The organism is Vibrio sp. 1159 (assembly GCF_033340395.1).
Classification (GTDB): domain Bacteria; phylum Pseudomonadota; class Gammaproteobacteria; order Enterobacterales; family Vibrionaceae; genus Vibrio; species Vibrio alginolyticus.
In genome coordinates this window covers 115,343-230,685 of record NZ_JAWOWL010000004.1, presented here as the reverse complement: position 1 = coordinate 230,685, position 115,343 = coordinate 115,343, and the positions used below count along the sequence as shown (strand labels likewise).

Genomic DNA, 115,343 nt, shown 5'->3' with positions numbered 1-115,343 from the left:
CGCCTAGCGGTATTCCATCTGCGTAAAAAAGCGTATGGCCAATACGAGCCACCAACGCTTTATGATCACGTGTCTCGCCTCGTCGATATGGGTAAGTACGATCAACATATTCTAGAAGACTACACAAAAGCAGAACTCGACGAACTTGATGCGTACCTCGACCATAAACGCGACCTAAACTTCTCATACGCGGCAGTTAAGCAGCTAGAGGGTAAGTACTTCGTACAGAACCGTGTTACGGGCCAAATTTACGAAAGTGCTCAGTTCTTATACATCCTTGTAGCAGCGTGCTTATTTGCGAAATATCCAAAAGCGACACGTCTTGATTACATCAAACGTTTCTACGATGCGACATCGACATTTAAGATTTCTCTACCTACGCCAATTATGTCTGGCGTGCGTACCCCTACTCGCCAGTTCAGCTCATGTGTTCTGATCGAGTGTGGAGACAGTCTTGATTCTATTAACGCAACAGCAAGCTCAATTGTTCGTTATGTATCTCAGCGCGCTGGTATTGGTATCAACGCAGGTCGTATCCGTGCATTAGGCTCAGAGATTCGCGGTGGTGAAGCATTCCACACTGGTTGTATTCCGTTCTACAAGTACTTCCAAACAGCAGTAAAATGTTGTTCACAAGGTGGTGTACGTGGTGGCGCAGCTACTGTTTTCTACCCAATGTGGCACGGTGAAGCACGCTCACTAATGGTACTTAAGAACAACCGTGGTGTTGAAGAAAACCGTGTTCGTCACATGGACTACGGTGTTCAGTTAAACAAACTGATGTACCAACGTTTAGTTGAAGGCGGCAATATTACGCTATTCTCACCATCTGATGTACCTGGTCTGTACGACGCATTCTTCGAAAACCAAGAAGAGTTTGAGCGTCTATACGTGAAGTACGAGAACGATCCTTCAATCAAGAAAGAAACGGTTAAAGCGATTGAAATGTTCACTCTGCTAATGCAAGAGCGTGCATCAACGGGTCGTATCTACATCCAGAACGTGGACCACTGTAATACTCACAGCCCATTTGATTCTGAAGTTGCTCCAGTTCGTCAGTCGAACCTATGTTTAGAAATCGCACTACCAACGAAACCATTAACTAACGTTGAAGATGACTCAGGCGAGATCGCACTGTGTACGCTTTCTGCATTCAACTTAGGTGCTATCAAGTCTCTAGATGATTTCGAAGAGCTATCCGATCTTGTTGTTCGTGCGTTAGATGCACTGCTTGATTACCAAGATTACCCTCTACCAGCGGCATACAAATCGACTATGAACCGTCGTACGCTAGGTGTTGGTGTGATTAACTTTGCTTACTACTTAGCGAAGAATGGCGTGAAATACTCTGACGGTAGCGCGAACGGCCTAACTCACCGTACGTTCGAAGCAATGCAGTACTACCTATTGAAAGCATCTGTAGCACTGGCGAAAGAGCAAGGTAAGTGTCCTTCATTCGACGAGACGAACTACGCGAAAGGCTTACTGCCGATTGATACGTATAAGAAAGATATCGATCTAATTTGTGACGAAGCGCTGCACTACGACTGGGACAGCCTACGTAAAGAAATTATGGAGCACGGCCTACGTAACTCAACACTGACTGCACTAATGCCTTCTGAGACTTCTTCTCAGATTTCAAACGCAACTAACGGTATTGAGCCACCACGTGGTTACGTTTCAGTAAAAGCTTCGAAAGACGGTATCCTGAAGCAAGTTGTACCAGAGTTCACAGAACTTAAAGACAGCTATGAACTGCTTTGGAATATCGGTTCGAACGACGGTTATCTACACCTTGTGGGTATTATGCAGAAGTTTGTTGACCAAGCTATCTCTGCTAATACTAACTACGACCCGTCACGTTACGAGACTGGCAAGGTTCCAATGAAGAAACTACTTCAAGACCTGCTAACAGCGTATAAGTTTGGTGTGAAAACGCTTTACTACCACAACACTCGTGATGGCGCGAAAGATGAACAGAAAGACGCTGTTCAACCACAAGATGACGATTGTGCTGGCGGCGGTTGTAAGATTTAATCTTCCCGTACCTAGCGAACCCGTAAAGACAGACTATCGATAACCTCCCCCTTACGGGGAGGTTTAAAAGGAATTGAGGCATTATGGCTTACAGTACTTTTAACCAAAAAAAGAATGACCAATTGAAGGAACCAATGTTCCTAGGTCAATCAGTAAACGTTGCACGTTACGACCAACAAAAGTTTGAGATTTTCGAAAAACTTATCGAGAAACAACTTTCTTTCTTCTGGCGTCCAGAAGAAGTAGACGTATCTAGCGACCGTATCGATTACAACAAACTGCCAGATCACGAGAAGCACATCTTCATCTCTAACTTGAAGTACCAAACGCTTCTTGACTCTATCCAAGGCCGCAGCCCTAACGTGGCACTGCTGCCGCTTGTGTCTCTGCCAGAACTAGAGACTTGGATTGAGACTTGGTCTTTCTCTGAAACGATTCACTCTCGTTCTTACACACACATTATTCGTAACATCGTGAACGACCCTGCTGTAGTGTTTGATGATATCGTTGAGAACGAGCACATTCTGAAGCGTGCAAAAGACATCGCGCACTACTACGACGATTTGATTCAAGCGACGAATGATTACCATCGCTACGGTGAAGGTGAGCATGTCCTTAACGGTGAAACGGTTAAGGTTAGTCTGTACGATCTTAAGAAGAAGCTGTACATCTGTCTGATGTCTGTTAACGCATTAGAAGCTATTCGTTTTTACGTAAGTTTCGCATGCTCTTTCGCTTTCGCAGAACGCGAACTAATGGAAGGTAACGCGAAAATCATCAAGCTGATCGCTCGTGACGAAGCACTTCACTTAAACGGCACGCAGCACATGATCAACCTGCTACGTAACGGTCAAGATGACTTCACTTTCATGCAAATCGCAGAAGAGGCAAAACAGGACTGTTTTGACCTATTCAAAGAAGCGGCTGAGCAAGAAAAAGAGTGGGCAGAGTATCTATTCAAAGATGGCTCTATGATCGGTCTAAACAAAGACATCCTAAGCCAATACGTTGAATACATCACAAATATTCGTATGCAAGCGGTAGGTCTACCAGCAGCGTATCCAGAAGCAACAACTAACCCAATTCCATGGATTAACGCTTGGTTGTCTTCAGATAACGTTCAAGTTGCGCCTCAAGAAGCAGAAATCTCTTCTTACCTTGTGGGTCAAATTGACAATGAAGTTCGCGCAGATGACTTCGAAGGATTCGAGCTGTAATGGCAACACTCAAAATCAACAAACTGATCAGCATTGAATCCAACCCTTCCAATACGATTTTGGAAACAATGGAGCAAGCTGGCCTATTACCAGAATACAACTGCCGTGATGGGCACTGCGGCGCCTGTCGCTGCAAATTGGAGTCTGGTGAAGTGGAGTATGTTGGTTTTGCCATGGCTTACACACAAAGTGATGAAATATTACCTTGTATCTGTAAAGCAAAATCAGATTTGTCACTTAGCGGCGTTAACTACGCGATGAAAGAAAAGCAGCGCGCATAACGTTGACTCGACGGTATAAAATGCAAAAGCCAAGGTAATCACCTTGGCTTTTTTGTCTCTGTGTTTTGTCTCTCAGACTACTGTATAGAGCTTTGGTTATAAAGCACTGCTCGGGAGGTGCATCTCTTTAACTTTCTCTAAAAATGCATAATGCGCAAACATCGGTTTACGTTCTAGGTGGCGACGCAACAAGTCTAGTGCTGCCGTGCTGATCACTTTAACTTGATCATTGCGCTGATACTTTTTCGAGAGTTTATATAACGCTCCCCACTCGCCTGACGGTGTCGATAAAGCGACGGAAAAAACGCCCTCTTCAATATGGCCAGTAACGAGTGATAAATCCGTCCCACACTTCTCTCGCGTAGCGCCAGCCAGAGCAAACGTCTCTGCTAATGGATCTCCGCTGTTGGCCATCGCTTGAGTCAGGCTCGGTAGTATCCAACCATGCCCTAGTTGCTTTTCAGCGTTTTCATCGCCGTTTAGCCAGTACGTTAAGTATCCTCCGCTACTTTTTTCGGAGGTCGACACCGTTAGTCCTTTATCGACCAACAACTGGCCGACATTTTCAACCATAGGTAAGTCAATACTAACGGTATTACTCTCAAGGTGTTTATTAATTATCTGTACTAGTTTCAAACGCTGTTCAATCTGATCTGAAGGACCAAAAAGTTTCACTTCAATAAAAGGCAAGTAAGAGCGATACCCTAGCTCATAGCCTTGAGGAAGTTTTAGCTGATCTAGCTTATCTGAAATACCGGATTCAGATAGACCAAACGTGTAGATTCGACTACAACATGAGCCTTGAACATCTGGAAACACTCTTCTCAGATCGGGAAGAATTTGCGTCTCTGCCATGAGCTTAAATTCACTTGGTACCCCCGGTGTGAAATAAAAAATGGCATCATTAATCAGCACTTTGAAACCGCAAGCAGTGCCTATCGGGTTGTCCAATATCTCTGCTGTTTCTGGCAGCATCGCTTGCTTTAAATTACTGTCCGGCATAGGGATGCCACGTCGAGCATACAAACTTTCTAGATGCTGCAACCACTCTTTGAATAGCACCAGTTTACAATCGGCGGCTCTCGCGGCGGCGGCAGCACTCATGTCATCCGTTGTAGGGCCTAAACCACCATTAACAATAACCACATCGTTGTTAAAACTGAGCATTAAAAACTCTTCAACCAAACTCGATAGGCTATCGCCAACCGTTGAGCGCTTTGTTAAGCCAAATCCATGTTGATAAAACAGGCTAGACAACCATGCCGCATTAGTATCAACAATATCACCGTGGAGGACTTCCTCACCAGTACTAAGCATTGCTATTTTCACAACTGACTCCTGAACGTAAGCACAATCCTATTTTCGTTATAGCGCTTATTTTTCTTTTTATTTGGACAAATCTCGCCGAGGTTTGTTGGGACTAAATAAGGGTCAAGTGTTTAAATGATTGATGTTTTGAGGGATAATTACGAGCCCGAACATACACCATTAACTCGGAGACCTTTGTGTCAAAATCATCCATGTTCAAGACGACTCTAACAGGCCTTTGCTTGGCTTCGTCAGCGCTTGCGCACGCAAGTCACTATGACCTAAGCCGTCATACAGAGTTTTCTTACACACCTGATTGCTTGTCAGGTTACTGCGAAACGACGACTCTGTACACCTTCGAGGCTCAAAATCGCGGTGTTATGTATGAACAGAATAATGATGATTCACTAAACCTTGACGCAGGGCTTCAGCCTAAACATCTCATCATCCCTCAAGATAAAGACTGGGATTACCTGATGGGTCAAACCTACACCATTCTAGGTCTCAGTATCGCGACCGTAGGCATGATGACTTTTCTTCCAGAAAGTATCACCAAATGGGACGAAGAAGACCGAGACATGAGTAAGTTGGGGCAAAAGTGGAAAGATAATGTCTCTGACGGCCCCGTTTGGGATCGCGATGAACATGTCCTCAACTACATCATGCACCCATATTTTGGCGGCGTTTACTACACGGCAGCACGTCACGCTGGCTATAATGAATTTCAGTCGTTTTTGTACTCCGCAACTATGTCGACGTTCTTTTGGGAGTATGGCGTGGAGGCGTTCGCAGAAGTACCATCTTGGCAGGATATTTTTATCACACCATTCTTTGGTGCTGTTGTTGGTGAAATGATGTTAACGGCTGAGCAAGACATTATTGCAAACGGCGGCGAAGTTATGGGCTCTGAAACCGCAGGTGATGTTTCGCTCTTCTTCTTAAACCCTGTTGGACATGTTCATTATTGGGTAACTGATGCATGGGGCGGTAGTGCAGAACTACAATTCAATTCATCACCTTGGTTTGGAAACCAAGATGTTGCAAAATTCGCCATGGACGCAGGCGCAAACTATGACAGTCAATTTTATGGTGTCGAGTTAAAAGTAACCTTCTAATCCTAAGTTGATACTCGGTAAAAAGCAGCCTTACGATGGCTGCTTTTTTTGTGCTCTGAACATTGTTTTAATTATTTGCATCACGAATTAGTGTTAAAAATTGACTTTCATCAAACCTTACCCGCCCTTAGCACCTACACTAAATAAAAGGATTTATTCCAATAACTTAAGTAGCACGTTTATTCGTACTGCGTCCAAACCTTGATTCCAGGAGGGGACATTATGAACACCGTATTTATTGTTAATTTTGTCGGACAAGCGTCACCCGCCACGATTAAAGAGCTCGCTGCAATCACACACGAAAACGGCGGGAAATGGCTGATCAGCAAAGTAAACTTTATCGAAGACCAAGTTGCAGGTGTCATCAAAGTAGAGCTTCCAAGAGAAAATGTCGACATCGTTAAACAAGCGTTCTCTTCTTGTCAGACTCTTGTTGTTAGGTTCGTCGACTCTGAGCCTCACTCATATCGTGAAGACACTATCTTCCAACTTCGTTTAGATGCCAACGATAGAGCGGGTATTGTGAATGAAATTACTCACGTTCTCGATAATCAAGGTATCTCAATTTTAGATATGGATTGTCAGCGTGTATTCATTGCTGGAGGCGGAGGGGTAAGCTCTAGCTTATTCAGCGCTAAAATGGCGATAAAACTACCTAGCGAGCTAGAAATTGAAGACATAGCCAATGAGTTAGAATCTCTGAGTGAAGACACTCGTGTAATTGTAGAAAGCTAACTGCATACCTTTAACGCTTCCCCAATAAAAAGAGCAGCAATTCAGCTGCTCTTTGTCGTTCTAATACTCAATACGTTTTATTTCACTGACCACTGAGACAGTGAACGTTTGAAATCAGAGTAGTCAAATTCATTCAGTTTTTGAATGTCACCATTCGAGCGTTCACAGTAGACCGACGGCATACGTAGACCGTTAAACCAGTTCAGTTTCACCATGGTGTAACCGGCACTATCTAGAATATGCAGACGCTGTCCTATCTCTAGAGGCTGTTCGAAGTTCGCCACGCAGAACTGGTCACCAGCCAAACAAGAGCACGAGCCGATCACATACTCATGTTCACCATTTTCAGATGCTTCAAGAATTGACGCTGGCTCATTGTAGATCAACGTATCTAAGCGGTGAGCTTCTGTGGCTGAATCGACAATCGCCGTCTTCTTTACGTTCTCTACAATATCAACCACTGTTACAACGAGATCAGTTGTCTTAGTAATTATCGCTTCACCCGGCTCTAAATACATTTGTACGCCGTGTTTCTCTGAGAACGCTTTAAGTGCTAACCCTAACTTCTCGATATCGTACCCCGGCCATGTGAAGAACACGCCGCCGCCCATGCTTACCCAGTCCAGCTTATCTAGGTACTCGCCAAACTGATCTGAAATAGCATCGAGTAAGCCGATAAACGCATCCACGTCTTTGTTCTCACAGTTCATGTGGAACATTACGCCATCAATACCATCAAAAATTTCCGGTTTGATGTGATCAGCCTGAACACCAAGACGAGAGAATTGACGCGCTGGGTTTGCTAAGTCTTGCCCTGCATAGCTCACACCTGGGTTTAGGCGCAAGCCAATCGATGCTTTGCCTTCGACAATATGACGATAAGCCGCTAGCTGTGACTGAGAGTTAAAGATCATCTTGTCACAGATGTCCGCCACATCGCGAACGTCATCTTCGCTGTAACCCACACTGTATGCGTGTGTCTCACCACCGAACGTTTCGTAGCCAAGCTTCACTTCAAACGGTCCAGAACTTGTTGTTCCGTCTAGGTAAGGCTTGATGATGTCGAATACACCCCATGTTGAGAAGCACTTCAGTGCTAATACAAGCTTCACACCAGAGATGTCTTTTAGCTGTTTTGCTTTCTCTAGGTTCTCAATCAGCTTGTCTTCATTGATCATGAAGTATGGCGTTTTTAGTTCGTTTTGTTGCATTTTGATACCTTACGTCCCTTCGCCTTAGCAAAGGCACTATAAAATCGAACAAAGCCGACGCAAGTGCATCGGCTTAAACGTACAAATAAGAGTCGCTAAATTCTTACTTCAATTTATGGATAACAGGTTGTCCTGGCTCCAGTTCTTGAACATGCCAATCTAGACCAATAGATGGCATGGTTTCTAGGAATGGGTCTGGATCTAGTTGTTCCATGTTGAACACGCCTTTGTCTGCCCACTTGCCACGGAAGAACTGCAAAGCCGCAGTGATCGCTGGTACGCCAGTGGTGTATGAGATAGCTTGGTGTTCAACATCTTCGTATGCGACTTCGTGATCAGCGTTGTTGTAAATAAATACACTGCGCTCTTTACCATCTTTCTTACCTTGAACCCAAGTACCGATACACGTTAGGCCAGTGTAGCCTGGTGCGAGTGATGTTGGATCTGGTAGTAGTGCTTTTAGCACGTGCAAAGGTTGAACAACCGTACCGTCGTGAAGCGTTAGTGGATCTGGGCTGAGTAGACCGATGTCGCGCATCACATTGAAGTAGTTTAGGTAACGGTCACCAAAGCCCATCCAGAATTCGATGCGTTTCGCCGGGATGAACTCTTGCATAGATCGAACTTCGTCGTGCGCCATTGAGTACACTTTGTGTGAACCACAATTCGGGAATTCAAACTCAAGCATACGTGAGTGACAAGGTACTTGTTTCCACTCGCCGTTTTCCCAGTAGAACGAATCGCCTTGAATCTCAAGCATGTTCGTTTCTGGATCAAAGTTAGTTGCGAACTTCTTACCGTGGTCGCCTGCGTTTACATCCATTACGTCGATAGTATCGATTTCATCGAACAGATGCTTCACTGCGTATGCGGCAAACACCGATACTACGCCCGGATCGAAACCAGCACCAAGAATACCTGTAATGCCGGCTTCTTCAAACTTCTCACGGTAACCCCACTGCCAATCGTAAGCTTGAGGTACTTGTTGGCCTTCAGAGCACAAATCAACCGCAACAGATGTATCAAGGTATGACACTTTAGCTTGGTAACATGCTTCCATAATAGACATGTTCACCCAAGGAGGACCTGCGTTGATCACTAAGTCAGGTTGTACTTCTTTAATTAAAGCAACTAAAGAATCTACGTCGTCCGCGTTTACCGCTCGCGCTTCTAATTTCTTAGTTGAATCTTTCAGATTGTTTTTCTTCTGAATCGATTCGATGATTTTCTCACACTTACCTACGGTACGTGATGCGATTGTGATATCACCCAGAACGTCGTTGTTTTGTGCTGCTTTATGTGCAACTACCCAACCAACGCCGCCTGCACCAATCTGTAGAATTGCCATAGTTTTCCGTTACCTTTGTTAAACTAGCTCTGCCGCTAGCGTATTGATTTTTGAGAGCAAAGATTCAAAGTCCGCCGTCGTCAGACACGGGTTCAAAATCGTAAATTTCAATGCAGTTTTATCGTCGACAATGGTTTCACCCAATACCGCGATACCGCGTGTTAACGCTTCTAAGCGCAACGTTTTGTTCAGTTCATCCAGATCCGCTGATTCATGTGTCGCGCGGAACAGAACCGTAGATAGTGATGGTTCAGCCAACAACTCAAAGTGTTTGTTATCTCGAATCATGTCCGCCACTTCAAGCGTCTGTTCAAGCAAATGATCATACATATCGCCTAGGGCTTTTGGCCCTACGCTTTGCATCGTCATAAACACTTTGAGCGCATCAAAGCGCTTAGTTGTCGCAATAGACTTATCCACCAAGTTCGGTAGTTCGTCGTGTTCGCGGTTCAAATAGTCTGCATGGTGAAGCAGGAATTTAAAGTTAGACTTGTCATTTACCAATAGCGCACCACAACTGATGGTTTGGTAAAACAGCTTATGGAAGTCTACGCTGATGGAATGTGCACGCTCACAACCTTTCAGACGCGCTTTTTGGCTACTTAGAATCAGAGCTCCACCGTATGCACCGTCGACATGCATCCACATGTCATGTTTCGCTGCCATATCGGCGATAAAGTCTAAGTCATCAATAGCACCGTGGTCCGTTGTGCCCGCTGTGCCAACAATGGCAAATGGGATCAAACCTTCTGCTTTGGCCTGATTGAGAACTTCGTCTAATTTAGTGACATCCATCGTTCCATCGGCATTAGCATCGACAGTCATGACCGCTTTTTCACCCAACCCCATCCAAGACGCTGATTTTTGAACCGTGAAGTGGGATTTTTTCGAACATACAATACGTAGCTTGTCTGCGTATTCAGGAAGGCCAAGCTTTTGAATTGAGTGTGCACTGAGTTTGTCAGCAATCCAGTCACGCGCTAACATCAAGCCCATTTGGTTACTTTGCGTGCCGCCGCTCGTGAAGATACCGTCCGCTTTTTCACCTAACTCATATTTATCACATAGCCAGTTCACAACTTTCTGTTCAACATAAGTCGCTGATGAAGCTTGATCCCATGAGTCCATAGACTGGTTCAAAGCCGCAATCATTGCCTCTGCCGCAATCGCTGGCATCAAAGGTGGAGTATGCAGGTGAGCAATACAATCTGGATGTTGAGTAAAAATTGCGTTTTTCGCGACCAGCTCAGCAGCATCGTCGATAACGGTTTTAAGAGGCGCATTTCCATTATCAAGATCAACGTCGTGAATCGCTGCTTCCAATGCTTTTGAATCCATACCTGAATACGGTGCAGTCACTTTTTCAAACACTGACTTCATTGCCGTAGTAGTGTGATTCATCACCGAAGCAAATTCATTGCTGCCCATCTCTCCAGTGTGGATGAAATGCTTCTTCCATTCATCTTGTGGCTGAGTTTCGATGTGACTACCGCCAGCGGCTAAAATCGCGTCTTCAAATACACGTAAAGCAAAGTCGATTTGCTCAAACGAGATGATAAGAGGAGGAAGGAAACGAATTACTGCGCCTTCGCGTCCACCTTTCTCAACGATCAAGCCACGCTCGAGTGCTGCGCGTTGAATAGAAAGTGTGAGTTCACTATCCGCTTGAGGTTCACCAAATTTATTGAGCTCACCGTTTGGAGTTTTAATCTCCACGCCTAGCATCAAACCTTTGCCACGAACCTCTGCGATACAGTTCACACGCTTTTGAATACTTTCAAGGCCGTAGCGCAAGTACTGACCCGCAATATTGGCATGCTCAACAAGATTATCACGCTGGATAATTTCTAATGCTTTCGCACCAGAGACCATGGCTAGCTGGTTACCACGAAATGTACCTGTGTGCTCACCCGGCTTCCATGTATCATGTTGCTTGTTGATAACCAATAGCGACATTGGTAAACCACCACCAATTGCTTTTGATAAACACAGAATATCTGGAACAATGCCCGACTCTTCGAACGCGAAATTGTAGCCAGTTTTACCAACACCACACTGGATCTCATCGAAGATCAGTAAGATACCGTGTTCATCACAAATACGACGTAACTCTCGTAGCCAGAATGCTGGCGCAGGAACAACACCACCCTCACCTTGCACTGGCTCCACGATAATCGCGGCAGGCTTCATAATGCCTGACTCATCATCGTTTAAAAGACGATCGATATAACGAATACTTGCTTTCGCACCTTCATCACCGCCAAGCCCAAAAGGACAACGCAGGTTGTATGGGAAAGGCATAAAGTGCACATCCGACATCAAACCAGTTCGACGAGCTTTCGTGCCTAAGTTACCCATCATCCCCATCGTACCATTAGTCATACCATGGTATGCGCCACGGAAGGCAAACATAGTGTTGCGACCGGTAGTCTGTTTCGCGAGCTTGATAGCAGCTTCAACCGCATCAGCTCCAGACGGGCCACAAAATTGGATAACGCTGTTCTCGCTTAACTCTTGAGGAAGAAAAGACTTAACAGATTGAATAAACGTCGTTTTTACTGATGTTGCAATATCTAGCGTCTGATATGGCAGTCCTGAATCTAATTGCTCTTTCAGAGCTTGGTTTATTTCAGGATGGTTATACCCCAAAGCTAGAGTGCCTGCCCCAGCAAGGCAGTCTAGAAAGATCTGTCCACGCGTATCTTCAACCAAGCACCCAAAGGCTTGTTTAATTGCGATCGGCAAACGACGTGGATAAGAACGTACTTCAGATTCATGCTCAGCCTGATCAATCAATACTTGATCTGGCGTTAAGTCATACGTTCCCTCAACGATAGGAACCTGAGACGAAAAAATGTTTGCGATATTGCTATCGACTTCAAAGGCAGTGCTCATACTACATAATCCCTTGAATTATAATAATTCTGTATCCTGTATTAATAATCATTAGAATGAAATTACAGGAGGTGTGAATACCCCTCCGCATTTGTCAGTGCATAAATGACAAATACAGATCATCCGCCACGATACTCGCGACTTCATATGTAAAAGGGATTAATCAAGGTTCTGTAATGCACCCGTTTTGTAAAACAGGACATTTCGGCAGTATGAAGCTGATTAGTGTGTGTTTATTCAAAGGTTTCAATGTTGGGTTTCCCATTAATATGCCGCGTTTACAGCATTAGTATCCCGTCTATCGACAAAAGGCTTTGCCGATACCTACCCTACGCAGTGTCACAATCAGCTTGAATGGTCACTACGCGTATCCCCCAGAGATCAAACGTTGTTAATTACGCTCCGAGATTGCGCGCGAATTTATCACAAAATAAAATCTTCTGGCAACGATTTTTCATATTAGTAACAGTGATGTAAATCACAACAAAACATACCCCATCGTAACTCGCATGTTCATATTCATGAGCTATGCTTTTCTCCTTCTCTCAAACAGCTGTTATTTAAACAAATATTCTTGAGATATCATCACCTCATCCAACAGAGGTTTAAGGTTGTGCTACTTAATCGTAAAACATTCCTTTCTATATCCGGAACATTTAAAAAGATAGCATTCTCGTCACAGCTTTGCCTGGAGCAAGAGTGGTTATTCTCCACAAGTGATGGTTTAAACATAGACTAGTAGGAATGGCTAAGATGCTTTGCAATGGCAGAATGAACAATCACTTGAGTCAATGAGACAAAGGGTTCGTTACTTAACGAAGTCTGTGACAGAAAAGAAGTTTGAGATTTTCAAAAAATACGAAAAAGGCCTAACATTTTCATGTTAGGCCTTAAATCTGGAGCGACACACGAGGTTCGAACTCGTGACCTCAACCTTGGCAAGGTTGCGCTCTACCAACTGAGCTAGTGTCGCATTTAATATGAGATGGTGCCCCGGGCCGGACTTGAACCGGCACAACGCGAACGTCGAGGGATTTTAAATCCCTTGTGTCTACCAATTCCACCACCAGGGCACACAAATATTCTTTGTGATGCCTTTACAGAAAAGTAAAACACCATCTGATACCGCTAATGCCATATCAATAAAACTTGGAGCGACACACGAGGTTCGAACTCGTGACCTCAACCTTGGCAAGGTTGCGCTCTACCAACTGAGCTAGTGTCGCATTTATTCTCGAAAGCCATTCGCTCTCAAAAGAATAATGGAGGCGCCTCCCGGAGTCGAACCGAGGTCCACGGATTTGCAATCCGCTGCATAGCCACTCTGCCAAGGCGCCTCATTTGTGAATAAAGCTAAGCTTTCTCACAACCCTTTTGAGCCGTGCTCTCTTGGGTACGGGATGCATTCTACGGATTCGAGCGATCGAGTCAACACTATTTTTATTTTTTTAAATCGTTTGACTAGAATTTGTGCGAAAGACGATGAATTGCTTAGTTTTAATACTAAAAATCGCTTAAATACACTTGTTTATCATAAAACTTTGGCTACGCCTTACACTGCTGGCCGTGCGTTGCGTGCATTGAAGTATTAATAATCAGAAGACTCGCCTCTCTAAGACTCTCCAAGGACAAAAACAAGACTTAGATCACAAATAGAACTCTATCGAAGCAAAAGCCCCAGATACAAATTGCAAACATGGCCGTTAGCAAGCATTGAAAAGCGAGAGAAGCCAAAAAATGCTGTAGATTGTCTTAGATACAAAAAAGCAGGCTATTAAGCCTGCTTTCTAACATCAGAATTTAATGGTGCTCTTCATTCAACAGATCGTCTTTCGCAGCAGCCAAATATTGAATCATTGACCAATATGTCAAGAAAGTTGCCACATACAAGGCCGCAAAGCCTAGCCAAACCATCCATTCATCGTAACGCCATATCAACACCCATAAGGCGAACATTTGCGAAACAGTTTTTACTTTGCCAACCCAAGATACCGCAACACTCGCTCGCTTACCGATTTCAGCCATCCATTCTCGCAATGCTGAGATAATGATTTCTCGCGCAATCATCGTTACCGCAGGAATGGTCACCCAAATTGAATGATAATGTTCCGTGATTAGAATCAATGCCGTTGCCACTAGCACTTTATCAGCGACAGGATCAATAAACGCGCCAAAACGAGAAGTTTGGCCAAGTTTACGGGCCAACATGCCGTCAAGCCAGTCAGTAAAACCCGCTACCCAAAACACCATTGCTGCTGCAAACGGTGCCCATGAATAAGGTAGATAAAAGACAACCACAAAAACAGGGATTAGGAACAGTCTAAGAAGAGACAGAATGTTCGGGATATTCAAACGCATTTTATTATTCTCTTACACATTGCGGCTTAATGTTGCGCGATTTTCCTTATTGTTTCAATGCTTGGAAAATAATTTCTGCTAAAGAGTGACTTATTCCCGGTACTTTGGCGATTTCTTCGACACTTGCACGTTTAAGTTCTTGTAACCCACCCATGTACTTGAGTAACGCCTGACGTCGTTTAGGGCCGATTCCCTCAATCCCTTCGAGTGCACTCGTACGTCTGGTTTTACCTCGCTTAGCACGGTGCCCCGCTATAGCATGGTTATGGCTTTCATCACGAATATGTTGAATAAGATGCAGCGCAGGAGCATCGCTTGGTAAATGAAACTCGTCCCCATCGACTGTAATCAGCGTTTCTAAACCTGGTTTGCGAGTAACGCCTTTTGCAATACCAATCATGATGGGACGCTTTGGCCAATCCCCCCAATATTGCGAAATGATGTCATGCGCACGATTTAACTGACCTTTACCGCCATCGATAAAGATGATGTCGGGAATTTTCTCTACGTCCAATTGCTTCGAATAACGGCGCTCCAACGCTTGTCCCATTGCTGCGTAATCATCACCACCGGTAATCCCAGTAATGTTGTAGCGACGATACTCTTGCTTTACGGGGCCTTCGTTGTTGAACACCACACATGACGCAATCGTGCTTTCCCCCATCGTATGGGAGATATCAAAACATTCCATTCGAGCTATAGACTCCAACTTCAATGTTTCGCGAAGCGCATGAAAACGCTGATTAATCGTCATCTTGTGATTGATTTTGGTGGTAATCGCCGTTAGTGCATTAGTGTTCGAAAGCTTGAGATACCTTGCTCGAGAGCCAGTTGGCGACGTATGAAAATGAACCTTACGGCCTGCCACTTCACTTAACGCTTTCTGTATTGGCGCAATATCTTCTGCCAACTCTTGATTCAAAATAATACGAGAAGGAATTGTACGTGCTTCGTTATGGCTCAAATAGTATTGAGTCAGAAAACTATCGAACACTTCCTGCTGGCTTGTATTTTGTGGGATTTTCGGAAAATGGCTACGGCTACCAAGCACTTTGCCTTGGCGTATCATCAGGATATGGATACACGCGATACCATTCTCCTGAGCAAACCCGAGTACATCCATATCATCCATGCTGTCTTCTGAGACGTACTGCTGCTCTTGAACACGCCTAATCGCTTGGATTTGATCGCGAAATTTAGCGGCATCTTCAAAGCGCAATTGCTGACTGGCAACTTCCATTTTCTCAATCAACTGTTTGAGTACTTGCTGATCTTTGCCTTGCAAAAACATGCGCACAAAGCCAACCAACTCTGCATATTCTTCATCAGAAATGATGGTATTAACGCATGGTCCTGCACAACGACCAATTTGGTACATCAAACATGGGCGCGTTCGGTTGGAATAGACAGTGTCTTCACACTGGCGCACAGGAAATATCTTTTGCAGCAAATGCAATGTTTCTCTTACTGCACCAGAATCTGGGTAGGGGCCAAAATATTCACCTTTGCGCTTCTTGGCGCCACGGTGGATAGAAAGCCGTGGGTGCTTATGACCGCTAATAAAGATATAAGGGTAAGACTTATCATCTCGCAGCAACACATTGTATTTCGGTAAATACTGCTTGATGTAGTTATGCTCTAGGATCAGCGCTTCTGTCTCAGTGTGAGTCACCGTGACGTCTATTTTGGCGATATTACTGACAAGCGCGCGAGTTTTCTCACTGTCTACTTTTTTCCGAAAGTAGCTTGAAAGGCGCTTTTTAAGGTCTTTGGCTTTACCTACGTAGATTACAACAGCTTCGGCGTTGTACATTCTGTAAACGCCGGGCTGATGAGTTACTGTCTTGAGAAAGGAAGCCGAATCGAAAGGAGGATTCACGCTAAAGGGTCTCGGTGTCCAGCATTCCGTGGCGAATCGCTAAGTGAGTTAACTCAACGTCACCATTAATGTCCAATTTACTAAAGAGTCGGTAGCGATAGCTATTGACTGTCTTTGGACTTAAATTAAGTTGCTCAGAAATATCCGTTACCTTTTGGCCTTTGGTGATCATAAGCATGATCTGCAATTCACGTTCGGATAAGTCTTTAAAAGGGTTCTCAGAGGCTGGAGAAAATTGACTCAATGCCATCTGCTGCGCAATCTCTGGCGAGATGTAACGCTGTCCACTATTAACTACACGAATCGCATTCACCATTTCGTCAGGGCCAGCACCTTTGGTTAAATAACCAGACGCACCTGCCTGCATCACCTTGGTTGGAAACGGGTTTTCTGTATGAACGGTAAGTACGATGATTTTCACATCAGGATTCACGCGAAGAATTTTTTTAGTGGCTTCCAAGCCACCAATTCCTGGCATGTTCATGTCCATTAAAACGACGTCAGCATGATTACTGCGACACCATTTTACTGCATCTTCACCGCTGTCAGCTTCTCCTGCTACGTTCATTCCACGGACGTCTTCAATAATACGTCGTATCCCTGTGCGAACCAGCTCGTGATCATCTACAAGGAAAACATTTATCAAACTTGTATCTCCACACTTTGTATTGGTTCTGCACCCACATAACCATTATTTGTTAAATGTGGATATCAGTATGACTGCCTATATACTAACGTAATCGACAAAAAATTGCTTTCTATGAATATGTGCTGAAACGCAAACTTTAGCAAGAACTTATTCATAAACCACTCTATTATTTTAGAGCGTGATGAGCAGAACCGAAATCTAAGAAAAGACAATTAACAACATTAAGTACAATAAATCAAGTAACTAGGTTTCATATTGCCCAGAGAAACACGCAATAACTTAAAATGACACTGTCCCTCTTGCACCAAAGACTAACTTGTAATCACTAATTCCAGCAAAAATTTGAGACGCTTTCTTTACTGGTTATTTTCACAGTTCTTAGTGTTAAACTAACGTTCTTCAAGTTTTCTAAGGTTTCTCACATTTGAATATTCAACAAGGCTTCCTGCTAACTCGACAGGCACGAGACATCAAAGGTCAAACTAAAATCGAGCTGTGGCTTTCGACAGAAGCAGGTCCTACTCAGTTACTTATTAATGGTGAGAAGCCAGTATTTTTCATCGCTCAGAAACACTCAGAGCAAGCAAAGACACTCGCACGAGAAAAAAACATATTCGTCGACATCCGCCTTTTGGATCTCAAAACGTTTGAACATACGCCTCTTGCTGCCTGCTATACCAATGTAACCAGAGACGCTCTCGCACTCAAAGACACATTCGCTCAAAAAGATATCACTACGTATGAAAGTGATATTCGCCTCGCCGATCGCTACCTAATGGAGCGTTTTATCAAAGGCAGTATCGAGTTTACAGGCAATGTGACTCGCACCAATGGCTACCAACGCGTCCAGAGCGCAAAATGCCGTGCGGGGCAATATGAGCCGAAGTTAAACGTTGTCTCGTTAGATCTAGAATGCTCTGAGAAAGGCATTCTTTACTCAATCGGATTAGACAGCGTCATGGATTCCCGCGTTATCATGATCGGAGAACCAGAACCTTCGGAGACACCGATACAATGGGTTAAGGATGAAAAAGCGCTTCTAGAAGCACTCATCGATTGGTTTAAACAATTCGACCCCGATGTCATTGTCGGTTGGAACGTCATTGATTTTGACTTTCGTCTGCTACACAAACGAGCAGAATGGCACAACATGAAGCTAATGCTTGGTAGAGCAGACCAAGCCAGCTTTTTCAGAAGTTCATCTCAAAGCCAACAAGGGTTTATTTCCATTCCAGGGCGAGTTGTAATGGACGGTATCGATACGTTAAAAACGGCGACTTATCACTTTCGGTCTTGGTCATTAGAGTCTGTATCTCAAGAACTCTTAGGGGAAGGGAAAGAAATCCACAACGTTCATGACCGCATGGATGAGATCAATCGTATGTACCGCTCCGACAAACCATCGCTGGCTAAATATAACTTACAAGACTGCGTGTTGGTGAATAAGATTTTCAATCACACTCACCTGCTTGACTTTGCAATAGAGCGCTCTCGTCTCACTGGTGTCGAACTAGATCGTGTCGGCGGTTCGGTTGCAGCATTCACAAACCTATACATGCCTCAGATACACCGAGCAGGCTACGTTGCCCCAAACCTACACCCTGAAAATTGGATTGCGAGCCCCGGCGGTTACGTGATGGACTCCATCCCTAACCTATATGATTCTGTTTTAGTATTGGATTTTAAGAGTCTATATCCATCGATTATTCGCTCGTTCTTGATTGATCCTATGGGGTTAGTTGAGGGGTTATTGCTCGATATTGGAAAAGAAGAAAATCAGGCTGTACCTGGCTTTCGCGGTGGGCAGTTCCATCGTACGAAACACTTTTTACCAGAAATGATTGAAAAGCTTTGGGCAGCACGTGATGTTGCAAAGAAGAACAATGAAAAAGCTTTTTCTCAGGCAATCAAAATCATCATGAACTCCTTTTATGGCGTACTGGGCTCATCGGGATGTCGTTTCTTTGATACTCGGTTAGCTTCTAGTATTACCATGCGCGGACATGAAATCATGAAGCAAACTAAGGTGCTGATTGAGGAGCAAGGATATCAAGTGATTTACGGCGATACGGATTCCACATTCGTGTCGTTGAATCGACCATACAGTCAAGTAGAAGCTGACGCTGTTGGAAATCAAATAGTTGATTACATCAACTCTTGGTGGCAAGAACACCTGCGTTCTGAGTACAACCTAACATCTATGTTGGAAATCGAGTATGAAACCCATTATCGCAGATTCCTTATGCCAACGATTCGTGGCGCAGAAACTGGCTCGAAAAAGCGCTATGCGGGTTTAATCGGTGAAGGAGAGCAAGAACGGATTGTATTTAAAGGGTTAGAAAGTGCCCGTACTGACTGGACCTCGTTAGCACAGAAATTTCAAAATACACTCTATAGCATGATTTTCCATGGTGAAGATCCAAGCGACTATGTCCGAGAGATGGTTGAGAAAACTAACAACGGTGAATTTGATGAACAGTTGGTGTATCAAAAGCGACTGCGCAGAAAACTGCATGAGTATCAGAAAAACGTCCCGCCACAAGTGCGTGCAGCTCGTTTAGCGGATGAGATAAATGCCAAGCTTGGCCGCCCATTACAGTATCAAAACAAAGGACGAATTGAATACATTATTACCGTGAACGGCCCTGAACCTTATGAGTACCTCAATAGCCCGATTGATTATCAACATTACATTGATAAACAACTCAAACCCGTTGCAGATGCGATTCTCCCTTTCATTGGGACGGACTTTGACAGGCTTTCAGCGCCACAAATGGGGTTGTTTTAGCCGATACGAAACTCTGTTTTCTGGTACTGTTTGACTAACCAATCACCAAACGCATCAATTAGCCCGATAACAGAACGCTTGGGAATCCCCCGGCCAGAAAGTAAAATTTCTAGCCGCTCGATCTCAAGCTGCTTTTCAGGATGATAAGTTAAGAATACCTTGCCACACTCTACGGGGTCATCAAACCAACGTTTATCTCGATACATCACCAAAGAGTATGACGCTCTTAGTAACTTTTTAGCAATCACGCGCTGGGCGGCCACCTGCTCTTCTATCGTCTTCGCTTGTACGATTTTTTTGCGATACACCGTAATCCAATCTTCCACATCCATATTCCAGTGCTTAGCAATTTCCCAACTTGGGACGTAATCACCGAAGCAGTCTGCTAGATCATCACCATAAACACAGACACAGCAATGCTTAAGCATAAAGCCCCAAGTAAAAATACTATCTAAATTAGCCACTTCGCTCACTAAGGCTGTACGGACCGATACACCATTAACTTGAGAGTAACTCTGCTGCGCACGCCACTTAATTGTGTTGAGCAAAGTCGCGCGATTGTGCTCAAAGGATGATTGAGTAACGACAACCAGGTCTAAGTTCGACTTCCCAACGATCGCTGTTTTACGAGCAACACTACCGTATACATAAACGCTGTGTAAGTTTTGCCCCAATCCACCTTTGAGACAAGCGGTGACTTCCCTAATTAAAGGCGCAAACTCTGGTTGAAATGGTTGTTTAGGATCGATAACAGGCAGAGACATGACTTAAAACGTGTTCTCAGATGGTTCAAGAAGTTGGGCTATATGTTCTCTTAGCCGACTCACCGAATCAAGTCCATTCAGGTGTTTAGTCATGGGAGTAACAACAAATTTCTGCAATGAATTTTAATGCTAGGCGGCTAACTTAGCGCTATAATCACCGAGTTTTGCTTAATAAGTATGAATAGGAATATACAATGCCAAAGGCAAGTGAAATCAAAAAAGGCTTCGCAATCGAGTCTAATGGTAAAACTCTTCTAGTTAAAGACATCGAAGTAACGACTCCTGGCGGTCGTGGCGGCGCTAAAATCTACAAAATGCGTTGTACAGATCTAAACACGGGCGCACGTGTAGATGAGCGTTACAAGTCTGATGACGTTGTTGAAACGGTAGAAATGAACAAACGTGCAGTTGTGTACTCATACGCTGACGGCGATGAGCACATCTTCATGGATAACGAAGACTACTCACAATACACATTCAAGCACAATGAAGTTGAAGACGACATGCTGTTCATCAACGAAGATACACAAGGTATCCACATTATCCTTGTTAACGGTGCTGCAGTGGGTATTGAACTACCATCTTCTGTTGAGCTAGTGATTGAAGAAACTGACCCTTCAATCAAAGGTGCTTCTGCATCTGCTCGTACTAAACCAGCACGCTTCGCTTCAGGTCTTGTCATCCAGGTTCCTGAGTACATTGCAACTGGTGACCGAGTTATCATTAACACAGCTGAACGTAAATACATGAGCCGAGCATAAGCATGTCTGATTTGATTTCTTACGACGACGTCATCGACGCAGCGTACGACATTTTCCTTGAGATGGCTCCAGATAACCTAGAGCCTGCTGACGTGATTCTGTTTACTGCGCAATTTGAAGATCGTGGTGCCGCAGAACTTGTTGAAACCGGTGATGACTGGGTTGAACATGTTGGCTTCGAGATCGACAAAGAAGTATATGCAGAGGTTCGTATCGGCCTAGTAAATGAGGAAAATGACGTTCTTGATGACGTATTTGCTCGTATGCTAATCAGCCGAGACCCTGAACATAAGTTCTGCCATATGCTTTGGAAACGCGATTAACGTTTCTTCATCATGAACAAAGATACCAGCCTAGTGCTGGTATTTTTTTATCTGTTGTTTTCGTCTAGCTGAGATATTTGTTTATACAAAGCACCCTGCTCTATATCGGCTTTAGATCCTTTTGTTATGTAACAGATAAGAAAAAGGCTTGCCGAATTGGCAAGCCTTTCTGATGTTTTGCTATCGATTAACGATGCTTGTTGCGTGCGCCTTGGTCACCAGCAGTCTTCTTCGGCTTACGACGAGAAGGGTTGTTGCTGCGACCTTTTGGCGTGTTAACACGCTCTTCATGGCGCTTAACTGCGCGACGAATTTTTTGGCTGCGTGCACGCTCACGTTTGCGTGACGTGTTGTCTTTGTTCAGATCAAGCATGGTTTCTTTCTCTGGACGAAGCTCTACAAGCTCCCGCAAGTAGTTTACTTCTTTCAGGTCAAGCTCCATCCAACCGCCACGAGGCAGTTTCTTGTCTAAGAAGATGTCGCCGTAACGAACACGTTTCAGACGGCTAACGGTACACTCTTGCGATTCCCATAGTCGACGAACTTCGCGGTTACGACCTTCGTTGATAACAACGTAAAACGTGTGGTTCATGCCTTCACCACCCGCGTAAACAACATCTTCAAAGCGAGCTAAACCGTCTTCCAGTTCAACACCTTTTACTAGATTACGAACTTTCTGTTCAGTTACTTCACCGAACACACGTACTAGGTATTCACGTTCAACTTGGCGGCTTGGGTGCATTAAGCGGTTCGCCAGTTCACCATCCGTTGTGAAAAGTAGAAGACCAGAAGTGTTCGCATCCAGACGACCAACTGAAATCCAACGAGAGCCACGAATTTTTGGCAGACGATCAAAAACAGTACGACGACCTTCTGGATCGTGACGAGTACACAGTTCACCCTCAGGTTTGTAGTACGCAAGTACACGACAAATCACTTCTTCTTGAATCTTTGCAGAGACAATGTGACCATCGATACGAACTACGCTGCTCTCGTCTTCAAGTCTTTCACCAAGCTTAGCGACTACACCGTTCACGCTAACGCGACCAGATTTAATTAACGATTCAATCTCACGACGAGAACCGTGACCAGCACGTGCTAATACTTTTTGTAACTTTTCGCTCATTTATCTACCTATGTGTCGTCTTCACAGACGTCTAGACCAGGATTGGTCTGCATTTTGCTATTTACCCATTTCAGTGGGATTTTTCGGTCGGACATTATACGTAACTTTCTTAGTTAATGTAAGCTAAATCGGCGCCATTCTCCACACCAAAATTCACTTCAAAAATGACCGAAATATTTGTCCTATTCTGCAACTTTTTTACTACTTAATGCAGGCATTGATCAACGAGAATCCCACTAATATCGGTCTTCCTGAACCACTTTAACCACGCTGTACCTGATAAAATTGTCAGGGTTACAACAATAACCACTTGGGGTGTGTTTACTGTTCGTATTGCTAGAAAGCAACGAAGAATAAGCCGTCCCGGTTTGCTGCTAAGTAATACCAATCACCGCAGACAATGAGCGCTCATAGCAAAACAAGGTCGTGGGTAACAAGACAAAAATTGTCTTTAAGTCATTAGTTCACATCAAAAATAACACTAATGCTATCGTGTACTCTGACTCTCTAGGTTCGCTCTGCACTCTCGGCGATTGGCATAAATCAGACAAAAAGGAATAGAACAATGTCTATGCTAAATCTCGACCTAAATTGGATTTTTGGGACATCTCAAGATGACGATATGACAGGCACAAAAGGCTCTGAAACAACCGATATTTTCTTCGGCTTCTGTGGTGATGATAAGTTTGTAGGATACGGAGGTAATGATATTGTCTTCGGTGGCTGGGGAGATGATACCTTGCTTGGTGGCCGAGGTAACGACTTTGTTTCTGGCGGCTTTGGAAACGATTTCCTATCCGGAGGATTAGGAAACGACAAACTCTTTGGTGGCTGTGGCGACGACACAATTTTTGATTATTCAGGCAACAACTACTTGAGTGGTGGCTGGGGTAACGACACCCTCGTTGTTGGTGATGGTGAATCAGTACTGAGCGGTGGCTGTGGAGACGACACCTTCGTGCTTACAAACCGCCTGGCTATTGGTGTACCTGATCAGCCAGTATCTTCCAACGATATTGATGTCAAAGCCGACATTGTCGATTTTAATATTTTCCATGACAAACTTGTCTTTGATATGGGCCGAGACACTGATAACGATGGCATTCGAGATACGTTCTTGGATTCAGCGGATGATCTGACTTTATCTTACAATGAGTGTGGCTGGGCAGTATTCTCAAGTGATGAATACAATGTTGAAGTGACACTAAACGGTGTGAGCTCTGCATACATCAACTATGCAGAACAAAATGGTATCGACATTTTCGATTTTGCTTAACCTCAATCAGTTAAGTTCAATGAGATATTCGATATGACAACTAAAATAGGAGGCGCGATGCCTCCTATTTTGTTTGGCGGTGGTGCGTCTACTATTCGAATGGTGCAGGATCACCTGATCCCAAACGAACTACAACAGGTTCACCTTCGCTAAAGTCAATTACAGTCGTAGGTTGCTCACCTAGGTAACCGCCATTAAGAATCACATCAACCGCATGTTCTAGTTTATCTCGAATATCCTCTGGATCAGATTCTGTTACGTCACTGCCAGGTAGAATCAACGACGTAGACATCATCGGCTCACCTAATGCTTCCAACAAGTCCAAGGCAATTTGATTGTCTGGAACACGGATACCGATGGTCTTACGTTTTGCATTCATCAAACGACGCGGCACCTCTTTTGTGCCTTTGAAGATGAAGGTGTAAGGACCTGGTGTGTTATTTTTCAGCAGTCGGAATGCAGAGTTATCCACTCGCGCATAGAGAGAAAGCTCCGACAAATCACGACACAGCAAAGTAAAGTTATGCTTATCATCCAGACGACGAATCTGACAGATTCGTTCCAGTGCCTGTTTGTTCTCCAACTGACAGCCAAGTGCATACCCTGAATCAGTAGGGTAAACCACAACGCCGCCGTTACGAATGATTGCTACTGCTTGATTAATCAAGCGAGCCTGTGGGTTTTCTGGGTGAACGTAAAAAAACTGGCTCATTGTAATTCCTCATTATCGAGCCTCTCGGCTCTATATTTTTATGGGTTCTCGACTTCGTATTACTGAGTATTATTCAACGAAGGATCTATTCCCCAATCTTTCCAAACTGGTTCGACGCCAGCAGGCAACCATAGGTTCCTTCCTAGCTCCATCCACGGTGATGGGTAGTGAAAATCACTGCCTTGAGAGGCTAATAGTTTGTATTGTATAGCATAATCAGCCAAGTTGCGCCTTTCTTGTTGCGCTTGCTGTGGCTGTGCAACTTCCATCGCATCACCACCTGCTTCGACAAACGCTGCTAGAAGACGCTTAATCCACTTCGCTGTCAACTTATATCTGCCAGGATGCGCTAATACCGCCATTCCACCAGCCGCATGGATAGCATCAACCGCATCCTTCATCGAACACCAATTCGGTGGTACATAACCTGGGTTATTACGCGTCAGGTATTTTTTAAACACCATTTGCATGGTTTTTGCGTAACCATTATCTACCAACCATTTCGCGAAATGCGCTCTTGTCACTGGGGCATCACCGGCGATTTGCCTTACCTCTTCAAGCACACCTACTCGAGTTGCTTTTTGTAGTCGCTCTGCAATTAACTCAGATCGTGTTATGCGATGCTGCTTCTGCTGCTCTATGAGGGCAGATAATTGTTCATTTTCCGGATCAATATTCAGGCCGACAATATGAATGTCTTTGTTTTGCCAGACGGTCGATATCTCAATGCCATTGATGATTTTTATCGGCAAATTATTATCTTGAACGTATTGCTTAGCTAACGCCAAACCGTCAACCGTATCGTGATCAGTGATCGCCAAAACCTCGATATCAAAACTCAGCGCCCTTTCCACTAAATCTTTAGGTTCTAACCGACCGTCCGATGCAGTGGTGTGACTATGTAAATCAATTCTCATATTTTTATCGTTTTAATGCCGTTTTGGGGTTGACTTTTTACTCTCGCACTAGTTAACTAGTACACAAATACAAAGTACGTAATTTAAGGTTCACCATGTTACAAGAATTTAACCAAAACCAAAAAGCGAAAGTTGCGGTTTGTCTTAATAAGGCAAACTCATCAGATCTTGCTTGGTGGCGCACTTGGACTAGTTCTTGGTGGGCAAACGTATACTTCTAGTTTATAGAACCAAACGTTGTAAAGCCCGCTACTTAAGCGGGCTTTTTTGTTTTGTTGCTCATTTCACATTCAACTGCCTAAACATTAATCGAATATAGCCAACTCTAGATTGGGAGAACGTTTGCTTTATGCGACTATGTACGGCAGGAAGATTTAAACAGCTACAAGGAGGTCTTGTGAACAAGGCCATTGAAATTAAGAAACTTGGACAGCTTGAAGTGCTAACGGCTTCCGTCCCTTATACTCAAGACCCGACTCGCTTGTTCCACACACTATGTGAGAACAAAACTGACAGCCTATTGCTGGAATCTGCTGAGATCGATTCAAAGCAAAATTTAAAATCCCTGCTGATCGTAGATTCAGCGGTTCGCATTGTTTGCTTCGGCCATACCGTTAGCATGCACGCCTTGACCAATAACGGTAAAAACCTACTGTCTCACCTAAACCAGAACATCCGTGGTGACGTTGAGAGCAAGTTCGATGGCGAAACGCTAACTTTGCAGTTTAACCAGCCATGCGACACGTTAGATGAAGACTCTCGCCTACGTGAAGCCTCTTCTTTCGATGCGCTGCGTTTGGTTCAGCATAGTTTTGATATTTCACAGCAAGACAAACACGCAATTTTCCTTGGTGGTCTGTTTGCCTACGACTTAGTCGCAAACTTTGAGCCGCTTGGTAATGCCGAAGCAACAAATCAGTGTCCAGATTACGTTTTCTACGTCGCGGAAACACTACTTGTTGTCGACCATCAAACGGAATCTTGCCAGCTTCAAGCGACGTTGTTTGTTGATGGTTCAGAGAAAACAGCGTTAGAGACTCGTATTGCAGAAATTAGCGCCCAATGTGCAGCGCCAAAACTGTTGCCGAGTGCAGAGCAAATAACAGATGTAACGGTAGAACCTAGCGTGTCTGATGCAGACTTCTGCCAAACCGTTCGCGACTTAAAAGAGTTCGTAGTGAAAGGCGATGTATTCCAAGTTGTACCGTCTCGTAGATTCACTCTACCTTGTCCTTCTCCACTGGCTGCTTATAAAGAACTGAAACAAAGTAACCCAAGCCCTTACATGTTCTACATGCAAGATGAGCTGTTCACTCTGTTTGGCGCATCACCAGAAAGCGCGCTTAAGTATGAAACCGATACCAACCAAATTGAAATCTACCCAATCGCAGGCACTCGTCGCCGCGGTAAGCGCCCTAACGGCGAGATTGATTTCGACCTAGACAGCCGCATCGAACTTGAACTGCGCACCGACATGAAAGAAAACGCAGAACACATGATGTTGGTTGACTTGGCACGTAACGACGTCGCTCGTATTGCTCAAGCTGGTACTCGCCACGTAGCAGACCTTCTAAAAGTCGACCGCTACAGCCACGTAATGCACTTGGTGTCTCGTGTGGTTGGTCAACTGCGTGAAGACCTAGACGCGCTGCACGCATATCAAGCATGTATGAACATGGGTACGCTCACCGGCGCACCTAAGATTCGTGCCATGCAGTTGATTCGCGATGTAGAAGGCGCACGACGCGGTAGCTACGGCGGCGCTGTTGGCTACCTCACTGGTGAAGGCACACTCGACACCTGTATCGTGATCCGCTCAGCGTACGTTGAGAACGGCATTGCTCAAGTTCAAGCTGGTGCGGGCGTGGTGTTCGACTCTGATCCACAAGCGGAAGCAGACGAAACGCGCGGCAAAGCACAAGCGGTAATCTCTGCTATCCAAGCAGCTCATAAGTCACAATAAGGAATAGGGTTCAGAGATGGCTAATATCATTTTTATCGACAACTTTGACTCGTTCACCTACAACCTTGTGGATCAATTCCGCTCGCTAGGTCACTCGGTCAAGATTTACCGAAACAACATCCCAGCAGAAACCATCGAACAAGCGGTAAACGAGCTTGAAAACCCAGTGGTTCTGCTATCGCCAGGCCCTGGTGCTCCTTCAGAAGCAGGCTCAATGCCTGAGCTTATCCAACGCATGAAAGGCAAAGTGCCGATGATCGGCATTTGTCTTGGTCACCAAGCGATTGTTGAAGCGTACGGTGGCACCGTTGCTGGCGCGGGCGAAATCATTCACGGTAAGGTCTCTATGATGGAGCACCAAAACCATGCGATTTACCAAAATCTACCATCACCACTTGCAATTGCACGTTACCACTCGCTAGTTGCGACCAAGGTTCCTGAGAGCCTAACCATCACAGCAGAAGTGGATGACTTGGTAATGTCTGTTGTACATGAAGAAGATAAAGTTTGCGGGTTCCAGTTCCACCCGGAATCTATTATGACGACCTACGGAGCAACACTGTTGGCCAATGCCATTGAGTGGGCACTTGAAGAACAAGCTTCAGCGACCCCACTCACTGCTTAAAAAGCACTTGGCACATAAGAAATTTAGGAGAGGAAATATGGAAGCAATCATCAACCCTATTATTACCAAACTGTACGAGCAAGAATCGCTTACTCAGGAAGAGAGCCAACAGCTATTCGACATCATTATCCGTGGTGAACTAGACCCAAATTTGATGGCATCAGCACTGACTGCACTAAAACTCAAAGGCGAAACGCCAGACGAAATTGCAGGCGCGGCGAAAGCACTGCTGGCAAACGCAAATCCATTCCCTCGCCCAGATTACGATTTCGCAGATATCGTAGGTACTGGTGGTGACGGTCACAACACCATCAACATTTCAACCACTGCGGCGTTTGTTGCTGCAGCATGTGGTCTAAAAGTAGCGAAACACGGTAACCGCAGCGTTTCAAGCAAATCTGGTTCTTCTGATCTTCTTGATTCATTTGGTATCAACCTAGCTATGAGCGCAGAAGATACGCGCAAAGCGGTAGACGATATTGGTGTCGCTTTCCTATTTGCACCTCAATACCACGGTGGTGTGCGCCATGCGATGCCAGTGCGTCAAACTATGAAAACACGCACCATCTTTAACATTCTTGGCCCACTGATTAACCCTGCTCGTCCTAACATCGAATTGATGGGCGTTTACAGTGAAGAACTGGTTCGTCCTATCGCAGAAACCATGCTACAAATGGGTATGAAGCGCGCCGCTGTAGTACACGGCAGTGGCTTGGACGAAGTAGCAATTCACGGTGAAACAACCGTTGCCGAAATCAAAGACGGTAAGATCACAGAATACAAATTAACGCCTGCAGACTTCGGTCTAGAAGCGCACCCACTAGAAGCAATCAAAGGTGGCGATCCTGAAGAAAACAAAGCGATCATTACCAATATCCTGACGGGTAAAGGTACAGACGCACAGTTGGGTGCAGTGGCAGTAAACGTTGCTCTGCTAATGCGTCTATTCGGCCACGAAGATTTAAAAGCCAACACGCAACAAGCGATTGAGGCAATGAATTCAGGCAAGGCGTACCAATTGGTACAACAACTTGCCGCACACGCTTAAGGAATTGAAGAAGATGACTGACTTCAACACTCAGCAAGCTGACAACCTGTCTGAACACGTTTCTAAGAAAGAAGCAGAAATGGCAGAAGTACTGGCGAAAATTGTCCGCGACAAATATCAGTGGGTAGCAGACCGTAAGGTGTCTCAACCGCTAAGCACATTTAAGTCTGATTTGCTGCCATCGGACCGCAGCTTCTACGATGCTCTGAGTGGCGAAAAGACGGCCTTCATCACCGAATGTAAGAAGGCATCTCCTTCTAAAGGTTTGATTCGTGATCACTTCGACTTGGATTACATTGCATCGGTTTACAACAACCATGCTGATGCGATTTCAGTCCTAACAGACGAGAAGTACTTCCAAGGTAACTTTGACTTTCTTCCTCAAGTGCGTGGTCAAGTCAAACAACCGGTTCTGTGCAAAGACTTCATGGTAGATACCTACCAAGTTTACCTAGCGCGTCATTACAGTGCTGATGCCGTGCTACTTATGCTTTCTGTCCTTAATGACGAAGAGTACAAAGCGCTAGAGGAAGCAGCGCACAGCCTGAACATGGGTATCTTGACCGAAGTCAGCAACGAAGAAGAGCTTCATCGTGCAGTTAAGCTAGGCGCACGCGTTATCGGCATTAATAACCGTAACCTTCGCGATCTAAGTACCGATTTGAATCGTACTAAAGAACTGGCACCGACCATTCGTGAACTGGCTCCTAACGCAACAGTAATCTCAGAATCTGGCATTTATACACATCAACAAGTTCGTGATTTAGCGGAATACGCAGACGGCTTCTTGATTGGTAGTTCACTGATGGCGGAAGACAACCTTGAACTTGCAGTACGTAAAGTGACGTTAGGCGAAAACAAAGTCTGTGGCTTAACGCACCCAGATGACGCAGCGAAAGCGTACCAAGCTGGTGCGGTATTTGGTGGTCTGATTTTTGTCGAGAATTCGAAGCGTGCGGTCGACCTTGAAGGTGCGCGCTTAACCATGAGCGGTGCTCCACTTAACTACGTAGGCGTGTTCCAAAATCACGATATCGATTTTGTTGCTTCTGTCGTGACCTCTTTGGGTTTAAAAGCGGTGCAACTGCACGGTCAAGAAGACCAAGCTTACGTTAATCAGCTAAAAGCAGAGCTACCAGCATGTGTTGAAATCTGGAAAGCTTACGGTGTGACAGATGCGAAGCCAGAACTGCTTTCGGACAACATTGACCGTCACCTATTAGATGCACAAGTTGGCACTCAAACAGGTGGAACCGGACAAGTGTTCGACTGGTCACTGATCGGCGACCCAAGTCAAATTATGCTAGCGGGCGGACTGTCGCCAGAAAATGCTCAACAAGCAGCGACACTAGGTTGCTTGGGATTAGATTTAAACTCTGGTGTAGAAAGCGCACCAGGCAAAAAAGATTCACAGAAGTTGCTTGCGGCCTTCACCGCCATTCGCAACTACTAAAGCTGGACATCAGCTAAAAAATTTAAAGCTATTCGTAGCGAAAAATACGAGAAGGAATATAACGATGGCAAAACTGAATGCCTACTTTGGCGAATACGGCGGTCAGTACGTTCCGCAAATTCTAGTTCCAGCGCTGGAGCAACTAGAGCAAGCGTTTATCGACGCGCAAGAAGATCCAGAATTCCGCAGCGAATTCATGACGCTTCTTCAAGAGTATGCGGGTCGTCCAACGGCTTTGACTCTAACTCGTAACCTAACCAAAGGTACGAAAACCAAACTGTACCTAAAACGTGAAGACCTACTTCACGGTGGCGCGCACAAGACCAACCAAGTGTTAGGTCAAGCTCTGCTTGCAAAACGCATGGGTAAAAACGAAATCATCGCAGAAACGGGGGCAGGCCAACACGGTGTAGCAACTGCACTAGCGTGTGCACTACTTGGCCTTAAGTGTCGCGTTTACATGGGTGCAAAAGACGTTGAGCGTCAAAGCCCGAACGTATTCCGTATGAAGCTAATGGGCGCAGAAGTTATTCCTGTCCACTCGGGTTCAGCAACGCTTAAAGACGCATGTAACGAAGCGCTACGCGACTGGTCTGCAACTTATGAAGATGCGCATTACCTACTAGGTACAGCGGCAGGTCCTCACCCATTCCCAACGATCGTTCGTGATTTCCAGAGAATGATTGGTGAAGAAACGAAGAATCAGATTTTGGCACGTGAAGGTCGTCTTCCTGACGCGGTTATCGCATGTGTGGGCGGTGGTTCAAACGCTATCGGCATGTTTGCTGACTTCATCGAAGAAGAAAGCGTTCGCCTAATTGGTGTTGAGCCAGCAGGTAAAGGTATCGATACTGACCAGCACGGTGCACCACTTAAGCATGGTAAAACAGGCATCTTCTTCGGTATGAAAGCGCCATTGATGCAAGATCCAAACGGCCAAGTTGAAGAGTCTTACTCAGTATCTGCTGGTCTTGATTTCCCTTCAGTTGGTCCACAACACGCCCACCTAAACGCAATCGGCCGTGCTGAATACGACAACGTAACAGATGATGAGGCGCTAGAAGCATTCCAAGAGATTGCGCGTCACGAAGGTATCATCCCTGCTCTAGAATCTTCTCACGCACTGGCTCATGCACTGCGTATGGCTCGTGAGAACCCAGAAAAAGAGCAATTGTTGGTTGTTAACCTATCTGGTCGTGGTGATAAAGATATCTTCACTGTGCATGCCATCCTAGAAGAAAAAGGAGCAATCTAATGAGCCGTTATGAAAAGATGTTTGAGCGCCTAAACGAAAAGAACCAAGGCGCGTTTGTACCGTTCGTAACGGTTTGCGATCCAAACGCAGAGCAGTCTTACAAAATCATGGAAACACTGGTTGAGTCTGGCGCAGATGCCCTTGAACTTGGTATTCCATTTTCAGATCCGCTAGCCGATGGCCCAACCATCCAAGGCGCTAACATTCGCGCGTTAGATTCAGGTGCAACACCAGATATCTGCTTCGAGCAAATCGGTAAGATCCGAGCTAAGTACCCAGAGTTGCCTATTGGCCTTCTGATGTACGCGAACCTTGTTTACTCTCGTGGTATCGAGAACTTCTATGAGCGTTGTGCAAAAGCAGGCATCGATTCTGTTTTGATTGCAGACGTACCAACTAATGAAAGTGCTGAATTTGTTGCTGCTGCAGAAAAGTTTGGTATTCACCCAATCTTCATCGCACCACCAACGGCAAGTGATGAAACACTGAAGCAAGTATCAGAGTTGGGTGGCGGATACACTTACCTACTCTCTCGTGCAGGTGTTACTGGCGCAGAAACCAAAGCAAACATGCCTGTAGGTCATATGCTCGATAGACTGAACCAATTTGATGCACCACCAGCGCTACTTGGTTTTGGCATCTCTGAGCCTGCACAGGTGAAACAAGCACTAGAATCTGGTGCGGCTGGTGCAATTTCTGGTTCAGCCGTGGTAAAAATCATTGAAGCGAACGTTGAGCAGCCACAAATTATGCTCGACAAGCTAGGTGAATTCGTTTCTGTAATGAAAGCTGCCACTCAAAAATAATTTCAGTTTGATATGACACAACAACGCCCGCTTAACATTATGTTTAGTGGGCGTTTTCTTACTATCGCGTTTATACCACGTCATTTTTTGTTCAACGCCCGCACTTTCCAAATCTATCTCAAGCAGAGCACTCAAAGAGTGTTAAGCTTGGGTAACTTAACTAACTCAATAAAGCAATGTGCAGTAAGGTTGCTACATGGAAGAAGTCAAAACACTGCTAGCCAAATGTCCTGTACTATCAGGGCTGCCAGATAAAGGGCTTAGTGAAGCAGCGCAAATGACTAAGGTTCGCTGCTTCGACGAAAAAGCACTGATTTGCAATAAAGGTGCGCTTCAATCTTCTCTTATGGTCATAGCTCAAGGTGCAGTGAGAGTGAACTCAATTAGTTCAAAAGGCAAAGAAGTCACACTGATGATTTTCGAAGCTGGTGGCTGGTTTGGAGACAATGTTTTTTCTCCCGGCATGCCTCGTATTTTTGGTGCGACCGCGCATTCGGACGTGACTGTAATGGAGCTTCCTGGAGATAAATTTCGCCAATTACTCGCCAAATACCCTCAAAGTTACCCCACTATACTCGACTTACTTAGCCGCCGCTTGTGGTCTGCTATTTCTGTTATCGAAGATGACGCGATTAGAGGAATTGAAGAACGAGTCGCCAAAAGGTTGCTGCTACTTGCTGAATACCAACTTAATCAAGCGATCGCTACTCGACCATGCGTTGTCAGGGTAACAAGAGAACATATCGCTAACATGATGGGGCTAACTCGTCAGAGCGTACACAAGATACTAAAACGATTAGAAAGTATTGGGATGCTAGAGCTAAACTATGGCTCAGTAACCATTACCAATCCGAAACGCTTAGAAGAATACTTTAAAGAACTCGAGCAATAGATCCATTCAACAAACGGTAAGTATTGTCTAACGATAGCTAAAAACCTTATGCATCTAATTGGTCAAGAGCACAACACCATTTGCACTTAGGCAAGTGGCGCTGTGACACAAAAACCATTGAATTGACTAAGCTATATTCAATTCAGATTTCAACTCACGTTTCAAAATCTTTCCTGTCGCACTCATCGGGAGGTGTTCACGAATTTCGACATAACGAGGATATTTAAACGAGGCTAATTGCTCTTTACCCCACTTTTGTAATGAATCGGCGTCAATGTATTCTTTTGGTTTAAGTACAACGTAGGCTTTTATCTCTTCGCCATACTCTTCATTTGGAATCCCTATCACCGCGACCATTGAAACGGCAGGATGAGTCATGAAAACTTCTTCAATTTCTCTGGGATAAACATTAAATCCACCTCGAATGATCAGATCTTTCATTCTATCGACAATAAATAAATTACCTGAACTGTCAAAGCGGCCCACATCACCAGTATGGAACCAACCATTTTGTAGCGCAGATTCAGTAACTTCTGGGCGGTCAAGATATCCCTTCATAACATTATGACCACGCACAACAATCTCACCTTCTTCGCCTATCGGTAGTGCATTGCCTTCAATGTCGATAACTCTTACTTCGACGCCTTGAACCGGTTGACCTACCGAGCCTGGTATTCGCTCCTGATCTAAATGATTAAAACATGCAATAGGACTTGTCTCCGACAACCCGTATCCTTCTAAGATCGGCACATTAAATGTTTCTTCAAAGGTTCGAAAGATTTCGGTTGGCAATGACGCACCACCGCTTACTGCAACACGCAATGACGAGGTATCAAATTGATGCTGCACATGAAGCAGACCGATGTACATCGTTGGCACACCAGCAAATATCGTCACCCTATGTTTTTCCACCAGCTCAAGAACATGTTTAGGCTCAAACCTAGGCACTAACACCAATGTTGCCCCGCCCAAAACACTAGCATTTAAGTGGACGGTTTGACCAAATGTATGAAATAAAGGCAAAGTTACTAAGTGAATATCATCGGCCTAGCTGCCCATAATGTTTTGTGCCACCAGAGCGTTCATTATGATGTTCTGCTGAGTCAGTTCAGCGCCTTTTGGTAAGCCTGTCGTCCCTGATGTATACAAAATCACACATGTATCATCCGCATTACGCGGTATATAATCCGGCAACGGTTGGACATCGGCTATAAACGCATTGAGAGTTATTACACCATTCCAATAGCTTTCATCTTGAGATTGAGTCAATACGACTATGCCTTCGCATGTATCGACTTGTTCAAAGGCTTTGACACCCTCTTTTGCCATTGGCAGTTCTTTCGTCCCTTCAAAGCAGAAATAAAACTTCGCTTTTGAATCTTCTAAGTGATACTTAATTTCTCGCGCTTTCAAAAGCACATTTAATGGGACTGCAACCGCGCCAGCTTTTTGTATTGCATAATAAACAAACGCGAAAAAAGGAATGTTTGGGCATGAAATCGCAACGCGGTCACCTGGCTTTACGCCTTTATTGATTAAAGACGCTGCGATCTTGCCAGCGATCGCATCAAATTGCGCATAATTTATCTTTTCAGCGCCACATATCAACGCCGTTTTATCTGGTTTACTCGCAGCATTTCTTTGTAACGCAGCAGCAAGATTCATCATAGTCTCTTCACCTCTTACTTGTCTTTCTCGTCTAATCAGCTCAGGAGCATTAACTAAGCAAGTTATCCCTAACACTGGATCGTCAGCATTTGATTCTCACCAGTCATTATCATTTAACATTATGTTTACAACGCAATTAGAGCCAAGAATGTAAAGCAATTAACATTTCAGAACGCAAATTAATAAAAGTGTGAGCTTGAAAGAGATGAATTGTTATAAATATCACCCCAAGTCACTAAAAACTCTGACTGCAATAGCAAATACAAAAGCGGTTAAAATTAACAAAAAGAAAACAAATAAAGAAAAATAAACTTGAACAATCCTAAGCGCGACCCTTATAAGAAAAATCAATAGCAAACGTTTGCTATTGAACAAAACTTTATCGTTCGTCAATAAAATATCGATTAATCCATCAATAATACCTTGCTGCATATTGCCAATTGTAAATGATAAGTGTAAAAAGCAAGGCGAGATAATTATCCGTAAATCCATTTATGGTTAGTGGGTAATTTTAGGATTTTACATTTTATTAGCACAGAGGTTATGGAAGTGTTAAAAGAAAAGAGTTTGCTAAACAACATTGGCGTACAAGTCGTAATCGCCATGATCGTGGGCACAGCCGTTGGTGCCATGATGGGTCATGATGCGACAGTGTTCGCTCCTTTAGGTGCTATCTTTATCAACTTAATCAAAATGTTGGTTATTCCTTTGGTCGCTGTAGCCTTGATTTCTGGTGCCGCTGGTCTTGGGAACAGCCAGTCAGCAGGTAAAGTTGGCATCGTCACTCTAGGTTATTTTGGTTTAACATCCGCCCTAGCCGTTGCGCTTGCACTATTTATGGGTGAAGTATTCCAACCAGGCATGGGTATCGACGTCTCTGGCGTTGAAGGCATGTTCTCAGCAGAATACGCTTCAAAAGGTGAACTACCTACTTTCTGGGCAACCATCACGGGTATGATCCCAACCAACGTCTTCCAATCACTAAATGAAGCAAACATCCTACAGATCCTCGTTTTCTGTATGTTCTTTGGTATTGCGATTTCTAAGCAAACAAAAGAACGTCGTGAACCAATCATCAATGGTGTTAACTGCATCGTTGACGCAATGGTTTGGATGATCAACAAAGTAATGATCATTGCACCTATCGGTGTATTTGGTCTGATGGCAGAAGCCGTCGGTACGTTCGGTTTTGGTGCGCTAATGGTGGTGTTTAAACTGTTCGTTGTTTACGTTGCCGCCATCCTAATCTTCGGTTTCGTTGTTTACCCAGCAATGGTGCATGTTTTCACGAAGACATCTGCGAAGAAATTCCTGTCTTCAATGAAGAAACCGCAAGCAGTTGCGCTTTCAACAGCGTCTTCTATGGCAACACTGCCTGTTACAATGGACACCTGTGAAAAAGAGCTGGGCGTAAAAAATTCAACTGCATCATTTGTTCTGCCTCTAGGCGCAACGATCAACATGTCAGGTAATGCGATTTACTATGGCTTGGTTGCTATCTTCTTTGCTCAACTGTTCAATATCGATCTAGGCATGGGCGCTTACATTGCAATTATCGTAACGTCTACATTGGGTGCGGTTGGTCAAGCGGGTGTTCCTGGCCCTTCTTTCCTAGTGGTTGCCGTGCTTCTTGCCGCTGGCATTCCAATTGAAGGTCTACCGCTGCTATTCGCTCTTGACCGTATTTTCGATATGATTCGTACAGCACTGAACATCACAGGTGATGCTGCATGTGCAGTTATCGTTGATGCGCTAATTGAAGAAGAAACGGCAGAAGCTGAGCTAAAAAAGCAAGAAGCCTAACCCTTTCTTGAATAGACCAAAAACCGCTCATAATGAGCGGTTTTTTTGTCTTTTCTTGCATTACGTAACTATACAAATAGAAACCGATGGCATAAATTTTTCAAAATGATATAAACCATTACAAAATATAACAAAACGTTAGAGCTAGGTTATATCATGAGTCTTGAGCAATCTTTGGACTATCTCACCAAAACAAATTTGCCGATCGAATCAAAGCAGCAGGCCTTGGTTGACTCAGTTATTCTTACCCTAACGAAACAAAAACGAGATGCTCTTTTTCAACAGGTTGCTCTGTATCGAATAAAACTGCTTAAATCTCTCTTTCCTAAACACGCATCAAAAAGTCTTTCTGCACTATTTGAGTTAATGGATTATCGAGATTTAGTGCAACAGTATCCGACAGGTTTCTCCAAAGAGATTCGTTTACTTGAACAACTTGCCGCAGATTGTTACCCGCATTGGATGGTTTTCTGGTGTCAATGCGAGATCGAAGCAATCAAGCAAAAATATCCTTCAAACGAAGCTGCGATTCCTACTCCGCTTCCGTTTGACGACCACAGCTATACTAGCGTGTTAATTGAAGATATCGCAGATTGCGATCTTGAGGTAATGCTGCCAAATCATGCTGCGTTAATGCCGATTTCCGAAGCGATCACACTGAGTAATCTTGAGCTTTTCGTCCAAGCTGAACAGTGGTTTGAAATCTTGCCTCTTTTATCACTCTCGCAAAAAGGGCAGCACTTTGCGCTCTTGCTCAAATCGTCATCTTCACCAATCATGGTCTCCTCCGCTATAGTGCAAGGCTGGCATCAACGAAATAACTGGCTCAGTTACTCACCACAGTTTAGTAACGAACAATGGCAGTTTTGCTTTCCTAATCATGGGTACAGTGTTCTCTATCAACTGGGTATTTTGGAGTGTCGTGCTCTAACTCCTGAGCACACTCTTGTTGGGTTTGATGCTCAGTTTCAATCTCATGTAAAGAACACTGAAGCGGTTTGCGAAGTACTGCGTCTTACGGTGGGAGGCAACATTCAACAAAAGCTGTATTTTTTGTATCTGGCGCAAAAAACTATGATGAGCGAGCTCTATAAAGCAGGCTATAAGCTCGGCTTTACCATTATTGAGCAAGTATTTATGTTAAATTTCTATCAATCTATTGATTTAAGTGCCTACTTTCACTCAGGATACCGCGACATTAACGGTGACGGTACCAAGACATACCGCGGTTTCTGGAATTTAGGTATGATGGTTGAAGCATTTCAAGACATACAATTTCGCGACTACAAACATTGCGTACGAACAAAAAGAATGGATAAAAAGGTGAATGAGCATGCTTGATGTTCATTTGCACGGTCTCTTTTACCCAAAAGCAATGGCATTGTACGCGACTGTACTAATAGTATTCGCTTGGCTACTGTATTACTGCTATCGCCTAAAACAGAAGAGTGAATCAATCTTAGGCTCGCATCACGCGCCTTACATCGCTTATTCCAGCTGTATCATTGTTTGGATAAGCAGCAACGCCTATTTCCATACCGATTTATTGCCAGAATTAGGCTCTGTTGGTGGCATTTTTATGGCTAAGTTAGCGAACTTAGCGTCTTTTTTCGCCTTTGCGTTTGCATTCTATTTTTCTTGCCAGTTAACCGCAGATGTTAAAAAAACAGCGGTCAAAGTCTGGCAAAAAGTCGTCTTTGTCGCACTAGCAACGTATTCACTGTACATCAACTTAGTGCCGAATCTTACTGTCGAAAATGTCACCATTAGTGGTCCAAGCCAGTTCGTCATTGAATTTGGCCCACATACCTCATATTTTTTCATTAGTTTGCTAGCTTTCGTGGTACTAACGCTGCTTAACTTGATTGCCATGCGCGCGAACAGCAGCAAGCTCACGCTAGCAAAAAGCAACTATATGATCGCTGGCATTTTGGTATTCATGTTATCTACGGCAGTGATACACCTTGGAATGACGTATTTCCTTGGCGACTTCTCCCTAACTTGGTTACCACCAGCACTTTCAATCAGCGAAATGTTGTTTGTGGGCTATGCCCTACTTACCTCTCGCTTCTACAGCGCTAAATATCTCACGTACTTAACGGTAAGCGCGCTCTTAGTCTGCGCCATTTTTGTTCTGCCGCTAGGGGCGATATTTATTCCGATCTCTGAAGATAACCAATGGCTTGTTGCGGTACCTTTATGTGCGCTTATCGGTATCACTTGGCACTTGCTTTTTAAGCGAGTCAGTCGTTACGCTTCGTATTTTATTTATGGGAAACGACACACTCCCGTTCAGCAAATCCTTGGGTTAGAGGAAGAGTTTAAACGCTCAATAGATGATGCTATGCGTCAGTTGGCATCGTTACTTAACATACCAAACAACAAGCTACAGCTAGTCACTAGCAATTACACAGAAACGTTTTACGAAGAGTACCTGCCGTCAAGCAAGTCAGTTCTCGTGCTTGATGAGCTGTCTGAAGAAATTGATTATGCCTCCTCTTCTAAAGGGTCGATGAGAAAGCTCTACGAGCGCATGCGCTCAAGCAATACTGCGCTCGTTATGCCTCTCTTCGGTCGTGGAAAATCTGTTACTCACTTGCTGATTTCTTCACATAAAATAGATAATAAGCTGTTTTCTAATGAAGAAATCTCAGCTCTGCAAACGTTATTAGTTCGCATCCAGAGCACCATTGAAGCCGATAGAAAGGTACGCCAAAGCCGTGCGCTGGCTAACTCCATTGCACATGAAATGCGTAACCCTCTCGCTCAAGTACAATTACAATTTGAAGCTTTAAAACAGCATATAGAGTCAAACGCTTCACTGGATACGCTAAAAAGAGAAATTGATAAAGGTGAAGCCGCTATACAACGCGGTCGACAACTTATCGATATTATTTTACGAGAAGTTAGCGACAGCTCACCAGAGCATGAGCCTTTAGCTCTCACTTCCATACATAAAGCCATCGACCAAGCAGTAAGCCGTTATGGTTTTGAAAACGATCAAATAATAGAGAGAATTAACCTGCCACAGGCACACGATTTTGTCGCGAAGTTAAATGAGACCCTGTTTAACTTTGTCATTTTCAATTTGATTCGTAACGCTATCTACTATTTTGATTCTTATCCCGACAGTCAAATTGAGATTCGTACCCAGACGGGGGCTTACGAAAACATTCTGATCTTCCGAGATAGTGGGCCAGGTATAGATAGCAGTATCTTACACAAGATATTTGATGACTTTTTCTCGTATCAAAAAAGCGGAGGCAGTGGCTTAGGTTTGGGCTATTGCCAACGTGTTATACGCTCCTTCGGAGGACGAATAGAGTGCCAGTCTGAATTGAGCGAGTTCACAGAATTCTACTTGTATTTCCCAGTCGTACCAAACGCACCAAAACCAGAGACATTGAGAGCACCGGACTTTGATAGCTGGAAAGCAACTCCATCACATTCTGAAAATCATTCAGCTCAACACGTACAAGTATGTAAAGATGCACCAACAGTGCTCATTGTTGATGACAAAGAGGTGCAACGCACCTTGGTACAGATGTATTTAAAAAGATTGGGAGTCAACAGCTTACAAGCAAATAATGGAGCCTCTGCGGTAGAGCTATTCCACTCTCACAAGATTGATCTCGTTCTTATGGATGTCCAAATGCCGGTAATGAATGGATTTGACGCAAGCCAACGGATTAAGCAAATCACATCTTCCGTTCCAATCATTGCCTTATCTGGTGAGTCTGGAGCTAGAGAGTTGGAGCTAATTTCGAAACTCATGGATGACAGACTCGAAAAGCCCACCACGTTAAATGCTCTTCAAGTCGTCATCCAAAGATGGTTACAGAACGAGAATTTTGCACCTTCCAACACTTTTTAATCTGCAAATATAGAATTGGCACTAGATGTGCATTATTGGAGTAAATCGAATTATCCAGAAGGTCAAGCAGGCTACAAAAGAGTAGCGTATGAGCTTGATAAGGAGATCGCCATGTTACTTCATCGACATACATACTACGGCTTGATTCATCATGGAATCAAAACACTGTTACTTGATCGCTTAGGCCACTATACAGAAGAAGAGTATCATCAATATCTGAGCCTGATGACTGGTAAATCCACTTGCTTCACGATGTCTCTCGAAGAGCTAGAAGCAACGGTCGATAACTTACTGCGGGAAGGCTATTTGGAAGATGTAAAAACGCTTATTTCCCAATATCAACGTGTGGCTTAAGGTTTAAAATTCTCAACTTTATTGCCGCTTCACGCGGCAATTTTTGTTCCTTCCATTTGCTGTTTAGACATGGAAGACGCTTGCGGGCTGTACGATATACTAAGCGTTACTATTCTTACCCTAACTTCCTCAGTATTCACATCTTGTCAGATTCAGTTAGACTGTCTTCAATTCAATAATTAGGTAGATTTTGCCATCATGAAGCAGATCCTAGACTTTATACCACTCATCATTTTCTTCGCTTTATACAAGCTGTACGACATCTACGTGGCGACAGGTGCACTGATCGTAGCAACAGCCATTCAACTTGTCGTCACCTACGCGCTGTATAAGAAAGTCGAAAAGATGCAGCTAATAACATTTGTTATCGTCACTATCTTCGGCGGCATGACCCTTTTCTTCCACGACGACAATTTTATAAAGTGGAAAGTCACCATCATTTACGCGATTCTGGCGATTGGCTTAGCAGTGAGCCACGCATTGGGAAAATCAGCCATCAAAGGTATGCTAGGCAAGGAAATTACGTTACCTGACGCTGTTTGGGCAAAGATTAACTGGGCTTGGGTTGGCTTCTTCTCATTCTTCGCTGGCCTAAACATTTATATTGCTTACGAATTGCCGTTGGATGTTTGGGTTAACTTCAAAGTATTTGGAATGTTGATCGCGACATTTGCCTACATGATTGCGACTGGCTTTTACATTTATAAACACATGCCAAAAGAACAAAAAAATAACTCATCCGATGTGTCCACTGATGATTAAAAACTCAGTTTTGCTATAATCCGCGACTTCACAGCGACCTTAGGGTCGCTGTTTTGCTCCATGTATCAGTAAACCGCTCAAACAACGTACCGTTTTCAGACCATTCTTGCTGCTGTAAACCAACTTTCTCTGGTCCGGTATCTGCGGTTTTTTAAGGACCTTTGGTTCTAGGTATTTACTATGTTGGCGCTTAGTTTGAGCGCCTTTAAGATTTAGGATGTCACAATGAGTCAAGAAATTAGCTCTCCGAAAGGTCAAATGCTGCTTCGTACCCTTGCAATGCCTGCAGATACAAACGCCAATGGCGATATTTTTGGCGGTTGGATAATGTCTCAGCTCGACTTAGCGGGCGCGATTCTGGCAAAAGAGATCTCTTGTGGTCGCGTTGTCACCGTTTCGGTATCAAGCATTACGTTCAAAAAACCTGTTGGTGTGGGCGATGTCGTATGCTGCTACGGCGAATGCACTAAGATCGGCCGCACATCCATGAGTGTCGATTTGGAAGTATGGGTCAAACCCGTCAAAGCTCACGGTGTTGGCGAACGCTTCATGGTTTGTGATGCGACCTTCAACTACGTAGCCATTGACAGTGAAGGTAAACCACGTCCGGTTCAGAATTAGTCAACCTACAACGCTAACAGTTAGAAAGGATCTCACATTTTCTGTTGTTCACTTGTGAGAGACACAAAAAAGGCGTTAAATTAACACTTTACCCTACCAATTAAGGAACTATGCTATGTGGTATGTCATCTTTTCACAGGACGTTGAGAACTCGTTGGAAAAACGCATGAGCGTTCGCCCACAACACTTGGATCGCTTACAAAAGCTACAAGACGAAGGTCGCCTTCTTACAGCTGGTCCGATGCCTGCGATAGATTCTGACAATCCTGGAGAAGCTGGATTTACGGGCTCAACTGTCATCGCTGAATTCGCCTCTCTAGAGGATGCTAAAGCGTGGGCAGAAGCCGATCCTTATGTAGCGGCTGGTGTTTACGATCATGTAATCGTGAAACCGTTCAAAAAAGTGTTTTAATTTATGAAAAAATTACTGTGTCTTTTCTTGGTATTTGGTGCTCTGGCTGGCTGTTCATCAACCGATGATAATCAGCGCCAACTTGAGCTTATGGCATCAAACCGAGCAGGAGTCTTGTCTGCGGGCCTCCCTTTAGAGTACGGTCCACTGCAAATAATGCGTGTCTCATCCAACAAAAATGTTGTAGAGATGATGATGATTTATAACGATGGCGCACTCGGTGCAAAGCCGTTAAATCAAGTACTGAATACCAGTATCTATACCTACTGCAGCAACCCAGAAGTTCGCAAGCAAATTGATATGGGCTTGATGTATCGTATTAAGGTACGTAATTCTCGCGGTCAGTTGATGGCAGATGAGTTGGTTTCCGCACAGACTTGTACTCAGGTGAAGTAGCTACAGTAATTTTTGTTGCTTTCGGCATGAGACGATGATTCGCTATTATTGGATAATCTGAAAACGAAAGTTAACAATTAAGAATAGAAAAACGGAGACCACAGTCTCCGTTTTTATTTGCTGTAACGATGTGTTACGCCAGCTCAGCACGGAGCTTCTTCGCCGCTGAAACCAGATTTGCCAATGCGGCTTCTGTCTCCTTCCAGTTTCGTGTTTTCAGACCACAATCTGGGTTTACCCACAAACGTTGAGCCGGAATTTTTTCTGCCGCTTTCTTGATTAAACCTTCAATCCATTCTTCCGTAGGAATGTTTGGTGAGTGAATGTCATAAACACCAGGGCCAATTTCGTTCGGGTAATTGAACTCTTCAAATGCTTTCAGCAGCTCCATATTTGAGCGAGATGTTTCAATGGTAATGACGTCCGCATCGAGTGCCGCAACCGAATCAATGATTTCATTGAACTCGCTGTAACACATATGAGTGTGAATCTGAGTTTCTGGTTTTGCACTTGCCGCAGAGACCTTAAAGGCATTTACGGCCCATTCTAAGTACGCTTTGTGATCGCGTTTTTTGAGTGGTAAACCTTCTCGAATGGCTGGCTCATCAATTTGAATGATATTGATGCCTGCATCTTGCAGGTCAGACACCTCATCACGCAGTGCCAAAGCAAGTTGCTGCGCAATTTCTTGACGTGTGATGTCTTCACGTGGGAACGTCCAACACAAAATCGTAACTGGTCCAGTCAACATGCCTTTCATCTGTTTGCTGGTTAGCGATTGTGCGTACGTCGACCATTCAACTGTGATCGGTTTTTCACGTTCAATGTCAGCAACTACAATGGCAGGTTTCACACAGCGAGAACCATAACTCTGTACCCAACCAAATTTGGTCGTTTGAAAACCCGCCAAGTTCTCAGCGAAGTATTCCACCATGTCGTTACGCTCTGCTTCACCATGAACAAGCACATCTAGGTCGAGCGCCTCTTGACGTTTTACTGCGTCAGCAATATGTCCTTTAAGTGCTTGGATATATTCAGACTCAGATAATTGACCTGTACGATAAGCGCTGCGCTGCACCCGGATTTCACCCGTTTGAGGAAAAGAGCCGATTGTCGTTGTTGGCAACAAAGGCAAGCCCAATACTTCAGCTTGATGCGCAGCACGCTCTGCATAAGGTGCGCTGCGCTCGGCAAGTGACGCGGTAATGTTGTTTAAACGCGCTTGTACTTGAGGTTTATTCACATGTGTTGCTGTCTTGCGCGCTTTGATTGGCTGGCTATAGGTATCACAAGCGAGAATCGCATTTTGGTCACCATCGAGCGCTCGGCCAAGCAAGGCGACTTCTGCCACTTTTTGTTTTGCAAAGGCAAACCAACTTTTTACTTCTTCGCTCAGTTCTGTTTCCAGTTCTAAATCAACAGGGCTATGTAGCAGAGAACATGAACTGGCAACCCAAAGTTTGTCGCCCAGTTTCTCTTTGACTGGCTGTAGACGCTCGAGTTGGGCACTTAAATCCGAACGCCACACGTTACGACCGTTGACCACGCCAGCAGACAGCACCCACCCCTCCGGTAGTTTGGCAACCACGTCGTCAAGCTGCTGAGGCGCGGCAGATAAATCGATATGTAAACCATCCACTGGTAGCTTTACAATTTTGTCTAGCGTATCGCTTATAGAGTCAAAGTACGTCGTTAGCAGCACTTTTACATCGCTTCGAATCACTTGGTACGCTAGCTTGAACGCATCAGCCCATTTGCTTTCTAGCTCCAGTGACAAAATTGGCTCATCAATCTGAACCCACTCAACACCTTGACTTGCGAGCTTTGCCAAAATAGCTTGGTAAGCCGTAAGCAATCGTGGCAGTAGCGTCAGGCGATCGAACCCTTCTTCTACCTCTTTACCTAAGTAAAGATAACTGACTGGACCAAGCAAAACTGGCTTCACTTTATGCCCAGCTTGGGTTGCTTCGTTGACTTCTTCAAACAGTTGAGGCCAACTCACTTCAAATGTATCGTCCTTGCTAAATTCAGGTACGATGTAGTGGTAGTTTGTGTTGAACCATTTAGTCATATCCGATGCTGCAGCGCCCGCACAGCCGCAACCCGCTTGAGATTGACCGCGACCCACTTTGAATAGCGTATCCAAATCAGGGAAACCATCAGCGTGACGCTTTGGCACATGACCCAATAGCAACGTGGTCGTCAGTACATGATCATACCAAGCGAAGTCGCCAGCAGTGGCAAAACTCAAACCTGAATCCGTTTGTGTTTGCCAGTTTTTGGCGCGTAGATCTGCCCCAACCTTTTTAAGCTCAGCTTGATCAATTTCTCCTCGCCAGTATTTCTCCTGAGCGAATTTTAATTCTCTTTTTTCACCAATGCGTGGATAACCTAGTATGTGAGTCGTTGTCGCCATGTCCCTATTCCTTTCTCAATTTTGTTCAATTTGTTTGGATCAGAGCATCTTTCGGTAAAGAATAAGATGTCTGGATGGCTAAACTATCGCTCTCATCTGATATTAGAACAACGTCCATTTATTCAACTTGTTTATTAAAAAAATTCATCATGAAGCGACATGATTCGCAAATAAAAACAAAAAATAGACGTCTAGACGTTTACATATCCATTTTTTGTCGTTAAGTTATTTACACGATTGCTATTCTGTTCATAGCGAACAACAAAGGATGAAAGGAATTCATGATAGAGCTAAAACATTTGCGGACACTCACTTCGCTTCGAGACACTGGCTCTCTAACGGCGACAGCGACCGCTTTGCATCTCACTCAGTCGGCACTGTCTCATCAGATCAAAGATTTGGAGGCGCGAATTGGAGGGCAACTGTTCCTGAGAAAGACTCGTCCGGTGAAGTTCACTTCTGAGGGAGAAATCCTATTGCGTCTTGCAGAAGATATCCTTCCGAAACTCGCAAGAGCAGAAAATGATTTAGCGAGCTTGAAAGAGGACGTCAATGGCCGATTACATATGGCCATTGAATGTCACTCTTGCTTCCAATGGCTAATGCCTGCACTTAGGGAGTACCAACTTGCTTGGCCTAGCGTAACATTGGACTTTTCCTCTGGTTTTGGCTTTGAACCACTCCCAGCTCTATTGGCAGGCGAACTCGATCTCGTTATTACTTCCGATATCCAACCTCGATCCGAAGTCCACTACGAGCCTCTATTCGACTTTGAAATGCGTTTAATTACCGCAACCAACCACCCATTGGCGGAAAAAGAAATTATTGATCCGCAAGATCTCGCAGATCAAACCATGCTCTCTTATCCTGTTCAAAAACAACGGCTAGACGTCGTAAAACACTTTCTTCAGCCAGCAGGAATAGAACCTGCGAAATGGAAGCAAGCCGACAACACTCTCATGTTAGTTCAGATGGTCTCTGCTGGATTGGGGGTGGCCGCACTACCCAATTGGGCGATTTCTGAATTTTCTCGCCAAGGTCTTATTACCAGTAAACCTTTCGGCCAAGGCTTATGGCGTCGCTTGTTTGCTGCAACGCGTCACTCAGAGAAAGAAAAGCGTTACTTACAAGCTTTTTTCGCAACCGCGAGGCTACAATGTAAAAGCCACCTTGACGGAATCAAGGTGGCTTAAAAGATTTGGGTTATGAAAGGCTTAGCGTTGATATGCTTTAAATTGGTTAGTCAATGGATCGTACTGATAACCGAGCATATCAAGCTTGCCGACTACAGACTCTACATCCATCTCATACACTGATACTAACTCGTCAAAACTGTCGCACTCTAAACGTAGCTTTTCGTTGACGATACCTAGCAAAATAGTGCTGTCCAGATTACCTACATTGCTTAAATCCATCGCGACTCTCCTCTTCGACAAGGTATATAAACAAGCGTAGTAGTAATCACGCGAATTTAAAGTGAGTGAGATCTAAAACGTGATCACCTTATACCCAAGCATCAAGAAAGCACTTGGATATAAGCCGTCTAGCTTTGTCTTTAGAGTAGAGGTTAAGCCGCGAGAGAGAATAAACCTTGGAGGCTCGTCATCGACGCGAGTGCTAGCAACAAGGCAACGCTCAGTTGCACCTTTTCTGGTTTCTTATGCGTAAAAATATGCCAACACCACACAATAATTGAAGAAATTAACATAGCTAAAGACAGCAAGATTGGCTGTGTTGCAGCGTTCAGTGCAGCTTCATTTAACTGGTAAGAAGCAAACAACGTTGCGATGACTAATAGCATTCCAGACACAATGCCCGTAACTGGTAAAATACGGTGAAATGCCTGTAATCTGCTGCGAGCTATCGTAAGCAGCAATTGAGAAAATGACGCCCCAAGGAAAAATATCATTAGCGCTATCGCTATCGATGCTGGCCAGCTTGATTGCTCAAATACTTGAATACTCACATACGCAAAGGCCAAACCATTCGCTAAATACATCGCCCATAGTGGCCCTTTTTCACGCGTTTTCTTGGTTTGAACCTGAGAATAGAAGTAGAAAATAGCAAACACGATCATAAATGCTTCAATGCGAAGTGACGCAACAGCGAGCCACAATACAGCTACTGCAGGCAACATTTTATGAAGACGTCCTCGCTGACCAGGACAAATATCGCCCTTGATTAGAAGCAAAGTCAGTAGCGCTTGTGCGCCAAATAGCATCGGAGGGAAAGTAACCAGCAATTGTTGAATCATGTTGAATGCACGCTCAAAAGTCATTTTGGGGGGCGATAATATCAAATCAACTATCGCCAAACCACCGAAAGTCGGCCCCCAAATGAGCTAAAACGGTAAGACAATTTTATTCACAGAGAAGCAAGATACTTCAACGCGTCTTCCTGCGTTAAAACTCCACGGTACTCTTCTTTGGTATTACACAGTACCCAAGGGAAACGAATCCCGGTTTTAACCAACTCTCGAATAACAGAGACAGGTAAATCCTCATCAACCAACACAAATTCGGTGCTCATTATCTGATTAACAGGACGTTTCCAAATTCGGCTTTCTCGTTCAGTTTCTCGCTCTGTTCCCATCGAAGGCGTTAGGTGTAAATTCACCGTCTCTTTCGTAATTAACCCAACACAACGATTTTCATTGAGAACAACTAAAGGCGAGCTTGGATTCAAATTCATGTACTCCACTGCCAAGGAGAGCGGTTCTCCAGGGTCCATAGACCTGACTTGTTCATGGCTCAAAGATTGCAACACATCACTTTGCTTAGACTCAATCGCGATGTCAGAGAACAGATGCTCATAACTGTCCGCTTTATCCATCAAATCGACAGGCACGGCAGCAGAAAATAGAAAGCCCTGCATGTAATCGACACCGATTTCTGCCAATACTTGAAGTTCTTGCTTAGATTCCACGCCTTCAGCAACCACTTTTACATTCATTTGCTGTGCAAGCTCGGTGACCATTTTCACAATGTTATAGCTGGTGCTCCCTTTATGAATGTTCTTGATGAATTTTCGGTCTATTTTCAGTAAATCAAACTGCCCTTTTTCTAGATAAGAAAAAGAAGAATACCCAGTACCGAAGTCATCAATCGCGATCTCAACGCCCTCTTTCCGCACTTCCTCTAGAGCTCGAGTATGCTCCTCATCTTGTTCAAAATACGCGGTTTCTGTTAGCTCGATAGTTACTCGCTTAGGGTCTACACCACTGGCTTTAATCAAATCATGCGACCGCTGAAGGATCTGAAGAGAATCCAATTTCGTGTTGAGGGAGCGATTGATGGTCACGCCCACTTCCTCGCCATAAATTTCTTGTAAGCGCGGAAAGTGCTTCAACGCAGCTTGGCAGACCACGTCATCAAGTGCCGCTATGAGTTCTAGATCTTCAATAATAGCGATCATCTTTTGCGTACAATACGCATCATTTTCATCATAAAAGCGTGCGAGAGCCTCGAACTTAACCACGCTTCCGGTTTGAACGTCGATAATCGGTTGAAAGTAAACGTCCACTAGCCCACTCTCTATTTGCGCCTCCAAAAACGCCTCGAGATGTTGGCGCTTCACTAATTCAGAGTGAAGTTCACTGTCGTAAAAGTTGAAATAGCTGCTTTCACCGGAAATAGAGGACAACATCGCTTGCGCTGCATGTGCTAGCGCTTGTCTTGGTCGGTTCGTATCATAGCCAAGGATTGACACACCAGTTTGGCCTTTAACGATAGTGGCATGCATTTTTGTGCCCATTTCATTTCTAAGCTCATTAAAGAACCCTTTCATGGCAATTTGGATCAAACGAACCGGGCTCAACCATTGACAATGAGGGGTCTGCAAGCATACGACAAACACATCCCGAGATAACTGCCCCGCAATACTGGTGTAGCGACTTCGCATAATAAAATCTGCAAAACCTAATTGCTGTTCAAGCAAGTATCTCTCCGAAAACTTGGGTCTGAGTGTCATAACAATGTTGAGTTCTTTATTTCTGCTTTCATTCGCTAAGTTAGCTAATTGGAGTTCAAATTCTTTCCTCGTTGGTAAAAAGGCAGCCCAATCATGCTGTTGTTCACAACGATTTTTCATCCACAACAACGAAGCAGAAATATCCGTAGAAAATCCGAGATAAAGAATTCGTCCAGAGTGAAACGTAAGTCGGTAAATACAAAGATGATGAGCTTGGTTGCTACCATTTGCTGTTTTGCTCAGCAAGTTACCACACCAACATCCTTCATCATTAATTTGCTGCCACAGCTGCTCATAAAACGCTTGGCTATGGTGAGAGGTACTGAATATATGAGTTTTAAGCCCAACCAGATCTCGGTTTTGATAGCCCATTTGTAACTCAAAGGCACGGTTACAACCTAAGATGCGCGTATCTTCATCGGCAACTAAAACGCCTACATTTGGCAAATCAAAAATCGTTTCGAGGATTTTCGCTAACTCCTCGCAACCAGTGATTGTTAATTGTGGAATGATAGTGCCTTGGATAATGCGCTTATTGAGCCTTTCAAAACTAATAGTAACGTGCACTAAGTTAACGTTTTTTAGCATCATGCAACAAGAAAACCGCCCCCGTCCGCCAAAGAGTTCCACTTCTAGAATTCGTTGTTTTAGCGTTTCTTGTTGCCCCATCAGCATATGATCAAACAAGTTATTTAGGCTGGTTACTGGCGTACTTATCCCAAATGCCTTTGCCATTCCTTGCTGATCACATTCGAACTCGCGAGTATCAATATCGTAAGACCACTCTATAACAGGAGTTAGACTGGAAGTCGTTTGCATTTTTGGATGCACTGTTGTCGTAGATTCACTCATACCCTAGCCCCTTTTTTTGTAATTAGCCCAAGGCTCAAAATTCACAGTCAATTCGCGACATTCCAGTTGGGACCTGCCGATCCTCTTTATAGATGGATTGTGTCAACGATAAGCCTATCGACTTAGAACTATTTCCAGAGCAGCTCAGCCTTTTGCATTTAATATGCACTAATTTGATTATAGGCTTTACCCCACATAAGCACACCATTGCTTATTCTTTGTATTAAGATTGCGACATTTTTCATGAACCGATCTATAACCATGAGGCTTTCAAGGTGAAATTAGACAGAAAATCGCCGATAGAGCATTGATATTTTTACAAACCAAATAAAACTCGATGAACTAAGCTTGAATAGATGAGTTTGTTATAGATACCTGATAATCAAATCGCTATAATTCGCGCTCCCTGGAACAGAGAGCAAAATATGACCAATAACATCACTCCTATTCATGAGTACAAAAAATACTGGGCAGAGTGTTTTGGTACGGCACCTTTCTTGCCGACCAGTCGCAAAGAAATGGATGCCCTAGGATGGGATAGCTGTGACATTATCATTGTAACCGGTGACGCTTATGTGGATCACCCAAGCTTTGGTATGGCTATCATTGGCCGCCTGCTAGAAGCACAAGGTTTCCGTGTCGGTATCATTGCTCAACCAGAATGGCAAAATAAAGATGCGTTCATGCAACTTGGTAAGCCAAATCTGTTCTTCGGGATCACTGCGGGTAACATGGACTCCATGATCAACCGTTACACCGCGGATAAAAAGCTTCGTCACGATGACGCGTACACACCGAATAACGAAGGTGGTAAACGCCCAGACCGAGCAACGTTGGTTTACTCTCAACGTTGTCGTGAGGCATACAAAGAAGTACCTATTGTTTTAGGTGGTATCGAAGCTAGCCTACGCCGTGTTGCGCACTACGATTACTGGTCAGATAAAGTTCGCCGTTCTGTACTGTTTGATGCAAAAGCAGACATCCTACTTTTTGGTAACGCAGAGCGCGCACTTGTCGAAGTAGCACATCGCATCGCAAACGGCGAAGGCATCAGCACCATGACCAATATTCGTGGTACTGCCGTGAACTTGCCAGCGGCGCCAGAAGGCTACACGGTTATTGATTCTTCTCGCATTGAAAAACCTCGTAAAGAAGCGTTCGTACCAAAGAACCCATACGAAGTAGAAACTCAGTGTGAAACTAAAAAAGATGAGCCTGTTGCACAACCAATCACGATTCGCCCATCACGCCACGATGCTGCGACGACTGCGGTCCGTTTACCTTCGTTTGAAAAGCTAAGAAACGATCGTATTCTTTATGCGCATGCAAGCCGTGTATTGCATCTAGAAACGAACCCGTACTCTGGTCGAGCGTTACTTCAAAGCCATGGTGATCGTGAACTTTGGGTAAACCAAGCTCCAATTCCATTGACGACCGAAGAGATGGACTTTGTGTTTGGCCTGCCTTACGCGCGTGTCCCTCACCCTATGTACGGGAAAGCAAAAATTCCTGCGTACGACATGATCAAGACGTCTGTAAACATCATGCGTGGTTGCTTTGGTGGCTGTTCTTTCTGTTCGATTACCGAGCATGAAGGTCGAATCATTCAAAACCGTTCGAAAGAGTCTATCATCAACGAGATTGAAGAAATTCGCGACAAAGTTCCAGGCTTTACCGGCACAATTTCCGATCTTGGTGGCCCGACTGCAAACATGTACCGCCTGGGCTGTAAAGATCCAAAAGCGGAAGCGAACTGTCGTCGTCCTTCTTGTGTATTCCCGGGCATCTGTAACAAGCTAAACACAGACCACAAACACACGATCGATTTATACCGCGAAGCGCGTAAAGTTGAAGGCGTGAAGAAAGTGATGGTTGCATCTGGCGTACGTTACGACCTTGCGATTGAATCACCAGAATACGTGAAAGAGCTCGTGACTCACCACGTAGGCGGTTACTTGAAGATTGCACCGGAACATACAGAGAAAGGTCCTCTTGATCTAATGATGAAGCCAGGCATGGGTACGTACGATCGCTTTAAAGAGATGTTCGAGAAATACAGTGCAGAAGCAGGCAAGAAGCAGTACTTAATCCCTTATTTTATCTCTGCGCACCCAGGCACAGAAGACGAAGACATGCTGAACCTTGCTCTGTGGCTGAAAAAGAACAACTTCGAATGTGACCAAGTACAAAACTTCTACCCTTCGCCAATGTGTAACGCAACGTCGATGTACTACTCAGAGACAAACCCTCTGAAACGCGTGAAGTACAAAAAACGTGAAGATGTACCTGTAGCAAAAGGTGAACGTCAACGTCGCCTACATAAAGCGCTGTTGCGTTATCACGATCCAGCAAACTGGCCAATGATCCGTGAAGCCCTAGTCAGTATGGGTAAAAAACATTTGATTGGTGACAAACAAGGCTGTCTCGTTCCTGCAGAAGACATTGAAGCACAAACACCTGCGCAACGTCGTAAATCTGGTCGTCACGGGGCAAACCGCTTTGCAACCAAACATACCAAAAACCAACCAGGCTTCGGTGGTCATTTGAACAAACGCTCTGAAGGCGGTTCAAAAGATGGTAAACCATCTGGCAACCGTAACGGTTCGGGTAAAGCTACAGGTGGTCAACACCCTGCAAGCAACGGCCAACGTCCTAGCGGCAACGGTGCAAACCGCCCGGCAGGTAGCAAGCCGCAAGGCCAAGGTCGCCCACAAGGACAAGGCAAACCAGCTGGTCAACGTAAACCAAAGCGTCGCTAATTATTTAGAGCTTAAATACTAGAAAGGGCTCCAGAGTTAACTCTGGAGCCCTTTTGTTTTGTCGGCTCATTGAGGCATCACTAATAACTCAAACTTTGATTCAATCAATACAAAAAATGGTAAACACCAACCAACTTATTGGAAAAACAAACAATTATTTGATTGAAGCAAAACCATAAAAACATAACTCATTGATTTTTAATTGCTTTATTTTGGTGCGATATTTGCGTAACAGAGTAAAACTCTTAAACATGGGCTAACGATGAATAATCCACTTCCTCCAAAAACTTCTATGTTCTGGTATGACAACAGCTATACCTATGAGGAGGCCGTTCAGGCATTTGAAAGCGATGGTACACTGAAATCGCTGAATATCGTTCCAACCACGGAATCCGATGATCTTGCTGGCTCCCCCCCAGAGCGCAGTATGTTTTGGGAGGGAGAAACAAAAAAAATCGATCCGCCACCGCCGTCTGAACCAGAGCCTCTCAATTTAAAAACTGAGAAAGAAGCAACGGAAGCATCACCTGCGCACTTTATCCCAGTCCGCTATGCCATCGATCAGCTAGAAACAGAAGAGACACAACCTTTTGGTTTGCCTGAAGAATGGAAAGGCCAAGGCCCAGCCAAACTCAATACCGTTGGTTACACCCTGCGTCAACTGCGCGACGGTTGGCTGTATGTCTATGATGCAATCAACAAAAGCTTAGACGAATACGAAATCAAAGGAACGCAATTCACGCTCTATAAGTTGGGAGAATCAGAAAGCCCAAAATCAGAGCAGCGTGGGACACCACAAGATGCAAAGCCCTTTCTTACTTACGTCAACGGAAGCGTACTATCGATTTGCTTCTCTGAGCACCGCTGGACATGGCACACGTTCATGCGCGTACTTAACAATCCGAGTAATCATATCGATCGCATGCAAACCATTGTTCTGTCCTCAAACGAGAACCAGCACAACATTGCATCAATAGATAAGTTAACCCAAGTCGCTGATATTGAATCTTCTGCCGTCGATGATGGTCGCTTTGCGGATTCTGGCATCACAACCAAAGCCGATGAATATGGTTCCATCTTTAAACCTGTCGCAGTCAAAAGCGATTTAACCTCTGCGATTCCAGAAGAAGAGTCAGGCTACTTCGTCGCGATAAAAGATTACGCCGCAGACATTCAAGATATGTCACTGCATTTTGTTGGTGCCGCAAGCCCTTACCGCCTTTTCACTGACCAGTTTTCAAACCAGTGGAACTTGATGCAGACCGCCATGCAGCTGTGCATGTTCGGGGCAAGCGACAATATAGACATGCCTACAGGAGTAAAGCGCAAAAACCAAGAGCTTGAATTCTATATGGACATGGCGGATTACTATGACAACTCAACAATGGTTGACATTACCAGTGAATCTCAAGCAGCTATCATCAAAGGAATGCCGTCTTCATTTTCCCAGCAAGCTATCGATGATTACCAAAAGTCCACTTCAGAAATAGCAGAGGCCATACAGAAAAAATATGGCATTTCAGCAAACCGATTTGGTAAATACGAACAATGGATAGCGACTGAACGCTGGCGTCAGCAGCTCAACTGGAAGCAAATGCTGAGCGAGATGAAAGAGCTGTCAGAACAAAAAGAAAACATGCTAACCCAAGTGGTTTCGGTCAAACGCGACTTTATCGCAGTAATGGAGTCCTTAACGCCGCATCATCTCGAAAGAACCTTCGACCTATACAGCGAAGACACGCAGTACAGCTTGTATCAACTGCACAAGCAAGCGGTTGAGTCATTTACTCTGGTGATACAAGAAGAAGACCGCCAATGGGCTGAAAGCCAATGGGAGAAACCAACCAGTTTACTTGCTCTCTATGCCTCTGGGTTTAGTCGTAGTTTATTTAAAGTGATGGAGAAGAATATTACAGAGGCGCTTGATGAACAGTCGATCGTCTCAGAAAACCCTGATCCTGATAATCAGTTGATGGACCAGATATCTGATACCGGCAACCGCGTGAATATGTACTCTAAGATCATGGACTTTGTTTCCAACCCAAACACTGCGGAAACAGCCTTTCTCAAAGATATCGCCAAAGGTTTCCAAGAGCTGGATATTATTTTTAAATCTGCAATAGGTGCGCTTGCAAAAGGCGTTGTAGAGTTTGGTGTTAGCATGACCTCACAAGTATCAATTTCGCTGATGCCTGTTTTCGCTAAACCTCTGAACCGTCATAGCTATTATTTATTTGCCGTTATTGCAGAACATATGGCACACAATATGCCTGTTACTGTAAATGAAAGCTACGCTCGCGATTTTAAAAAATGGAAAACACGCGTAAATGATTACCCAAGTGAGCTCAAGAAAAACGATGCGGTCATTGCTGACTTCCAGAAAAACAACCGCAAAGCCGACTCTAAATACACAACAGCTTTAAAAAATAAAAAGAGAATTAAGAAGGCACTCGCTGTAGCTACATTGGAGTACCCACAGTACATTGAGTTACCTGATGATCTACCTCAAAGAACCATCGAGCTTAGAACGCGGATCGCTATGAATAAGCTCAATGATTTGAATAAACTGTTCGAGAATGCCGGTGGTCTAGGCTTTATGGCATTAGTATTTAACTGCATCGCGCTTGGTGATGCCATGAGTAGTATCCAAGACACTGGGTTAATGTCCTCAGATGAATTTTTAGATATCCAGCAAAAGCTTTTATATACAGCCAACGCTTGGACGGGGATTCGCACGGGTAAATTATGGGATAGTGTGAAGGGTGATCCTCGGTTAAGGTCACATTCATATAAAGCATTAAAAGAGTTAGTAAATAATAATGCCCGTGGTTTTGATAACTTGATCCTTGATGACTTAAAGGTATTCAATAAATGGCTAGCTGTGACCGGAGTTATTGGAGCTCTTGCTTCGGGTATAGAGGCCTATCGTTCATGGAAGAACATAGACGGTTTACATGGGAGCGCAAGAGTTGTCGAATACTTCAACTTTGCATCTTTAGTTGGATTGACACTTGTAGGTGGGTTTCAAGCTATCGGTGGATTAACTGGGATTTGGTCTGCAAATATTCTGTTTGGAGGTCCGATCATGTTTGTCATTATGGGCCTTACTGCAGTTTACCTTCTTAGTAATCATATAATGAGTAAACTTAAACAAGATGATTATCAAAAGTGGTTAGATAAACTTCCTTGGGGCTATCACCCAGATAAAGCCCTGTGGAGTCAATCCTCAAGCTTGGTAGAGAGAGAAAAGCATAATTCCTCTTTAGTGCAAGAGGCTCTTTTTGAGTTAAAAACCATAATGGATAAACCTTTGATCTGCCAAATACCATTGATGCGTACCGTTCCGAATTCAACAACACAGTATCCGGCAGCAAAACAAGAATTGTTTGGTATTGAGCTACATATCCAAGTTCCCACCAATACAGCAAGAGATGGAATAAAACTTCGGACAAATACTTCTGTAACAGAGGGAGGACTGGGGTCGGGAGCTTGGCACACTGGAGTAGATCTAGAAACGTTGGATAGTTCAACAGATTCCTCAGATTCTCAAAGTGTCTATAAATTGACTTTACCAATGAAAGACTCGGCTAAATATTTAGCATTTGAGATAGAATACATTCTTGATGAGAAGAGCGAATTTAACCGTAAGTACTGGTTCCAAAATAATGCAAAACAGCGTGCAACTTATACAGCAATTTCAGACAATACCAAACAAGCAACGATCAGAAGTTCATTATCTTCGATTAATAGTGAACTTAGCTTACAGGAGTAACCTTTGGCTTATTTACCTTTCTATATTACCCCAGAAGAATTTTCAGCATACCAAGAAGAGCAGGAGCAAAAAATTCTTAACGGGATGAATCTGACAGTCTGGCATAAGCACGATATTGAAGAGCCTTTTCGATACTTATACCTATCAATTGCTATAGCTGCTGTCAGTCCATTATTTTTCCTTACCTATTTCCTACATGATAGTAGTGAAATGATCTTAACTTACATTTTATCGGGGCTGACGATAATCATGTCTGGTGTGTCTTATCTGACATTTGGTTTGGACAATCGGTATGATTACACCTTCTCCGATCGCGGGTTAGTCATAAAAAAACGACGTAATTTACCGAATTGGGTAAACTCCGCGGCTCAAGTCATGGGCTGGATTGGAGCAATAGTTTGTGTCGTGATGGTTGGAGTTGCTGGACCGATGGTTCTTGTCGGAGCCGGTGGCTTTATATTGGTTTCATTTGGTATGCTTAAACGTCAGCCTGATGAACCAACAGAAGTGAGGGTCGGAGAACGTGAAGACTGGCTCTTTGCTGATTACAATAAGAAAAGAAAAGTAATTAAGTTCTTTTTTAAGCATGACACATGCGAATATATTAATATAGAACATACTAAGATTTCACGCTTACACAACCGATTCCACTATTACGTATTTTTCAAAACCGTGTCTGACTTAGAGTCTATGGTCAATCAGCTAGCCACGGAATATAAGCTTGACTGTACAGAAGTCGCCGACCACAAAAAGCTATTTGAAGCTAAGCCAGAGGCTAGACTGTTTGGTACGCCAGTTTGTTATAAAGAATATCAAACCGATGAGGTATTTGATTTAAGGGCGTCAAATGCCCCGCTCCCAGAGCGAGAGTACCTATATAACGGCAAGTGGCAAACCGAGTCTGAAATCGAACAATCAAAATCTGAACTAACGGCAGCCAAGGTATAAACCTTGGCTTGTTTACCTTTTTACATCCCCCCATGAAAAGCTTTAGATTTACTCTGATGTACAAAAAGAAAAATTGGTTCAAATAACGAATTTTTAACTCGAGGATAGGATAGTAAGCCCGAACCTTTCTATCCTCAACTAAACACCCATTTTGCACTGAGTAAATAGTTACTCACCATGCCTACCAATATGCCTAAGCTCAAAGCCAAATAGACCATCATTCCTTGCGTTCCTAGCGCGAGCGTTACGCCTTTAAACACAATAAAATTCGGCAAAGCACTGATACAGGCACTCATCATAGACTTTTTCCATTGAGCGAAAGGGTTGGTTTTTTCTGCTTGAGAGAAAGTCAGCCAGCGATTGCCAAGCCAAGTCGTGGTTGCTGCAAACAAAAATGCTATCCCACGAGCCAGCATCAACTCCAGACCAAACCAATGGAACAACACAGAAAAGATAAGGGTGTCGACCATAAAGCCGACACCACCTACTAGAGCAAACCTTGTTAACGAAGCAAACCTTTCCAGCGAAGCAAATTTTGGTAATTTGCGCATTCCGTTATCCAACCACACAGGTGTAGAGTGAGCGTTTCGATTTTGCTGTGAACTCGTTGGTACAACTCAACGCATTTTCATGAATCATGCTATCCACTTGCTGCGATTTACCAATCAGATGGAATTTCTTCAGATTGTTTAAGTCATTCTTATCTTCAAGCTCTTTCGCCTGACCATGACTATAGAACTGACCTGAGAACGGGCGCTTACCAATGTAAAAGACCGGAGCGTTGTCATTAATTTGTGCGAAGATTATACGGTCGCTGCGGCTATCTGCTTTGCCCATATTCAAAACCAACATCGCAATCATAAGCAGGGCTGGCAACACCGCTGCCGTTCCGGTCAACCATTTGAAATCGTGTTTATCCACCAGCATTGCAATCAAGATACCCAATGCAGGCACACCCGGTAATACGTAAGCAGGCAGAATATTCCCAGCCATGGTGAACAAGATCATTGGAGAAATCAGCCAACACATCAGGAAGCTAAATAGACCTTGATGATCAGTTTCAATGGCTTTGAGTACTTTACGACGTTTCCACGCCAAGATAGGCAATACAATTGACCAAGGCGCAGCCGATTGCAGCCAGAATACCCAGATCATCCCACGTGGTTGATCATGAGCAGAGCCATACAGATCCCCTTCCCAACCGCTGACAACAAAACGCTTAAAGTGCTCGCCAACAATGAAGTAATCAATAAATCCAGGCGTCGCCATTTCTGCCATGATGTACCACGGTAGAGCAATCGCCAGCATGAGCACCAACCCCGATACAATAGGAAAACGCTGCCACAGGGCTTTGAAGGCACCAAAGAAACCATGCTGAATCACGAGCCAAGGAAACACTGCGATACCCATGATCACGATCGCCACTGGACCTTTTGCTAACAGCCCGCAAGCCAAGCCAAAGAAACCGAGGTAACCCCACAATCGGCTGTGTTTGTCTTTGCCAAGCCAGCAGTAGTAAAAGCCGACCATCGCCATCGTCATTGCCAACGTCAGCGCCATGTCTGTCATCACCGCACCCGCAGCAATTGAAAAGATGCCACACGTCGCCAGTACCAACGCTGCGATGACTGCATTAAAACCCGCGCGATGCGCCATGAAAGCAACAAAAACAATCGTCGCAACACCCGCTAACCAATGAGGCGCGCGCACTGCAAATTCATTCAATCCAAACAGCTCAATGCCGTAAGCACTCATCCAAGTGAACAGGGGTGGTTTCCCCCAAAAAGGCACGCCGTAATCAAACTGTGGGGTAAGCCAATTGCCGGTTTCCACCATTAAGCGCGCCATTTCGCCGTAGCGGGCTTCTGTGGTGTCCATCAAAGGGTAAGCGGCAAGTGAAATAAGACGGAGTAAAAGAGCAAACGCCAACAACAACCACAGATGGGTTTTATTAATACTCATGATTACGCGGTTTCTCCCAGTTTAAACTTCATGGTTTGGATGGATTGATGTTTTGCAGGCTGCTCGTAAACAGACTGAACAAGATAAAGAGGACGTTGCTTGGTCTCGACAAAAATGCGGCCAATGTATTCGCCTAAAAGGCCAATCGACAGCAGTTGCACACCGCCCAAGGCAAGTTGCACCACCATCATGGATGGGTAGCCAGTGACAGGCTCACCAAACACAACAGTTTTCATCACTATGAATGCGCCATAGATAAAGGCACTGAACGCCACTAACGCACCGGCAAGTGTCGCTAAGCGCAAAGGGCGAATGGAAAACGAGGTAATGCCGTCCATTGCAAGGCCAATCAACTTGAGGTAGTTCCATTTGGTTTCACCACAGAAACGAGCGTCACGTTCAAACTGAACCGTCACTTGCTTGAAACCCGGCCAAGAAAAGATGCCTTTCATGTATCGGTTACGCTCTGGCAACGCATTGATGTGTTTAACCACTTTTGCGCTCAGTAGACGGAAATCGCCCACGTTTTCAGGCACATCCAATTTCGCCATGCTGTTAAGCACTTTGTAAAAGCATGCGGCCGAGAAGCGTTTGAACCAGGTTTCGCCGTGGCGTTCACTGCGCTGCATGTTCACTACGTCATACCCTTCACGCCATTTTGATACCATTTGCGGGATCAACTCAGGCGGGTCTTGCAAGTCAGCATCAATCACGATCACCGCTTCACCTTGGCAGTGTTCCAGACCCGCACTCATGGCGGACTCTTTGCCGAAGTTACGGCTTAATGCAATACAACGAACGTCGCTAGAAGATTGAGAAAAGTTTTGCGCGATCATTAGGCTGTCGTCTTTGCTGCCGTCGTCCACATAAACGATTTCACAGCGTTCTGGCATTTCATCCAAAACGGCGGCTAAACGACGATGAAATTCAGGCAAGACTTCTTGCTCGTTAAAGAATGGCACCACAACAGACAAAACTGTTTTAGGCTCAGTGTGTTGGCTCACCTTTGAAAAGGTTGCAGCGTGAATGTTGAAGGTTGACATGCTACTCTTCCACTAAATCCGATGAATGAATCCAGTCTACAAACATCAATGTGAAAGAGATGTTGTTGACATCTTTTTCACGTTCTTAGTGAATAATGTTCGGTTAAGACGAAGTCTTATTTTCGAAAACCCGCCCACTTGGAGAGAAATACATGAAACGCATACTTTTAGTCGAAGATAATCGAGAAATCGCAGGCATGCTGTTCGATTATTTTGAGTGTGCAGGTATGGAACTCGATTATGCAGACAACGGTGAGCTCGGTTTGAAACTGGCGATGGAAAACACCTTCGACATCATCCTGCTCGACCTCATGCTACCACGCATGGATGGCCTGACCATGTGTAATAAACTTCGCGACGCGGGCAACAACACACCAGTGCTTATGCTGACGGCACTTGATAGCCGTGACGATATGCTCAAAGGCTTCCAACACGGTGCCGATGATTACCTGACTAAACCTTTCGATCTTGATATTCTAGAAGCGCGCATGATGGCACTGATCCGCCGTTACCGTGGCACTGTCGCATCGAGTAAGTTGGAATACGGTGAAGTCTCTATCGACCAAAAAACGCGTAAAGCTTACCGCCAAGATAAACTGCTAGCGCTAAACCCAACCACTTACACCATTCTGGAAATGCTTGTGAAAAGCGCACCAGATGTGGTGACACGCGAAGAAATCGCCTTCCAACTTTGGCAAGAGAACGAGCCGAACAACGACGTTCTGCGCAGCCACATTTACCAACTTCGCAACCAACTTGATAAGCCATTTGAACAACATGTGCTTATCACCGTGCCGAAAGTTGGCTTCCGATTGGAGACTGGTGCATGATCAATCGCTTACTTGCTAGCACGCAAAGCACACAAAGTATGACAGGGCGACTCGCTCTGTTTTTCTCTTTTGTGTCGGTCGTGATTGGCATCTTCTGCTTTTTGTTGATTACCGGCTCCCTGCTTTGGTCTGAAGACCGCGTGGGCGAGCGTCGTATTATGGTCGACAAAAAAGAAGCGATTGAACATTTCCAGTCCCACCCAGAGCAAGGTAGTATTCAGCTTGACCTGCTCACCACCGCATACAACGACATCTCATTGGTTGCCGAGCGCTACCAAAAATACCTGATTGGTCAAAAGCACTTTCTTGATGAAGTAGAAGACGGTGAATACTCGCGCATGGTTTACATGAGCACTTACACCTACAAAGGCGTTGAACATCCCGTTATTCTGGTTTCCTTGATTGATGAAATCGAGATCACCTCAGAGGAATTCATTCTCGTCGTCGCTATGGTGCTGTCCATTGTCGCCGTGCTGGTGTTTCTGTTTGGTAGTCTGCTGCTGCGCTTATCACAGCGCTTAATTGAACCCGTCAATGCGCTTAAAACTCAACTCGATCACCACCAAGGCGATGCCACGCAGACCTTTAGTGTGCCTGAGGGCTCGGCCAAAGAGTTCCAAACCCTCGCGGATGAGTTGAATGAATATCGCCACAAAATCAACCAAGTCATCAAGCGCGAGCAAGCCTTTGCACGATACGCAAGCCATGAACTGCGTACACCGTTAACCGTGATGAAAGGCTCAAGTAGCTTACTGGCGAGAAGTGCGAACACAGATTTCCAGACCCGCCAAGTGAATCGAATTCAGGATGCAACGCAGCAAATGTCGACTATGGTGGATGCCCTACTCGGCTTAGTACGTTACGAGCGTAATGCAGATGATTCACCAGTGCGCAGCATCACCGAAGAAGAACTCAACCAAATCATCTTCCAAAGCCAAGCTCAGGCGGATGAGAAAGCACTCAACTTTAATGTACAGAACGACGGCCACCCAAGAACGCGTGCGACCAATGCCGTGTTGACCATAATTCTTGGTAACCTGATTCGCAACGGCATCGCCGCGACACCATCGGGATCAATTCATATCAGCATGGATGAAAACACCATCTCGGTGCGCGATGAAGGTGAAGGCTTTTCGACCATTCCGCACTCAGATGGGCACGGATTAGGTTTGATGATTGTGGATGATTTGTGCCAACGCTATGGCTGGCAATTTAAGATTGGTACACATCCAGAGGGTGGTTGTGAAGCAGTAATTGACCTTACGTCAGAGCATCAAGAGGCTTGCTCAGAGTAACTTCCCCAGCGCCTAATTCAATTGAGAGGTATCTACTTTGCTCAGTATCAAACGAGCAATTCGATACCTCTTTCTAATTTCGATTGAATGAAATCTTATGCTGCAAGTGCTGCTAGTCGATTGAATGCTTGCGATGCCGATTCCGACGCGTCACACACAGAAAACATATCTTCGATAAAGTACTTCAACGCTCTAGATTCAATGGTTCGGATTGCCGCTTGCTGTTCGTCCGATAAGTAACCGTAAATGCTCGCCGCACCAAAATCGCCGAAGATCATCTCACCTTGCTCATTCACCAAAGTATTGTGCGCATACAAATCGCCATGGCACACCTTGTTGTCGTGCAGGTGATTAAACACGTCCACCATCTGCTCAACAATGGAATTGACTTGCTCGACCGTCAACGTAAAACCTTGTGGGAATGTATCTCGGGTGCAAGTTTCCAACGTTGGTGGCAAACCCAAGTTGTAGTAACAGTTTGGGATCAGCTCCATAACCAAAGCAAGCTCATTACCGTCATCCACTTGCGCGATGGATTTCACCAAGTTGTTGTGATGCCCGGCTTGCAAACATGCTTCAAGTTCATCATGTGGGTAGCCGTCACTGGTCACTTCACCCTTGAACACTTTCACCGCAACTTCGTTCGGGAAGTCGTATTGAGCGTCAGTCCAGTTAGCATGAGAAATCACGCCACTCGCACCTTGGCCAAGAACATGGTTAAGTGAGCAACTGTTTGTGGTCACTTTAGGCACGCTGTCTAGCGAAGATGGATGTTTGCAGAATGGGTTACCTGCGAATGCAAACCATGCCAATTTAGGCAGCTTCATCAACACATCCGGGAAATGCTCTAACTGGTTTGCAGATAAACGAATCAATTCTAAATTGACCAAGTTTTCCATGCTGTTTGGCAGTTGTTTGATGCGATTGCCCGCCAAAGCAAGCTTTCTTAGGCGCGGTCTTTCACCCAGGCTGTTTGGCAGAACTTCAATCTCGTTGTCGGTCAGAATCAACCAACGTAACTGAGTTGGTAGTGAGGCTTCACTGACTACTTTGATCTTGTTGGTTTTAAACCCAACCATCTCAAGGTTTGGCAGCTTGCCCAACACCTCTGGCAGATGGGTGAACAGGTTGTTGGAAGCAAAGATGATTTTTAGCTTGGTCAGCTGTTCCAGTTCTGGTGGTAAATCTGACAGTGCGTTGCCAGATAAATCTAACACTTCAAGCGTTTCTGCAAGCTCTAATATTTCCATAGGAAACTCAGTTAGCCCTTCCGCCAACTTCAGTTGTTTCGTTCCTACTAATTGTCCTGTTTTTAATTGTTCTAGAGTTTGCAAAACCAAGCCTTCTGATTGAGTTGAAATAAGCGGCGTAGTGTACGTGGCTTAAAGCAGAAAGGCGAGCCGTGGAATTGAATCCCCTGAAAACAAAGCGGCAAAACATCAGGAATAACGAAATGGATGTACTGAAACCCAGACTTTTTATCTGGGTTTAATGGCGTTACACTACGCGCCCTTTTTAACGGCAAGGTCGCGTGGTTGGACACGTCAGCAGCATGAAACTCTCTGAAAGCCCGATAACTCAACACAACTTCAACGGTCATACGTTTTTTCTTAAGCGTGATGACATGCTGCATTCTCACTTTTCTGGGAACAAAGCACGTAAGTTTATGGCGTTGATGAAAACGCAGAACAGCGACATCAAAACCCTCATCAGTTATGGCTCTGCTCAATCCAACGCGATGTATTCGCTTGCCGCTCTGGCGCAAATCAAAGGCTGGAACTTCGAATTCTACGTTCAACACATTCCTTCTTGGCTTAAAGACTCCCCTATCGGCAACTATCGTGGTGCGCTTGATTTGGGTATGAAAATCACCGCCATGCAAGACATCGGTAGCGAACTTCACCCTAGTGAATACATCCACCAGGTACGAAGAGTAGATGAGTCGACATTGCTGATTCCAGAGGGTGGACGTTCCCACCTCGCTGAAGCTGGCATCAAACAGTTAGCACGAGAAATTCTTGATTGGACGCGATTGAGAGGTAAAGAGCAGTTTACGGTCGCCCTGCCATCAGGTACTGGCACGACGGCTTTATATCTTCATAAACATTTAAGCCCACACGGCATAGAAGTGCTAACTTGCCCTTGCGTAGGCGATGCAGATTACTTAACTGAGCAGTTCAACCAGCTCGGTGAAAACAGCCACCCAACCATTTTAACCGTGCGCAACAAACACCATTTTGGTCGCTTGTACGAAGAAGATTACATCACATGGAAAGCACTCTTTGAGCAAACCGACCTCGAATTTGACCTGTTATACGACCCGTATATGTGGCAATGCCTCACCCCTTGGTTGGAAGAGAACACAGATAAAACGGTGATTTATATTCACCAAGGCGGGTTACTTGGCAACGAGTCGATGTTGCCAAGATATCAACGAGAATTTGAATAGCGTGTTCAAATAAAGTTGTTGCTGATTACAGTGATTCCACTATTTGATGAGCGCCAGAATTTCTTTGAATTCAGGTGCTCGGCAATCTTCGACCATTTCATACAAACACATTTCTAACCCAGTGAGCACCACACCGTTAGCGGTTAACTTCGCAAGAGCGAGCGCTTTATTGGCAGCGGTTCGGGAAGAGACACAATCCGTGACTAATTCAACGCGATAACCGGACTGGCGCAGAGAAACCGCGGTTTGATAGACGCAAATGTGGGATTCAATACCGCAAACCAACCAGGTATCAACTTTCGCGTTCTCCACCGCGACCTTAAACGTCGCCTCTTTGCAACCATCAAACGTGTACTTGGTAATAGGTAAATGCGTGCTTTCAAGCACTTCACGAATCGGCTCCGCGGTTGGGCCCAACCTTTCTGGATTCTGTTCTAGCCACAGAATAGGCAAATCTAGTGCTTTGGCGCCCTTTACCAGTTTCGTGATATTTTCAATCAGTGCGTCGCTTTCATGCATTAATGTAGCGAGTTTGCCCTGAACATCCACCACAATCAGGCCCGTGTTTCCTTTCGATAACATTTCCATCTCCTATCTTGTGCGACCACAAACCATACTCAACAAGTTGAGCAAAAGTTAATGTATCAGAACCCTTTCATGTTAGAGCAATAAAACCTAGAAAGATGACCTTCGCTCACACATTTGCCCTTAGGTAAGAGTGGTTTGGACTGGCTATTTAAATTTCTCTCGAATTAGTTCAATCAAGGCTTTGACTTTATTGGGCAGAAATAAGGCCGAGGGATAAATCAGAGTAAGATGCTGCTTCGGATGCGCGAATTGAGGCAGCACCTCGACCAACAAACCGTCTCTCAGTGCAGGCTTGGAATGAATTTGAGGAATAAACGCGATGCCGTTTCCTGCTATCGCCATCGAGCGCAGCAAGTTGAGGTCATCCGAACGCAACGCCACATGCAGATCTGAATCGAGCAAATCGGCATTGTAACGATTAGTTAAAAGGCGATGCTGCTTAAGATCTTCCACCGTTTTTACTGGCGGATGCGATTCTAGATAGGCTTTTGACGCAACAAAGTGACTACGATAAGGCAAAAGACTGAACTGCACATAGCTGTCATCGGTGACTTTGACCACGCTCGGAAGAAGCTGTAAATCAAACGATTGACGCTTGAGATCGACACTCTCTTGATGGTTTTCGATCTCGACCGAAATCTCCGGATACCGCGTTGTGTACTCAGTGATGATCGCGTTAAACGCGGCAGAGCTCATCAATGCGGAAGGAATGGCTAAACGCACCTTGCCCGTCAGCTCTTGTTGATATTCGTGCATGGCATTTAAACCTTGCTGAATATGGTCAATAGGCTGCCCCACCAACTCAAACAAGCGTTTCCCGTGCTCCGTCAACTCAATGCTGCGTGTTGTGCGAATCAAAAGCTGTACCCCGAGCGATTTCTCTAATTCTTGCAGACGACGACTCACTTTTGAGCGTTGTAGTTGATTCGCCTCTGCCGCTGCACTTATACCGCCGTGAACCACCGTCTGAGTGAATAGGTAAATATCATCAAAATTAACGTTCATTGTCCTATTTTTAGGTCATTTATGTTCGTATTATCATTCTACTGAATTGTGAGTGACTTCTCTATAATCCGCTATCCAATATGTTTAACGGAACTTGTAATGACGGCTGACCAAAAATTCAAACACTGGATGCGAACTTTGATTGTCCTGTTCATCGTACTATTTTTGTACATTATCATTGCTGACCGCCACGCCCCCTTAACGACCGAAGGACGAGTGCAAGGATACGTTGTCCAAGTCGCACCCGAGGTATCTGGTAAAGTGACCGACGTTCTCATCGAGAATAACCAGTCCGTTCAAAAAGGCGATGTGTTGTTTACGATTGATGATCGTAAATACAAGATAGCGCTTGAACAGGCGGAGCTGTCTCTGCAATCCGCCTATGAAAAAGAAGCAACACTGTATTCTCAACGCGAAGCCGCTCTTGCCAATATTGCCCGCGCACGAGCGACATTTGATAATGCACACCGCGAGTACAACCGCTTACTGACACTATCGAAGCAGAAAGTCATCTCTCAATCGACACTCGATAATGCCTTTGCCCAAAATCAGGTATCACGTGCAGCGCTTAAAGCGGAACGACAAAACTTAAAAGTCATTGAGGCGCAATTAGGCGATCAAAAAGGTCAAAGCACCGCCGTTCGAATTGCCAAAAACGGCATCGAAAAGGCGCAACTTGATTTGGCAAATACCGCGGTACTCGCTCCCAGTGATGGTGTCGTGACCAACCTGCAACTAGAAGTTGGCACGATGGCAAACACCAACATGCCATTGCTGACGTTTGTACCAACAGGATCACTCTGGGTAGCCGCTGATTTTCGTGAAAAGTCCGTCGCGAACGTAGACAAGACTTTCCACGCCTTGGTCACATTTGATTCCAACCCAGGTTCGGTGTACGACTTTGATTTAGCTAGCCGCGATTACGGTGTAGCAGCCGCACAACAAACGCCTAATGGCGCACTGACCAAAGTGGAAGTGAACAACCGCTGGGTACGTGATGCGCAGCGTACACGAGTGAACCTAACCAGCAGCGAAGAGTTACCACCAGCACTGTTTGTCGGCTCTCGCGCTACCATTGTTTTGTACCCAGACAACAGCATTTTCTGGCAGTTGATGGCGCAAGCACAGATTCACCTCGCAAGCTGGTTCCACTTCATTTACTAGGCGGCGACAATGAAAACCTTACGAATTTGGTTCGGCTGCTCTTTAGGGCTCGCGCTAAGCATGATCTTCGGTTGGTCTTACGGATTTTTTGCCATCATGATGCCGCTGTTTATATTGGGCAAAATGGACAACTTTAATATTTCGGCTTTATTGATCGTGTTTTTCTCTGCGGTGTGGACAACCATACAAGCCACATTTTTGCTGGAATACTTGCAGTTTCATCCAACATTAATGACCGTTGCCGTCGGAATTATGATGCTGTTCAAGTGCATTGCAATGATGAACCAGAAAACCTATTTGTTTGGTTACATGGGGCTGTTGGTGGGTTCAATTGTGTTGAATTTTGCCAGCTATAACTTCATGGATATTGAAGAGTTCAACGTCAACATGTGGGTGATGGCGTTCAGCAATATTTTTGTTTGCGCATTCGCGTATTGGTTGTTCCCGGAGCCAAAATCCCCCGCCGAGCACCTTGAGATGTCGACCCCAGTAAAAAGCGATATTGACTACATCAGCCAAGTTGCTATGGGTTGGGTAGTGGCGATGGCTGCGTTTATCGTATTCCAAGTAGCGGACTTATATGACTCGCTATCCGCACAAGCTTCCATTTTGATCATCCTAACCCCAATGACTTTAGCGGGCTCGCTCGCCATGGCAAAAATTCGCATCATCGGCACCGCACTAGGCTGCATCGCAGGGATGGCTGTTCAGCTGATATTGGGCAGTTGGTATGGGCATGGGCTACTCTTTTGGCTCGCCTTTACCATTGCAATGGGGCCATTCTGCTTGTGGCTCACCAAGGGGCAAATTAAAGCGGCTATCGCGTTTTCTGCCATGTCTGCCCTATCGGTTCCGCTGACGACCTCGTTGGTGCCAGAACAAAAAGACGCGTTCTTTTCGATCTTGTACCGTTTCAGCTCGATTTTCGTTGCGGTTCTGCTCACCGCGATGGTGATGTGGGTGGTGCATCACTGGATTCGTGTGATGTTGCTAAAGCATCCTGAGATTAAGAACGTAGAGTTGAATTAAATCTGGCCGAGGCTGGAAACGGGAAATGTATGCCGCTCACTTTACTGTGAGCGGCATTTTTATTTAAAACGGTCACCCTGAACATCGAGGAACGAGCGTGGTTCAGGATCTACCCACCGAGTGCTTTGAAGTGCGAAAGTTATCGCTATTTCCTAGCGTGCTGTAATCAGATTCCTAGTCTCGTCTAGACTCGCTGGAATGACCCTACCTTAGAGCTGCTCTAATACCTGAGGGATGGCGAGCAATGTATCTTCCAACATCCATCATCCTGAACAGTGAGGGACGAGCGTGATTCAGGATCTACTCACCGACTGCTTTGAAGTGCGAAAGTTATCGTCATTTCCTAGCGAGCAGTAAACCGATTCCTAGTCTCATTTAAACTCGCTAGAATGACCCTAATTTTAGTTCATGGTGCGGAGCCTAAGTATTAATATCAACCCACCAACTCTTTACGAATGATCTCCGCACCCGCACTTAACGCATTGAGCTTAGCGGTCGATACTTCACGAGACAAAGGCGCCATACCGCAGTTGGTACATGGGTAAAGCTTGTCGGCATCAACGTACTTCAACGCCTCTCGCAGTGTGTTCGCCACTTCTTCTGGCGTTTCAATTTCGTTGGTAGCGACGTCAATCGCACCAACCATCACCTTCTTACCGCGAATCAACTCAAGTAACTCAATAGGCACTCGTGAGTTATGACACTCAAGCGAGATAATATCGATATTTGACTGCTGCAATTTAGGGAATATTTCTTCGTATTGTCGCCATTCAGTGCCTAGCGTTTGCTTCCAATCCGTGTTCGCTTTGATGCCGTAGCCATAGCAGATGTGCACTGCAGTTTCACATTTCAGCCCTTCAATCGCACGCTCTAAACACGCAATGCCCCATTCGTTCACATCATCGAAGAACACATTGAACGCAGGTTCATCGAATTGAATAATGTCGACACCCTCCGCTTCAAGCTCTTTCGCTTCTTGGTTGAGGATCTTCGCAAATTCCCAAGCCAGCTTTTCACGGCTACCGTAATGATCATCATAAAGTGTGTCGATCATCGTCATAGGGCCTGGCAGCGCCCACTTGATAGGTTGCTTAGTTTGCTGACGCAAGAACTTGGCATCTTCAACAAACACGGGCTTTGTGCGGCTTACTGGGCCAACCACAGTCGGAACATTTGCTTCATAACGGTTGCGAATGGTCACCGTTTTGCGGTTTTCAAAATCTACGCCGCTTAGATGCTCAATAAAGGTCGTCACAAAATGTTGGCGAGTTTGCTCGCCATCACTGACGATATCAACGCCTGCCAGTTCTTGTTCTTGCAAAGCGACACGTAGCGCATCGCGTTTGCCATCAATCAGTTCTTCACCTTGCAGTTTCCACGGTGACCAAAGTTTTTCTGGTTCGGCCAGCCAAGAAGGTTTCGGTAAGCTGCCAGCCGTTGAAGTCGGTAATAGTGTTTTCATCGTCATTCCTTTCTAGATTCTCGTTGTCGATTACGCGTAGTTTGCAGACCATTGTTCAAGCACAGATTGATAAGGTTTGATGAAATGCTCCTCGGCAAATTTCCCTTGTTCAATCGCCAGTTGGCTGCGCTCTTCTCGGTCGTAAACGATTTGAGTTAGCGAGTGGTCTAGGTTTTTTAGGTTTGGCTGGTAGCAATTACCGGCAACCGCGTTGGCATTGTAAATCTCAGGTCGGTAAATCTTCTGGAATGTCTCCATCGTGCTTATCGTGCTGATAAGCTCTAGGTTTGAGTAGTCGTTCAGCAAGTCACCGAAGAAATAGAATGCCAATGGTGCGACACTGTTTGGTGGCATAAAGTAGCGCACCTGTAAGCCCATCTTTTTGAAGTACTGCTCCGTCAACGAAGATTCGTTCGGCTGATATTCAAAGCCCAAAACAGGATGTTGATTTTCGGTGCGTCGGTATACTTTGTTGTCCGATACGCTCAGACAAATCACTGGCAGCTTTTTGAAATGCTGTTTGTAAGACTCAGAATTAACGAAAGCTTTGAACAGTTTGCCATGCAAATCACCGAAGTTCGCTGGGATACTGAACTGTGGCTGGTTTTTGTTGTGGTCCAACAGCAAAACGCTAAAGTCGTAATCACGCACGTATGAAGAGAAGTTGTTGCCCACAATGCCTTCGATACGCTCGTTAGTGTTGTGGTCAACAATGTTAGTTTTGAGCACTTCAATCGATGGGAATGCTTCTCCACTACCTTGGATATCCATATCAACAGAGATGATTTCAAGTTCAACTGAGTAGCGGTCACCTTGCGCGTTATCCCAATATGCCAACGCATTAAAACGATTATCGATCATTCGGAGCGCATTGCGCAGATTCTCTCGGCGGTAGTTTCCGCGAGCCAGATTAGCAAAGTTGGTAGTGATTCGCGTGTTGTCTGATGGTTGGTAATTCTCATCAAAGCGAATGCTTTTGATAGCAAATGTGAAATCGTTATTCATCGTGAGTTGGTATCCTATTTCCTTAGATAAAGCAGACTTTTCCTAACTCTGTGCATGGGGACATTTTTTGTTTTTTGGTTTTCCCAATCGTTAGGTTGCACAGCACTTACGACGAACGGTTCGTACAAAAAACGACCGTCGCAGTGCCTAACACCAGAGCAGTCCTTTTTTTATACTTGCTTCACGAGTTGAGTAATATTGGTATTGTTTCACATTGAACATGAAGGAAATTCATAGTGGCAGTTCCAACCCTGAGAGAGCTATCGTAGATACTGTTTTTCATTGACACCAATACACGTAACTTGGCGAGCATATTGCCAATATGTGTAATTAAGAAACGGATAAGAGATTAGCAGTACGTAAACCAGTTTAAGCCGAGAAAACGCATTGTATGAACAAGGCACCTACTGGAATATAGGGCAGCGTAACTTAAATAGCACTTTTCACACTCCATCGTTTATTCAAGCATTCGTTTAATTAGAAGTACGTTACATTTTATATTCTCGAAACATGATTATTTAATAATCTTATTTATTTCTTTTTCTATCTTTACCATCTTAAACGTAAAGTTTAATTTCCTGCTGTAAAAGCACATATAACTTCATACACGAACATGGCAACTTCATTGACGGACTTTATCACTAAACTATTACATTAAGCTCTAAAAAAATAATAACAAAAAAACATAAACCACTGTTTTAATTTGAATTAAGCCCATAAACCCGAGATAACCACATAACGATACTTTACTTAATTTGGTATAACAAAAACCCTAAAAATAACATGACTAATATTTATAAAATTCACTTTTATCAATAGAAAATCTCAACACAACATTAGAAAATTAAAATTAAGCAATAACTTAAAAAGACAAGACTTAATAACCAAATTCTTATTTATTATAGTTGAGTGGTGAATTTAAAAACTATGAGACATTAATCCCACGAATCTATCCTTTTTCTTTTTTTAATAAAAAACAAGATGCACTATTTCACCGCTCATTTATTGAGCTTGAATTTATAACCTGTCCATAATTATAAAGTGCCCATCAAGATGGTTTAAAACAAAAGTCTTTATGGGCTGACTAATAGGAAAAAATAATGGAAAAACAGCATCTTTCCGCGAGTATTATCGCACTCGCTTTACTTGGTTCTTTAGCACCAGCACATGCTGAAGATACATTGAAATCTTACACTTCGACATTGCTTCAGCTTGATGATGGTGATGCACGCTCGAAAAAAATCCGCTTAATTTATTCTTTAGAAAATGTCTGGAACCAATCTTTGCTACCAAATGGCGCTAAAGAAGCCAAGTTGATCCTAAATGGCGGTTCTGGCTTCGACATGACTAATGTTCCAAACAAAGAACAAATCTATGGTTTTGCTACTGGGGGAGATTACCGTTACACCGTTCCAACGGCTTTTAAGCTGGCACTGAGCTATTTAAATGGCGCCCCTTTACGCCACATGAGCCATGCTCCAGAAAACACCATTGCAACGGCATCTGTCAGTGAGTCTCTAGATTTTAACCTTGGATTCAGTGCTTCTACTTCTCCAAATATTAGTGGGGGAATCTCCTGGAGCAACCGTGTAACGTACGACCAGCCCGAGTTTCAAACGGTCGCCGATTTTAACCAAGCTAACGAAAGCATTAATTGGTTAATTGAAAACAAGACTATCCGCCATAATACGCCAGCTAAAGACTGGTTATTGTATCGTTGGACCAGTTGTGACATGGGTAATTTGATAGATTACAATGAGTTACCTGTCGTTATGCGTTCAGATTTTAAACCACAAGTCGGCGTCGTATATAGAAAAAATGACATTCAAGATGGCCTAGATACATCAGAGGTCAAGCTGGTTGCTGGTTGGCGAAAAACCAATTACTACTTTGGTCGCGACTGGTGTAGCTGGTATACCACACCAGAAAATACCTGGAAGAAAAATCGTGATAGCAGTCAATGGACAGAGACTAGCCGAGCCGTAACTATCTCTTGGAATGACGATCTCTACCACTAACTTATTAGCCTGCGGCCACGGAATAAATAAGTGGCCGCTATATTTACTAATGAAATAAACGGTAAGACATGACACATGACAAGTAACAAAAAACTCTTGACTGGATCGGCGCTAGCACTTGGTGCAGTACTCGCCATGTTTCTAATTAATTCAAATAACAAGAATGCCCAGACCGAACCTGTTGCAAGCCTTGATGAGCAAATCAAGACAGAAGACGCTGCGACAATAAGTGTAACGCCTCCTGAGAGCGATGCTGCTCAAGAGGTTGTTACCGCTCCAACACCACTAAGTCGCAATGATGATACTTCCGACGTCATTCCAGCTACACCTTGGATATCTGCCCCATTAAATGAACTGAGCAATGAACTGTACGATTTTATTGAAGCTGAACAGGTAAGTTACATCAGTACGAACGACTATCCATTCGACGAGAAAAAGCAAAAACAATTGCGAACATTAGCTAAGCAAGGGGTTCCTATCTTGTTTGACAATACGGAGTCATCCTATTTGGATAGCTACGGTGTCAGCGAAACCAAAGTCGTATCAGAGTATTTTGGTACGGCGTCTGAAGGTGATGTCATCATCGCTACCGGAGTACAGAATGCAGATGGCAGCATTCATTATCTAGTTTTGCCTTTGAAGAGCAAAGATCTCAACGATAACAGTAAATTGATTGAGGACACTAAGCTCGCAATCACTCTACTTAAAGAAAAAAAGCATGACTTGATAAAAGAGAGACAAAACGAACATCGCGAATAAAAGTAAAGGGAGATAGCCTCTGTATCGCTATTTCCCTTAAAACTCAGTTCTCAATTAAGAAAAGCTCATTTCTCCCTACTTACCGGCACCCTATCCGAAATCACCTTGCCGTCTTTGATGGTGATGATGCGTTTAGTGCGCTCTGCCAGAGCGTTATCGTGCGTCACGATGATCAGCGTTCTACCTTCGGCGTGGAGTTGGTTGAACAAGGCTTCAATCTCTGCGCCGGATTTTGAATCCAATGCACCCGTTGGTTCATCTGCTAAGATGATTTGCGGATCGTTGACCAAGGCTCTTGCAATCGCGCCCTCTGTTTTTGACCACCAGAAAGCTGGTTTGGTTTATGGTCTAAACGATCCCCTAGCCCGACTTGCTCTAGCAATTTAGCTGCGCGCTGGCGACGTTCTTTGGCTTTGATACCAGAGTAAACCAACGGCAGTGCCACGTTATCAAGCGCCGTCGCGTATTCCAATAAGTTAAAGCTTTGGAAGACAAATCCGATCTTTTGGTTACGAATGCCAGCCAGCTCATTCGCACTTAAACTTGCGACGTTTTGGCCGCCAAGTTGGTACTTGCCATCGGTGGGCTTATCTAAACAGCCGAGCATGTTCATCAACGTTGATTTGCCTGAACCGGACGGGCCAAGAATCGAAAGAAACTCGCCTTGATTAATGGTTAAGTCAACGCCGTCTAGCGCGCGAACTTCCGCCTCCCCGCTTGAGTAGTATTTACAGATGTTGGTCAGCTCAACAAGCGGCTTGTTCGACATGTTCTTTCCAGAGTTATTGTTGTTATTCACTTTGTAGCGCCTCCAACGGGCTGACTTTTGCGGCTCGGTTTGCAGGTAACCATGCAGATGCCACACCAATGATCACTAAGGTGAGGATGACAATCGCGACAACGACCCACGACAACTCAGGGACAGGTTTACCCAGTTGTTCATAAAAAGCATTGCCCTCTAAAGGAATGGAACTGATGGCAGACACCAGCGCGTACGTCACGGCTAACCCAAACGCCCCCCCCATCATCATTGTCAATAAAGACTGTACTAAATAGTGCATGCGAATAGCCGTTGGGGTTGCACCGACTGCCATGCGCACACCGATATCACGCGTAGATCGCTTTACGGTGGCATACATCACATTGGCGATGCCAACACCAGCAACAGCTAACGTCACGAAGCCGATAATGCCAAGGAAACTCTGCAAACCTATCAGAAACTGCTGCATACTCTTTTGCTTAAGGAACATATCATCGACTTGGACGATCTGTTCATCACTGACACTTGCCCCGTGTTTACGGGCAATCACTTGCCTGATCGTCTTTGCTAAGGCTTCTCGGTCTACATCGGCTTGTGGTTGCACATTGATGCCACCAATTTCACCGTTGACATGAAATCGCTTCCACGTCGCTAACGGCACAAAGCTGGAATAGTTGATAAGATCCCCCAGTTCTATTTGGGCGCTGTTTTTCTCCAATACGCCCACAACGGTGAACTGCTCATTGCCGATTTTTACCTTTTTCCCCACAGGGTTGACTTGCAATGTGACTGTCGCAAACCAACTAAAGTCCTCATTCGGGTTGAATAAGTCGGCTGCCAGTTCATAACCCAGTACAACGACTTTGCGCGTCTCTTTTTGATCGAGTGGATTTAACCATCGCCCCCCCGCCATCGGCACCAAATTGGTCATGGATTGAAACTCGCTCGTGACCGCTAACGGCTCTTGCCACGAGTTTCTATCACCAACGGTGATGCGCTCTTTCCACTTCGCAGTTGGCGCAACACTTTTTACATCGGGTAACGCTCGAACGACCTCTGAATCGTCCATTTTTAATGTCAGAAATTTACCTTGGTGAAAAGCACCGTGGTCGACGGTGGCCATCCCTCCGGTCAAATAAATCAAGTTGCCGTTACCATTTTGTGCGGTTTTCAATACGCCCTGACGAATGCCCTCACCTACCGCCAACATAGCAGCGATACAGAGGGTCGCCCACGCTACAGCCAGAATGGTCAAACCCAATCTCAGCTTTTCTGCAGCCATTTCTTGGAAAATTTGTCTCATCGGTAACAACATGACTAGGCCCTCGCACTCAAAGCAATAACTGGCGTGAGACGCGATGCTCGCCTTGCTGGGAAATACGATGCCATCAATGCCAAGATAAGCGTCACAAGTAAAGACCAAGCAATGGAATCTGGCGTGATCACAGGTAAACCAATCCATTCCGGTAATGCCATGCTGCTTAGGACAGACACCACTGCATACGAAAACATCAGACCTAATGCCGTGCCCACAGCTACCAAAATAAGCCCTTCAAGAATAAACTGACTGAGTATGGATTTTTGATTCGCCCCGATCGCCAAACGCACACCGATTTCACGCGTGCGCTCCGTGACAGATAAAAACATGATGTTGGCAACGCCAAGCGCACCGACCGCCATGGTCATCGCACCGCTCGCTCCGAGAAAAATCTGAATGCCACGCAAAATTCCACTGATGACCGCCGCACCTTCACTAAAATCGGGTAATTCGACCGCATCTTTATCACTTGGGTCAAAATGAAGCTGCTTGGCGAAAAAGTTCACGATATTTTGTCGAAACGACGGTGCATCCATCCCGTCTCTCGGCTTCATCAATACCATCCAAGGTTTCGCATCCCACAAATCGCGGTACGTTGTTTGAGGAATGAAAACCGTGCGGCTATCGCCGAATGAAATGCCAGTGTCCTCACCGACGGTTATCCCAATAACCAAAAACGGAATGCCATTGACTTTGAGCCTATCCCCGATTTGGATTCCGCCCATTTGCGCAATTTGATCGCCTAACACCGCCACGCGAGTGTGGTTGTTCATATCACTTGGTGACAGGTTTCTCGAACCGGATTGCAGCTTGCGTTGCATTAAAGGAAAGTAAGACGTATCAATACCGCTGACCGTACTCGATAAGTTCTGTCCTTTGAGATTGGTGATATTCGCATCCCATTTGGCGTAAACGCTTGACGCCTGTTGCACGAAGCCTGACTGTTTGATCATGTCGACTTTTTCTTGTGGAATATCAATTTGTCGTCTTGAAGCTAACCCTTGCCACGGTTTACTGGTACTCGACGGAAACACCACTTGCACATTGTTGATCATAAATGAAAACGACTGGGTCTGATGGCGATAAAAGCCTTCGCCAAGTGCGATTAACACCACCACAGAGATCACGCCCCAAGCAATCGCGATAATGGCTAGCACGCTCTTCATGCGGTGCGCCATCAACGTTTGCCAAGTTTGCTGCAACAGGCTGCTCATGAATGAAAAGCCCGAGAGATCAACGCCATGGTATCGTCATCGAGTTTCCCTGCGGTTTGCAGTAAGCCGATTCTCTTACGCCAATAGCTGTACAAGTTGGTTTGCAGACTGTTTTTCGCCTCAAACAAGCTGTTGTGTGCACTGATAACTTCCGACACTTCAAGCAGACCAGCGTCGTAAAGTTTCTCTTTGCTTTGCAACACTCTGGCGCGCGACTCAACCAGCTCGTTCGCTATTAAAACTTGATTCCAATTGATATCGACCTGCGTAAACTGCTGAATAACTCGTTTCTGAATATCAATTTCCACTCTACGCATATCTTGCTTGGCGCTTAAAATGTTCAACGATGCTTCGTCCACTTTCGCTCGCACTGCACCATTGAGGTCAATCGGCAAACTCAAACTAATCCCAGCGTTAAACTCGCCGTTTGAACGATTGTCACCATCGCTGTAGCCCACACTGCCTTTGACGGTTGGGTAGTATCCACCTTTAGCTGAATCTTTCGCGAACTCGCTCGCTTTCACCATCTGCGCCGCTACCAACAGCTCTGGACTACTGTCTTTCGCCAGCTTTAGCCATTGCTCCTGAGAGTCCACCAGCATCGGCGGCTGAATCAAAGAATCCGTTCGAATTTGGTCGACACTCTCCGGCATTTGATTGATTAACGCCGCAAGCTCTGCTTTTTTCACTTCGAGATCGGCTTTTGCATTGAGGATACTTGCTTGCTCAGAGACTTGATTCGCTCTCATCTCTTCGACATCAACCGACTTCACTTTGCCTGCTCGATAGCGTTTCTCGATGATGTTGAGAAGTTCTTTCCCCTCCTCCAGCTTGGACTGCGCCAATTTGAGGTCGCCCTGTGCGCTTGCCACATCTAGGTAAGCGGTGAGCAACTTCTGCGCAAGCTCGTTATGTGATTGAGATAGCTCTAACTGTGCTTTGAGATAATTGGCATTCGCTTGATCCAGTTCCGACCACAAACTGCTATCCCAAATAGTTTGAGATAAGGTAGCGCCGTAACTGTTCGAATGGCTTGAGGACTCATTCCAATCCGCTGACGCACTGGCACTTAAACCCGGCAATAACGCACTGCGGCTACTCTGTACGCCAACCTCGCCAAGCTGGACGCCGATTTTCGCTTTTTCGTAATTAGGATCGTTCTGCTTTGCTTGTTGCCAAGCTTGTTCAATAGAAATTGCGTAGGTCGGCAAACTGAGTGTGGCAGCCAACAATGCAAAGGCGATTGTTGATCGTTGCAGCTTAACCATGCGCCGCTCCCATCATACTGTTGTCGATAACCTCTTCATCAAGCTCCACGCCGTCAAGCACTTCGACATTGATGCCATCTGACAGACCGAGTTTCACAGGTTGTTTATGAAACCCTTGTTCTGAGCTATCGGGGATCAGAACATTCGGTGCGTCACCATCAAATTGCAGAGCGCGCTCCGGTAGAGTGAGCACGTTTTCAGACTTCTTCAGAATGATTTGAGCCGTCGATGAAAAACCAGAACGAAGCAACACATCTTGTGGGATCTTGAGTTCTCCCACTTCAACCTCAAAACCGTTATCAAAACTTTTTGCCGAAGCGTTGCCTTCTGGTGAGTTAAGGTTCTCAGATTGAATCGCCACTTTGGTTAGCACACCAGAAATCGCCATATCAGGATAAGGCGCAACCGTCAACATAACGGGCATTCCCGGAGACAACTGCGCAGCATCATGCTCACTGACGCTACCTTTAAAAATCAGACTGTTCATGTCGGCCAATGACATCATTTCAGTCGCGGCTTGGCTTGATTGAGTCGAGATGATCGGCTCTCCGACCTCTACTTTCTGGTTGAGTACTGTGCCATCAATTGGCGCGTAGATCGTCGACGTTAAACGCGCATCGCCGATAGACGCCTCACCACTGCGGATGAGTTCGAGATTCTGGCGCTTTTGCAATACGTCCGCTTGCGCAGATTTGACTGCCGAGCGCGCACTTACGTATTCGTCGTAGTTACTTGGAATAATGTCCTGCTTGACCAAGCTTTCTAAGTTGGACAGTTTTTGTTTGGCGGATTCCAGATCGGCTTCACTACGCATGAGTTCTGCCGATGCATCCGTTAATGCTTGGGGGGTTGGGTTTGGACGCACTTTGATCAGCGGCTGGCCTTGCTTCACCTTTTCACCAACTTTCGCGTAAATTTCACCGACGATACCGTCGATTTGTGACTTGATAGACACGGAGTGTGCAGGGACAATTTTACCAACAGCCACCGCTTGTTTTTCAATCGTGCCTTTTTCCACAATCAATGTAGGCAGCAATTCTGGTTGAGCGGCAGATTGGAGATAGAAATACGTACCACCGCCGAGCAGCGCAATGCTCACAGCGGAGACAAGCCAACGTTTCGTCATTATTTATTCCAACAATTATTGGGTAGTCTAATGACTACTCCTAAAACACAAAGTTGAAGGAATAATATCCTGCTTTAATAGCGGTATGGTTGTCACAGTTGGTATGGTTTTGTCAGTCGCCTCTGACAATCAAAGACTAAAAAATCTCGACGAATCATTCAGCAAAGACGCTGTCTACGATGGCGACTAACATGCTCTGTAACCGCTCGTTTCAACCGCCACCCTTTTCATTCTGAACAATGTGCAAAATGGCGCTGTTCTGTATCCAAGTGAGCAGCTGTTTCTTGAGCGTTTAATATGTTCTCTTGATTAGCCCCAAACTCAGCCCCCGTTCCAGGCCAATAATATGTATCTTTATCACGACATAGTGTGAGAATGACAGGATCATTGTGTATATTGGGCTCATCTCCTAGCTCGCCATACATACTGAAAGTAATCTCAGACCCAACGTCTCCACGAAGTTTCTGAATCACTTCTGCTTGAACTTTAAAGAGAACATCTTCCTCGCGTTCAGCAAACTTTTCAAAACCTGTAATTTTCACCACTGCAGAATAGGGCGTTTGAAATATCGCATCTTTGAGTACCTCATTCTGAGAGTACACTCCCTGTGAAGCACAAGCTGATAAGCTCACACAGCCTAGCAAACTTATAAATTTATTCATGTTTAACTTTCCGTTCCTGCTAAGGCAGAGCCTTTTGTATATACAGGTAAAGTACCTTTTGTTTCATCGTAGTTACTCGGTACTACGAACTTGTCCCAGACATCAATAGAGTACTTTGCTATATTGACTTGGTTGCTTTGGTTTCCTCCTAACATGTACAAATGCCTACCATCAGGGCTCTTTCCCACGACAAAAGCAACATGCCCACCACCTTTTCTCGATTTAATCCCTAGAGCTCCATGTATAGGTTCTGAGATGTTTTTACCAAAACCCTTCCACTCCTTTGCTCGATAAGCTTCTTTTACTGGAGTGATTCCGTGTTGTTTAAAAACCCAAGCGGCAAACGAACCACACCAAGCATTTTGACCTCCAGAGTCATCAGTGCCCCAGAACTTAGATGCTGTAAAATACTCTAAAATCCTTGGATTGGCCTTAGTGCCTGAAACTTCTTTTTGTCCAATTTCTCCCAACGCTGTTTTCATCCAAGGCACTTTGGTTACTAGTTTTTGAGCATCATGAGGATCATTTTTCACTGAACTATAGGATGGTAATCCATTGAGCTTACGATGAGTTCTACCATTTACATCGATCCGACCATCTGGCTTTACCATATAAAGTAGCTTACGCTGACACACTTTTATTGCCTCTACTGTTTTCGACAAATGAGGACTCCGCCCTAACGAGCCATCAACAACCAACAGTCGGGTAAAACCTATTCTCTTTTGGTTATCATTTAAAAATTGTTGAACTGCTTTAACATCATTTTTCGAATTAGTGCCATTTATACCAACAGAGCCACGGATTTTTAATCCCATTCTCGTTACCTTTATAACTAATCATATAATTAAGAAAGTACGCTTTAGCGTGACAACAATAAAGATAAAATGTTGTTTTATACGATTAGCCATACGAGGGGAATTAGGTGTTGAAAATATAGATTACAAATAAACTCAGCTCATATCACTAAAAACACCTATTTATCACCTTTTGGTCACACTTCAAAGCAGGACAGCCAAGATGTTTTAAACCATGCGTATTAATAGACGAAAAAATGTTTATAAATGAACACTTAAATTAACATAGTAAAACTATCAATTACTATTTTAAATTTAAATAACACTTCCTTTTTAAAGACACTCTATAATTAAATTTATCAAACTTTAATTTTTATTAAATTGAGCTTTAATTTATTAATCTGACTATTTAACTAATTTCATTTCAGTTAATTGTACTTTTTGGCATGTTAGCGGGTGATGGCGGCGCCAATAACACCGACCCATTTTCAGAAGGAATAACGGACGATAACCAATGGATTGTGGAAGGACCACACATGATGATTATTACCCTAGACCAAGTGTTGCTCGACTATCTACCCATCGGTTCAAGTTATGATGGCCCATACGTGATGTGGAATGGTATGCCATACGCACACATTATTATTCCCGTTAGAGCAAGAAAATAAAAAGAAAAAATCCGATACTCAATATTTTGAATATCGGATTTTTATTACGTTATCGAGCTAACCAAATTCTCGCTAATATTCCTATCGGAGTAGTAACGCCAGTTGTGACGGAGGAAATTTCACCATTTCTTAAAACATAAATGGTTGGGGTCACGCTAATTTTCCATTCACGCATAATATCGCTTGAAGGATCGTTTATGTTTTCGAAACGATATTCTTTTGCCCTCATAAACTGCGCCACACGCTCATTCGGTCCCGACGATCCAGAAACGCCAACTACGGTGTAGTCATCACTCAGCCAACTCACGCTTGGGCTTACAAATTTACAAGCGGGACACCAAGTAGCCCAAAAATAAACAACGACAGGTTGTTCATAACTTTGCGCGATTGCATCGAAGTATTCACCATCGCTCAATACGGAGCTCAATGGTGGAGCCTCCTGTTTAGGAATATCTTTGGTGCGATACCAATCCATCGCGATAGAAATCGCGGTGACAATGAGCACCATCTGTACGATTTGAACGAGCCAATATCGGAATGTTCTACGCTGCTTTGTCGAACTCATTGAATGGTTCCCCCACTCGCTTGTTTCACCGCGCTTAAAACAACATCATCAGTCAGAATAACAGGTAACGGGATACCTTGTGGCGCCGCCGGGCCATAGACGATGTTAAACGGCACACCGTAACGCCCATGAGCTCGTAAAAAGTCCGTTACCGAGCCGTCCGGATGTGTCCAATCCCCTTTTAACGTCGCCACATTAGGGCTTTGCAGCAATGAGTAGACAGGATCTTGCCAGATCACACCGATCTTGTTCGCTTTACACGTGACACACCAATCCGCAGTGACATCCACAAACACCACTCGCCCATTATTGACGTGCTGTTCTATCGCCGAGTTAGAAAGCTTCTGCCACGCTAAGTCCTCAGGAAGCGGTGTCGCCCATTGGTCGGCAGTGATACTACCAAGTAGCAGCCCGCCAGCAATTAAGATAAGCGATGCAGAGCCGGATAGCACGAGTGCTTTATCGCCATGAACGCGTTTAACGCGAATCATCAGAACAATAAACGCGACTAAACCGGCGAAAATGACCCAAAACACTGGGAGGTGATTGGCCATCAAAGACAGTAGCCAAACGCTGGTGGCCAACATCATCACACCAAATACGTTTTTGACCACGTTCATCCACTGACCCGGCTTCGGCAATTTAAGCGCAATACTTGGGAAAATTGCCACCATAATCCAAGGCAACGCCATCCCCAACGCTAAGGCGGTGAAAATAGCAAACAGCGTAACCACATCGGCACCCAAAGCAAACGCCACGGCCGTTCCTAGGAAAGGCGCAGAACACGGCGTAGCAAGCAAGGTTGCAAACATCCCTTGCACATAGTGTCCAGCTAACGAGTTGTCACCTTTCGAGGCCAGCCATGTATTGGTACCCGATGATAGACGGACTTCAAACAGCCCCAGCATATTGGCCCCAAACAAAGTGGTGACCAACACCATCAAACCTAAGAACCAGGGGCTTTGAAATTGCACGCCCCAACCAATGGCATTACCTGTTAGCTTGAGCACCAAAATAAAACCAGCGAGAATCCAGAACGACGTTAATATACCAAGTGACGAGGCAACAAACTGAGCGCGAATTTGACGACGCTCGATACCTTGAGCGGCAACAATACTACTTAGCTTCATCCCCAAAACCGGAAGAACGCAAGGCATAATGTTAAGAATTAAACCGCCGAGCAACGCGAATAGAAAAACACTCGTTAGAGACGTGCTCGGCAGCGGTTCAGCTATTGCCTCAGCAGTTGCTTGAGTGGTTTCTTCTGCTAGTAAATTGGTGTCTTTGATGGTCACAAACAGCGACTGACCATCTAACTCCACATCGCCCAGCCAAGTATCAACGATATAGCTCGCGGTGACGATGTTTCCTTCTGGATGCATTCCTTCAAGCTTGAAGCTATAGTCTCGCGTTGCTTCATCGACACCATCCACCAGCACTTGTGGTTGTTGCCAACCCTGACTGTTCTGTAGCTTGATTTGTAGTTTCGATTGGTTCGCATCCCAACTCGCCTGAGTAACATCAATAAACGGCGATGGCTGCGGCACGTTACTCACTGCTTGAGCGTAACTGAACATCACGTCTTCATCGACTTTTAGATCAGAAGGCAAGAACGTCAATTGAATTTGATAGTCGGTCAGCACACAAATCGTCGTACAAGAAGAAAGTGTCAGTACCGCATCAATCGTGACAGGTTTGGACATGTCTTCGACGTGCAGCGTCATGGGGAACAAAGTGTCGCCTTTATACCCAAGAGTCTCGATACCTAATAGTTCGAATTTTTGTGGGTGCGGCCATTGCCAATCCACTTTGGATAAATTTTGTGAATTTTGCCAATCAATAGATGGTGCTACGCCGCCCTCACCAGGTGAACGCCAGTAAGTTTTCCAGTCCCCAGCCAACTTGACGTCCAGATAACCAGTAATTGTTTTGGCTTGCGGATCTTGTTGACCAGTGAGCACAAAGCGCGTTTGCACTGGAGGATGTTGTGGGTTGGTTAGCCAACCTGTATCAGTAGTTTGAGCTGAAATACTCAGAGAGAGCAAACTCAAAGCAAGCGTCATAAAAAACATGGACGCAAACTGAGTCAGTTTAGTAATTTGATTCATAGTGATTCCTAGTTAAAAGACAAAGGTGCTAAATAACTGACGCTAGTGGTCAGAAAGCACGCTTTTATTCTCGGAACACACAGAAAGTCAGATGGACTCGATACTTACGGCCTATCGGTTCCGTCCAATGTTGCGCACCAATATAGGCACTGCACAACCAAATTGCCGAAGCAAAAAGACCCACAAACAGAACAACAATAAATACATCGAGTTGATGTTGAGAAAACTGAATTAACTTTTCAGACAATTCGCACTTGCTGGTTTCTTTAGTATCAATCGACTTGACGCTCGAACGCTCATCAGTAAGTGAAACCGCGGGCGATTCCGTCTCATATTTCATAGAGCATGACGAGGCAAAACCTGAATTTTGCATCAGACACACAACGACCACCCAGCCAATAATCGCCAGTAGCCATTTTGCCCGCTTATGTGGCGTGTGATGTCGTTTAGTCAACAAACTCATAAGAATTCAGATAAAGTAAGAACGAAGAAGATAATACGCGAGTCGTCATAAAGCTCAAGTTGTATCCTCTAAATAGCCTTAAGAGGCTTCACTCGGTAAGCTTTAATCTAGCTTGCCATAAATATATGCCAACTCTGCGACGGTTTTTGCCGAGAACTTCTTCAATAGATTAGCTCGGTGTACTTCAACCGTTCGCATTGCTATGCAAAGTTCGTCAGCAATACGAATGTTGCGCTTTCCTTCAATGATCAAACGTAAAATGTCTTTTTCTCTAGGTGTGAGCGATTCATAAGCCGATTTAGCTGCTGCCATATCGAGGTTTGTGGCAGACTGCGCCTGTCCCTGTAAAATGGCTCGTGCCAGTTCATCGCCTTTGACTGGTTTTTGGAAGAAATTGACCGCCCCAGCTTGCAATGCATCGACCGCCATCGGAACATCACCATGCCCTGTCAGATAAATAACGGCCAACGGGCTGTTGGCTTGATTTAAAACTTGGTGTACTTGCTGACCACGAAGGTTGGGCATTCGGCTATCAAGGATCACGCATCCGGCCTGATGAATGTTCACTTTATCGAGAAAAGATTGCCCATCAGCAAAAGTCGTCACGTTGAAGTCATGCTCTTCCAGCATAAAAGCGAGCGAGTCACGCACCGATTCATCATCATCGACTACAAAAACAGGTAGCTGCTTTTCACCGCTGCTCATTGAATGCTCCTATGCCTAGTTCAGATTAGTTTTGATATGGAAACACAAGCTCAACCAAACAACCATGTGGTGCTGTCGAGCTGATGACAAACTCGCCACCATGCATTTCCATCACATCGCGACAAATGGCTAACCCTAGCCCAAGCCCTTCTTCTTTGCTACTCACAAACGCTTGAGTCGGATTCTCTTGCTGCAACCCTGTACCATTGTCTAACACTCGAATAGAGAGTTGACTGATTTGGTAATCGCAATGCAGGGCAATTTTACCTTGATAACCTGATGAGTGATATTTCTCTTGGAACAAAGTACACGCATCAATCGCGTTGCTGATCACATTAACTAAAACCTGTTGTACGCCAACTGCATCGACAAGTAACGGACGAATGTTCCCTTCTGTACTGGCCACAATAGAAATGTTTTGCTTCTGCATCCGAAAATGGAGTAACTCAATCGTGTCATCAATGAGTACTTGAAGATCGCACGACGTTTTGTCGACACTGCGCTTACGAATCAACGTTCTTAATCGCTGAATAATTGCATCGGCTCTTTCAACTTGGCCCTGTATTTTCTCAAGTACAGGGACAATATCTTCATGAGGGCGCTTTTTGGCCAAGCGAAGTAAACCGCCTTCACTATAGTTGCGAATGGCTGCCAGTGGCTGATTGAGTTCATGAGCAAGACTAGTGCCGATTTCTCCGACAATCGCGACCCTTTGTGAATGTTCTAACTGTTCACTTTTCTCTTTTAATCGTAACGATGTCTGCTCCAACGCTTGCTTACTCTTGCTAAATCGATACTCAAGCCAAAAGTGGTACGCGTTCAACACAATCACAAACATGAACAGCGCCCATGCCCATTCTTGATGACTACGCAGCCAGCGTAGAGCCTCACTCCACCAAGGTTGTTGCAACGGATGGAGATCCAACGCCTGATAAAGTTTGTCGATGCTCAGCAAGCTGACGGGGGACGTCCAACCTGACGCGCCTGCCGCAATAACCGCAGGGTGTTCAGGTGGCATCGCTAACAATACTTGCGCAATCTGTTTGGCAATCTGAGCTGAGCCGCGCTCTGTTTTGGCAAATGACCAGTTCGGATAAAGCGGTGTGGAAACAGCGCATAACGAACGCTCGTTCGGCTGTTGATTTAAAACTCGGTAATTACTCGGTTGTAAAAGCCCTTCACTTAGCATCTGTTCCAATAAACAAGCAGGGACAACGGCCGCTTCCACATTGCCATCACGTAGTTGATACAGGTTGGCATCAATAGGAAAACCAAGATAGCGGACATCAGAAAAGAAATCGTTTGGATTAAGACCCATTTTGACTATTTGATAGCGCATCGTGAGATAACCACCAAAGGCTTTTTCTGATACCGCTGCAACGGGACGTCCTGAGACATCTTGCACCGTTTGATAACTTGAATTGGCTCGAACCACAAGCGCCGAACCAATGCCGTAATTCGAGTTTTGTGGTGCTCTGCTGGTTAGCGTTGCCATCCACGACAGCGCGTATTGCCTGCCCAATCGCACTGCCTGACCTGGGTTGGTTAAGATGAAATCTATCTTCTGAAACTTCACCGCTTCGCCCATTTCATCCAAGTTAAGGGGATGAAGGACAAAATGCACATCGGAAATTTGCTGATTGAGCCAATCAATGGTCGGTTGCCATCTCTGCTCAGCATAAAGATGACCACGTATCGCTAACACGCCCACTTCGACTTTTTGCTTGGCCTGTGGCTGCTCTGCTTTTTGCTCTTGCATTCCTTGCAGATCTGCTTGTTCAGAAACTGCGCCCTGAGCCAAAGATGCAAAGGCAACTAAGCAAAGAATCCAAAGCTGAAGCCACAGTGCTTTTTTCATGATGAGTCGAATCGTTCCGTCAAGAGAGTACGACAAGAATAACAGCTACCTTCCCTAAACCACATTTGTTTTAGATCAAGTTTGATCTGGGTATGTGGAAATCCACAATATAAGCCTCGCGGCGCATTTCTCACAATGGAATCAGTCAATTCAAATACAACAAAAAAGCAGGTGAGTTATGGATTCCACCAAACGTCGCTTTCTCAGCGCGGTCACAGCCGGAGCCGCGTTAATTCCAGCCGCAGGCATTGGCACGGCAACTGCGGGAAACATTATTCGAAATAACCAGTCCGCTGACCGAAAAGGACAAGTCGGCAAGCGTTATGCCATGGTGGTGGATTTGCGTAAATGTGTCGGATGCCAGGCTTGCACTGTGGGTTGCAGCATCGAGAACCAAGTGCCTATCGGTCAATTCCGAACCACCGTAAAGCAATACGAAGTTACGTTAGATGATGGCTCTACAGCCACGCGAGAAGCGAAAGCCTTTATGCTCCCTCGCCTTTGTAACCACTGCGAAAACCCACCCTGCGTGGCTGTGTGTCCGGTTCAAGCGACCTTTCAGCGCGAAGATGGCATCGTCATGGTGGATAACAGTCGCTGTGTCGCCTGCGCGTATTGCGTACAGGCTTGCCCTTACGATGCGCGTTTTATCAATGAGGACACCCTCACCGCAGACAAATGCACCTTCTGCGCTCACCGTCTAGAACAAGGTCTATTACCTGCCTGCGTGGAAACCTGTGTTGGCGGAGCACGTGTAATTGGTGATTTGAATGATCCATCAAGTGAAGTCCGCCGCTTAATTGCGCAGCACCAAGACGACATCAAAGTGCTAAAACCCAACGAAGAGACCAAGCCACACGTGTTTTACATCGGCATGGATGAACGCTTCACCAGCCACATCGACGGACAACCTGCTATTTACGACCCACAAGGAGATCGCGCATGAACATCACCGAAGTGTTAGTCCAACCTCAAGCGATGGCTTGGCTCCCGTGGGCGGTGCAGTATTTCTTCTACATCGGTTCGGCTTATGCGGCTGCTGTTTTATTCCTAATCGCCCTATTATTTGAAAGACACACCAGTCACAGACTGCGCGCTGCGCTTGTTCTGACGCTGGCCATCGGCGCCATCGTGGGGCCATTAGCGTTAACTGGCGACCTTCACCAGCCGGGACGCGCATGGCATTTTTACGCCCACATCACTCCGTGGTCATGGATGTCTTTAGGGTCGCTTTTCTTGCCTGTTTTCTCAGGTTTAGCGGTAGTAACCGCATGGCTGTATCTCCGCCAGGATCTGATCAACTTACGTAATCAGCCAGGAAAAGTACTGCCTCTAATTTCAAAGCTGTCACTGGGTGACTGGGCGCTCTCTCGTAGAGCCATGCTTATGGTGTCCGCCATCACGGTGCTATCAGGCCTCACCATTGCAGTCTACACAGGCGCTGAAATTGCGGTCGTTAAATCGCGATCTTTATGGCACCAACCCGCGTCGCCGGTTCTTTGGTTTGTTACTGCATTTATGGGCGCGGTCGGGTTTTCTCTGCTGATTTGGTTACTGCTGCCTAGTCAGTCAAAGACGCTGACATCTGGCGATACTAATTTACTGAAAAAATCAGTGGTTACCAGCGGTGTATTAACGCTGATACTGCTACCGATTTGGGCATCCAACAATTCCGCATTTTCGCTCTATTCTAGCGAACAATGGATGCACAACATTGCCCTGCTCACTTTTGTCGTTTTAGGTTGTGTTTTGCTCGCTTTCATCTTCTTGCGCGATACCAAAAAGTCCGCATCAGCCAGATTTCGTCACGTCATAGGGCTCAGTTTTGTGTCTGCTGCCGCACTGGAAAGTGCATGGCTGATTCGCTGGTTTACCATCATGGAAGTGCAAACCATCGCCAAGTTCGATGCAGGGCTGTATCCATACCAACTCACTATGGATGGAAATGGCTGGATAGGCATTATCGGCATGCTCGGATTATGGCTTGCACTGGCACTGCTCGGTTCGGAGCTGGTTCAGCCAAAACAAAAGATCGAAGTAAAAGCCTCATCACCCACCTTAACTGAACGCTAATCAAAGGGGATTTCATCATGGATAACAAACGCCGTCAGTTTTTGAAATCAGGCATTGCAGTGGGTGGGCTTGGCGCATTCGCTGCGGGTTACGCCACCACCACCAAACACATGGTCGAGGGTGCGCTCGAAGGCACTGCGGGAGAAAAAACGCGTGATATTCACCACGGTAACTCGCTTGAACCAGAGTACACGGCCAACAGCAAAGGCAACCTAATCCCTAATCCAAATCAGCGCGTTGCACCATCGATGTGCTTTGGTTGTTGGTCACTGTGCGGATTGCGTGTACGCATTGATAACCGCAACGACGAGATTTTGCGTATTACTGGCAACCCATATCACCCACTCTCTCATCAGCAACACATTCCGTTCGAAACGCCAGTCAAAGGTGCTTATTTAAGTTTGGCAGGAGAAGCGGGCCTTGACGGTCGTTCAACAGCATGCGCACGTGGCAATGGGATGCTAGAAATTCGCAACAGCCCGTACCGCATTACTCAGCCACTGAAACGAGTTGGAAAACGCGGCGAAGGAAAATGGATTCCGATCAGTTACGAACAACTGATAGAAGAAGTCGTCGAGGGCGGTGATTTATTTGGTGAAGGTCATGTGGATGGCTTACGCGACATTCGCGATTTAACAACGCCCGTTGATCCTGAAAACCCAGAATATGGACCGAAAGCCAACCAACTGTTAATGACCAACGCCGGTAACGAAGGCCGAGACGACATATTCAAACGCTTCGCGTTCAACAGCTATGGTACGCGTAACTTTGGGCATCATGGCTCTTACTGCGGCTACGCATTTCGTGCTGGCAGCGGCGCATTCATGAACGATTTAGATAAGAACGCGCACTTGAAGCCAGACTTTGATAACGCGGAATACATCATCTTCATCGGTATGTCACCAGCTCAAGCGGGTAACCCTTTTAAGCGTCAGGCGCGCCAACTCGCCAATGCGCGAACAGAAGGTAGCTTGGAATACACCATCATCACACCAAGTTTGCCTGCTGGTTCATCGAGCTTGGCTGCCGGTGACAACAACCGCTGGGTACCAATCAAACCAGGCACCGACTCTGCCCTCGTGCTTGGCATGATCCAGTGGATCATCGAAAACCAACGCTACAACAAAACCTTCTTGGCGCAGCCGGGGGCAAACGCGATGAAACGAGCCGGCACCGCGCACTGGTGTAATGCTACGCATCTCGTGATAAGCGATAATCAGCACCCGAGAAACGGCACGTTTTTACGCGCGTCCGACTTGAATCTGCCATTCGAGGGCGAAGCGTTGTCTGACTCCGACCCGTACGTCATCGTGGATGAGCAAAGCGGCGAATTTGGTGTTCATACCCAAGCTGAGGAAGCGGCACTGTTTGTCGATAAAACGGTTTCGCTTGCATCGAGCGAAGTGCGCGTAAAATCGTCTCTACAAAGACTCAAAGAAGAGGCGTTCAAATACAGTCTTGAGTTCTACAGCCAACAATGTGAAATCCCTGTCGAACAAGTTGTTGAACTAGCAAAGCGCTTCACCAGTCACGGAACAAAAGCGGTGGTCGATACCCACGGTGGCAACATGCACACCAATGGGTTCTATAACTCGTTTACCATCATGATGCTCAATGCGTTGATTGGTAACATAAATATGAAAGGCGGCGCGATGGCCAAAGCGGGTGGCTACCCAACTTCCGCTGCGGGTCCTCGTTACGACTTCACCAAATTTGCTGGCAAAGTCGGCCCGAAAGGCGTCTTTTTGTCGCGCAGTAAATTCCCCTACCACAAAACCAGCGAATACAAACGTCGCGTTGAGGCAGGTGAATCACCTTACCCAACTCGCGCCCCTTGGTATCCGTTTGCCGCGCCACTGCTGACAGAGCACCTATCTGCGGCTATTGATGGGTATCCATACCGCGTAAAAGCGTGGATCAATCACATGGCGAACCCAATGTATGGTGTACCCGGTTTGAAAACGCTGCTGGAAGACAAGCTTAAAGATCCAAAACAACTCGGTTTGATTGTGTCTGTTGATGCATTCATTAACGAAACCACCGCGTTGTCGGATTATATTGTACCTGACACGGTCACCTACGAAAGCTGGGGTATGGCAACGCCTTGGCACGACGTTCCGGTGAAAACCGTCACCGCTCGCTGGCCGATTGTGGAAGCGCGAACAGAGAAAACCGCCGATGGTCGTTCGATTTGCTTAGAAAACTTTTTGATTGATGTCGCCAAGAAAATGCAACTAGGCGGCTTTGGTGACAACGCGATTCAAGATGCGCAAGGGAATTGGCACGCTCTCCACAGCGCTGAAGATTTCTACTTACGTTCCGCGGCAAACTTGGCTTATGTGAAAGGCGGGGTGCCTGAAGTTTCGGCAGAAGACATTGCGTGGTCCGGCCTAGAGCGTTTAATGCCAGCTATGCAGAAGACGCTGACAGCGGATGAGATGAAACGTGTGGCGTTTATTTTTGCTCGCGGTGGACGTTTTGAAAATGCAACCGAAGCGTATCAAGGTGAGCAAATGAAGCACAAATGGACACGACCTGTCGCGATATGGAATGAACGTGTCGGCAGCGCAAGAAACACCATGACCGGTGATTTCTACACGGGTTGCCCAACATGGCATCCACAAAAACTGGCCGATGGCACACCAATGGAAGACCAGTTCCCAAGCTCAGAATGGCCTTTCAGCCTGACGAACTTTAAATCCAACATTCACAGTGCGGTATCCAATCTATCGCCAAGGTTGAACTCGATTAAAGGCGTAAACCCAGTGTACATCCATCCAATCGATGCCGAGCGCGCAGGCATTAAAACGGGTGATGAGTTTGTTATCGAGACACCATCTGCAAGCACCAAAGCACTTGCGATGATAGTCAGCGGGATTCGCCCTAGTACACTCGGATTTGAACATGGGTTTGGTCATACCGAGCTAGGACAACGCTCGCACTGGATCGGCGATAAACAACAACCCGTAAAAACGCGCAGCCAAGATGGCGTCAACATTAACGACATCGGATTAATTGACCCAACCCGAGAAGGGAAAGGCGTGTTGTTAGATTGGGTGGTAGGAGCCGCGGCTCGTCAATCATTACCAGCCAAAATCCGCAAAGCGTAACGCCGCACGTTAAGACGTCTCTACCACTTAGAGCTGCCGATTTGTGCAGCTCTTCACCACTTTGTTTTTATCGCTTATAGAACAACCAATAAAAACAAATACGGCCATTTACACTTATTAAATATGTGGAAATCCACAATACCTTTCATTATTGACAAGGCCGACAATATCGTCCAAGTGACTACCAAGTAGCACTTAGACATATTAATAAAAATTAAAGTGAGTCAGCATGTCAAAAATTCTTCCAGTGGTGGTGGCCTGTTTGTTAGCAACCACTATGGGCGCAAGCGCCTCTTCTATTCCGGAAAAAGCCAGCGTATGTAGCGGTTGTCACGGCCAAGATGGCATGGGACAGCCAAATATCGCGCCGATGATCGCTGGTTTAAACGCGAACTATCTCAACACTCAAATCGAACTATTCCTTAGTGGCGAACGCCAAAATGTGGTCATGCAAGGCATGGCGAAGGAACTCAACGATCCCGCAGACCGTAAGGAAGTTATGGAGTACTTTGCTAACCTCCCGAGCTACGAGTTCACGAATCCAGAACAACGCGGCGACCAAGCTGATATTCGTAACCCGTATCGTAAATTAATTTTCCAAGGCGATTGGGATAGAAATATTCCAGCTTGCGCAACTTGTCATGGAGCCAGCGGTATGGGCGTCGACAAGTTCCCTCGCCTCGCAAGCCAACATGCTGATTACTTAAAAACGCAATTGATGGCATGGAAAAACGGCACTCGCAGTGGCGACCCGCTCAATATGATGGGGACCATCGCAAAAAATCTCACTGACAAAGAGATCGAAAATCTTGCTTACTACTTTGCCTCATTACGTTACTAGGAGCAGTCATGAAACGTTTCTATTCTTTGTTCGCACTGCCTTTCATTTCTACGCTCGTACTAGCTAACGCTCCATTACCGGACCGCCAGAAAGAGCTACCTGCGATAGAAAAAGAAAAGCACGGTGAATACTTAAAACCGCGTGATCTCAGCACAATCCCAAACACCGCATTTGGTGAGCAAGTAAAACGCGGTTACTCGCTCTTTGTTAACTCACAACAAATGCGCGGAAAATACGTTGGCAACGAACAAAACTGTGTGAACTGCCATATGGAGGCAGGACGAAAAGCAAACGCTGCGCCACTGTGGGCAGCTTACATGGCATACCCGGCATATCGTAAGAAAAACGATCGCGTAAACAGCTATGCTGACCGTATCCAAGGTTGTTTCGAGTATTCCATGAACGGTAAAGCGCCCGCTTACGATTCGACAGAAATTGTTGCCCTTAGTGCTTACGCCTACTGGTTAGCGATGGGCGGCTTGCTTGACAAACATGGTATGGCGGATGAACCCATTCCAGAACTAGACGCAAAAACGTTGCAAATTGGTGGAAAAGCAAAAGACTTCCCGTTGCCCGAAGCCATCGCACAAGCATTACCAATTGAAAAGCGGGGTAATCTCTCTGGGCGTGGCTACCCAAAAATCGCCGCCCCTGAGCAAGAACCATCAATAGAGCGAGGCGCATTGGTCTACGAAAAGAACTGTGAAACTTGCCATCGCGCCGACGGTTCAGGCATCAAAGACACCAACGACCATTCATACATTCCACCACTTTGGGGCGAATATGCGTATAACTGGGGCGCAGGTATGCACCGGATTAACACAGCGGCCTATTTTATTTACGAAAACATGCCGCTTGGGAAAAGTGTGCAGCTGACAGAGCAAGAAGCTTGGGATGTCGCAGCATACGTCAACAGCCATGAGCGTCCACAAGATCCTCGATTCAAAGGCAATGTCACCGCAAACGCGGAGAAATATCACCAGCACCAAGGCTATTACGGCAAAACGCTCAACGGTACGCAAGTCGGCTCCAATGCCTTTAAGAGCGGAACGGTCAAGTAAAGTACAACTAAGTACCTTAAATAAAATGCTCTTTTTCCCTGCTCTGATTATCTGGGCAGGGTTACTTACCCTTAAAAACAAGTAATTACCCCCCTCCACAGACAAGCAATATCACATTATTTTCGACTTCCAACATACTCATCTTCGCCGTAAAATCTTGTACCAAACGCGACTTCGTTTATGTCTTAGATCTCCCATATCCTCTAATGCCAAAAGTAAGAAACTCGTAAACTCCTGAATCAAAACAAGCGTGCCTAGTGAAAAAAGAGTATTCTTAAAGCAAATGAATCTAAAACCTACCCGATGAGTATTCAACCTAATTCCCGTCAGTTAATTTCATGCGAAGAGTGCGGCCTTGTTGTTCGCATTCCCGATATCGAACAGGGGCAAAAAGCACAATGTCCTCGATGTTCGCATTCGCTGACTAAAGTGAATGCCAAGCCTTACCAAAGCGTGATCGCCATATCATCGGCATGTTTGATCATGTTAGTGCTAAGCATTTCTTTCCCTTTTATGTCGTTCAGCGTGCAAGGGTTGTCGCAAGAAATCACCTTGTTGCACGCTGCCAAAATGCTGGCTGAGTTTCAAAATGTGCTTTTGGGTGTGCTGCTACTCGCAACAGTTATCGTTTTGCCTGCAATCTATGTTGGTCTCATTCTCTTTCTTCACCTTGAAGCATTAAAAGCACGTAAACATACCCCCTCTAAAAAGCAGCAACGAATGGCAAAAGTTTTATGCCGTCTTCTGTTTCGAGTCGAACCTTGGTTAATGGTGGATGTATTTTTGATTGGCGTGTTGGTCAGCTTAATTAAAATCGCTTCCCTCGCAGACATAGGAATGGGCACTTCATTCTGGGCGTTTTGTGTATATACCGTTCTGGTAGTCAAATGCATATCAATGGTCGACAAAAGCTGGCTCTGGGGGCACTTTATTCCAGCTATCGAGCTACCTGATGTAAAAGAGGGTGATACGCACCATAACCACAACCATATTGGTTGTCATACGTGCCACCAGCTCAACCCTATTGAAGCTAAAAAACACCAACACTGCATTCGTTGTAAAAGCCCTATTCACAAATACAACCCCGCAGACAATTTACAAAAAGCTTGGGCGCTTTTGTTTGCTTCAATCATTTTCTATATCCCTGCGAACCTCTACCCTATGATGTACACCGTAAGCCTTGGACATGCAGAAGGTTCGACTATCATGGAGGGGGTAATATTGCTTTGGCATTTAGGTTCTTACCCTATTGCGATGGTAATTTTCTTTGCTAGCGTATTTATTCCAATGGCGAAAATGCTGGCACTCGCGTGGCTGTATTACAATGCGCAAAAAGCGCGATATCTTCCGCACGAAGAGAGTATTTCACGCTTAAAGATCTACCGCATAACTGAGTTTATTGGCCGTTGGTCCATGATCGATATCTTCGTCGTCGCGATCTTAGTTGCACTGGTTCAGCTGCAAAACTTAATGGCGATTTATCCAGGTCCTGCTGCGCTCTCTTTCGCGGCAGTGGTCATTTTTACTATGCTTTCTGCAATGATATTTGACTCACGTTTGTTGTGGCAATTGCCACAAAACGAAGTGCAGGAGCCGATTTCTGACAACTTAAACGAGAAAGCCAAATATGAGTGATGAGAACAACGTAACCGCTCAAATAAAACCGCAAAAGCAGATTTCTGCGATATGGATTGTCCCGATCCTTGCGCTAGCCATGGGAGCGTGGATGCTGTTCCAATATATCAACAGTACAGGCCCACAAATTACTCTCCAACTGCCAACCGCAGATGGGATTGAGGTTGGCAAAACCGAAATCCGAGCATTGAATGTAAAAGTCGGACTGATTACTGAAGTCACTCTCAGTGAAAATTACGATCACATCATCGCTAAGGCACAAATGAACAAGGATGCAGAACGCATGCTGCGAGATGACACCATGTTTTGGGTTGTGAAGCCTCGTATTGGCCGTGATGGCGTTTCAGGTTTAGAGACCTTGCTCTCTGGCGCTTATATCCAACTTCAGCCGGGTAAATCTAAGATAGAGAAAGAGCGCTTTACGGTCTTAGATGTTCCCCCAGTCGCCTCTCCTGATGCAGAGGGGTTACGCCTTGTGTTAACACACCGCGAGGCTGGTAAGCTAGGCGTTGGTGACCCCGTCATTTATAAAGGCTTTACGGTTGGTCGTGTAGAGAAAACCAGCTTTGATGTTGACACTCGCAAAGCGTTATACCAACTCTTTATTTTCAAGCCTTATGACAGCTTAGTGCGCACTCGTACCAAGTTCTGGCTGAATTCTGGCGTAGATTTACAGCTCAACGCTGAAGGGTTCGAAGTCAAGTTTGGCTCATTAGAGAGCATGCTAACGGGTGGTGTTACCTTCGATACCGTTCCAGGTCTTGAATCCGGTGAACAGCTCACTGAAAATATGGTCAACTTCCGCTTGTACGATGATATTAAACAACTTCGAGAAGGCATGTACGATGATTATATTGAATTCGTTATGCTTTTTGATGAATCGGTACGAGGACTTAAACGTAAGGCACCTGTCGAATATCGAGGCTTGAGAATTGGTACTGTGATGCGTGTACCAATGCGACTTCCAACCCCAGAAGAGAACTTTTCTGCGAAAAAAATCCCTGTATTGGTACGTATCGAGCTCGGCCGTGTTTATGGCGATTTCCAATCCCAATCTTTACCAATGTTAAAAGATAAATTGAAGAGTGAGTTTGCTAAAGGCCTACGTGGTACTTTAAAAACAGGTAACTTATTAACAGGCGCACTGTATGTTGACGCCGACTTCTATCCAAATGACGAGCCTTACGTACCGAGTAAGTTTGCTGATTTAGATGTTTTCCCAACCATGCGTGGTGGTTTTGCGCAGGTTCAGCGCCAAGTGAACGACTTCCTAAATAAGATTAATAACTTACCGATGGAAGAAACGCTAGATTCTCTCAATTCAACGTTAAAAACGTCCGAAAAAACGTTAGCTTCAGCAGAACGCGTGGCGGACAGTATTGATAAACTTTTGAATCAAAAAGAAACGCAAGAGATCCCAACAGATATTCGCCAAAGCTTACAGCAATTACAAAAAACACTCGATGGTTATGGGCCCAACTCAACCATGTACAGCGAAATGGAAGCCACGCTAAAAGAATTAGAAAGCGTGATGACAGAGTTTAAACCCGTACTTAAACAGCTAAACGAAAAGCCAAACTCTCTTGTGTTTGGAGAAGATGAAATCAGTGACCCAATACCAGTTAAAGGCCAAAACTAATGAAACGAGTATTCTTTCTGTCTATCGCGCTATTTGTCGGTCTAACGGGTTGCAGTAGCGCTCCGCAAACTAAAGGAGCTATGTACCTTCTACCTAAGGCGGAACCAGTGACGCTGAGCTCTTCTGATATCGCTCAGCGCCCAACTTTAGTTGTTAGTCCAGTGACATTGGCGAGTTATTTGAATGATAATGGCATTGTTTATCGAACCTCTGAGACCCAAGTTATTCAGGCGAAACACAATCAATGGGCGCACAGTATTTCTGAGCAAATCACTCAGAGAGTTGTCGCGGAACTACGTCAAAAGCAAAGTCATTACTGGCCGACTGAAATGAACAATCTGTTGGATCAAAGCGGTGAAGCCAAACTACAGCTTACGTTAAATAAATTTAATGGCAGCTACAAAGGTAATATCGAAATTGAGGGAGAATGGTTGCTCATTAATGCCGAAGGTAAGGTCGAAAACAGTGCGCCAATACAAATCTCACAGCCGCTTCAAGATGAGGGCTATGAAGCGCTCGTCAACGCTTTATCCATAGGCTTAGAAAGCCTAACCTCAGACATTGCCAAACAACTCTAAGTCAATGTTAATTACAGGGAAGCAAGTTGCTTCCCTTTTTTATGCAGAGTGTAGCGACTTCTACTAAGCTGAAAGCTGACGAAAAGCCGAAAAGGAAATTGGATGAAACCATGTAACTTACTATCACTCTCCTCACTCATTCTTGTATTACCTACATCAGTAGCGCTCTCAGCCGAGACACAAGAATCTCGTTGGCGAAATAGCATAGAAGTGTACATGCTAGGACTGAATATCCACGGGGATACCAGTATTGGTCGCTTTTCATCAGAGGTGGATGTCGATCCTAAGTTCATCGTAGACCACCTCGATATTGGGGCGATGTTGCGATTCGAGAGTATTTACCAAAGTAAGTGGGGCTACTACATAGATTATAGTTTCATGAACTTAAGTGGTGATGTTAATAATATCAAGGGCGCTCTGCCTAACGCTCGTTATCGTGCGGACATCGAAATACGGCAAGGTGTTCTAGAAGCAAAGGCATTCCAACGCGAACAATATTCATTTGGTAAACTGGATTATATGTTTGGATTACGTTGGTGGGACAATGACATCACCGGCAAGCTGTATCGTAATGATAACCGGGTACTAGAAGATAGACTGTCATTACAAGAAGATTGGGTCGATTTTTTAGTTGGCTTGCGACTCATTGATGAATTGAGCGAAAACTGGCGATTTCATGCCAGCATCGACGCCGGACTTGGCAACGATACTCACTTCACTTATGCCATTCAAACTGGTGTTCGTTATCGTTTTAACGAATGGTCTGATCTCAACTTAGCTTACAAGTCGACCTGGGTTGATTACAAAAATGAGGGAGTATTTGAATATGATACAGCTTCTCAAGGGCTTTTAGTCGGACTTGGCTTTTACTTTTGATCAGGTGAAACCCTAGCCTATATTCAAGCGTTGTAACGTGTACTAGCTCTAGGTACACGTCTAGTGTCGCGTTACAGATGCTTAAATAAGGCAAATTGATCTTCATCAGACTATAAATTGCTCTTCGGTGTTACTCTCTGTCGCAAAATGTAAAACCCCACTCTATGACCTCATATAGGTCTTATTGATAAGGTTCCCGAGTAGCAATGTCGATTAACATTTCCGATTTAACCACCGCCCTAAATAAGGTGGAGCATATTCATAAAGTTCAGCTTGAAAACGTACATCAGTTCTTCAAAGCAAACGAAGCTTTTTCGTTGCAAACATTCAGCCAGCTGATATCCAGCGACTCGCTTGATGATCGATTTAAAACCATCGATAGAGCGTTCTCTTTGCTTGGTGATGCAAAAACCTACCTTTTAGAAGTGTCTTACCTTATTAAGTAAAAAAGAAAGCCCCGATAAAATTCATTATCGGGGCTATCATTTTCTATCTAAACTACTGATTTACAATTTGTAACGATCATCAATTACCGTTAGTTCTGGGAAGGTTTTACCCTCGTCCATCGCTTCTTCTGTCTCTTCTTTTACTTGGTTATCAATCCAGAAATTACCGATATCCATTGGATGAAGCACCCATTCTGTCGCTTTTGTCATGCCGTTTTTAGGAATTTTAACCCAGCGCCAATGAGCAACTCGAGAATAAGGCACCATGTAGCCAGGAACGATGATATTTGCTTTGCTGACATAGTTTTGGATTTGATGCGACAAGTCGTAACGCTTCTCCTGATCAAACTCAGAGTCATACGCTTCAATTAACTTGTCTAGCTCAGGGCTGCTGTAGTTGGTGTGAGCATTCGTTTGTGGTCGATTTGCATTATCCGAGTGTAGGTATTCCCAATACGCAGGGATCTCACCAGAGCCCATATTCAAAAACGCTAGCTGATGCTTTTTCTCAAGAATGTATTTAAACGCAGATGAGCCATCCACCAAGTTTAAGGTGAACTCAAGACCAGCAAGTTTCGCTTGCTCTTTCAGGTATGCAATACGCGGTGTCCAAGAGTTGTATCCGTAGGTGATGGCAAAGCTCAAGCGTTGGCCCTTGTCGTTAACACGAATACCATCTGCGCCCACTTTGTCAAAGCCCGCTTTTTCGAAGTGTTTAACCGCCGCATCAGCATCAAACTTTGGCGGTGTATTGTTAGGATCATCGTATTCGCCATGACCAAAGCCGAGTCCATGCGGTTTACGTGAATAATCTCCACGCATGATGTTTTCAATCATGCCGTCATAGTCAGTGGCTGCCATAACACCTTTACGCACTTCTAGGTTATCCAACATCGGCATCGCTGTGTTCATCCAAAGACCACCAGCTCCTTGCGGTGCTTCGTTAAAGCCCCAGTACTTTTGGATATAGCCTTTTTTGTACACATCACTATTGGTTTTGTCATGCCAAAAGCTTGGTAGCACCATCTCAAAGTAGTCTAAGTTGCCTTTCTCAAAGTGCTTCATGGCAATATCAGGATCGCGAATTACCTTAATGCGAACCTTTTCAACGTTATAACGGTTTTTATAGTAGCGGTTGTTGTATCCCCACCAATCTTCACCGACATGTTTGAATGTTACGCTCTTACCTTTCTTCACTTGATCAATGTAGTAAGGCGCTGCGGTTGGCTCAGATTTAAAGTTAAACTTTCTGACGAAGTTATCAGGCATGCCATCGTTATTTGCGTCCTTTTCTCCTTCAAAGAAGTGTTCAGGACGAGGCTGAAAACCATTACTTGGCATGTTAATCATAACCATAAGTGAGTCATGACTTTGAGCTACAGCAAGATTGACTTTGATCGTGTAGTCATCAATTTTTTCAACACTCACAATACTGTTTGTGAAGAAGTCGTTATACCACGGGTCGATAATGTCTTTTGACGTGTAGTACTTCATCATAAAGACGTAATCATCTGCTGTAATTTTTTCACCATCTGACCACTCGGCCGTTTCGTCGAGTTTAAAGAATACGGTTTTGTTGTCCTCTCCAAATGCCCATGACTTAGCAAGTTGAGGGATCCATTTGCCAGTATTTGGATGACGCTGAGCCAGTTTTGGTGAACCATCCATTAAGTATTGGCGCAAACCTGAGTTCGCATCTGGACCAACACTTCGTAATGTTTGCGGAAAGCTCTGAATGTAAGTGCGATAGGTGCCACCTCGTACCGCTTCTTCAGAGGCAAATAGAGGTTCGTTGTTGTTTGAAATCCATTCGATATCAGCTGGCAATTCTGCCGCACTCAGTTGAAAACTGGCAGCGGTCAGTGTTGCTAGTACTGAAAATGGCAGTTTTTTAGTCATGTTTCTTCCTTGTTGTGTTTGCGCACTAAGGTCGTAACAAGGAAGACAGCGTGTGAAAGCTCACAGAAAGCTGCGATTTAAAATACGCAGATAGGAAATAATAGGAACGTAATATGAAGTGACGTCCTGCCAGCTTCTATATTAATTTCAAAGAGTTTCACTAGGTCATCCTAGACCTTACAACGCAGTGAATGCATCTTCGCCATAGTATTCTTTAGACATTTGTAACGCAAGCCATCAATAACACATGGTTGCATTTTCGAGGCATCACAGTGAGTTATGTTACAAAAGTGTGATCGGCATAGTACCAAGCCCTACTTTACTCAGAATAAACCGCAAAACCTTTATCTCAATTGGCCCCGATATACCAGTTAAAGCGAGTAAATGATCAGACATAGCTGGTTAAAAGGAATGGTTGTTTACCGCGATCAGTATTTTCATTCGATGTAAAAAGTGAGGCATCTTAGCCTCACTTTTCTCCATACAATCGAGACAGTGCTTACATGTTAGATAAGCTCTCATTGATCGACTTCAGCACTTCTGCAGGATTTGACGCTTGAGTGATAGGGCGACCAATCACAAGATAATCTGAACCTGATTGGATAGCGTCTACTGGCGTCATGATACGGCGTTGGTCACCTTGTTCTGAGCCAGCAGGTCGAATACCAGGGGTCACTAACTTAAATTCTTGGCCTAGTTCGCTCTTCAGTAATGAGGACTCTTGCGCTGAACATACCACACCATCTAAGCCTGCGTTTTTGGTCAAGGTTGCTAGACGAATCACTTGCTCCTGAGGCGCAACATTCAAACCAATACCAGCTAAATCACTTTGTTCCATACTGGTTAGTACCGTTACACCGATAAGAAGTGGACGATCTTTACCATATGGCTCAAGAATTTCACGTGATGCCGTCATCATACGCTCACCACCGCTCGCGTGTACGTTCACCATCCATACACCCATTTCAGCCGCAGCGCGAACTGCTTTCGAGCAGGTGTTTGGAATATCGTGAAATTTTAAATCTAGGAATACAGAGAAACCACGTTTATGGAGTTCACGTACAAAATCAGGACCAAATAGCGTAAACATCTCCTTGCCAACTTTTAGTCGGCATGACGCAGGATCAATTCTATCTACAAACGCAAGTGCATCTGCTTGGTTATCATAATCCAGTGCGACAATAACTTTTTGGTCGATCATTTCATCTCCTAACTGTTTTGGTTCTTATTCAATAAAAAGTTAAAAAAATGCAGCGGACAGAAACTCTGCCAGCTGCATTAAGAATTATTCACCATCCAATCCGCGGATTGGCTTGATCGTCCCCCATCCTTTACAGGACGGACAATGCCAATAAAGGGAATGGGTAGAAAATCCACACTTCCGGCATCGGTAATGCGGTTTCACTTTTAACTGTTCACCCACCATCGCTTGTAGTGTTGATAGGCTGTCTTTCGCTCGACCATCTTCTGCTTCTGCAATGTGGTAGCCAATTAAACGGTAGAAGCCCTTCATGGTTGGGTTTTTCAGCAATTGTTTCGTCAGTAACTCTTGAGCAGCCCCAACGTTCTCGTGATGAGCAACTAATTGAGCCAACATCAACTCGGCTGATACGCCTGCTTTCTTATCAATACAAGCTCTCAGAAACTCGACAAGTTCATCTTCCTGACCCAGATGATGATAGCATTCTGCAATAGTTGGCAAGACATCACTGATAAAGTCTTTATCTTGCTCAAGTACCCCCGTCAGATATTTGATGGTGTGCTTATAGTCTTCAGACTCTAGGTAAATTCGTCCCAAAGCAATACTTGCTCGAACACACTTCGGGTCTTCCGCTAACGCTTTTTTAAAATGCTGTATTGCCTTATTAGTATTCCCATCAGCTTGGTCGAGCATGGCTATTTCACACCAAAAATGGGCAATATTTGCACGCATCCTTGAGCGTTTATTACCTAACTTAGCCAATTGGTTCGCGTAATAAATCGCCTTTTCCCATTCTCGTGTTTGCTGATAAATGGTCACTAATTGTTGAAGAGCCGCCTCTTTGTAATCTGGCTCTTCGACTAACTGTTCGAAGATTTTCTCTGCACGATCAAGAAAACCTGAGACCATGTAGTCTTTCGCTAACTGTTGAAGGGCGAGGTTCTTTTGGTCCAGTGTTAAGCCTGAACGAGAAATAAGATTTTGGTGAATTCTGATTGCGCGGTCGACTTCACCACGAGACCGGAACAGGTTACCCAACGCAAGGTGAGTATCGATGGTCTCGTTATCAACTTGGAGCAATTCAATAAAGTGATCGACAGCCTTATCTGATTGGTCAGAGAGCAGCAGATTAAGACCCGTCATATACTGACGAGAGATTTGATGAGATTGCTTCTGCTTGTCTTGCTGAGCGCTGCGATGCCCCATATACCAGCCATACGCAGCAGCTATAGGCAACAACAAGAAGAGTAGTTCAAGCATTAAAGTTAAGCCTTATCCTTATGCCTGTTTTTCAATGGCTGGCTTATCAGCAGCGTTGTTTGATTCAGTTGGTTCGTACTTTTTCAGTTTTTTCTTTAAACGACGGACCTGTAGCTGAGTTTTCAGTTGGATGCTACCAAAGATAACCCACGCTAAAGCAAAGCCAACCACAAATACTACACCTAATAGCGTAGATAAGTGGAACTCTCCTTTTGCTAGAAGATAGTTAAAAGTCACGAGCTCTTGGTTTTGGGAACCTAACGCCAATGCAATTAAAAAGAGAGCTAAAACAGCAACGATTTTTATAATTTTCATGTTACATCACCCTTCTAGGAGTAAGTCGGTAAGATTATGCAGGAAAATGCTTCTTCAGACTACGTATATTAGCAATAATCTATACCCAAGTAACCTCAAGATGCTTAGTTTGTAGACATGCTTAGAAGTTAAAGTTATTTGGGTATAGAAAACAGCTGAATCCACAATTAGATTAGTAAACGATCTTGGATGTATGACTAACTTGGATACATTACAAAAAAGCGGCATACACAAACGTATGCCGCTTTTTTCAAACTAATAAGAGTGCATTAACCAATATTTACACGCTCACGAAGTTCTTTACCAGGTTTGAAATGTGGAACGTATTTACCTTCCAATTCCACTTTATCGCCCGTTTTAGGGTTACGACCTACGCGAGGCTCGCGGTAATGAAGAGAAAAACTACCAAAGCCACGGATCTCGATACGGTCACCGCTCTCTAGTGTAGAGGCCATGTGCTCTAAAATATCTTTTACAGCATCCTCTACCTCTTTCGCTGATAAGTGTGTTTGCTCAGCGCAGAGTCTTTCAATCAGTTCAGACTTAGTCATAGTTGCCCTCTTTGAGTATCTTTATCACTTATTATAGTAAGTAATACTAATTCCAACAAACACTTGCTGACAATTCTAGACAAATTTTATGCAAAATGCGCAATGAAGAAATGCCTTTTATTAAGATAGTTTACTGTCATTAGTATTACTACTTAAATATGACCAAATATAAAAAAGGAGCCTTGCGGCTCCTTTTTTGCTTAAGCGAGTATATTATTCGCCTTTAGCAGCTTTGAAAGCGTCAGCCATTGCGTTACCGAATGCATTGTCATCTTGCTTGTTGATAGATGCCATTGCTTCTTGCTCGTCAGCTTCGTCTTTAGCTTTGATAGATAGGTTGATTACGCGGTTCTTACGGTCTACACCAGTGAACTTCGCTTCAACAACATCACCAGCGCTTAGGATTAGAGAAGCATCTTCTACGCGATCGCGTGATACTTCAGAAGCACGGATGTAACCTTCAACGCCTTCTGCGATTTCAACAGTAGCGCCTTTAGCGTCAACAGCAGTTACAGTAGCGTTAACTAGAACACCTTTCTTGTTGTCAGCAACGTAAGCATTGAATGGGTCATTTTCCATTTGCTTGATGCCTAGAGAGATGCGCTCACGCTCAGCGTCTACTGCTAGAACAACTGCAGAGATCTCGTCGCCTTTCTTGTACTCACGTACAGCTTCTTCGCCAGCAACATTCCAAGAAATGTCAGATAGGTGAACTAGACCGTCGATGCCGCCTTCTAGACCGATGAAGATACCGAAGTCAGTGATAGACTTGATCTTACCAGTAACTTTGTCGCCTTTAGCTTGTGCTTCAGCGAATGACTGCCATGGGTTAGCTTTACACTGTTTCAGACCTAGAGAGATACGACGACGTTCTTCGTCGATTTCAAGAACCATAACCTCAACTTCGTCGCCAACATTAACAACTTTAGAAGGGTGGATGTTCTTGTTAGTCCAATCCATTTCTGAAACGTGAACTAGACCTTCAACGCCTTCTTCGATTTCAACGAAGCAGCCGTAGTCAGTTAGGTTAGTTACGCGACCAGTTAGTTTGTGACCTTCTGGGTAACGCTTAGCGATTGCTACCCATGGATCTTCGCCTAGTTGCTTAAGACCTAGTGATACGCGAGTACGCTCACGGTCGAACTTAAGAACTTTAACTTGGATCTCGTCACCAACGTTAACGATTTCAGATGGGTGCTTAACGCGCTTCCAAGCCATATCAGTGATATGTAGAAGACCGTCAACGCCACCTAGGTCAACGAACGCACCGTAGTCAGTAAGGTTCTTAACGATACCTTTAACTTCAGAACCTTCTTGTAGAGTTTCTAGAAGCTCGTCACGCTCAACGCTGTTCTCTGATTCGATAACTGCACGACGTGAAACAACTACGTTGTTACGTTTTTGGTCAAGTTTGATAACTTTGAACTCTAGCTCTTTGTTTTCTAGGTGAGCAGTGTCGCGGATTGGACGTACGTCTACTAGAGAGCCAGGAAGGAAAGCACGGATACCGTTTAGTTCAACAGTGAAACCGCCTTTAACTTTACCGTTGATGATACCAACAACAGTTTCAGCTTCTTCGTAAGCTTTCTCAAGTACGATCCAAGCTTCGTGACGCTTAGCTTTCTCACGAGAAAGTTGAGTTTCACCGAAACCATCTTCAACAGCGTCTAGAGCTACGTCTACTTCAGCGCCAACTTCTACTTCAAGTTCGCCAGCAGCGTTCTTGAACTGTTCAGCAGGGATAGCAGATTCAGACTTAAGACCAGCGTCAACAAGAACGAAACCGTTCTCGATAGCTACTACAGTACCTTTAACGATGCTGCCTTGTTGGAATTCTGTTTCGTTTAGAAACTCTTCAAAGAGTTGAGCAAAAGATTCAGTCATTTAATTAATCTTCAATAAATTAAACTTCCACGGGTATCCTACCGCATGGGGTTATTAAATTCGCCAGTCATCATCCTTGCGACCAACGCTCTTAGCCTAGTCGAGTATTATTACTCAGCTAGCTTCGATTCGATATATTGTAGTGCCTTTTCTACTACTTCGTCGATACTCATCAACGTAGAATCTAGCACAAGCGCATCCTCAGCAGGGCGTAATGGCGCCACTGGGCGGTTACGATCTCGGTCGTCACGCTCTTGGATCTCGCTTAAAAGGTCAGCAAATCTAACATCTAACCCTTTCTCTTGCAACTGTTTAAGGCGTCGATTTGCACGCTCTTCAGCACTCGCATCAAGGAAGATTTTTGCTTGCGCACTCGGGAATACAATTGTGCCCATATCACGACCATCAGCAACCAGACCCGGAGCGGTCTCAAATGCACGCTGACGACGTAGTAATGCTTCACGAACACGTGGCAAAGCCGCAACTTTAGATGCTGCCATACCCGTTTCTTCTTTACGAAGCTCCCCTGACACGTCTTCGCCTTCTAGAATGACCTTAACTAAGTCACCTTCCGCGATAAATTGAACGTCTAGGTGGGTTGCTAGTGGGACAAGAGCATCTTCTGACTCGGTGTCGACACCGTGGTGAATCGCAGCGAGTGCAAGTACACGATAAATTGCGCCAGAATCTAAGAGTTGGAAACCCAACTTTTTCGCCAGCAACATACATAAAGTGCCTTTACCTGCACCACTAGGTCCATCTACGGTTACAACCGGAGTTTGAGAGGACATGTTCTTCTCCACCAATAGTTTCTTTTCAGCAATTTGCTCGGTTTTCGAGGCGCACATTATACGGGTAATCAGTCTTTGGAGCGAGGAAAAATGTCGTGTAAAGCATTACACCTAATGCGTAATTGGATTCATCAATAAACATAAAGTTCAACAAAAACGGCGAGAGCTTCCGCCCTCGCCGTTTTAAATGTCATGAACTTAAGCTCGATTAAACAATCGGCTTTTGACCACGCTCAGCTAACTTTAAAATCACACTATCAGCGACTTTACCCGCCACACCTGCTAGCTTGTCGGCCAGTTTTTTCTTTTGTATATAATGCACAGAAAGTACAGTTTTATCTTTGCATGCCGCAACAACGATATCATCAGATGTACTAATGTCATCCACCAAACCAAGCTCTTTCGCTTGTGTACCGAACCAGTGCTCACCAGTGGCTACTTTGTCTAGGTCCAAACTAGGGCGACGCTCACGAATGAAGTCTTTAAACAAGACATGTGTTTCTTCAAGTTCTTGCTTAAACTTATCGCGCGCTTTATCGGTATTCTCACCGAACATCGTTAGCGTGCGTTTATATTCACCCGCTGTTAGTTGTTCGTACTCAATGTCATGTTTCTTCAACAGTTTGTTGAAGTTAGGAATTTGTGCGATAACGCCAATAGACCCCACAATTGCAAATGGTGCAGAAACAATCTTATCTGCTACACATGCCATCATGTAACCGCCACTTGCCGCAACTTTGTCAACAGAGATGGTCAGAGGAAGACCCGCAGCTTTGATTCGGTCCAGTTGAGAAGAGGCAAGGCCGTAACCATGAACCATACCACCGCCAGACTCTAAGCGAAGTAACACTTCATCACCTTCACGTGCGACAGCCAAAATAGCGGTGATTTCTTCACGTAGAGACGCGACTTCTTTTGCGTCTATGCTACCGTTGAAATCAAGAACAAATAGGTGTGGTTCACGCTTGCTATCTAATGAACCGTCTTTGCTCGCTTGTTTGATTTCTTTCTCGCGAGATTTGTTCTTCTCTTTTTCTTCTTTCTTGACGGCTTTATCTCGAGCCTTGATGAAAGCATCGTCATGCAAATGATGCTCTAACTGCTCAACAGATTGTTTGTGTTGCTCTGAAAGGTTGGTAATCTCTAACTCCCCTTTCGCCGCACCCGATTTGCCACCAGCCGATTTTGCAATAATGAGCAGAACAATTATCGCAGCAACCACCGTGATAATTTTGGCCAGAAACAGACCATAATCTAATAAAAATTCCAACGAGAGCTCCTTTATCTCATTTCAGATGACGTTAGTATGTTACGCAGAAACATCAGCGAGAAGGCAGCGCGGTTTGTAACCACTTGTTCTGATTGATAGCATACCTAACGAAAGTTCTGGAATTGGTATAACACATGAATTGGTGTATTGTAACCATCTTGTCACGATTACCAAGATTTTCCATTGAGAAACAGGCGTTTTTTAGCGTCAATTAACTATCATGGACCCTCTTACAATAATAAGGATTTATCGCCGTGAACTACTCCGTTTCAGCTGATGCTCTAAAAGGTAAAGTCATTCTTGTTACTGGCGCTGGTAATGGCATCGGCCGTCAAGCCGCGCTTTCTTATGCCGAGCACGGTGCAACTGTTATTCTCTTGGGTAGAAATGTGCAAAACCTTGAATCTATCTATGATGAGATTGAAGCTGCTGGCTATCCACAAGCAGCTATCATTCCATTGGATCTCAAGGGCGCAACTCAGCAGAATTACATTGATATGGCAGAGACAATCGAAGGACAGTTTGGTCGCTTGGATGGTCTATTACACAACGCAGGTGTCTTGAGTTCGCTGTGTCCATTTGATCAAATCAAAGAGGAAGACTTCGACGATATCATGCAGATCAACGTGAAAGCCGAAGTGCTAATGACTCAAGCACTACTGCCTGTGATGCGTAAATCAGAAGCTGGGCGTATTATCTTTACCTCTTCAACCGTCGGCCACTCTGGCCGCGCATTCTGGGGGCCATACGCTATCTCTAAATTTGCCGTAGAAGGCATGATGCAAGTTTTGGCTGACGAGCTGAGTGATACACCGATCCGCGTTAACGCAATTAACCCTGGTGCCACTCGTACTCGCATGCGTGAAAAAGCATATCCGGGTGAAGATGCGAATACTCTCAAAACGCCACTGGATATCATGCCGCTATATTTGCACTTAATGGATCCTGCGGTTACCGATGTGAACGGTCAGTGCATCGACGCTCAACCGAAGCGTAAATAACTCATTCAGGTTACCTCACATAATCGATTGAAAAGGCAGCAAACGCTGCCTTTTTTCATTTCTCTCTTCATAAAAATCTTGCGACTTTCTCCCACAGAAATATACTGTATATATATACAGGTGTTTATTATGCAAGATATTATTCAGAACTTAAAAAGCCAACACCTTGTTTGGCAAGCAAATTTAACGAAAGCAGATCCTCAGCAGTTGCAGACTAGTTCCGGTTTTTCTGAATTAGATGATTTGCTCGGCGGAGGCTTTCCACCTCATGGCGTAGTGGAGATGGAATCTATTGGTAGTATTGGTGAATTGCGTTTGCTCGCTCCCTATTTAAAAGCCACTCAGACCAATGGTATGACCGCATTTATTCAACCACCTGCGCTAGTGAATTCTCTGTTTTTACACTACATCGGGTTGGATATAAACCAAGTGTGGGTCGTTACTCCAACTCACCCCAAAGACGCTCTTTGGGCTGCAGAGCAATGTCTGAAAAGTGGGGTATGCAGTAATGTTTTGTTATGGCAAGAAGAGCTTGAAATACATCAAGTGAAACGCTTACAGGTAGCAAGTGAACAAGGGAGTTGCCCTCTCTTTATGCTTAAAACAGATACTATCAACCGCTTGTCTTTGCCTGTGTCACTCAGTTTAAAACTGAAAGGCGACGAGCAAGGGATTCATGTTGAAGTGCTGAAAAGGAAAGGAGGCTGGAATAGAGGTAGCGTTAGTATCGGATTCCAACACCATTACCCGCAACTGGTGAAACCATCATCTGAAACTGTGCACTCGACTGTGGTCAATTTCCCACTGGCGAACCAAGGTTAGTGATATGGCTCTGTGGATTTACTTGCACTTCCCTCGCCTACAGCTAGACGCACTCTTTGGTGATAACCAAGAACAACCCGTGGTGATTGTCGAAAGCCAACGTTGCCAGATTATTCAATACAACGAGATTGCCGAACAACAAGGCATTAAGCCAGGTATGGGCCTAGGCAGTGCTGCGTCCTTGTGTCGAGATTTACAAGTGCATCCTTATCATCCACAAACCGAATTAAATAAATTACAAGAGGTAGCTCAGTGGTTGTATTTGATCACATCTGACGTTGTGTTGATGCCAAACCAAGGTATTTTACTGCGTGCTACTCCAATGCTCGCTCTGTATGAAGGGCTTGAAAACTATTGGAATAAAGTCAGAGCTCACTTATCGGAGCTGAAACTGAGTTTTCAATTCGGATGTGGTTTTTCGCCTTTTGCTGCCAAATTGATGGCAATATCAGGAGCGAACGTCATCAGTGAAGACAAATCTGCCATACAAAAAGCTTTATCACCACTACCGTTAAAACTGACAGATTTATCAAACGCTACCGTAGAGAAGTTACAACGTGTAGGCGTCACCACATTGCAAAACCTGCTTGAACTGCCATTGCAAGACATCGCACGACGCTTTGATATCGATTTGGTGAACTACGTTGGTCGACTGACTGGGCAGTTTAAACACCCTGTCGACTTTTATCACCCTACCGAATCCTTCCAAGTTTATTTAGAGCTCTTGTTTGAGATCGAAAACGTTCAGTGGATTGAAAAGCCGTTGGCCAAATTACTTCGTCAACTCGAAACCTTTCTTAAATTAAGAGATAAGGTCGCTTTTGAACTGTGTTTAACACTCCACCAGCGTGAGAAACAAGAGCAACACCTTCAACTCACTTCTGCGCAAGGTGATTACCTATGTCAGCGTTGGCAACAGTTAGCGAGTTTGAGCTTAGAGTCACTCTCGCTTAATGGCCCAGTCACAGGGCTAACGTTAAAAGTCATCCGTCAAGGTGAGCCTCTTAGTGCATCACGCGATCTCTTTGCTGGGCAGAAAGGAAACATGAATGCTTTAGAGCTGCTCTCTTTACTGCAAGCTAAATTGGGGAAAAGTGCCGTTTTAAAACCCAATATTGCTTGCGATCCTAGACCAGAAAAGGCCAGTCAGTATCGCCCTGCTGATGCTCCGGATGAAAAGGGGCACGCCATACCTTCCATACTACGCCCCGCAATGCAATTACCCACTCCCATTGTATTGCAAGAACAAGTTTCTTTGGTCCACGGACCTGAGCGAATAGTTTCTGGGTGGTGGGATGGTGATGAGATCATGCGTGATTACTACATTGCACACACCAAGCAAGGCCGCTGGTTATGGATATTTCGTGATCAGCACAAGCACTGGTTTCTTCATGGCTATTTTTGTTAAATCGACAGTTATTTTTGTTGGATCATTATGAGTTACGCGGAACTATTTTGTCAGTCTAACTTTTCTTTTTTGACTGGGGCTTCTCATGCAGAAGAGCTGGTACTCCAAGCTGCTTTCTATCGCTATCAAGCTCTAGCCATAACGGATGAATGTTCAGTCGCGGGCGTTGTCAAAGCCCATGCGACCATCGAACAACATAAACTCGATATCAAACAAATCGTTGGAAGTATGTTTTGGTTAAATGATGAATGCCAAATCGTACTGCTTTGCCCTTGTCGCAAGGCTTATGCCGAGTTGTGTCGTATCATCACAAACGCAAGGAGACGCAGTGAAAAAGGCAACTATCAACTGTTCGAATGGGATTTGATGTCGGTTCGATATTGTTTGGTATTGTGGCTGCCCACACATCAAGAGAGTGATCACTATTGGGGGCGCTGGCTCAATCAACACCACGCTAATCGTTTGTGGGTAGCGATTCAGCGCCATTTGAGTAACAACGATACTGAGTACATTGCGCACTGCGAGCAGTTAGCACATGAATTTCAATTACCTATAACTGCCTGCGGAGGCGTTCTCATGCATGATGTTGAACGCTTGCCATTACAGCATGTACTTACTGCTATAAAGCATGGGTGTAGCGTCGATAAACTCGGTTTTGACCGTATTTCGAATACTGAGCGAGCGCTTCGTCCTTTTAAAAAGTTGATTCGGATTTACAAACCAGAATGGCTGGAAGAAAGTACTTACATCGCCGATTTATGCGAGTTTAAGCTCTCCGATTTAAAATACGAATATCCTACCGAGCTGATCCCAGATGGTTATACACCCGACTCTTACTTACGTATGTTGGTCGAACGTGGTAAAAAGCTGCGTTTTCCTGAAGGCGTGCCAGCAGAAGTCAATCAAACCATCGAGAATGAACTGGCGCTTATTCAAGAGCTGAAATACCACTACTACTTCCTTACTATTCACGACATCGTAATGTTCGCGAAACAGCAAGGCATTCTTTACCAAGGGCGAGGTTCCGCTGCAAACTCTGTGGTGTGTTATTGCCTGGAAATTACCGCCGTCGATCCTCGACAAATCGCTGTCTTATTCGAACGATTTATCAGTAAAGAACGTAAGGAACCGCCGGATATTGATGTGGACTTTGAACACGAGCGCCGTGAAGAAGTTATCCAGTATATTTACAAAAAATATGGTCGTGAGCGTGCAGCACTTGCTGCAACAGTGATCAGCTATCGCTTTAAAAGTGCCGTGCGTGAAGTCGGTAAAGCACTAGGGATTGAAGAGACCCAATTAGATTTTTTCATTAAGAACGTTAATCGCCGAGATCGCAGCCAAGGCTGGCAAGCTCAAATTATTGAACTTGGCTTACAACCAGAATCTCTCAAAGGGCAGCAGTTTATCCAATTGGTCAACGAGATCATTGGCTTCCCACGCCATTTATCTCAGCACGTAGGTGGCTTTGTAATTTCATCTGGCCCTTTATATGAGTTGGTACCTGTTGAAAATGCCTCGATGGAAGATCGCACTATCATTCAATGGGATAAAGACGATTTAGAAAGCTTGAAGCTACTAAAAGTCGATGTACTCGCACTCGGCATGTTAAACGCCATCAAAAAGTGCTTTCAACTGGTCGAGAAACATCACCAGCGATCCCTCTCGATTTCCGAGATCACTCGCCGACAAGATGATCCACACGTGTACCGCATGATCCAAAAAGCTGACACTATAGGCGTATTCCAAATTGAATCTCGTGCACAAATGAGCATGCTTCCTCGCCTAAAGCCTGCTTGTTATTACGACTTAGTGATTCAAATTGCAATTGTTCGTCCAGGCCCTATTCAGGGTGATATGGTGCATCCTTTTTTAAAACGACGAGATCACAAAGAGCCTGTCAGTTATCCATCGGAAGAAGTAAAAAGCGTTCTTGAGCGGACTATGGGCGTCCCTATTTTCCAAGAGCAAGTCATCAAGCTAGCCATGGTAGCCGCAGGGTTTAGCGGCGGCGAGGCCGATCAACTCCGTCGAGCGATGGCATCATGGAAAAAGAATGGCGATCTCGCTAAATTCAGACCAAAACTGATCAATGGTATGCAAGAGAGAGGTTATGACTTAGCGTTTGCTGAGCGCATTTTCGATCAGATTTGCGGCTTTGGTGAGTACGGCTTCCCTGAAAGTCATTCAGCGTCTTTCGCAGTGCTGGCATATTG

Annotated in this window: 93 protein-coding genes, 4 tRNA genes, 2 pseudogenes and 1 other annotated feature (2 of these 100 running past the window's edge); of the genes and pseudogenes, 51 read left to right on the top strand and 48 right to left on the bottom strand. The window is 44.9% G+C overall.

Features of this window, described 5'->3' with window-relative positions; translation table 11 throughout:
- The 3 genes from nrdA to yfaE all read left to right on the top strand — a co-directional run.
- Nucleotides 1-2,037: the 3' portion of a class 1a ribonucleoside-diphosphate reductase subunit alpha gene (gene nrdA / locus R7127_RS05885; RefSeq protein ID WP_005376819.1), read on the top strand. The gene continues 246 nt to the left of window position 1, outside the view; only the last 2,037 of its 2,283 coding nucleotides appear in the window; the start codon falls outside the window, past its left edge; its stop codon occupies nt 2,035-2,037.
- 83 nt (nt 2,038-2,120) lie between these two features.
- Complete coding sequence (nrdB, locus tag R7127_RS05880; protein ID WP_005376818.1) at nt 2,121-3,254, top strand: class Ia ribonucleoside-diphosphate reductase subunit beta; 1,134 nt, start codon at nt 2,121-2,123, stop codon at nt 3,252-3,254.
- A complete protein-coding gene (gene yfaE, locus R7127_RS05875) occupies nt 3,254-3,535 on the top strand; it encodes a class I ribonucleotide reductase maintenance protein YfaE (protein WP_005376817.1) in 282 nt (93 codons plus the stop codon). The genes nrdB and yfaE overlap by 1 nt, the downstream gene beginning before the upstream one ends.
- 96 nt (nt 3,536-3,631) lie before the next feature.
- Here the strand turns inward: yfaE and R7127_RS05870 are convergent, their stop codons facing one another.
- Entirely contained in the window at nt 3,632-4,864 is a 1,233-nt protein-coding gene (locus R7127_RS05870) for a CinA family nicotinamide mononucleotide deamidase-related protein (protein WP_138940449.1), read from the bottom strand.
- Between the two features lie 191 nt (nt 4,865-5,055).
- On the opposite strand from R7127_RS05870, the gene R7127_RS05865 reads away from it, so the two are divergent.
- Both R7127_RS05865 and R7127_RS05860 read left to right on the top strand, forming a co-directional pair.
- Entirely contained in the window at nt 5,056-5,958 is a 903-nt protein-coding gene (locus R7127_RS05865; protein WP_025767274.1) for a DUF3943 domain-containing protein, read from the top strand.
- A gap of 222 nt (nt 5,959-6,180) precedes the next feature.
- Nucleotides 6,181-6,693 (top strand): glycine cleavage system protein R, encoded by a 513-nt coding sequence (locus R7127_RS05860; RefSeq protein WP_017636131.1) that lies wholly within the window; start codon nt 6,181-6,183, stop codon nt 6,691-6,693.
- Nucleotides 6,694-6,770: 77 nt separating this feature from the next.
- On the opposite strand, the gene nspC is transcribed toward R7127_RS05860, so the two are convergent.
- The 10 genes from nspC to uvrY all read right to left on the bottom strand — a co-directional run bounded on the left by nspC (nt 6,771) and on the right by uvrY (nt 17,030).
- Nucleotides 6,771-7,904, bottom strand: coding sequence for a carboxynorspermidine decarboxylase (gene nspC, locus R7127_RS05855; protein ID WP_025767273.1), 1,134 nt, complete (start codon nt 7,902-7,904; stop codon nt 6,771-6,773).
- 103 nt (nt 7,905-8,007) lie between these two features.
- Nucleotides 8,008-9,252 (bottom strand): carboxynorspermidine synthase, encoded by a 1,245-nt coding sequence (locus R7127_RS05850; protein WP_012841628.1) that lies wholly within the window; start codon nt 9,250-9,252, stop codon nt 8,008-8,010.
- Nucleotides 9,253-9,270: 18 nt separating this feature from the next.
- Entirely contained in the window at nt 9,271-12,147 is a 2,877-nt protein-coding gene (locus R7127_RS05845; protein WP_318148304.1) for a pyridoxal phosphate-dependent class III aminotransferase, read from the bottom strand.
- Nucleotides 12,148-13,044: 897 nt separating this feature from the next.
- A tRNA-Gly gene (locus R7127_RS05840) sits at nt 13,045-13,120 on the bottom strand.
- Nucleotides 13,121-13,133: 13 nt separating this feature from the next.
- A tRNA-Leu gene (locus tag R7127_RS05835) sits at nt 13,134-13,220 on the bottom strand.
- Nucleotides 13,221-13,297: 77 nt separating this feature from the next.
- Nucleotides 13,298-13,373: transfer RNA gene (locus R7127_RS05830), tRNA-Gly, on the bottom strand.
- A gap of 37 nt (nt 13,374-13,410) precedes the next feature.
- Nucleotides 13,411-13,484: transfer RNA gene (locus R7127_RS05825), tRNA-Cys, on the bottom strand.
- A 463-nt stretch (nt 13,485-13,947) separates the two neighbouring features.
- Nucleotides 13,948-14,505: a CDP-diacylglycerol--glycerol-3-phosphate 3-phosphatidyltransferase gene (gene pgsA / locus R7127_RS05820; protein WP_005394805.1), complete on the bottom strand. Its 558-nt coding sequence runs from the start codon at nt 14,503-14,505 to the stop codon at nt 13,948-13,950.
- A 46-nt stretch (nt 14,506-14,551) separates the two neighbouring features.
- Nucleotides 14,552-16,384 (bottom strand): excinuclease ABC subunit UvrC, encoded by a 1,833-nt coding sequence (gene uvrC, locus R7127_RS05815; protein ID WP_080773718.1) that lies wholly within the window; start codon nt 16,382-16,384, stop codon nt 14,552-14,554.
- Nucleotide 16,385: 1 nt separating this feature from the next.
- Complete coding sequence (gene uvrY, locus R7127_RS05810; protein ID WP_005386783.1) at nt 16,386-17,030, bottom strand: UvrY/SirA/GacA family response regulator transcription factor; 645 nt, start codon at nt 17,028-17,030, stop codon at nt 16,386-16,388.
- Between the two features lie 427 nt (nt 17,031-17,457).
- On the opposite strand from uvrY, the gene R7127_RS05805 reads away from it, so the two are divergent.
- Nucleotides 17,458-19,821 carry a DNA polymerase II gene (locus R7127_RS05805; RefSeq protein WP_033905667.1) on the top strand — a complete coding sequence of 788 codons (2,364 nt, stop codon included), beginning with the start codon at nt 17,458-17,460 and terminating at the stop codon, nt 19,819-19,821.
- Here R7127_RS05805 and R7127_RS05800 read toward each other — a convergent pair.
- Nucleotides 19,818-20,585 carry a nucleotidyltransferase gene (locus tag R7127_RS05800; protein WP_033905668.1) on the bottom strand — a complete coding sequence of 256 codons (768 nt, stop codon included), beginning with the start codon at nt 20,583-20,585 and terminating at the stop codon, nt 19,818-19,820. The genes R7127_RS05805 and R7127_RS05800 overlap by 4 nt on opposite strands.
- A 194-nt stretch (nt 20,586-20,779) precedes the next feature.
- Between R7127_RS05800 and yeiP the strand changes: the two genes are divergently transcribed.
- Both yeiP and R7127_RS05790 read left to right on the top strand, forming a co-directional pair.
- On the top strand, nt 20,780-21,346 hold the full coding sequence (gene yeiP, locus R7127_RS05795) for an elongation factor P-like protein YeiP (RefSeq protein ID WP_005376801.1): 567 nt from the start codon (nt 20,780-20,782) through the stop codon (nt 21,344-21,346).
- A 2-nt stretch (nt 21,347-21,348) separates the two neighbouring features.
- Nucleotides 21,349-21,669, top strand: coding sequence for an HI1450 family dsDNA-mimic protein (locus tag R7127_RS05790; protein WP_005376800.1), 321 nt, complete (start codon nt 21,349-21,351; stop codon nt 21,667-21,669).
- A 187-nt stretch (nt 21,670-21,856) separates the two neighbouring features.
- Here the strand turns inward: R7127_RS05790 and rluB are convergent, their stop codons facing one another.
- Nucleotides 21,857-22,795, bottom strand: coding sequence for a 23S rRNA pseudouridine(2605) synthase RluB (gene rluB / locus R7127_RS05785; RefSeq protein WP_005376798.1), 939 nt, complete (start codon nt 22,793-22,795; stop codon nt 21,857-21,859).
- A gap of 565 nt (nt 22,796-23,360) precedes the next feature.
- On the opposite strand from rluB, the gene R7127_RS05780 reads away from it, so the two are divergent.
- Nucleotides 23,361-24,071: a calcium-binding protein gene (locus R7127_RS05780; RefSeq protein WP_005376796.1), complete on the top strand. Its 711-nt coding sequence runs from the start codon at nt 23,361-23,363 to the stop codon at nt 24,069-24,071.
- Nucleotides 24,072-24,162: 91 nt separating this feature from the next.
- Here R7127_RS05780 and R7127_RS05775 read toward each other — a convergent pair whose 3' ends face one another.
- Together R7127_RS05775 and rnm are read right to left on the bottom strand one after the other, a co-directional pair.
- A complete protein-coding gene (locus tag R7127_RS05775) occupies nt 24,163-24,783 on the bottom strand; it encodes an L-threonylcarbamoyladenylate synthase (RefSeq protein ID WP_005376791.1) in 621 nt (206 codons plus the stop codon).
- Between the two features lie 59 nt (nt 24,784-24,842).
- Nucleotides 24,843-25,700 carry an RNase RNM gene (rnm, locus tag R7127_RS05770; protein WP_005386777.1) on the bottom strand — a complete coding sequence of 286 codons (858 nt, stop codon included), beginning with the start codon at nt 25,698-25,700 and terminating at the stop codon, nt 24,843-24,845.
- Between the two features lie 95 nt (nt 25,701-25,795).
- On the opposite strand from rnm, the gene R7127_RS05765 reads away from it, so the two are divergent.
- From R7127_RS05765 to R7127_RS05730, 8 genes are all read left to right on the top strand, one after another.
- A complete protein-coding gene (locus R7127_RS05765; RefSeq protein ID WP_005376787.1) occupies nt 25,796-25,921 on the top strand; it encodes a trp operon leader peptide in 126 nt (41 codons plus the stop codon).
- Nucleotides 25,868-25,971, top strand: a sequence feature (Trp leader region). It overlaps the preceding gene by 54 nt.
- 126 nt (nt 25,972-26,097) lie before the next feature.
- Nucleotides 26,098-27,663, top strand: coding sequence for an anthranilate synthase component 1 (locus R7127_RS05760; RefSeq protein WP_033905669.1), 1,566 nt, complete (start codon nt 26,098-26,100; stop codon nt 27,661-27,663).
- A 16-nt stretch (nt 27,664-27,679) separates the two neighbouring features.
- On the top strand, nt 27,680-28,288 hold the full coding sequence (locus R7127_RS05755; RefSeq protein ID WP_064376489.1) for an aminodeoxychorismate/anthranilate synthase component II: 609 nt from the start codon (nt 27,680-27,682) through the stop codon (nt 28,286-28,288).
- Between the two features lie 37 nt (nt 28,289-28,325).
- Nucleotides 28,326-29,336: an anthranilate phosphoribosyltransferase gene (gene trpD / locus R7127_RS05750; protein ID WP_262584534.1), complete on the top strand. Its 1,011-nt coding sequence runs from the start codon at nt 28,326-28,328 to the stop codon at nt 29,334-29,336.
- A 13-nt stretch (nt 29,337-29,349) separates the two neighbouring features.
- Nucleotides 29,350-30,789, top strand: coding sequence for a bifunctional indole-3-glycerol-phosphate synthase TrpC/phosphoribosylanthranilate isomerase TrpF (gene trpCF, locus R7127_RS05745; protein WP_033905672.1), 1,440 nt, complete (start codon nt 29,350-29,352; stop codon nt 30,787-30,789).
- 64 nt (nt 30,790-30,853) lie between these two features.
- A complete protein-coding gene (gene trpB, locus R7127_RS05740; protein ID WP_005445041.1) occupies nt 30,854-32,044 on the top strand; it encodes a tryptophan synthase subunit beta in 1,191 nt (396 codons plus the stop codon).
- Nucleotides 32,044-32,850, top strand: coding sequence for a tryptophan synthase subunit alpha (gene trpA, locus R7127_RS05735; RefSeq protein ID WP_033905674.1), 807 nt, complete (start codon nt 32,044-32,046; stop codon nt 32,848-32,850). The genes trpB and trpA overlap by 1 nt, the downstream gene beginning before the upstream one ends.
- 196 nt (nt 32,851-33,046) lie before the next feature.
- A complete protein-coding gene (locus tag R7127_RS05730) occupies nt 33,047-33,742 on the top strand; it encodes a Crp/Fnr family transcriptional regulator (protein WP_033905676.1) in 696 nt (231 codons plus the stop codon).
- A gap of 126 nt (nt 33,743-33,868) precedes the next feature.
- Here R7127_RS05730 and R7127_RS05725 read toward each other — a convergent pair.
- Nucleotides 33,869-35,410: pseudogene (locus tag R7127_RS05725) on the bottom strand (long-chain-fatty-acid--CoA ligase).
- A 543-nt stretch (nt 35,411-35,953) separates the two neighbouring features.
- Here R7127_RS05725 and R7127_RS05720 point away from each other — a divergent pair.
- The 8 genes from R7127_RS05720 (at nt 35,954) to R7127_RS05685 (ending at nt 43,632) form a co-directional block, all read left to right on the top strand.
- Nucleotides 35,954-37,213, top strand: coding sequence for a dicarboxylate/amino acid:cation symporter (locus tag R7127_RS05720; protein ID WP_033905682.1), 1,260 nt, complete (start codon nt 35,954-35,956; stop codon nt 37,211-37,213).
- A 156-nt stretch (nt 37,214-37,369) separates the two neighbouring features.
- Complete coding sequence (locus R7127_RS05715) at nt 37,370-38,554, top strand: acyl-homoserine-lactone synthase (RefSeq protein WP_033905683.1); 1,185 nt, start codon at nt 37,370-37,372, stop codon at nt 38,552-38,554.
- Complete coding sequence (locus tag R7127_RS05710; protein WP_033905685.1) at nt 38,547-41,087, top strand: hybrid sensor histidine kinase/response regulator; 2,541 nt, start codon at nt 38,547-38,549, stop codon at nt 41,085-41,087. The genes R7127_RS05715 and R7127_RS05710 overlap by 8 nt, the downstream gene beginning before the upstream one ends.
- Nucleotides 41,088-41,198: 111 nt before the next feature.
- On the top strand, nt 41,199-41,441 hold the full coding sequence (locus R7127_RS05705; protein WP_005376770.1) for a hypothetical protein: 243 nt from the start codon (nt 41,199-41,201) through the stop codon (nt 41,439-41,441).
- A 198-nt stretch (nt 41,442-41,639) separates the two neighbouring features.
- Entirely contained in the window at nt 41,640-42,203 is a 564-nt protein-coding gene (locus R7127_RS05700; protein ID WP_033905687.1) for a septation protein A, read from the top strand.
- Nucleotides 42,204-42,428: 225 nt separating this feature from the next.
- Nucleotides 42,429-42,824: an acyl-CoA thioester hydrolase YciA gene (gene yciA / locus R7127_RS05695; RefSeq protein WP_005376768.1), complete on the top strand. Its 396-nt coding sequence runs from the start codon at nt 42,429-42,431 to the stop codon at nt 42,822-42,824.
- Between the two features lie 115 nt (nt 42,825-42,939).
- Complete coding sequence (locus R7127_RS05690) at nt 42,940-43,236, top strand: YciI family protein (RefSeq protein ID WP_005386727.1); 297 nt, start codon at nt 42,940-42,942, stop codon at nt 43,234-43,236.
- Nucleotides 43,237-43,239: 3 nt separating this feature from the next.
- Nucleotides 43,240-43,632, top strand: a complete 393-nt coding sequence (locus tag R7127_RS05685) for a GspS/AspS pilotin family protein (protein WP_005386726.1) — start codon at nt 43,240-43,242, stop codon at nt 43,630-43,632.
- A gap of 133 nt (nt 43,633-43,765) precedes the next feature.
- On the opposite strand, the gene metE is transcribed toward R7127_RS05685, so the two are convergent.
- On the bottom strand, nt 43,766-46,048 hold the full coding sequence (metE, locus tag R7127_RS05680) for a 5-methyltetrahydropteroyltriglutamate--homocysteine S-methyltransferase (RefSeq protein WP_064376490.1): 2,283 nt from the start codon (nt 46,046-46,048) through the stop codon (nt 43,766-43,768).
- Nucleotides 46,049-46,329: 281 nt separating this feature from the next.
- Between metE and metR the strand changes: the two genes are divergently transcribed.
- Nucleotides 46,330-47,241 carry an HTH-type transcriptional regulator MetR gene (gene metR, locus R7127_RS05675; protein WP_005376763.1) on the top strand — a complete coding sequence of 304 codons (912 nt, stop codon included), beginning with the start codon at nt 46,330-46,332 and terminating at the stop codon, nt 47,239-47,241.
- Between the two features lie 21 nt (nt 47,242-47,262).
- On the opposite strand, the gene R7127_RS05670 is transcribed toward metR, so the two are convergent.
- From R7127_RS05670 to R7127_RS05660, 3 genes are all read right to left on the bottom strand, one after another.
- Nucleotides 47,263-47,463, bottom strand: a complete 201-nt coding sequence (locus tag R7127_RS05670) for a DUF4250 domain-containing protein (protein WP_005376762.1) — start codon at nt 47,461-47,463, stop codon at nt 47,263-47,265.
- Between the two features lie 152 nt (nt 47,464-47,615).
- Nucleotides 47,616-48,326 carry a hypothetical protein gene (locus R7127_RS05665; protein WP_064376491.1) on the bottom strand — a complete coding sequence of 237 codons (711 nt, stop codon included), beginning with the start codon at nt 48,324-48,326 and terminating at the stop codon, nt 47,616-47,618.
- Between the two features lie 86 nt (nt 48,327-48,412).
- Nucleotides 48,413-50,869 carry an EAL domain-containing protein gene (locus R7127_RS05660; RefSeq protein ID WP_262584530.1) on the bottom strand — a complete coding sequence of 819 codons (2,457 nt, stop codon included), beginning with the start codon at nt 50,867-50,869 and terminating at the stop codon, nt 48,413-48,415.
- Between the two features lie 425 nt (nt 50,870-51,294).
- Here R7127_RS05660 and R7127_RS05655 point away from each other — a divergent pair, with 425 nt between their 5' ends.
- The 3 genes from R7127_RS05655 to R7127_RS05645 all read left to right on the top strand — a co-directional run bounded on the left by R7127_RS05655 (nt 51,295) and on the right by R7127_RS05645 (nt 58,348).
- Complete coding sequence (locus tag R7127_RS05655; RefSeq protein WP_005376759.1) at nt 51,295-53,628, top strand: YgiQ family radical SAM protein; 2,334 nt, start codon at nt 51,295-51,297, stop codon at nt 53,626-53,628.
- A gap of 262 nt (nt 53,629-53,890) precedes the next feature.
- A complete protein-coding gene (locus tag R7127_RS05650) occupies nt 53,891-57,400 on the top strand; it encodes a T6SS effector BTH_I2691 family protein (RefSeq protein WP_085569778.1) in 3,510 nt (1,169 codons plus the stop codon).
- 3 nt (nt 57,401-57,403) lie between these two features.
- The gene (locus R7127_RS05645) at nt 57,404-58,348 is read left to right on the top strand and encodes a hypothetical protein (protein WP_005376756.1); all 945 of its coding nucleotides are present in this window, start codon (nt 57,404-57,406) and stop codon (nt 58,346-58,348) included.
- Nucleotides 58,349-58,482: 134 nt separating this feature from the next.
- Here the strand turns inward: R7127_RS05645 and R7127_RS05640 are convergent, their stop codons facing one another.
- From R7127_RS05640 to R7127_RS05630, 3 genes are read right to left on the bottom strand one after another with little or no spacing between them, the layout of a single operon-like run.
- Nucleotides 58,483-58,899, bottom strand: a complete 417-nt coding sequence (locus R7127_RS05640; RefSeq protein WP_262584529.1) for a GtrA family protein — start codon at nt 58,897-58,899, stop codon at nt 58,483-58,485.
- A gap of 4 nt (nt 58,900-58,903) precedes the next feature.
- Nucleotides 58,904-60,310 carry an ArnT family glycosyltransferase gene (locus R7127_RS05635; protein ID WP_213971348.1) on the bottom strand — a complete coding sequence of 469 codons (1,407 nt, stop codon included), beginning with the start codon at nt 60,308-60,310 and terminating at the stop codon, nt 58,904-58,906.
- 2 nt (nt 60,311-60,312) lie between these two features.
- Nucleotides 60,313-61,353: a glycosyltransferase family 2 protein gene (locus R7127_RS05630; protein WP_020197904.1), complete on the bottom strand. Its 1,041-nt coding sequence runs from the start codon at nt 61,351-61,353 to the stop codon at nt 60,313-60,315.
- Nucleotides 61,354-61,505: 152 nt separating this feature from the next.
- On the opposite strand from R7127_RS05630, the gene R7127_RS05625 reads away from it, so the two are divergent.
- Both R7127_RS05625 and R7127_RS05620 read left to right on the top strand, forming a co-directional pair.
- Nucleotides 61,506-62,183, top strand: a complete 678-nt coding sequence (locus tag R7127_RS05625; RefSeq protein ID WP_213971349.1) for a response regulator transcription factor — start codon at nt 61,506-61,508, stop codon at nt 62,181-62,183.
- The gene (locus R7127_RS05620) at nt 62,180-63,478 is read left to right on the top strand and encodes a HAMP domain-containing sensor histidine kinase (RefSeq protein ID WP_318141839.1); all 1,299 of its coding nucleotides are present in this window, start codon (nt 62,180-62,182) and stop codon (nt 63,476-63,478) included. Before R7127_RS05625 ends, R7127_RS05620 begins: the two co-directional genes overlap by 4 nt.
- Nucleotides 63,479-63,573: 95 nt before the next feature.
- Here R7127_RS05620 and R7127_RS05615 read toward each other — a convergent pair whose 3' ends face one another.
- Nucleotides 63,574-64,812, bottom strand: a complete 1,239-nt coding sequence (locus tag R7127_RS05615) for a leucine-rich repeat-containing protein kinase family protein (protein WP_318141838.1) — start codon at nt 64,810-64,812, stop codon at nt 63,574-63,576.
- A 218-nt stretch (nt 64,813-65,030) separates the two neighbouring features.
- Here R7127_RS05615 and R7127_RS05610 point away from each other — a divergent pair, with 218 nt between their 5' ends.
- Nucleotides 65,031-65,927 carry a 1-aminocyclopropane-1-carboxylate deaminase/D-cysteine desulfhydrase gene (locus tag R7127_RS05610; RefSeq protein WP_064376498.1) on the top strand — a complete coding sequence of 299 codons (897 nt, stop codon included), beginning with the start codon at nt 65,031-65,033 and terminating at the stop codon, nt 65,925-65,927.
- 39 nt (nt 65,928-65,966) lie between these two features.
- Here the strand turns inward: R7127_RS05610 and R7127_RS05605 are convergent, their stop codons facing one another.
- The gene (locus R7127_RS05605) at nt 65,967-66,509 is read right to left on the bottom strand and encodes a hydrolase (RefSeq protein ID WP_005457944.1); all 543 of its coding nucleotides are present in this window, start codon (nt 66,507-66,509) and stop codon (nt 65,967-65,969) included.
- A 150-nt stretch (nt 66,510-66,659) separates the two neighbouring features.
- Complete coding sequence (locus R7127_RS05600) at nt 66,660-67,520, bottom strand: LysR family transcriptional regulator (RefSeq protein WP_017634710.1); 861 nt, start codon at nt 67,518-67,520, stop codon at nt 66,660-66,662.
- A 99-nt stretch (nt 67,521-67,619) separates the two neighbouring features.
- On the opposite strand from R7127_RS05600, the gene R7127_RS05595 reads away from it, so the two are divergent.
- Complete coding sequence (locus R7127_RS05595) at nt 67,620-68,684, top strand: HlyD family secretion protein (protein WP_017634711.1); 1,065 nt, start codon at nt 67,620-67,622, stop codon at nt 68,682-68,684.
- 9 nt (nt 68,685-68,693) lie between these two features.
- Entirely contained in the window at nt 68,694-69,713 is a 1,020-nt protein-coding gene (locus tag R7127_RS05590) for a DUF2955 domain-containing protein (protein ID WP_033905703.1), read from the top strand.
- Between the two features lie 433 nt (nt 69,714-70,146).
- On the opposite strand, the gene R7127_RS05585 is transcribed toward R7127_RS05590, so the two are convergent.
- On the bottom strand, nt 70,147-71,175 hold the full coding sequence (locus R7127_RS05585) for a methionine synthase (RefSeq protein WP_033905704.1): 1,029 nt from the start codon (nt 71,173-71,175) through the stop codon (nt 70,147-70,149).
- A 30-nt stretch (nt 71,176-71,205) separates the two neighbouring features.
- Nucleotides 71,206-72,180 (bottom strand): DUF1852 domain-containing protein, encoded by a 975-nt coding sequence (locus tag R7127_RS05580; RefSeq protein ID WP_017636059.1) that lies wholly within the window; start codon nt 72,178-72,180, stop codon nt 71,206-71,208.
- A gap of 1,100 nt (nt 72,181-73,280) precedes the next feature.
- Here R7127_RS05580 and R7127_RS05575 point away from each other — a divergent pair.
- Together R7127_RS05575 and R7127_RS05570 are read left to right on the top strand one after the other, a co-directional pair.
- A complete protein-coding gene (locus R7127_RS05575) occupies nt 73,281-74,198 on the top strand; it encodes a leukocidin family pore-forming toxin (protein WP_005376731.1) in 918 nt (305 codons plus the stop codon).
- A gap of 75 nt (nt 74,199-74,273) precedes the next feature.
- Nucleotides 74,274-74,957 (top strand): hypothetical protein, encoded by a 684-nt coding sequence (locus tag R7127_RS05570; protein ID WP_033905706.1) that lies wholly within the window; start codon nt 74,274-74,276, stop codon nt 74,955-74,957.
- Nucleotides 74,958-75,022: 65 nt separating this feature from the next.
- On the opposite strand, the pseudogene R7127_RS05565 reads toward R7127_RS05570, so the two are convergent.
- The 7 genes and pseudogenes from R7127_RS05565 to R7127_RS05535 all read right to left on the bottom strand — a co-directional run bounded on the left by R7127_RS05565 (nt 75,023) and on the right by R7127_RS05535 (nt 82,120).
- A pseudogene (locus tag R7127_RS05565) lies at nt 75,023-75,726 on the bottom strand (ABC transporter ATP-binding protein).
- 22 nt (nt 75,727-75,748) lie between these two features.
- Entirely contained in the window at nt 75,749-77,032 is a 1,284-nt protein-coding gene (locus tag R7127_RS05560) for an ABC transporter permease (protein ID WP_033905708.1), read from the bottom strand.
- 2 nt (nt 77,033-77,034) lie between these two features.
- Nucleotides 77,035-78,249: an ABC transporter permease gene (locus R7127_RS05555; RefSeq protein WP_156216706.1), complete on the bottom strand. Its 1,215-nt coding sequence runs from the start codon at nt 78,247-78,249 to the stop codon at nt 77,035-77,037.
- A complete protein-coding gene (locus R7127_RS05550; protein ID WP_017448389.1) occupies nt 78,246-79,517 on the bottom strand; it encodes a TolC family protein in 1,272 nt (423 codons plus the stop codon). Before R7127_RS05550 ends, R7127_RS05555 begins: the two co-directional genes overlap by 4 nt.
- Complete coding sequence (locus tag R7127_RS05545) at nt 79,510-80,643, bottom strand: efflux RND transporter periplasmic adaptor subunit (RefSeq protein ID WP_025579324.1); 1,134 nt, start codon at nt 80,641-80,643, stop codon at nt 79,510-79,512. The genes R7127_RS05550 and R7127_RS05545 overlap by 8 nt, the downstream gene beginning before the upstream one ends.
- A gap of 227 nt (nt 80,644-80,870) precedes the next feature.
- Complete coding sequence (locus tag R7127_RS05540; RefSeq protein WP_033905713.1) at nt 80,871-81,305, bottom strand: hypothetical protein; 435 nt, start codon at nt 81,303-81,305, stop codon at nt 80,871-80,873.
- Nucleotides 81,306-81,307: 2 nt separating this feature from the next.
- Nucleotides 81,308-82,120 carry a TIGR02594 family protein gene (locus R7127_RS05535; RefSeq protein WP_017821644.1) on the bottom strand — a complete coding sequence of 271 codons (813 nt, stop codon included), beginning with the start codon at nt 82,118-82,120 and terminating at the stop codon, nt 81,308-81,310.
- 515 nt (nt 82,121-82,635) lie between these two features.
- On the opposite strand from R7127_RS05535, the gene R7127_RS05530 reads away from it, so the two are divergent.
- Nucleotides 82,636-82,767: a hypothetical protein gene (locus R7127_RS05530; RefSeq protein ID WP_258480658.1), complete on the top strand. Its 132-nt coding sequence runs from the start codon at nt 82,636-82,638 to the stop codon at nt 82,765-82,767.
- Between the two features lie 49 nt (nt 82,768-82,816).
- Here R7127_RS05530 and R7127_RS05525 read toward each other — a convergent pair whose 3' ends face one another.
- The 5 genes from R7127_RS05525 to R7127_RS05505 form a co-directional block, all read right to left on the bottom strand.
- Nucleotides 82,817-83,332 carry a protein disulfide oxidoreductase gene (locus R7127_RS05525; RefSeq protein WP_033905715.1) on the bottom strand — a complete coding sequence of 172 codons (516 nt, stop codon included), beginning with the start codon at nt 83,330-83,332 and terminating at the stop codon, nt 82,817-82,819.
- A complete protein-coding gene (locus R7127_RS05520) occupies nt 83,329-85,440 on the bottom strand; it encodes a protein-disulfide reductase DsbD family protein (RefSeq protein ID WP_033905716.1) in 2,112 nt (703 codons plus the stop codon). The genes R7127_RS05525 and R7127_RS05520 overlap by 4 nt, the downstream gene beginning before the upstream one ends.
- A gap of 64 nt (nt 85,441-85,504) precedes the next feature.
- Nucleotides 85,505-85,903, bottom strand: a complete 399-nt coding sequence (locus tag R7127_RS05515; RefSeq protein ID WP_033905718.1) for a hypothetical protein — start codon at nt 85,901-85,903, stop codon at nt 85,505-85,507.
- A gap of 102 nt (nt 85,904-86,005) precedes the next feature.
- A complete protein-coding gene (locus tag R7127_RS05510) occupies nt 86,006-86,608 on the bottom strand; it encodes a response regulator transcription factor (RefSeq protein ID WP_172563548.1) in 603 nt (200 codons plus the stop codon).
- Between the two features lie 25 nt (nt 86,609-86,633).
- Nucleotides 86,634-88,466: a sensor histidine kinase gene (locus R7127_RS05505; RefSeq protein ID WP_172563547.1), complete on the bottom strand. Its 1,833-nt coding sequence runs from the start codon at nt 88,464-88,466 to the stop codon at nt 86,634-86,636.
- A gap of 178 nt (nt 88,467-88,644) precedes the next feature.
- Here R7127_RS05505 and dsrO point away from each other — a divergent pair, with 178 nt between their 5' ends.
- The 10 genes from dsrO to R7127_RS05455 all read left to right on the top strand — a co-directional run bounded on the left by dsrO (nt 88,645) and on the right by R7127_RS05455 (nt 100,725).
- Nucleotides 88,645-89,412 carry a sulfate reduction electron transfer complex DsrMKJOP subunit DsrO gene (dsrO, locus tag R7127_RS05500; RefSeq protein WP_104975481.1) on the top strand — a complete coding sequence of 256 codons (768 nt, stop codon included), beginning with the start codon at nt 88,645-88,647 and terminating at the stop codon, nt 89,410-89,412.
- Complete coding sequence (gene nrfD, locus R7127_RS05495; protein ID WP_137282252.1) at nt 89,409-90,539, top strand: NrfD/PsrC family molybdoenzyme membrane anchor subunit; 1,131 nt, start codon at nt 89,409-89,411, stop codon at nt 90,537-90,539. Before dsrO ends, nrfD begins: the two co-directional genes overlap by 4 nt.
- A gap of 17 nt (nt 90,540-90,556) precedes the next feature.
- Nucleotides 90,557-93,649 carry a tetrathionate reductase subunit A gene (locus R7127_RS05490; RefSeq protein WP_137282253.1) on the top strand — a complete coding sequence of 1,031 codons (3,093 nt, stop codon included), beginning with the start codon at nt 90,557-90,559 and terminating at the stop codon, nt 93,647-93,649.
- Between the two features lie 277 nt (nt 93,650-93,926).
- Nucleotides 93,927-94,490 carry a c-type cytochrome gene (locus tag R7127_RS05485; RefSeq protein ID WP_373920870.1) on the top strand — a complete coding sequence of 188 codons (564 nt, stop codon included), beginning with the start codon at nt 93,927-93,929 and terminating at the stop codon, nt 94,488-94,490.
- 8 nt (nt 94,491-94,498) lie between these two features.
- Nucleotides 94,499-95,551: a c-type cytochrome gene (locus R7127_RS05480; protein WP_005376684.1), complete on the top strand. Its 1,053-nt coding sequence runs from the start codon at nt 94,499-94,501 to the stop codon at nt 95,549-95,551.
- Nucleotides 95,552-95,854: 303 nt separating this feature from the next.
- Nucleotides 95,855-97,186 carry a paraquat-inducible protein A gene (locus R7127_RS05475; protein ID WP_005376683.1) on the top strand — a complete coding sequence of 444 codons (1,332 nt, stop codon included), beginning with the start codon at nt 95,855-95,857 and terminating at the stop codon, nt 97,184-97,186.
- A complete protein-coding gene (gene pqiB, locus R7127_RS05470) occupies nt 97,179-98,825 on the top strand; it encodes an intermembrane transport protein PqiB (RefSeq protein WP_005376682.1) in 1,647 nt (548 codons plus the stop codon). The genes R7127_RS05475 and pqiB overlap by 8 nt, the downstream gene beginning before the upstream one ends.
- On the top strand, nt 98,825-99,403 hold the full coding sequence (locus R7127_RS05465; protein WP_033905727.1) for a membrane integrity-associated transporter subunit PqiC: 579 nt from the start codon (nt 98,825-98,827) through the stop codon (nt 99,401-99,403). Before pqiB ends, R7127_RS05465 begins: the two co-directional genes overlap by 1 nt.
- A 102-nt stretch (nt 99,404-99,505) precedes the next feature.
- Entirely contained in the window at nt 99,506-100,279 is a 774-nt protein-coding gene (locus R7127_RS05460; protein ID WP_005385811.1) for a hypothetical protein, read from the top strand.
- Nucleotides 100,280-100,485: 206 nt separating this feature from the next.
- On the top strand, nt 100,486-100,725 hold the full coding sequence (locus tag R7127_RS05455) for a hypothetical protein (protein WP_033905728.1): 240 nt from the start codon (nt 100,486-100,488) through the stop codon (nt 100,723-100,725).
- 60 nt (nt 100,726-100,785) lie between these two features.
- On the opposite strand, the gene R7127_RS05450 is transcribed toward R7127_RS05455, so the two are convergent.
- From R7127_RS05450 to sohB, 8 genes are all read right to left on the bottom strand, one after another.
- On the bottom strand, nt 100,786-102,624 hold the full coding sequence (locus R7127_RS05450) for an extracellular solute-binding protein (protein ID WP_017633867.1): 1,839 nt from the start codon (nt 102,622-102,624) through the stop codon (nt 100,786-100,788).
- A gap of 499 nt (nt 102,625-103,123) precedes the next feature.
- On the bottom strand, nt 103,124-103,825 hold the full coding sequence (gene pyrF / locus R7127_RS05445) for an orotidine-5'-phosphate decarboxylase (RefSeq protein WP_005376667.1): 702 nt from the start codon (nt 103,823-103,825) through the stop codon (nt 103,124-103,126).
- Nucleotides 103,826-103,909: 84 nt separating this feature from the next.
- Nucleotides 103,910-105,085: a lipopolysaccharide assembly protein LapB gene (lapB, locus tag R7127_RS05440; protein ID WP_033905730.1), complete on the bottom strand. Its 1,176-nt coding sequence runs from the start codon at nt 105,083-105,085 to the stop codon at nt 103,910-103,912.
- Between the two features lie 18 nt (nt 105,086-105,103).
- Nucleotides 105,104-105,400 (bottom strand): LapA family protein, encoded by a 297-nt coding sequence (locus R7127_RS05435; protein WP_005376663.1) that lies wholly within the window; start codon nt 105,398-105,400, stop codon nt 105,104-105,106.
- A gap of 269 nt (nt 105,401-105,669) precedes the next feature.
- On the bottom strand, nt 105,670-105,951 hold the full coding sequence (gene ihfB / locus R7127_RS05430) for an integration host factor subunit beta (RefSeq protein WP_005385816.1): 282 nt from the start codon (nt 105,949-105,951) through the stop codon (nt 105,670-105,672).
- Nucleotides 105,952-106,164: 213 nt separating this feature from the next.
- Nucleotides 106,165-107,835 carry a 30S ribosomal protein S1 gene (gene rpsA / locus R7127_RS05425; RefSeq protein WP_005385817.1) on the bottom strand — a complete coding sequence of 557 codons (1,671 nt, stop codon included), beginning with the start codon at nt 107,833-107,835 and terminating at the stop codon, nt 106,165-106,167.
- Nucleotides 107,836-107,945: 110 nt separating this feature from the next.
- Nucleotides 107,946-108,626: a (d)CMP kinase gene (cmk, locus tag R7127_RS05420; protein ID WP_172563546.1), complete on the bottom strand. Its 681-nt coding sequence runs from the start codon at nt 108,624-108,626 to the stop codon at nt 107,946-107,948.
- Between the two features lie 208 nt (nt 108,627-108,834).
- Nucleotides 108,835-109,896: a protease SohB gene (sohB, locus tag R7127_RS05415; protein ID WP_172563545.1), complete on the bottom strand. Its 1,062-nt coding sequence runs from the start codon at nt 109,894-109,896 to the stop codon at nt 108,835-108,837.
- Nucleotides 109,897-110,150: 254 nt separating this feature from the next.
- Between sohB and R7127_RS05410 the strand changes: the two genes are divergently transcribed.
- The 4 genes from R7127_RS05410 to R7127_RS05395 all read left to right on the top strand — a co-directional run.
- Nucleotides 110,151-110,897 carry a YciK family oxidoreductase gene (locus R7127_RS05410; protein ID WP_005372980.1) on the top strand — a complete coding sequence of 249 codons (747 nt, stop codon included), beginning with the start codon at nt 110,151-110,153 and terminating at the stop codon, nt 110,895-110,897.
- A gap of 129 nt (nt 110,898-111,026) precedes the next feature.
- The gene (gene imuA, locus R7127_RS05405; protein ID WP_033905734.1) at nt 111,027-111,719 is read left to right on the top strand and encodes a translesion DNA synthesis-associated protein ImuA; all 693 of its coding nucleotides are present in this window, start codon (nt 111,027-111,029) and stop codon (nt 111,717-111,719) included.
- Between the two features lie 4 nt (nt 111,720-111,723).
- Nucleotides 111,724-113,127: a Y-family DNA polymerase gene (locus R7127_RS05400; RefSeq protein WP_172563544.1), complete on the top strand. Its 1,404-nt coding sequence runs from the start codon at nt 111,724-111,726 to the stop codon at nt 113,125-113,127.
- 27 nt (nt 113,128-113,154) lie between these two features.
- Nucleotides 113,155-115,343, top strand: the 5' portion of a protein-coding gene (locus R7127_RS05395) for an error-prone DNA polymerase (protein ID WP_172563543.1). The gene runs 886 nt beyond the window's last position; 2,189 of the gene's 3,075 nt are visible here — the first part of the coding sequence; the start codon lies at nt 113,155-113,157; its stop codon lies beyond the right edge, outside the window.

What these genes read in the sequence shown, in the direction of transcription:
- R7127_RS05670 (WP_005376762.1), bottom strand. Translation starts at nt 47,463, where the DNA reads ATGGATTTAAGCAATGTAGGTAATCTGGACAGCACTATTTTGCTAGGT.
- metE (WP_064376490.1), bottom strand. Translation starts at nt 46,048, where the DNA reads ATGGCGACAACGACTCACATACTAGGTTATCCACGCATTGGTGAAAAA.
- rnm (WP_005386777.1), bottom strand. Translation starts at nt 25,700, where the DNA reads ATGAGAATTGATTTACATAGTCACACCACTGCATCGGACGGTCGGTTA.
- R7127_RS05555 (WP_156216706.1), bottom strand. Translation starts at nt 78,249, where the DNA reads ATGAGCAGCCTGTTGCAGCAAACTTGGCAAACGTTGATGGCGCACCGC.
- nrfD (WP_137282252.1), top strand. Translation starts at nt 89,409, where the DNA reads ATGAACATCACCGAAGTGTTAGTCCAACCTCAAGCGATGGCTTGGCTC.
- rluB (WP_005376798.1), bottom strand. Translation starts at nt 22,795, where the DNA reads ATGAGCGAAAAGTTACAAAAAGTATTAGCACGTGCTGGTCACGGTTCT.
- R7127_RS05435 (WP_005376663.1), bottom strand. Translation starts at nt 105,400, where the DNA reads ATGAAAATTATAAAAATCGTTGCTGTTTTAGCTCTCTTTTTAATTGCA.
- R7127_RS05510 (WP_172563548.1), bottom strand. Translation starts at nt 86,608, where the DNA reads ATGAGCAGCGGTGAAAAGCAGCTACCTGTTTTTGTAGTCGATGATGAT.
- R7127_RS05655 (WP_005376759.1), top strand. Translation starts at nt 51,295, where the DNA reads ATGACCAATAACATCACTCCTATTCATGAGTACAAAAAATACTGGGCA.
- R7127_RS05575 (WP_005376731.1), top strand. Translation starts at nt 73,281, where the DNA reads ATGGAAAAACAGCATCTTTCCGCGAGTATTATCGCACTCGCTTTACTT.
- pqiB (WP_005376682.1), top strand. Translation starts at nt 97,179, where the DNA reads ATGAGTGATGAGAACAACGTAACCGCTCAAATAAAACCGCAAAAGCAG.
- lapB (WP_033905730.1), bottom strand. Translation starts at nt 105,085, where the DNA reads ATGCTTGAACTACTCTTCTTGTTGTTGCCTATAGCTGCTGCGTATGGC.
- R7127_RS05650 (WP_085569778.1), top strand. Translation starts at nt 53,891, where the DNA reads ATGAATAATCCACTTCCTCCAAAAACTTCTATGTTCTGGTATGACAAC.
- R7127_RS05480 (WP_005376684.1), top strand. Translation starts at nt 94,499, where the DNA reads ATGAAACGTTTCTATTCTTTGTTCGCACTGCCTTTCATTTCTACGCTC.
- R7127_RS05685 (WP_005386726.1), top strand. Translation starts at nt 43,240, where the DNA reads ATGAAAAAATTACTGTGTCTTTTCTTGGTATTTGGTGCTCTGGCTGGC.
- R7127_RS05800 (WP_033905668.1), bottom strand. Translation starts at nt 20,585, where the DNA reads ATGTCTCTGCCTGTTATCGATCCTAAACAACCATTTCAACCAGAGTTT.
- pgsA (WP_005394805.1), bottom strand. Translation starts at nt 14,505, where the DNA reads ATGCGTTTGAATATCCCGAACATTCTGTCTCTTCTTAGACTGTTCCTA.
- R7127_RS05450 (WP_017633867.1), bottom strand. Translation starts at nt 102,624, where the DNA reads ATGACTAAAAAACTGCCATTTTCAGTACTAGCAACACTGACCGCTGCC.
- R7127_RS05585 (WP_033905704.1), bottom strand. Translation starts at nt 71,175, where the DNA reads ATGAAAACACTATTACCGACTTCAACGGCTGGCAGCTTACCGAAACCT.
- R7127_RS05620 (WP_318141839.1), top strand. Translation starts at nt 62,180, where the DNA reads ATGATCAATCGCTTACTTGCTAGCACGCAAAGCACACAAAGTATGACA.
- R7127_RS05515 (WP_033905718.1), bottom strand. Translation starts at nt 85,903, where the DNA reads ATGAGTTTGTTGACTAAACGACATCACACGCCACATAAGCGGGCAAAA.
- R7127_RS05475 (WP_005376683.1), top strand. Translation starts at nt 95,855, where the DNA reads ATGAGTATTCAACCTAATTCCCGTCAGTTAATTTCATGCGAAGAGTGC.
- yciA (WP_005376768.1), top strand. Translation starts at nt 42,429, where the DNA reads ATGAGTCAAGAAATTAGCTCTCCGAAAGGTCAAATGCTGCTTCGTACC.
- R7127_RS05715 (WP_033905683.1), top strand. Translation starts at nt 37,370, where the DNA reads ATGAGTCTTGAGCAATCTTTGGACTATCTCACCAAAACAAATTTGCCG.
- nspC (WP_025767273.1), bottom strand. Translation starts at nt 7,904, where the DNA reads ATGCAACAAAACGAACTAAAAACGCCATACTTCATGATCAATGAAGAC.
- R7127_RS05560 (WP_033905708.1), bottom strand. Translation starts at nt 77,032, where the DNA reads ATGTTGTTACCGATGAGACAAATTTTCCAAGAAATGGCTGCAGAAAAG.
- rpsA (WP_005385817.1), bottom strand. Translation starts at nt 107,835, where the DNA reads ATGACTGAATCTTTTGCTCAACTCTTTGAAGAGTTTCTAAACGAAACA.
- cmk (WP_172563546.1), bottom strand. Translation starts at nt 108,626, where the DNA reads ATGTCCTCTCAAACTCCGGTTGTAACCGTAGATGGACCTAGTGGTGCA.
- trpCF (WP_033905672.1), top strand. Translation starts at nt 29,350, where the DNA reads ATGACTGACTTCAACACTCAGCAAGCTGACAACCTGTCTGAACACGTT.
- R7127_RS05705 (WP_005376770.1), top strand. Translation starts at nt 41,199, where the DNA reads ATGTTACTTCATCGACATACATACTACGGCTTGATTCATCATGGAATC.
- R7127_RS05545 (WP_025579324.1), bottom strand. Translation starts at nt 80,643, where the DNA reads ATGACGAAACGTTGGCTTGTCTCCGCTGTGAGCATTGCGCTGCTCGGC.
- R7127_RS05595 (WP_017634711.1), top strand. Translation starts at nt 67,620, where the DNA reads ATGACGGCTGACCAAAAATTCAAACACTGGATGCGAACTTTGATTGTC.
- trpA (WP_033905674.1), top strand. Translation starts at nt 32,044, where the DNA reads ATGAGCCGTTATGAAAAGATGTTTGAGCGCCTAAACGAAAAGAACCAA.
- R7127_RS05850 (WP_012841628.1), bottom strand. Translation starts at nt 9,252, where the DNA reads ATGGCAATTCTACAGATTGGTGCAGGCGGCGTTGGTTGGGTAGTTGCA.
- R7127_RS05780 (WP_005376796.1), top strand. Translation starts at nt 23,361, where the DNA reads ATGTCTATGCTAAATCTCGACCTAAATTGGATTTTTGGGACATCTCAA.
- ihfB (WP_005385816.1), bottom strand. Translation starts at nt 105,951, where the DNA reads ATGACTAAGTCTGAACTGATTGAAAGACTCTGCGCTGAGCAAACACAC.
- R7127_RS05845 (WP_318148304.1), bottom strand. Translation starts at nt 12,147, where the DNA reads ATGAGCACTGCCTTTGAAGTCGATAGCAATATCGCAAACATTTTTTCG.
- R7127_RS05520 (WP_033905716.1), bottom strand. Translation starts at nt 85,440, where the DNA reads ATGAATCAAATTACTAAACTGACTCAGTTTGCGTCCATGTTTTTTATG.
- R7127_RS05530 (WP_258480658.1), top strand. Translation starts at nt 82,636, where the DNA reads ATGATGATTATTACCCTAGACCAAGTGTTGCTCGACTATCTACCCATC.
- R7127_RS05525 (WP_033905715.1), bottom strand. Translation starts at nt 83,332, where the DNA reads ATGAGTTCGACAAAGCAGCGTAGAACATTCCGATATTGGCTCGTTCAA.
- R7127_RS05605 (WP_005457944.1), bottom strand. Translation starts at nt 66,509, where the DNA reads ATGTTATCGAAAGGAAACACGGGCCTGATTGTGGTGGATGTTCAGGGC.
- R7127_RS05460 (WP_005385811.1), top strand. Translation starts at nt 99,506, where the DNA reads ATGAAACCATGTAACTTACTATCACTCTCCTCACTCATTCTTGTATTA.
- R7127_RS05630 (WP_020197904.1), bottom strand. Translation starts at nt 61,353, where the DNA reads ATGTCAACCTTCAACATTCACGCTGCAACCTTTTCAAAGGTGAGCCAA.
- R7127_RS05535 (WP_017821644.1), bottom strand. Translation starts at nt 82,120, where the DNA reads ATGGGATTAAAAATCCGTGGCTCTGTTGGTATAAATGGCACTAATTCG.
- nrdB (WP_005376818.1), top strand. Translation starts at nt 2,121, where the DNA reads ATGGCTTACAGTACTTTTAACCAAAAAAAGAATGACCAATTGAAGGAA.
- trpB (WP_005445041.1), top strand. Translation starts at nt 30,854, where the DNA reads ATGGCAAAACTGAATGCCTACTTTGGCGAATACGGCGGTCAGTACGTT.
- R7127_RS05625 (WP_213971349.1), top strand. Translation starts at nt 61,506, where the DNA reads ATGAAACGCATACTTTTAGTCGAAGATAATCGAGAAATCGCAGGCATG.
- R7127_RS05550 (WP_017448389.1), bottom strand. Translation starts at nt 79,517, where the DNA reads ATGGTTAAGCTGCAACGATCAACAATCGCCTTTGCATTGTTGGCTGCC.
- R7127_RS05610 (WP_064376498.1), top strand. Translation starts at nt 65,031, where the DNA reads ATGAAACTCTCTGAAAGCCCGATAACTCAACACAACTTCAACGGTCAT.
- R7127_RS05540 (WP_033905713.1), bottom strand. Translation starts at nt 81,305, where the DNA reads ATGAATAAATTTATAAGTTTGCTAGGCTGTGTGAGCTTATCAGCTTGT.
- R7127_RS05570 (WP_033905706.1), top strand. Translation starts at nt 74,274, where the DNA reads ATGACAAGTAACAAAAAACTCTTGACTGGATCGGCGCTAGCACTTGGT.
- R7127_RS05720 (WP_033905682.1), top strand. Translation starts at nt 35,954, where the DNA reads ATGGAAGTGTTAAAAGAAAAGAGTTTGCTAAACAACATTGGCGTACAA.
- R7127_RS05485 (WP_373920870.1), top strand. Translation starts at nt 93,927, where the DNA reads ATGGGCGCAAGCGCCTCTTCTATTCCGGAAAAAGCCAGCGTATGTAGC.
- R7127_RS05490 (WP_137282253.1), top strand. Translation starts at nt 90,557, where the DNA reads ATGGATAACAAACGCCGTCAGTTTTTGAAATCAGGCATTGCAGTGGGT.
- R7127_RS05690 (WP_005386727.1), top strand. Translation starts at nt 42,940, where the DNA reads ATGTGGTATGTCATCTTTTCACAGGACGTTGAGAACTCGTTGGAAAAA.
- R7127_RS05775 (WP_005376791.1), bottom strand. Translation starts at nt 24,783, where the DNA reads ATGAGCCAGTTTTTTTACGTTCACCCAGAAAACCCACAGGCTCGCTTG.
- R7127_RS05505 (WP_172563547.1), bottom strand. Translation starts at nt 88,466, where the DNA reads ATGAAAAAAGCACTGTGGCTTCAGCTTTGGATTCTTTGCTTAGTTGCC.
- dsrO (WP_104975481.1), top strand. Translation starts at nt 88,645, where the DNA reads ATGGATTCCACCAAACGTCGCTTTCTCAGCGCGGTCACAGCCGGAGCC.
- imuA (WP_033905734.1), top strand. Translation starts at nt 111,027, where the DNA reads ATGCAAGATATTATTCAGAACTTAAAAAGCCAACACCTTGTTTGGCAA.
- R7127_RS05765 (WP_005376787.1), top strand. Translation starts at nt 25,796, where the DNA reads ATGTTACAAGAATTTAACCAAAACCAAAAAGCGAAAGTTGCGGTTTGT.
- R7127_RS05465 (WP_033905727.1), top strand. Translation starts at nt 98,825, where the DNA reads ATGAAACGAGTATTCTTTCTGTCTATCGCGCTATTTGTCGGTCTAACG.
- trpD (WP_262584534.1), top strand. Translation starts at nt 28,326, where the DNA reads ATGGAAGCAATCATCAACCCTATTATTACCAAACTGTACGAGCAAGAA.
- R7127_RS05600 (WP_017634710.1), bottom strand. Translation starts at nt 67,520, where the DNA reads ATGAACGTTAATTTTGATGATATTTACCTATTCACTCAGACGGTGGTT.
- R7127_RS05710 (WP_033905685.1), top strand. Translation starts at nt 38,547, where the DNA reads ATGCTTGATGTTCATTTGCACGGTCTCTTTTACCCAAAAGCAATGGCA.
- R7127_RS05580 (WP_017636059.1), bottom strand. Translation starts at nt 72,180, where the DNA reads ATGAATAACGATTTCACATTTGCTATCAAAAGCATTCGCTTTGATGAG.
- R7127_RS05730 (WP_033905676.1), top strand. Translation starts at nt 33,047, where the DNA reads ATGGAAGAAGTCAAAACACTGCTAGCCAAATGTCCTGTACTATCAGGG.
- yfaE (WP_005376817.1), top strand. Translation starts at nt 3,254, where the DNA reads ATGGCAACACTCAAAATCAACAAACTGATCAGCATTGAATCCAACCCT.
- R7127_RS05865 (WP_025767274.1), top strand. Translation starts at nt 5,056, where the DNA reads ATGTTCAAGACGACTCTAACAGGCCTTTGCTTGGCTTCGTCAGCGCTT.
- R7127_RS05660 (WP_262584530.1), bottom strand. Translation starts at nt 50,869, where the DNA reads ATGAGTGAATCTACGACAACAGTGCATCCAAAAATGCAAACGACTTCC.
- yeiP (WP_005376801.1), top strand. Translation starts at nt 20,780, where the DNA reads ATGCCAAAGGCAAGTGAAATCAAAAAAGGCTTCGCAATCGAGTCTAAT.
- R7127_RS05635 (WP_213971348.1), bottom strand. Translation starts at nt 60,310, where the DNA reads ATGAGTATTAATAAAACCCATCTGTGGTTGTTGTTGGCGTTTGCTCTT.
- R7127_RS05640 (WP_262584529.1), bottom strand. Translation starts at nt 58,899, where the DNA reads ATGCGCAAATTACCAAAATTTGCTTCGCTGGAAAGGTTTGCTTCGTTA.
- R7127_RS05665 (WP_064376491.1), bottom strand. Translation starts at nt 48,326, where the DNA reads ATGACTTTTGAGCGTGCATTCAACATGATTCAACAATTGCTGGTTACT.
- R7127_RS05790 (WP_005376800.1), top strand. Translation starts at nt 21,349, where the DNA reads ATGTCTGATTTGATTTCTTACGACGACGTCATCGACGCAGCGTACGAC.
- metR (WP_005376763.1), top strand. Translation starts at nt 46,330, where the DNA reads ATGATAGAGCTAAAACATTTGCGGACACTCACTTCGCTTCGAGACACT.
- R7127_RS05700 (WP_033905687.1), top strand. Translation starts at nt 41,640, where the DNA reads ATGAAGCAGATCCTAGACTTTATACCACTCATCATTTTCTTCGCTTTA.
- R7127_RS05860 (WP_017636131.1), top strand. Translation starts at nt 6,181, where the DNA reads ATGAACACCGTATTTATTGTTAATTTTGTCGGACAAGCGTCACCCGCC.
- R7127_RS05455 (WP_033905728.1), top strand. Translation starts at nt 100,486, where the DNA reads ATGTCGATTAACATTTCCGATTTAACCACCGCCCTAAATAAGGTGGAG.
- R7127_RS05590 (WP_033905703.1), top strand. Translation starts at nt 68,694, where the DNA reads ATGAAAACCTTACGAATTTGGTTCGGCTGCTCTTTAGGGCTCGCGCTA.
- pyrF (WP_005376667.1), bottom strand. Translation starts at nt 103,825, where the DNA reads ATGATCGACCAAAAAGTTATTGTCGCACTGGATTATGATAACCAAGCA.
- R7127_RS05755 (WP_064376489.1), top strand. Translation starts at nt 27,680, where the DNA reads ATGGCTAATATCATTTTTATCGACAACTTTGACTCGTTCACCTACAAC.
- R7127_RS05400 (WP_172563544.1), top strand. Translation starts at nt 111,724, where the DNA reads ATGGCTCTGTGGATTTACTTGCACTTCCCTCGCCTACAGCTAGACGCA.